This is a genomic window from Halorubrum ejinorense, from assembly GCF_055389685.1.
The window spans coordinates 57,672-171,382 of record NZ_AP043777.1 but is presented as its reverse complement, the minus strand read 5'-3'; the positions used below and the strand labels follow the sequence as shown (position 1 = coordinate 171,382).

Annotated in this window: 107 protein-coding genes and 4 pseudogenes (2 of these 111 cut by a window edge); 62 read left to right on the top strand and 49 right to left on the bottom strand. The window is 62.1% G+C overall.

What is annotated here, in order from left to right:
- Nucleotides 1–475, top strand: partial view of an imidazole glycerol phosphate synthase subunit HisH gene (gene hisH / locus ACZ5KW_RS01965; protein WP_343779341.1) — the 3' portion only. Its footprint begins 179 nt before the window's first position; only the last 475 of its 654 coding nucleotides appear in the window; its start codon lies beyond the left edge, outside the window; its stop codon occupies nt 473–475.
- Nucleotides 476–497: 22 nt separating this feature from the next.
- Here hisH and ACZ5KW_RS01960 read toward each other — a convergent pair whose 3' ends face one another.
- From ACZ5KW_RS01960 to ACZ5KW_RS01945, 4 genes are all read right to left on the bottom strand, one after another.
- Entirely contained in the window at nt 498–1,511 is a 1,014-nt protein-coding gene (locus tag ACZ5KW_RS01960) for an aldo/keto reductase (protein WP_343779339.1), read from the bottom strand.
- A 94-nt stretch (nt 1,512–1,605) separates the two neighbouring features.
- Nucleotides 1,606–1,749 (bottom strand): DUF7560 family zinc ribbon protein, encoded by a 144-nt coding sequence (locus ACZ5KW_RS01955; protein ID WP_343779337.1) that lies wholly within the window; start codon nt 1,747–1,749, stop codon nt 1,606–1,608.
- A 120-nt stretch (nt 1,750–1,869) separates the two neighbouring features.
- Nucleotides 1,870–2,625, bottom strand: coding sequence for an ABC transporter permease (locus tag ACZ5KW_RS01950; RefSeq protein WP_343779336.1), 756 nt, complete (start codon nt 2,623–2,625; stop codon nt 1,870–1,872).
- Entirely contained in the window at nt 2,622–3,701 is a 1,080-nt protein-coding gene (locus tag ACZ5KW_RS01945) for an ABC transporter ATP-binding protein (RefSeq protein WP_343779335.1), read from the bottom strand. Before ACZ5KW_RS01945 ends, ACZ5KW_RS01950 begins: the two co-directional genes overlap by 4 nt.
- Before the next feature lie 498 nt (nt 3,702–4,199).
- Between ACZ5KW_RS01945 and folP the strand changes: the two genes are divergently transcribed.
- The 3 genes from folP to ACZ5KW_RS01930 all read left to right on the top strand — a co-directional run bounded on the left by folP (nt 4,200) and on the right by ACZ5KW_RS01930 (nt 9,565).
- Complete coding sequence (gene folP, locus ACZ5KW_RS01940) at nt 4,200–6,794, top strand: dihydropteroate synthase (protein ID WP_371152718.1); 2,595 nt, start codon at nt 4,200–4,202, stop codon at nt 6,792–6,794.
- A gap of 73 nt (nt 6,795–6,867) precedes the next feature.
- Nucleotides 6,868–8,361: a DHH family phosphoesterase gene (locus tag ACZ5KW_RS01935; RefSeq protein ID WP_343779331.1), complete on the top strand. Its 1,494-nt coding sequence runs from the start codon at nt 6,868–6,870 to the stop codon at nt 8,359–8,361.
- Between the two features lie 133 nt (nt 8,362–8,494).
- Complete coding sequence (locus tag ACZ5KW_RS01930) at nt 8,495–9,565, top strand: NAD(P)/FAD-dependent oxidoreductase (RefSeq protein ID WP_343779329.1); 1,071 nt, start codon at nt 8,495–8,497, stop codon at nt 9,563–9,565.
- 451 nt (nt 9,566–10,016) lie between these two features.
- Here ACZ5KW_RS01930 and ilvA read toward each other — a convergent pair whose 3' ends face one another.
- Both ilvA and ACZ5KW_RS01920 read right to left on the bottom strand, forming a co-directional pair.
- Nucleotides 10,017–11,228 carry a threonine ammonia-lyase gene (gene ilvA / locus ACZ5KW_RS01925; RefSeq protein ID WP_343779327.1) on the bottom strand — a complete coding sequence of 404 codons (1,212 nt, stop codon included), beginning with the start codon at nt 11,226–11,228 and terminating at the stop codon, nt 10,017–10,019.
- Nucleotides 11,229–11,432: 204 nt separating this feature from the next.
- A complete protein-coding gene (locus tag ACZ5KW_RS01920) occupies nt 11,433–11,840 on the bottom strand; it encodes a gamma-glutamylcyclotransferase family protein (RefSeq protein ID WP_343779326.1) in 408 nt (135 codons plus the stop codon).
- A 162-nt stretch (nt 11,841–12,002) separates the two neighbouring features.
- On the opposite strand from ACZ5KW_RS01920, the gene ACZ5KW_RS01915 reads away from it, so the two are divergent.
- The 3 genes from ACZ5KW_RS01915 to ACZ5KW_RS01905 all read left to right on the top strand — a co-directional run bounded on the left by ACZ5KW_RS01915 (nt 12,003) and on the right by ACZ5KW_RS01905 (nt 15,004).
- Nucleotides 12,003–13,115 carry an ATP-binding protein gene (locus ACZ5KW_RS01915; RefSeq protein ID WP_343779324.1) on the top strand — a complete coding sequence of 371 codons (1,113 nt, stop codon included), beginning with the start codon at nt 12,003–12,005 and terminating at the stop codon, nt 13,113–13,115.
- Between the two features lie 29 nt (nt 13,116–13,144).
- Nucleotides 13,145–14,560, top strand: coding sequence for an MATE family efflux transporter (locus ACZ5KW_RS01910; protein ID WP_343779323.1), 1,416 nt, complete (start codon nt 13,145–13,147; stop codon nt 14,558–14,560).
- Nucleotides 14,561–14,629: 69 nt separating this feature from the next.
- The gene (locus ACZ5KW_RS01905) at nt 14,630–15,004 is read left to right on the top strand and encodes a group I truncated hemoglobin (protein WP_343779322.1); all 375 of its coding nucleotides are present in this window, start codon (nt 14,630–14,632) and stop codon (nt 15,002–15,004) included.
- Nucleotides 15,005–15,013: 9 nt separating this feature from the next.
- Here ACZ5KW_RS01905 and ACZ5KW_RS01900 read toward each other — a convergent pair whose 3' ends face one another.
- Together ACZ5KW_RS01900 and ACZ5KW_RS01895 are read right to left on the bottom strand one after the other, a co-directional pair.
- Entirely contained in the window at nt 15,014–15,325 is a 312-nt protein-coding gene (locus ACZ5KW_RS01900) for a DUF8081 domain-containing protein (protein WP_343779321.1), read from the bottom strand.
- A 51-nt stretch (nt 15,326–15,376) separates the two neighbouring features.
- Entirely contained in the window at nt 15,377–16,942 is a 1,566-nt protein-coding gene (locus ACZ5KW_RS01895; RefSeq protein ID WP_343779319.1) for an alpha-isopropylmalate synthase regulatory domain-containing protein, read from the bottom strand.
- Nucleotides 16,943–17,263: 321 nt separating this feature from the next.
- Between ACZ5KW_RS01895 and ACZ5KW_RS01890 the strand changes: the two genes are divergently transcribed.
- Entirely contained in the window at nt 17,264–17,752 is a 489-nt protein-coding gene (locus ACZ5KW_RS01890; RefSeq protein ID WP_343779317.1) for a cupin domain-containing protein, read from the top strand.
- Nucleotides 17,753–17,782: 30 nt separating this feature from the next.
- Here the strand turns inward: ACZ5KW_RS01890 and ACZ5KW_RS01885 are convergent, their stop codons facing one another.
- The 4 genes from ACZ5KW_RS01885 to ACZ5KW_RS01870 form a co-directional block, all read right to left on the bottom strand.
- Nucleotides 17,783–18,454 carry a CRISPR-associated protein Cas4 gene (locus ACZ5KW_RS01885; RefSeq protein ID WP_343779315.1) on the bottom strand — a complete coding sequence of 224 codons (672 nt, stop codon included), beginning with the start codon at nt 18,452–18,454 and terminating at the stop codon, nt 17,783–17,785.
- Nucleotides 18,455–18,533: 79 nt separating this feature from the next.
- Nucleotides 18,534–19,190, bottom strand: a complete 657-nt coding sequence (locus tag ACZ5KW_RS01880) for a hypothetical protein (protein WP_343779313.1) — start codon at nt 19,188–19,190, stop codon at nt 18,534–18,536.
- A 94-nt stretch (nt 19,191–19,284) separates the two neighbouring features.
- Complete coding sequence (locus ACZ5KW_RS01875) at nt 19,285–21,342, bottom strand: type II secretion system F family protein (protein ID WP_343779310.1); 2,058 nt, start codon at nt 21,340–21,342, stop codon at nt 19,285–19,287.
- Entirely contained in the window at nt 21,339–23,810 is a 2,472-nt protein-coding gene (locus tag ACZ5KW_RS01870) for a type II/IV secretion system ATPase subunit (protein ID WP_343779309.1), read from the bottom strand. Before ACZ5KW_RS01870 ends, ACZ5KW_RS01875 begins: the two co-directional genes overlap by 4 nt.
- 250 nt (nt 23,811–24,060) lie before the next feature.
- Between ACZ5KW_RS01870 and ACZ5KW_RS01865 the strand changes: the two genes are divergently transcribed.
- From ACZ5KW_RS01865 to ACZ5KW_RS01835, 7 genes are all read left to right on the top strand, one after another.
- On the top strand, nt 24,061–25,146 hold the full coding sequence (locus ACZ5KW_RS01865) for a sulfite exporter TauE/SafE family protein (protein WP_343779307.1): 1,086 nt from the start codon (nt 24,061–24,063) through the stop codon (nt 25,144–25,146).
- 94 nt (nt 25,147–25,240) lie between these two features.
- Nucleotides 25,241–26,245, top strand: coding sequence for an alcohol dehydrogenase (locus tag ACZ5KW_RS01860; protein WP_343779848.1), 1,005 nt, complete (start codon nt 25,241–25,243; stop codon nt 26,243–26,245).
- A gap of 51 nt (nt 26,246–26,296) precedes the next feature.
- Nucleotides 26,297–27,349 (top strand): zinc-dependent alcohol dehydrogenase family protein, encoded by a 1,053-nt coding sequence (locus ACZ5KW_RS01855; protein ID WP_343779305.1) that lies wholly within the window; start codon nt 26,297–26,299, stop codon nt 27,347–27,349.
- 59 nt (nt 27,350–27,408) lie between these two features.
- Nucleotides 27,409–27,600, top strand: a complete 192-nt coding sequence (locus ACZ5KW_RS01850) for a hypothetical protein (RefSeq protein ID WP_343779303.1) — start codon at nt 27,409–27,411, stop codon at nt 27,598–27,600.
- Between the two features lie 118 nt (nt 27,601–27,718).
- Entirely contained in the window at nt 27,719–28,762 is a 1,044-nt protein-coding gene (locus ACZ5KW_RS01845) for a DUF8127 domain-containing protein (protein WP_343779302.1), read from the top strand.
- Between the two features lie 239 nt (nt 28,763–29,001).
- Nucleotides 29,002–29,280, top strand: coding sequence for a hypothetical protein (locus tag ACZ5KW_RS01840; RefSeq protein ID WP_343779301.1), 279 nt, complete (start codon nt 29,002–29,004; stop codon nt 29,278–29,280).
- A 146-nt stretch (nt 29,281–29,426) separates the two neighbouring features.
- Nucleotides 29,427–30,338, top strand: coding sequence for an HpcH/HpaI aldolase/citrate lyase family protein (locus tag ACZ5KW_RS01835; protein WP_343779299.1), 912 nt, complete (start codon nt 29,427–29,429; stop codon nt 30,336–30,338).
- Between the two features lie 60 nt (nt 30,339–30,398).
- On the opposite strand, the gene ACZ5KW_RS01830 is transcribed toward ACZ5KW_RS01835, so the two are convergent.
- A complete protein-coding gene (locus ACZ5KW_RS01830; protein ID WP_343779297.1) occupies nt 30,399–30,767 on the bottom strand; it encodes a VOC family protein in 369 nt (122 codons plus the stop codon).
- A gap of 115 nt (nt 30,768–30,882) precedes the next feature.
- Between ACZ5KW_RS01830 and ACZ5KW_RS01825 the strand changes: the two genes are divergently transcribed.
- From ACZ5KW_RS01825 to ACZ5KW_RS01795, 7 genes are all read left to right on the top strand, one after another.
- Complete coding sequence (locus tag ACZ5KW_RS01825; RefSeq protein WP_343779294.1) at nt 30,883–33,996, top strand: FAD-binding and (Fe-S)-binding domain-containing protein; 3,114 nt, start codon at nt 30,883–30,885, stop codon at nt 33,994–33,996.
- A 226-nt stretch (nt 33,997–34,222) separates the two neighbouring features.
- On the top strand, nt 34,223–36,043 hold the full coding sequence (locus tag ACZ5KW_RS01820) for an L-lactate permease (protein ID WP_371152705.1): 1,821 nt from the start codon (nt 34,223–34,225) through the stop codon (nt 36,041–36,043).
- Nucleotides 36,044–36,132: 89 nt separating this feature from the next.
- Nucleotides 36,133–36,780: a class I SAM-dependent methyltransferase gene (locus ACZ5KW_RS01815; protein WP_343779290.1), complete on the top strand. Its 648-nt coding sequence runs from the start codon at nt 36,133–36,135 to the stop codon at nt 36,778–36,780.
- Nucleotides 36,777–37,058: a DUF8101 family protein gene (locus ACZ5KW_RS01810; RefSeq protein WP_343779288.1), complete on the top strand. Its 282-nt coding sequence runs from the start codon at nt 36,777–36,779 to the stop codon at nt 37,056–37,058. Before ACZ5KW_RS01815 ends, ACZ5KW_RS01810 begins: the two co-directional genes overlap by 4 nt.
- 24 nt (nt 37,059–37,082) lie before the next feature.
- Nucleotides 37,083–38,027 (top strand): ABC transporter substrate-binding protein, encoded by a 945-nt coding sequence (locus ACZ5KW_RS01805; RefSeq protein ID WP_343779286.1) that lies wholly within the window; start codon nt 37,083–37,085, stop codon nt 38,025–38,027.
- 105 nt (nt 38,028–38,132) lie between these two features.
- Nucleotides 38,133–38,399, top strand: coding sequence for an AbrB/MazE/SpoVT family DNA-binding domain-containing protein (locus ACZ5KW_RS01800; protein WP_343779284.1), 267 nt, complete (start codon nt 38,133–38,135; stop codon nt 38,397–38,399).
- A gap of 3 nt (nt 38,400–38,402) precedes the next feature.
- Nucleotides 38,403–38,762 carry a type II toxin-antitoxin system PemK/MazF family toxin gene (locus tag ACZ5KW_RS01795; protein ID WP_343779282.1) on the top strand — a complete coding sequence of 120 codons (360 nt, stop codon included), beginning with the start codon at nt 38,403–38,405 and terminating at the stop codon, nt 38,760–38,762.
- Nucleotides 38,763–38,789: 27 nt separating this feature from the next.
- Here the strand turns inward: ACZ5KW_RS01795 and ACZ5KW_RS01790 are convergent, their stop codons facing one another.
- Nucleotides 38,790–39,248 (bottom strand): hypothetical protein, encoded by a 459-nt coding sequence (locus tag ACZ5KW_RS01790; RefSeq protein ID WP_343779279.1) that lies wholly within the window; start codon nt 39,246–39,248, stop codon nt 38,790–38,792.
- Nucleotides 39,249–39,303: 55 nt separating this feature from the next.
- Here ACZ5KW_RS01790 and ACZ5KW_RS01785 point away from each other — a divergent pair, with 55 nt between their 5' ends.
- The gene (locus tag ACZ5KW_RS01785; RefSeq protein WP_343779278.1) at nt 39,304–40,371 is read left to right on the top strand and encodes an ABC transporter ATP-binding protein; all 1,068 of its coding nucleotides are present in this window, start codon (nt 39,304–39,306) and stop codon (nt 40,369–40,371) included.
- A complete protein-coding gene (locus ACZ5KW_RS01780; RefSeq protein ID WP_371152699.1) occupies nt 40,368–41,213 on the top strand; it encodes an ABC transporter permease in 846 nt (281 codons plus the stop codon). The genes ACZ5KW_RS01785 and ACZ5KW_RS01780 overlap by 4 nt, the downstream gene beginning before the upstream one ends.
- 234 nt (nt 41,214–41,447) lie before the next feature.
- Here ACZ5KW_RS01780 and ACZ5KW_RS01775 read toward each other — a convergent pair whose 3' ends face one another.
- Entirely contained in the window at nt 41,448–41,933 is a 486-nt protein-coding gene (locus tag ACZ5KW_RS01775; protein WP_371152697.1) for a DUF7529 family protein, read from the bottom strand.
- An 80-nt stretch (nt 41,934–42,013) separates the two neighbouring features.
- Here ACZ5KW_RS01775 and ACZ5KW_RS01770 point away from each other — a divergent pair, with 80 nt between their 5' ends.
- From ACZ5KW_RS01770 to ACZ5KW_RS01750, 5 genes are all read left to right on the top strand, one after another.
- Entirely contained in the window at nt 42,014–44,734 is a 2,721-nt protein-coding gene (locus ACZ5KW_RS01770) for a dipeptide ABC transporter ATP-binding protein (protein ID WP_343779277.1), read from the top strand.
- Nucleotides 44,735–44,836: 102 nt separating this feature from the next.
- Nucleotides 44,837–46,549: an ABC transporter substrate-binding protein gene (locus tag ACZ5KW_RS01765; protein ID WP_343779275.1), complete on the top strand. Its 1,713-nt coding sequence runs from the start codon at nt 44,837–44,839 to the stop codon at nt 46,547–46,549.
- Between the two features lie 50 nt (nt 46,550–46,599).
- A complete protein-coding gene (locus ACZ5KW_RS01760) occupies nt 46,600–47,613 on the top strand; it encodes an ABC transporter permease (RefSeq protein WP_343779273.1) in 1,014 nt (337 codons plus the stop codon).
- Complete coding sequence (locus ACZ5KW_RS01755) at nt 47,610–48,527, top strand: ABC transporter permease (RefSeq protein WP_343779271.1); 918 nt, start codon at nt 47,610–47,612, stop codon at nt 48,525–48,527. The genes ACZ5KW_RS01760 and ACZ5KW_RS01755 overlap by 4 nt, the downstream gene beginning before the upstream one ends.
- Complete coding sequence (locus tag ACZ5KW_RS01750; RefSeq protein WP_343779269.1) at nt 48,520–48,867, top strand: DUF7268 family protein; 348 nt, start codon at nt 48,520–48,522, stop codon at nt 48,865–48,867. Before ACZ5KW_RS01755 ends, ACZ5KW_RS01750 begins: the two co-directional genes overlap by 8 nt.
- 345 nt (nt 48,868–49,212) lie before the next feature.
- Here ACZ5KW_RS01750 and ACZ5KW_RS01745 read toward each other — a convergent pair whose 3' ends face one another.
- Nucleotides 49,213–49,662 (bottom strand): acyl-CoA thioesterase, encoded by a 450-nt coding sequence (locus ACZ5KW_RS01745; protein ID WP_343779267.1) that lies wholly within the window; start codon nt 49,660–49,662, stop codon nt 49,213–49,215.
- Between the two features lie 204 nt (nt 49,663–49,866).
- Between ACZ5KW_RS01745 and ACZ5KW_RS01740 the strand changes: the two genes are divergently transcribed.
- Complete coding sequence (locus tag ACZ5KW_RS01740) at nt 49,867–51,453, top strand: methyl-accepting chemotaxis protein (RefSeq protein WP_343779265.1); 1,587 nt, start codon at nt 49,867–49,869, stop codon at nt 51,451–51,453.
- Complete coding sequence (locus ACZ5KW_RS01735) at nt 51,446–52,186, top strand: hypothetical protein (RefSeq protein WP_343779263.1); 741 nt, start codon at nt 51,446–51,448, stop codon at nt 52,184–52,186. Before ACZ5KW_RS01740 ends, ACZ5KW_RS01735 begins: the two co-directional genes overlap by 8 nt.
- A gap of 98 nt (nt 52,187–52,284) precedes the next feature.
- Here the strand turns inward: ACZ5KW_RS01735 and ACZ5KW_RS01730 are convergent, their stop codons facing one another.
- The 5 genes from ACZ5KW_RS01730 to ACZ5KW_RS01710 form a co-directional block, all read right to left on the bottom strand.
- The gene (locus ACZ5KW_RS01730) at nt 52,285–52,764 is read right to left on the bottom strand and encodes a PIN domain-containing protein (RefSeq protein ID WP_343779261.1); all 480 of its coding nucleotides are present in this window, start codon (nt 52,762–52,764) and stop codon (nt 52,285–52,287) included.
- Nucleotides 52,761–53,009: a UPF0175 family protein gene (locus ACZ5KW_RS01725; RefSeq protein WP_343779259.1), complete on the bottom strand. Its 249-nt coding sequence runs from the start codon at nt 53,007–53,009 to the stop codon at nt 52,761–52,763. The genes ACZ5KW_RS01730 and ACZ5KW_RS01725 overlap by 4 nt, the downstream gene beginning before the upstream one ends.
- A 214-nt stretch (nt 53,010–53,223) precedes the next feature.
- A complete protein-coding gene (locus ACZ5KW_RS01720; protein WP_371152690.1) occupies nt 53,224–54,060 on the bottom strand; it encodes an undecaprenyl-diphosphate phosphatase in 837 nt (278 codons plus the stop codon).
- A 60-nt stretch (nt 54,061–54,120) separates the two neighbouring features.
- Nucleotides 54,121–54,741, bottom strand: a complete 621-nt coding sequence (locus ACZ5KW_RS01715) for a hypothetical protein (protein ID WP_343779255.1) — start codon at nt 54,739–54,741, stop codon at nt 54,121–54,123.
- Between the two features lie 61 nt (nt 54,742–54,802).
- Nucleotides 54,803–55,909 (bottom strand): DUF4330 domain-containing protein, encoded by a 1,107-nt coding sequence (locus ACZ5KW_RS01710; RefSeq protein WP_343779253.1) that lies wholly within the window; start codon nt 55,907–55,909, stop codon nt 54,803–54,805.
- 128 nt (nt 55,910–56,037) lie between these two features.
- Here ACZ5KW_RS01710 and ACZ5KW_RS01705 point away from each other — a divergent pair, with 128 nt between their 5' ends.
- Nucleotides 56,038–56,481, top strand: a complete 444-nt coding sequence (locus tag ACZ5KW_RS01705; RefSeq protein WP_343779251.1) for a VanZ family protein — start codon at nt 56,038–56,040, stop codon at nt 56,479–56,481.
- Nucleotides 56,482–56,735: 254 nt separating this feature from the next.
- A complete protein-coding gene (locus tag ACZ5KW_RS01700) occupies nt 56,736–57,881 on the top strand; it encodes a PspA/IM30 family protein (protein ID WP_343779249.1) in 1,146 nt (381 codons plus the stop codon).
- Nucleotides 57,882–58,015: 134 nt separating this feature from the next.
- Here ACZ5KW_RS01700 and ACZ5KW_RS01695 read toward each other — a convergent pair.
- A pseudogene (locus ACZ5KW_RS01695) lies at nt 58,016–58,408 on the bottom strand (UDP binding domain-containing protein); the annotation flags it as partial.
- A 77-nt stretch (nt 58,409–58,485) separates the two neighbouring features.
- Entirely contained in the window at nt 58,486–59,241 is a 756-nt protein-coding gene (gene aglF / locus ACZ5KW_RS01690) for a UTP--glucose-1-phosphate uridylyltransferase AglF (RefSeq protein ID WP_343779247.1), read from the bottom strand.
- Nucleotides 59,242–59,514: 273 nt separating this feature from the next.
- Here aglF and ACZ5KW_RS01685 point away from each other — a divergent pair, with 273 nt between their 5' ends.
- Genes ACZ5KW_RS01685 through ACZ5KW_RS01675 form a run of 3 tightly spaced genes read left to right on the top strand, consistent with a single transcriptional unit; the run spans nt 59,515 to nt 61,152 of the window.
- Nucleotides 59,515–59,766: a hypothetical protein gene (locus tag ACZ5KW_RS01685; protein ID WP_343779245.1), complete on the top strand. Its 252-nt coding sequence runs from the start codon at nt 59,515–59,517 to the stop codon at nt 59,764–59,766.
- Nucleotides 59,767–59,781: 15 nt separating this feature from the next.
- Nucleotides 59,782–60,051, top strand: a complete 270-nt coding sequence (locus ACZ5KW_RS01680; protein ID WP_343779244.1) for a hypothetical protein — start codon at nt 59,782–59,784, stop codon at nt 60,049–60,051.
- Between the two features lie 27 nt (nt 60,052–60,078).
- On the top strand, nt 60,079–61,152 hold the full coding sequence (locus tag ACZ5KW_RS01675; protein WP_343779242.1) for a hypothetical protein: 1,074 nt from the start codon (nt 60,079–60,081) through the stop codon (nt 61,150–61,152).
- Between the two features lie 1,683 nt (nt 61,153–62,835).
- Here the strand turns inward: ACZ5KW_RS01675 and ACZ5KW_RS01670 are convergent.
- Nucleotides 62,836–64,827 carry a hypothetical protein gene (locus ACZ5KW_RS01670; protein ID WP_343779240.1) on the bottom strand — a complete coding sequence of 664 codons (1,992 nt, stop codon included), beginning with the start codon at nt 64,825–64,827 and terminating at the stop codon, nt 62,836–62,838.
- Nucleotides 64,828–64,849: 22 nt separating this feature from the next.
- Entirely contained in the window at nt 64,850–67,111 is a 2,262-nt protein-coding gene (locus ACZ5KW_RS01665; protein WP_343779238.1) for a hypothetical protein, read from the bottom strand.
- Nucleotides 67,112–67,343: 232 nt separating this feature from the next.
- On the opposite strand from ACZ5KW_RS01665, the gene ACZ5KW_RS01660 reads away from it, so the two are divergent.
- From ACZ5KW_RS01660 to ACZ5KW_RS01625, 8 genes and pseudogenes are all read left to right on the top strand, one after another.
- Nucleotides 67,344–68,132: a Fic family protein gene (locus ACZ5KW_RS01660; protein ID WP_343779236.1), complete on the top strand. Its 789-nt coding sequence runs from the start codon at nt 67,344–67,346 to the stop codon at nt 68,130–68,132.
- Between the two features lie 107 nt (nt 68,133–68,239).
- Nucleotides 68,240–68,500 carry an AbrB/MazE/SpoVT family DNA-binding domain-containing protein gene (locus ACZ5KW_RS01655; protein WP_343779234.1) on the top strand — a complete coding sequence of 87 codons (261 nt, stop codon included), beginning with the start codon at nt 68,240–68,242 and terminating at the stop codon, nt 68,498–68,500.
- Between the two features lies 1 nt (nt 68,501).
- Entirely contained in the window at nt 68,502–68,909 is a 408-nt protein-coding gene (locus ACZ5KW_RS01650; RefSeq protein ID WP_343779232.1) for a hypothetical protein, read from the top strand.
- Nucleotides 68,908–69,012: pseudogene (locus tag ACZ5KW_RS01645) on the top strand (toxin-antitoxin system TumE family protein); the annotation flags it as partial. The gene ACZ5KW_RS01650 and the pseudogene ACZ5KW_RS01645, both read left to right, overlap by 2 nt.
- Nucleotides 69,013–69,045: 33 nt before the next feature.
- Nucleotides 69,046–69,405: pseudogene (locus ACZ5KW_RS01640) on the top strand (HVO_A0114 family putative DNA-binding protein); the annotation flags it as partial.
- Between the two features lie 130 nt (nt 69,406–69,535).
- Nucleotides 69,536–70,780: an RNA-guided endonuclease InsQ/TnpB family protein gene (locus ACZ5KW_RS01635; RefSeq protein WP_343779230.1), complete on the top strand. Its 1,245-nt coding sequence runs from the start codon at nt 69,536–69,538 to the stop codon at nt 70,778–70,780.
- Between the two features lie 273 nt (nt 70,781–71,053).
- Nucleotides 71,054–71,446, top strand: a complete 393-nt coding sequence (locus ACZ5KW_RS01630) for a hypothetical protein (protein WP_343779228.1) — start codon at nt 71,054–71,056, stop codon at nt 71,444–71,446.
- Between the two features lie 2 nt (nt 71,447–71,448).
- A complete protein-coding gene (locus tag ACZ5KW_RS01625) occupies nt 71,449–72,009 on the top strand; it encodes a hypothetical protein (protein WP_343779226.1) in 561 nt (186 codons plus the stop codon).
- 104 nt (nt 72,010–72,113) lie between these two features.
- Here ACZ5KW_RS01625 and ACZ5KW_RS01620 read toward each other — a convergent pair whose 3' ends face one another.
- The 4 genes from ACZ5KW_RS01620 to ACZ5KW_RS01605 are packed head-to-tail and all read right to left on the bottom strand — an operon-like array spanning nt 72,114 to nt 73,620.
- The gene (locus ACZ5KW_RS01620; protein WP_343779224.1) at nt 72,114–72,563 is read right to left on the bottom strand and encodes an HVO_A0114 family putative DNA-binding protein; all 450 of its coding nucleotides are present in this window, start codon (nt 72,561–72,563) and stop codon (nt 72,114–72,116) included.
- Nucleotides 72,544–72,834 (bottom strand): toxin-antitoxin system TumE family protein, encoded by a 291-nt coding sequence (locus ACZ5KW_RS01615; RefSeq protein ID WP_128904886.1) that lies wholly within the window; start codon nt 72,832–72,834, stop codon nt 72,544–72,546. Before ACZ5KW_RS01615 ends, ACZ5KW_RS01620 begins: the two co-directional genes overlap by 20 nt.
- The gene (locus ACZ5KW_RS01610; protein ID WP_241686152.1) at nt 72,809–73,258 is read right to left on the bottom strand and encodes an HVO_A0114 family putative DNA-binding protein; all 450 of its coding nucleotides are present in this window, start codon (nt 73,256–73,258) and stop codon (nt 72,809–72,811) included. The genes ACZ5KW_RS01615 and ACZ5KW_RS01610 overlap by 26 nt, the downstream gene beginning before the upstream one ends.
- Nucleotides 73,259–73,281: 23 nt before the next feature.
- Nucleotides 73,282–73,620, bottom strand: coding sequence for a toxin-antitoxin system TumE family protein (locus ACZ5KW_RS01605; RefSeq protein ID WP_343779842.1), 339 nt, complete (start codon nt 73,618–73,620; stop codon nt 73,282–73,284).
- 629 nt (nt 73,621–74,249) lie between these two features.
- Between ACZ5KW_RS01605 and ACZ5KW_RS01600 the strand changes: the two genes are divergently transcribed.
- Entirely contained in the window at nt 74,250–74,792 is a 543-nt protein-coding gene (locus tag ACZ5KW_RS01600; protein WP_343779221.1) for a winged helix-turn-helix domain-containing protein, read from the top strand.
- Between the two features lie 698 nt (nt 74,793–75,490).
- Here the strand turns inward: ACZ5KW_RS01600 and ACZ5KW_RS01595 are convergent.
- From ACZ5KW_RS01595 to ACZ5KW_RS01575, 5 genes are all read right to left on the bottom strand, one after another.
- On the bottom strand, nt 75,491–75,709 hold the full coding sequence (locus ACZ5KW_RS01595) for a hypothetical protein (RefSeq protein WP_464388578.1): 219 nt from the start codon (nt 75,707–75,709) through the stop codon (nt 75,491–75,493).
- 64 nt (nt 75,710–75,773) lie between these two features.
- Nucleotides 75,774–77,030 (bottom strand): RNA-guided endonuclease InsQ/TnpB family protein, encoded by a 1,257-nt coding sequence (locus ACZ5KW_RS01590; RefSeq protein WP_343779220.1) that lies wholly within the window; start codon nt 77,028–77,030, stop codon nt 75,774–75,776.
- Nucleotides 77,031–77,148: 118 nt separating this feature from the next.
- Entirely contained in the window at nt 77,149–77,313 is a 165-nt protein-coding gene (locus ACZ5KW_RS01585) for a hypothetical protein (protein ID WP_464388577.1), read from the bottom strand.
- A 130-nt stretch (nt 77,314–77,443) separates the two neighbouring features.
- Nucleotides 77,444–78,121 (bottom strand): nucleotidyltransferase domain-containing protein, encoded by a 678-nt coding sequence (locus ACZ5KW_RS01580; RefSeq protein ID WP_343779219.1) that lies wholly within the window; start codon nt 78,119–78,121, stop codon nt 77,444–77,446.
- A 71-nt stretch (nt 78,122–78,192) separates the two neighbouring features.
- Nucleotides 78,193–78,462, bottom strand: coding sequence for a hypothetical protein (locus tag ACZ5KW_RS01575; protein ID WP_464388576.1), 270 nt, complete (start codon nt 78,460–78,462; stop codon nt 78,193–78,195).
- Between the two features lie 370 nt (nt 78,463–78,832).
- Here ACZ5KW_RS01575 and ACZ5KW_RS01570 point away from each other — a divergent pair, with 370 nt between their 5' ends.
- Nucleotides 78,833–80,083, top strand: coding sequence for an RNA-guided endonuclease InsQ/TnpB family protein (locus ACZ5KW_RS01570; protein ID WP_343779215.1), 1,251 nt, complete (start codon nt 78,833–78,835; stop codon nt 80,081–80,083).
- Between the two features lie 37 nt (nt 80,084–80,120).
- Complete coding sequence (locus ACZ5KW_RS01565) at nt 80,121–80,411, top strand: nucleotidyltransferase family protein (protein ID WP_343779213.1); 291 nt, start codon at nt 80,121–80,123, stop codon at nt 80,409–80,411.
- Between the two features lie 493 nt (nt 80,412–80,904).
- Here ACZ5KW_RS01565 and ACZ5KW_RS01560 read toward each other — a convergent pair whose 3' ends face one another.
- The 6 genes from ACZ5KW_RS01560 to ACZ5KW_RS01535 form a co-directional block, all read right to left on the bottom strand.
- On the bottom strand, nt 80,905–81,237 hold the full coding sequence (locus ACZ5KW_RS01560) for a ribbon-helix-helix domain-containing protein (RefSeq protein ID WP_343779211.1): 333 nt from the start codon (nt 81,235–81,237) through the stop codon (nt 80,905–80,907).
- Between the two features lie 71 nt (nt 81,238–81,308).
- Nucleotides 81,309–81,959 (bottom strand): restriction endonuclease, encoded by a 651-nt coding sequence (locus ACZ5KW_RS01555; RefSeq protein ID WP_343779208.1) that lies wholly within the window; start codon nt 81,957–81,959, stop codon nt 81,309–81,311.
- Nucleotides 81,952–82,209, bottom strand: a complete 258-nt coding sequence (locus ACZ5KW_RS01550) for a hypothetical protein (protein ID WP_343779205.1) — start codon at nt 82,207–82,209, stop codon at nt 81,952–81,954. The genes ACZ5KW_RS01555 and ACZ5KW_RS01550 overlap by 8 nt, the downstream gene beginning before the upstream one ends.
- The gene (locus ACZ5KW_RS01545) at nt 82,209–85,064 is read right to left on the bottom strand and encodes a plasmid replication protein RepH (RefSeq protein WP_343779204.1); all 2,856 of its coding nucleotides are present in this window, start codon (nt 85,062–85,064) and stop codon (nt 82,209–82,211) included. Before ACZ5KW_RS01545 ends, ACZ5KW_RS01550 begins: the two co-directional genes overlap by 1 nt.
- A gap of 44 nt (nt 85,065–85,108) precedes the next feature.
- Nucleotides 85,109–85,588, bottom strand: a complete 480-nt coding sequence (locus ACZ5KW_RS01540; protein WP_464388575.1) for a hypothetical protein — start codon at nt 85,586–85,588, stop codon at nt 85,109–85,111.
- A complete protein-coding gene (locus tag ACZ5KW_RS01535) occupies nt 85,585–85,902 on the bottom strand; it encodes a PadR family transcriptional regulator (protein ID WP_343779201.1) in 318 nt (105 codons plus the stop codon). Before ACZ5KW_RS01535 ends, ACZ5KW_RS01540 begins: the two co-directional genes overlap by 4 nt.
- A 402-nt stretch (nt 85,903–86,304) precedes the next feature.
- Between ACZ5KW_RS01535 and ACZ5KW_RS01530 the strand changes: the two genes are divergently transcribed.
- The 12 genes and pseudogenes from ACZ5KW_RS01530 (at nt 86,305) to ACZ5KW_RS01475 (ending at nt 101,513) form a co-directional block, all read left to right on the top strand.
- On the top strand, nt 86,305–86,625 hold the full coding sequence (locus ACZ5KW_RS01530) for a MarR family transcriptional regulator (protein ID WP_343779198.1): 321 nt from the start codon (nt 86,305–86,307) through the stop codon (nt 86,623–86,625).
- A gap of 151 nt (nt 86,626–86,776) precedes the next feature.
- Nucleotides 86,777–86,929: pseudogene (locus ACZ5KW_RS01525) on the top strand (glycosyltransferase family 1 protein); the annotation flags it as partial.
- 35 nt (nt 86,930–86,964) lie between these two features.
- Complete coding sequence (locus ACZ5KW_RS01520) at nt 86,965–88,188, top strand: glycosyltransferase family 4 protein (protein ID WP_343779196.1); 1,224 nt, start codon at nt 86,965–86,967, stop codon at nt 88,186–88,188.
- A 56-nt stretch (nt 88,189–88,244) separates the two neighbouring features.
- Entirely contained in the window at nt 88,245–89,327 is a 1,083-nt protein-coding gene (gene wecB, locus ACZ5KW_RS01515) for a non-hydrolyzing UDP-N-acetylglucosamine 2-epimerase (RefSeq protein WP_343779193.1), read from the top strand.
- Entirely contained in the window at nt 89,324–90,586 is a 1,263-nt protein-coding gene (locus ACZ5KW_RS01510) for a nucleotide sugar dehydrogenase (protein WP_343779190.1), read from the top strand. Before wecB ends, ACZ5KW_RS01510 begins: the two co-directional genes overlap by 4 nt.
- A gap of 7 nt (nt 90,587–90,593) precedes the next feature.
- On the top strand, nt 90,594–92,360 hold the full coding sequence (locus tag ACZ5KW_RS01505; protein ID WP_343779189.1) for an alginate lyase family protein: 1,767 nt from the start codon (nt 90,594–90,596) through the stop codon (nt 92,358–92,360).
- An 84-nt stretch (nt 92,361–92,444) separates the two neighbouring features.
- Entirely contained in the window at nt 92,445–94,571 is a 2,127-nt protein-coding gene (locus ACZ5KW_RS01500; RefSeq protein ID WP_343779187.1) for a bi-domain-containing oxidoreductase, read from the top strand.
- Between the two features lie 438 nt (nt 94,572–95,009).
- Entirely contained in the window at nt 95,010–95,915 is a 906-nt protein-coding gene (locus tag ACZ5KW_RS01495; RefSeq protein WP_343779184.1) for a class I SAM-dependent methyltransferase, read from the top strand.
- 164 nt (nt 95,916–96,079) lie between these two features.
- A complete protein-coding gene (locus ACZ5KW_RS01490) occupies nt 96,080–97,318 on the top strand; it encodes an O-antigen ligase family protein (protein ID WP_371152671.1) in 1,239 nt (412 codons plus the stop codon).
- A gap of 30 nt (nt 97,319–97,348) precedes the next feature.
- Nucleotides 97,349–98,479 (top strand): glycosyltransferase family 4 protein, encoded by a 1,131-nt coding sequence (locus ACZ5KW_RS01485; RefSeq protein WP_343779179.1) that lies wholly within the window; start codon nt 97,349–97,351, stop codon nt 98,477–98,479.
- 88 nt (nt 98,480–98,567) lie between these two features.
- Nucleotides 98,568–99,971 carry a capsular polysaccharide export protein, LipB/KpsS family gene (locus ACZ5KW_RS01480; protein WP_343779178.1) on the top strand — a complete coding sequence of 468 codons (1,404 nt, stop codon included), beginning with the start codon at nt 98,568–98,570 and terminating at the stop codon, nt 99,969–99,971.
- Nucleotides 99,972–100,031: 60 nt separating this feature from the next.
- Nucleotides 100,032–101,513 (top strand): capsular polysaccharide export protein, LipB/KpsS family, encoded by a 1,482-nt coding sequence (locus tag ACZ5KW_RS01475; protein ID WP_343779177.1) that lies wholly within the window; start codon nt 100,032–100,034, stop codon nt 101,511–101,513.
- Nucleotides 101,514–101,794: 281 nt separating this feature from the next.
- Here the strand turns inward: ACZ5KW_RS01475 and ACZ5KW_RS01470 are convergent, their stop codons facing one another.
- The 3 genes from ACZ5KW_RS01470 to ACZ5KW_RS01460 all read right to left on the bottom strand — a co-directional run bounded on the left by ACZ5KW_RS01470 (nt 101,795) and on the right by ACZ5KW_RS01460 (nt 105,617).
- Nucleotides 101,795–103,012 (bottom strand): glycosyltransferase family 61 protein, encoded by a 1,218-nt coding sequence (locus tag ACZ5KW_RS01470; RefSeq protein ID WP_343779174.1) that lies wholly within the window; start codon nt 103,010–103,012, stop codon nt 101,795–101,797.
- A 7-nt stretch (nt 103,013–103,019) separates the two neighbouring features.
- On the bottom strand, nt 103,020–103,961 hold the full coding sequence (locus tag ACZ5KW_RS01465) for a UDP-glucuronic acid decarboxylase family protein (protein WP_343779172.1): 942 nt from the start codon (nt 103,959–103,961) through the stop codon (nt 103,020–103,022).
- 90 nt (nt 103,962–104,051) lie between these two features.
- Nucleotides 104,052–105,617, bottom strand: coding sequence for a capsular polysaccharide export protein, LipB/KpsS family (locus ACZ5KW_RS01460; RefSeq protein ID WP_343779170.1), 1,566 nt, complete (start codon nt 105,615–105,617; stop codon nt 104,052–104,054).
- 361 nt (nt 105,618–105,978) lie between these two features.
- Between ACZ5KW_RS01460 and ACZ5KW_RS01455 the strand changes: the two genes are divergently transcribed.
- Nucleotides 105,979–106,722, top strand: coding sequence for a glycosyltransferase family protein (locus tag ACZ5KW_RS01455; protein ID WP_343779167.1), 744 nt, complete (start codon nt 105,979–105,981; stop codon nt 106,720–106,722).
- The gene (locus tag ACZ5KW_RS01450; protein ID WP_343779166.1) at nt 106,722–107,720 is read left to right on the top strand and encodes a PseG/SpsG family protein; all 999 of its coding nucleotides are present in this window, start codon (nt 106,722–106,724) and stop codon (nt 107,718–107,720) included. The genes ACZ5KW_RS01455 and ACZ5KW_RS01450 overlap by 1 nt, the downstream gene beginning before the upstream one ends.
- Here the strand turns inward: ACZ5KW_RS01450 and ACZ5KW_RS01445 are convergent.
- From ACZ5KW_RS01445 to ACZ5KW_RS01425, 5 genes are all read right to left on the bottom strand, one after another.
- Nucleotides 107,717–108,382, bottom strand: coding sequence for an HAD family hydrolase (locus ACZ5KW_RS01445; RefSeq protein ID WP_343779165.1), 666 nt, complete (start codon nt 108,380–108,382; stop codon nt 107,717–107,719). The two genes, ACZ5KW_RS01450 and ACZ5KW_RS01445, sit on opposite strands and share 4 nt — an antisense overlap.
- A 2-nt stretch (nt 108,383–108,384) precedes the next feature.
- The gene (locus tag ACZ5KW_RS01440; RefSeq protein ID WP_343779164.1) at nt 108,385–109,440 is read right to left on the bottom strand and encodes an N-acetylneuraminate synthase family protein; all 1,056 of its coding nucleotides are present in this window, start codon (nt 109,438–109,440) and stop codon (nt 108,385–108,387) included.
- A gap of 56 nt (nt 109,441–109,496) precedes the next feature.
- The gene (locus tag ACZ5KW_RS01435; protein ID WP_343779162.1) at nt 109,497–110,492 is read right to left on the bottom strand and encodes an aldo/keto reductase; all 996 of its coding nucleotides are present in this window, start codon (nt 110,490–110,492) and stop codon (nt 109,497–109,499) included.
- 225 nt (nt 110,493–110,717) lie between these two features.
- Nucleotides 110,718–111,743: an ATP-grasp domain-containing protein gene (locus tag ACZ5KW_RS01430; RefSeq protein ID WP_343779160.1), complete on the bottom strand. Its 1,026-nt coding sequence runs from the start codon at nt 111,741–111,743 to the stop codon at nt 110,718–110,720.
- The gene (locus ACZ5KW_RS01425; RefSeq protein ID WP_343779158.1) at nt 111,740–112,417 is read right to left on the bottom strand and encodes a PIG-L deacetylase family protein; all 678 of its coding nucleotides are present in this window, start codon (nt 112,415–112,417) and stop codon (nt 111,740–111,742) included. Before ACZ5KW_RS01425 ends, ACZ5KW_RS01430 begins: the two co-directional genes overlap by 4 nt.
- 77 nt (nt 112,418–112,494) lie before the next feature.
- Here ACZ5KW_RS01425 and ACZ5KW_RS01420 point away from each other — a divergent pair, with 77 nt between their 5' ends.
- Nucleotides 112,495–113,208, top strand: a complete 714-nt coding sequence (locus ACZ5KW_RS01420; protein WP_343779157.1) for a formyltransferase family protein — start codon at nt 112,495–112,497, stop codon at nt 113,206–113,208.
- Nucleotides 113,209–113,488: 280 nt separating this feature from the next.
- Here ACZ5KW_RS01420 and ACZ5KW_RS01415 read toward each other — a convergent pair whose 3' ends face one another.
- A protein-coding gene (locus tag ACZ5KW_RS01415; RefSeq protein ID WP_343779155.1) for a DegT/DnrJ/EryC1/StrS family aminotransferase crosses the window boundary here: on the bottom strand, nt 113,489–113,711 show its 3' portion. Its footprint extends 968 nt past the window's final position; only the last 223 of its 1,191 coding nucleotides appear in the window; its start codon lies off the right edge, out of view; the stop codon is at nt 113,489–113,491.

Below are 113,711 nucleotides of genomic sequence, written 5' to 3'. Positions count from 1 at the left end.
GGAAGGGATGGAGAACGCCGGCCCGCTGCGCGAGGCGCTCACCGACCACGCCGAGGCGGGCCGCCCCCTCTTCGGGATCTGCCTCGGGATGCAGATGCTCCTCACCACGAGCGAGGAGGCCGACCACGAGGGCGAGGGCGAAGTGACCGGCCTCGATCTGGTCCCCGGCACCAACGTGCGCTTCGAGGTCGACCGGAAGGTGCCGCACATGGGCTGGAACGAGCTCGAAATCGAGCGGGACCACCCGATCGTCGACGGGGTCGACGGGCAGTACGCCTACTTCGTCCACTCCTACTACGCCGAGCCGGACGACGCCGACGCGGTCGTCGCCACCGCCGACTACGGCGTCGACTTCCCGGCGGTCGTCGCCAACGAGGCCGGCAACGTGTTCGGCACGCAGTTCCACCCCGAGAAGAGCGGCGAGACGGGGCTGAAGATCCTGCGGAACTTCGTCGACTACTGCGCCGAGCAGTAGCCGGCGACTGCGACCGCTTCTCTCAGAGCCCGCCGTACGGACCGGGCTTGGCGGCGGTCAGCCGTTCGACCTGCTCGTCGGACAGGTCGATTGCCGCGGCCGCGAGGTTCTCGCGAAGCTGCTCGACCGTCCGCGCGCCGACGATGGGCGCGGTGACGCCGTCGCGGTGCGCGAGCCACGCGAGCGCGGTCTGTGCGGGAGTGGCGTCGACCGCCTCGGCGACGGCGTCGAGCTCGTCGTGGACGTCGAAGTTCTGCTCGGTGAGATACGCCTCCTGGAACCGGCTGGACTCGGCGGCCTTCGACTCCTCGGGGAGGTCCTCGTCGCGGTCGTACTTCCCGGTCAGGAACCCCTGCCCGAGGGGGCTCCACGGCGAGACGGCGAGGTTCTGCTGCCGGGCGAACTCGAGGTAGTCTCCCTCGATCTCGCGGTCGACGAGGTTGTACCGCGGCTGGAGCACTTTGAACGGCTCCCACCCCTCGTTGCGCGCGATCTCGTTGGCGCGGGCGACCTTCCACGCGTTCGGCCGGAGCGTCGACGCGCCGAGGTAGTGGACCTTCCCGGACTCGACGAGCCCGTTCAGCGTCTTCATCAGCTCGCGAGCCGGCGTCTCGTCGTCCCAGCGGTGGATGTAGAGGACGTCGATGTAGTCGGTGTCGAGCCGGTCTAAGAGCGCGTCGACGCGGTGACGGACGTTCTTGCGGTTCGTCCCGCGGCTGTTCGGGTCGCCGTCGCGGATCTGCCAGTACACCTTCGAGGCGATCGTGTAGCGCTCGCGGTCGCGGTCGGCGAGCCAGTCGCCGATCCAGCGTTCGCAGTCGCCGCCCCCGTACACGTCGGCGGTGTCGATGTACCGCCCGCCGGCGGTCTCGTAGGCGTCGAGCAGTTCGTGGGCGCGCTCCTCGTCGATTTCGACGTTCCCCGCCTCGGTCACGCGGCCGAACCGCCACGTGCCGAACTGGAGTTCGCTCGTCCGCAGGCCGGTTCGGCCGAGCGGGACGGTTCCGAGATCGATCTCGTCGAGTTCGGGCGTCATCGGTCGGTCGTTGTCCCGGTCGACGCAAAAACCTACAGCAACCGGACGGGGTGTGTGAACGCGCCCCGATCAGGCGGTCGCACGCCCGGCCCCGTCACTCGCAGGTCGCGACGAAGTCCTCCTTCGTCGCGGCCGCGGTACACACCGGGCAGCCGGCGTCGAGTATCGTCTCGCGCATCGCGTCGTTGACCTCGATGGTCTGTGCGCAGTCCGAACAGGTGAAGTGAACGGTGGTCAACGCTGGGCCTCTCGTGTCAGCGGAACGCGGGCTGCGGACATAAATGAACGGTTCCGCGACGACCGCGGCCCTCGGGCGCCGAAGGAGTCACGCCGTCGCGGCGCCGCGACGGCGGCCGCCTCACTCCGTCCGGGGCACCGCGTACGCCCCGACGGCGAGGAAGACGGCGGCCAGCGCGGTCAACACGAGGAGGTCGCCGGCCCACGCGCCGCCGTCGAAGGTGATCGCGCGGGTGCCGCGGGCGAAGTACGTCAGCGGCGAGGCCGCGACCGCCGGGAGGAACCACTCCGGCAGGAGCGACGGGGTGACGAACGTCTCCGAGAGGAACAGGAGCGGGAGTGCGACCGTGTTGCTCGCGGCGATCACGCCGTCCTGCGAGTCGGCGAGCGCGCCGAGGACGGCCCCGAGCCCGCAGAAGAGCGCGACCGCGACCGCGACGAAGACGGGTAACGCGGCGAGCGCCGGCGAGACGATAAGCGTCGCGTCGGTCACCGCGAGCACGAGGCCGAGGATGAGCAGGCTCGCGGCGCCGATGATACCGACGTTGACCAGCGTGTGCGCGAGGAGCCACTCGGCCCGCGAGAGCGGGGTCGTCGCCAGCTTCTCGAACCGCCCGCCGTCGCGGTGGCGCGCGATCTCCGAGCCGACCCGCGACAGCGGCGTGAACAGGACCACGACCGCGAGGTAGCCCGGGATGTAGTAGCCCGCCGGCTCGGCGAACAGGCCGCCGCCGGTCGGCTGGGTCCGCACCAGCGCGCCGAAGATGACGACTAGGATTACCGGGAAAAAGAAGGTGAAGAACACCGCCGTCCGGCGACGGGTGAACGAGCGCGCCGCCGCGACCGCCTCCGTCGATATCCGCCCGAACCGGCTCATCGGTCGCCCCCGTCCGGCGTCGCGCCGTCGGCTGCGCGGCGCCCCCGACCGACCCCCTCGTCCGGTAGTCCGCCGTCTCCCCGGCGCGCGTACTCCTCGCCGGTGAGCCGGAGGTACACGTCCTCCAGCGACGGCTCGGACCACGAGAGGGAGTCGAACGCGACCCCGGCCGCGTCGAGCGCGGCGACGGCGTCGCCGATGTCCTCGGGTCGCACGCCGCGCACCCGGAGGCCGTCGTCGGTCGCCTCGACCGTCGGCTCGCCGCCGAGTCGCTCCCGGACGCCCGACGCGACGGCCTCGACGGTCGCGTCCGTCGTCGGGTCGGCGAGCGTCGCGTCCAACCGGGGCGCGCCGCCGTGTTCGCTCACCAGTCGGTCCGGCGCGCCGACCGCGATGACCCGCCCGTCGCGGAGCAGCGCGACCCGGTCGGTGAGCCGCTCGACCTCGTCCATCGCGTGGCTCGTGAGGAAGACGGTGGTGCCGCCCGCCGCCAGCCGCTCGATCAGCCGATGGATCGCCCGTCGCCCGGCGGGGTCGATCCCGGTCGTCGGCTCGTCGAGGAAGAGGAGGTCCGGGTCGTTGACGACCGCGGTCGCGACGCAGGTGCGGCGCTTCTGTCCCCCCGAGAGCGTCTCGTACCACGCGTCCGCGTCGTCGGCCATCCCCACGTCTTCGAGGACCGACTCGGTGTCCCGGGCCGCGTCGTAGAGCCCGCCGTAGTAGTCGACCAGTTCGCGGGCCGTGAGCCGCGCGGGCGGGTCGAACGACTGCGGGAGCAGCCCGATCCGGGCCGGGTCGACGTCTCGCGGCGGCGCGCCGAAGACGCGTAGGTCGCCCTCGGCCTCGGTCGTCCCAGTGAGCGCGCGCACGAGCGTCGTCTTCCCGGCGCCGTTCGGGCCGATGAGCCCGAACACCTCGCCGGCGGCAACGTCGAGGTCGACCCCGTCGAGCGCGTCGACGCCGCCGTACGACTTGCGAATGCCCTCGCCGACGACGACGGGGTCGGCCGCGGGGCCGCCCGGAGTCGCCCCGTCGGCGGGGGCGTCGACCGCGGCGTCGGTCGCTGTCTCGTCCATAACCCGACTGCGGCCGCGGCGCGCGTAAGGGTTGCTCTTCGGCGGCGACACACCCCGATCAACCGCCGTTCAGCGCGCCCCGGTGAGCACCGCAACGCGGCGCGAACAGCGAGGGACCTTCGGTCCCTCTGGCAGCCGGACGTAGCCCGGCGACCGAGCGCGAGCGAGTCGCGAGCGCGTTTAAACGTGAGCGACGAGGCTGGGGAGGCGTGCGGCGCCGTGCGGTGCCGTGCGGGGCGGGACTCGAAGGGGCAGTCGCGAGTCCTCGCGGCAGGGGCTTTGGCGGTGTTCACCGCCGATCCGTGATCACCCATTTATACCTGGGCGACTGGGACTTCGGCGGTCGTCGTGGTTCCGGGGCCGATCTGGTCCGGCCGCGCGGGCGGTGCGTCGACGGTTGCGCTCTCGACACCGGCCGAGTCTCACCCGCTCCCCACGCAATCGACCACCTCGTCCCGGTCCGTTACCCCTAAGCGAGGCGCTCCCGACCTACGGCGTATGTACTACCACGAGGCGGCGGCGTTCCTCTTCGACCTCCGCCGCTTCTCGGTCAAGCCCGGCACGGAGCGGGTCGAGGCGCTGCTCGCGCACCTCGACGATCCGCAAGACGGGGTGCCGTTCGTCCAGATCGCGGGGTCGAACGGGAAGGGCAGCGCGGCGCGGATGACCGAGTCGGTCCTGCGCGAGGCGGGGCTGTCGGTGGGGCTGTACACCTCGCCGCACCTCTCAGCGCTCGCGGAGCGCGTCCGCGTCGACGGCCGGCAGATGACCGAGGCCGCGATCGCCGACTTCGTCGAGGAGGTCCGCCCGTGGCTGATCGACCGGGCGGCCGCCGGCGAGCCGCTCACGTTCTTCGAGGTCGTCACGGCGATGGCGGTCCACGAGTTCGCGCGCCGCGAGGTCGACGTCGCGGTGCTGGAGGTCGGCCTCGGCGGCGAGTACGACGCGACCAGCGCGGTCGACCCCGTCGCCACCGCCGTGACGAACGTCTCCCTCGAACACACCGCGGTCCTCGGCGACACGGTCGCCGAGATCGCCCGCACCAAGGCCCGTATCGCCCGCCCCGACGCCCCCTTCGTGACCGCCTGCGACGGCGAGGCGCTCGACGTGGTCCGCGAGGTCGCGGCCGACGCCGGCGCCCCGGTGACGCGAGTGACCGGCGACGGGGGCCCCGGGAGCTCCGAATCCGACGAGGCCGACGACCGGCCGGCGTTCGCGGCGACCTACGAGGGCCGAGTCAGCGCCACCGACGCCGAGGTCTCGCTCGCCGGCGAGCGCGAGGGGACGTACCGGATCCCGCTCGTCGGCCGCCACCAGGCGGCGAACGCGGCGGTCGCCGTCGCGGTCGCGGACCGGACGGCGGCGGCGCTGGAGACCGACCTCGCCGACCGCTCGGTCCGCGACGGGCTCGCGCGGGCGACGTGGCCCGGCCGGTTCGAGGTGCTTGAGACGGCGCCGCTGACCGTCCTCGACGGCGCGCACAACCCCGCCGCCGCCCGCACGCTCGCCGCGACGCTCGCCGAGTACGACTACGACGACCTCCACCTCGTGTACGGCGCCATGCACGACAAAGACCACGCGGAGACGGCCACCGCCCTGCCCGACGCGGCGTCGGCGGTCACCTGCCGGCCCGCGCTCGACCGCGCCGAGGACCCGGAAGTGCTCGCGGTCGCGCTCCGGTCGGCGGGGATCGACCGCGTGACGGCGGGCGACGACGTGACCGACGCGCTCGCGACCGCGGTCGACCGCGCCGACCCCGACGACTGCGTGCTGCTCGTCGGGTCGCTGTTCGCGGTCGCGGAGGCCCGTGCGGCCCGGACCCGTACGGTCCGCGAGCGCACGGTCCGCGACGCGGACGACGCCGCACACGCGCTCGACACGGCCGGCGTTCCCCCCGCGGGCGTCGCTGCGCACCGCGACGGCGTCGACCACCGCGCCCTCACGCTGCGCCTCCGCGGCGACCGCGCCGAGCGGCTCGCGGCCGAGGCCCGCGCGGTCGGCGGCGACGCGGCCCTCGGCGGGCTCGGCGCCGACGAGGACCGCGGTGCCGGCGGCGAGCAGGTGCCGCTCACCGTCGCCGGAACGGTCGCCGAACTCCGCGCGCTCGTCGACCGCCTCGTCGCGGCCGACGGGGGCGGGCTCGACGGCGTGGCGGCCGACCTCGCGGGCGCACTCTCGAACGAGGCCGACACCGGGGGCGGTGACGCCGCCGCCACCAACGCCGCCGACGAGGACCCCGACTTCCCGTGGACCGACCGCACCGCCGTGATGGGCGTGCTCAACGTCACGCCGGACTCCTTCCACGACGGCGGGCGCCACGCCGACCTCGACGACGCGGTCGCGGGCGTCGAGCGGATGGTCGAGGCCGGGGTCGACATCGTCGACGTCGGCGGCGAGTCGACCCGACCGGGCGCGGAGCCGGTCCCGGTCGACGACGAGATCGACCGCGTCGTCCCGACGATCGAGGCGATTCAGTCGGTGCCGGCCGTGGGATCGGGCGACGTTCTGGTCTCGGTCGACACGCGGAAGCCGGCGGTCGCGTCGGCGGCGCTCGACGCCGGCGCCGACGTGATCAACGACGTGACCGGGCTGGAGGACCCCGAGATGCGCTCGGTCGTCGCCGACGCCGACTGCCCGGTGATCGTGATGCACAGCCTCGACGCGCCGGTCGACCCCGACGCCGACCCCGAGTACGACGACGTGGTCGGCGAGGTCGTCGACGCGCTGCGCGAGCGGCTGGCGCTGGCCGACACGGCCGGCATCGACCGCGACCGCGTCATCGTCGACCCCGGGCTCGGCTTCGGGAAGTCGCCGGCGGAGGACTTCGAGCTGCTCGCGCGCTGCGGGGAGTTCGCGGCGCTCGGCTGCCCCGTCCTCGTCGGCCACTCGCACAAGTCGCTGTACGGCGCGGTCGGGCGCGACGCCGACGACCGCGAGCACGCGACCGTCGCCGGCACCGCCCTCGCCGCCGACCGCGGCGCGGACATCGTCCGCGTCCACGACGTCGCCGAGAACCGCGCGGCGGTCGACGTCGCCGCCGCGGTCGGCGGGGCGCTCCGCGACGAGGGCGACGCCGCGGGGGACGGGGAGTGACGCGGTCGAGCGTTCCGCGCCGGGTCGCGGGCGCCGACGGCAGCGTTTTGCCTCGCGACCCCCTCGCGTCCGTATGACCCGGCGCCTGCTGCTCGGCTGTAGCGCGGTCGGGAACGCGCTCGTCGAGTACGCCCGCGACGAGCGCGGCGGACGCGACGACCTGGTGGCGATCACCGACGACACCGGCTGGGTGTCGACGCTGCGCGACCGCAACGTCGCCACCGTCGAGGCCGACCCGACCGACCCCGGGACCTACCCCGACAGCGCCGCGGTCGTGCTGATCGCGAGCGACGACGCAGAGCGCAACGTCGCCGCCGCCCGCGCGGCCCGGGAGCGGTACCCGGACGCGATGATTATCGCGCACCTCGGACCGTCGCCGACCGACGCACAGCGGGCGGCGGTCGAAGCGGTCGCCGACCGCGTGGTCGACCCGATCGAGGCGGTCGCCGACCGCGTCTTCGAGGCCGTCGGGCTCGACGGCGACCGCGGCGCCGACGGCGACGGGGAGTTCCCCCACATCGACGACGACGGCGAGAAGCCGGCTCGCCTGCTCGCGACGCTCCGCCGGCTCTCCGGGCCGCTCCTCGTCGTCGCGCACGACAACCCCGACCCGGACGCCATCGCGAGCGCCCTCGGACTGGCGCGGATCGCGGAGTCGATCGGCGTCGAGGCGGACGCCTGTTACGGCGGCGAGATCGCCCATCAGGAGAACCGCGCGCTGGTGAACCTCCTCGGAATCGGGCTGCGGCCGTTCGACGAGATCGACCTGGAGGCGTACGGCGGCGTCGCCTTGGTCGACCACTCCCGCGCGGGGATCAACGACAGCCTCCCCGAGGGCCACCCGGTCGACGTCGTCGTCGACCACCACCCGCCGCGGGGGCCGGTCGCGGGGTCGTTCGTCGACATCCGCCCCGCGGTCGGCTCGACGAGCACGCTAATCGCAGAGTACCTCTCGCGGTACGGGATCGCGCCGGAGCGGGACCTCGCCACGGCGCTCCTCTACGGCATCCGGATCGACACGAAGAACTTCACGCGCGCGACCGCCATCGACGACTTCGAGGCGGCGGCCGCGCTGCTCGCGCACGCCGACGAGTCGACGCTCGAACGGGTCGAGAGCCCGAGCGTGAGCCCGGAGACGCTGCGCGTCCTCGCGGCCGCCATCGAGAACCGGGACGTCCGCGGGTCGGTGGCCGCCTCCTGCGTCGGCGAGATAGCCGACCGCGACGCGCTCGCGCAGGCGGCGGAACGGCTCCTCGACCTGGAAGACGTGACGGTGACGTTCGTCTACGGCTACATGGACGGCGTGATCTACGGCTCCGCCCGCGCCCGCGGCGCCGACCTCGACGCGGGCGAACTCCTTCGCGACGCGCTCGACCCCGTGGGCTCGGCCGGCGGCCACGCCTCGATGGCCGGCGCGCAGGTCCCGCTCGGCATCCTGAGCGAGGTCTCCGAGTCGGAGTCGCTGCCGGACGTCGTCGAGGCGTTCGTCGCCGGCCGGTTCTTCGAGGCGCTCGCCGACGCGCCCGCGCAGCCGACCGGGCTCTCGCCCGAGTTCCCGACGGACTGAGGCGAGGCCGGGCGAACCCGCCTCGCGGCGGCGCGACGCATCCGTCACCGGCGGGGACGGCACGGTCAGGCGGTCGTGCGGGAAACGCGCAACGGTCGCAACGTACATACGACGCGCCGGCAAATTACGGAACATGACCGACGACGTTGTCGAACACCGTCGACTGATTATCGCCGGCACCGGTATCTCGGGGCTCTCGGCCGCCATCTACGCCGCGCGGTCGAACAACGACCCCCTCCTCATCGAGGGCGACGAGCCGGGCGGCCAGCTCACGCTGACGACCGACGTGGAGAACTACCCCGGCTTCCCCGAGGGGATCTCCGGACCCCAGCTGATCAACGACATGAAAGAACAGGCGACGAAATTCGGCGCCGAGTCCCGCAACGGCGTCATCGAGGACGTACGGAAGGAGCCGGCGGGACACTTCCGCGTCGCGCTCACCGACGGCGACGTTTACACCGCCGACGCCCTCGTCGTCGCCTCCGGCGCCTCCGCCCGCACCCTCGGCGTCCCCGGCGAGGACGAGCTGATGGGATACGGCCTCTCGACGTGTGCGACCTGTGACGGCGCGTTCTTCCGCGACGAGGACATGCTCGTCGTCGGCGGCGGCGACGCCGCGATGGAGGAGGCGAACTTCCTGACGAAGTTCGCGGACACCGTCTACATCGCCCACCGCCGCGAGGAGTTCCGCGCGGAGGACGTCTGGATCGAACGCACGATGGAGAAGGTCGAGGACGGCGAGATCGAACTGCTCCTCAACACCGAGCTCACCGAGATCCACGGGACGCCCGAGGACGGTATCGACCACGTGACGCTCGTCGAGCACCCGGACGGCCACCCGACGGAGAAGCTGGCCGACTCGGCGACCGCCGACGAGGTCGACGAGTACGACTTCGACGTGGGCGCGGTCTTCTACGCCATCGGCCACACGCCCAACACCGACTTCTTGGAGGGCACCGGGATCGAGACCGACGACGACGGCTACCTGATCACCGAGGGCGGCCGCGGCGGCAACCAGACCGCGACCGGCGTTCCGGGGCTGTTCGGCGCCGGCGACGTCGTCGACTTCCACTACCAGCAGGCGGCCACCGCCGGCGGCATGGGCGTGATGGCCGCGCTCGACGTCGACGAGTACCTCTCCGAGCGCGAGCGCGCCGGCGAACTGTACGAGGCCGAGGTCGACGCCGCGGCCGCGGACGACTGATACTCGTTCGCTGTAGCGTTCATAAAAAGCCCCAGCCGATCGCTTATAAACAGTTGACTGTGGATCGGCGGAGAACACCTCCAAAGCCCCAGCCGGGAGGACTCGCGCGCCTCGCTGCGCGCCTTGCTCGGTCCGCTCGCTGCGGTGCTTGCGTCGTCGGGCTTCGTCCTCCCGGCTGCCCCTTTGATTCCCACCCCGCCCCGCACAGCACCTCACGCCTCCCCAGCCTCGTCAGTCGCCGGAGCGAAGCGGAGGCGACTGACTCCAGCGAGTGACCAAAGGTCCCTCTGGCAGTCGGGCTTCGCCCGACGACCTCGCGCGTGCTCTCGTCGGCGGCTCCGCCGCCGGCTGTCAGAGAGACCGAAGGTCTCTCACTACTCGCGGCCGCCTCCGGCGGCCACTCGGAGGCACGCGCCACCGCAGTTTCATTTATAAATAGTCACTGCGCGCTTCACGACTGGATCTCGACCTCGTACCCCTCGGCTTCGAGCGCGTCGACGATGTCGGCGGCGTGTTCGGCGTCGTCGGTCTCCAATTCGAGTTCGAGCTCGGCCGCGTTGACCGCCACGTCGCGGGAGGTGCGGTCGTGGTGGACCGCGTACACGTTCGCGCCGGTGCGCGCGACGATGCTGGAGACGCGCTCTAGCTCTCCCGGCCGGTCCTTCAGGTCGATCGTGATCTTGAGGTACCGTCCCATCTGGACGAGTCCACGGCGGACCACGGTGCCGAGGCGGTTGAGGTCGATGTTGCCCCCGCACAGCGCGGCCACGATCGTCTCGTCGTCCTCGTACTCGAACGCCTCCGAGAGGACCGCGGCGAGCGCGACCGCCCCGGCGCCCTCGACGAGCGTCTTCGAGCGCTCCAAGAGGAGCGTGAGCGCCAAGGCGATCTCGCGGTCGTCGACCGTGACGACCTCGTCGACGTACTCGGCCATGACTTCGAGGGTCCGCTCGCCGACCGAGCGCGTCGCGATCCCGTCGGCGATCGTGTCGACGCTGTCGATCTCCGTGACCTCGCCGGCTTCGAGCGACTGCGCCGCCGAGGCGGCCCCCTCGGCCTGAACGCCGACGACACGCACGTCGGGCAGCTGCTCTTTGATCGCGACGGCGACGCCCGAGATCAGCCCGCCCCCGCCGATCGGGACGACGACGGTGTCCAACTCGGGGCAGTCGTCGACGATCTCTAAGCCGAGCGTCCCCTGTCCGGCCATCACGACCGGGTCGTCGAACGCGTGGACGTACGTTCGGCCCTCCTCGCGTTCCAGTTGGTGCGCGTACGCCTGCGCCTCGTCGTAGTCGACGCCCTCCAGCCGGACGCTCGCGCCGTATCCGCGGGTCGCTTTCACCTTCGAGACGGGCGCGAACTTCGGCATCACGACGGTGGCGTCGACGCCCGCGCGGCTGGCGGCCAGCGCCACGCCCTGCGCGTGGTTGCCGGCGCTCGCGGTGACGACGCCGGCCTCGCGTTCCGCCTCAGAGAGCGTCTGGATCCGGTTCATCGCGCCGCGGATCTTGAACGCGCCGGTCCGCTGGAAGTTCTCCAGCTTGAGGTGGAGGTCGGCGCCGCTCATCTCGGAGAAGGACCGCGACCGCTCTAAGGGCGTGTGGCGGGCGACGCCCGCGACCCGCTCGCGCGCCTCACGGATGTCGGAGAGACTGAGCATGAGGTCCCGTCGCCGCGCCGCCCGCTAATCGGTTCCGGTCGGTAGCGGTCGACGGGTCGAATCCGCGAGCCGGCGGCTCGCGGTTCGTGAAAGGGGGAATGCACGCGTGTGACGTGCGAGTGGAACGAGGCGGTGGGAATACAAAAAGGTGAGGCTACCAAAGCGAAAGTGAAACCGCACGACTGCGGAGCCGTCATCCGCCCGTCAGACGCGATCTCGGGGTGTCAGACGCACCCGTACCTCACGCTCGCCGAGCACCGCTCGCACCCGGTCGGCGAACGGGCCGTCGCCCGGCCAGGTCGCGTCCGCGTCGAGCCGGCCGGGGTCCCCGACGTACACCGCGGCCGTCTCGGGGTAGTCCGCCGGCGCGTCGAGCGGGACGGTCTCTCTGACGTACAGCCCGCCGTCCACGTCCTCGTACGCGTCGAGCGCCCCGATCTCCTCGGTCCGGAGCAGCCGTCCGGCGGTCTCGCCGCCCGGCGCGAGCGTCGGATACCGCCCCTCCACGAGCCGGAGGCCGGTGAGCGTCGCGGGGCCGACGAAGACGAACGAGTCCGCCACGTCGGCGACGGCGTCGGGTTCGGTCAGCGTCCCGTACACGAAGACGTCCATGGGAGCCGTCGGACGCTCGCGGGTTTCAACGTTCTGGCGGTCAGGCGCGCAAGCCGCTCCGACGGCCCTCGGAGTCGTCCCGTTAGCCCCGATCCCTCCGACCCGTCGCCCCGCCTTCGACCGATCACAACGACTTTGGTCGTAACGACGGTTACACGGACAATGCCGACGTTGCGCGGCCGCCACGCCGTCTCACTGCTCGGTGTCGGTCTCCTCGCGGCCGCGGCGCTCCACCACCTCGACGAGGTCGAGCGGGTCAGGACCGCGACCGGGCCGCTGCTGGCGTTCGCGCTCGACGGCGGGGTCGCGGTCGGGCTCATCGCGGCCGGCCGCCGGATCGCCGACCGCGGGCTCTCGCCGACCGAGGAGTGGCGCGTCGCGCGGTGGACCGGCTTCGGGACGGCCTTCACCGTCGCCGCGTTCAGCGCGACGGTCGGGGTCCGCGTCCTCGAAGGGCGCCCGCTCGTCGAGCCGGTCTTCCCGATGCTCGTCGCCGCGGGCGTCGGGGGACTCGGCGGCGCGGTCGCGGGGTACTACGCGGTCCGACAGGCCGCCGACGCCCGCCGCGCCCGGGACGCGGTCCGGACCGTCTCGCTCGTGAACCACCTCCTGCGTCACGACCTCCGCAACGACCTCTCGACGATCCACGGGTACGCCGACCTGCTCGCGGCCGACGACGGCTCGGACCACGCGGCGGTCGTGGCCTCGAAGGCCGACGAGGGGCTCGAACGCATCGAGGCGGCGAGCGCCGTCGCCGACGCGCTCCTCGGCGACGCCGACCGCGGCCGCACCGACCTGGTGGCGACGGTCCGGAACGTGCTGTCGGGGGTCGACGGCGACCGCTCGGTGACCGTCGAGACCGACCTCCCCGAGACGGCGCCCGTCGCGGCCAACGACGGCGTGCGAGCGATCGTCCACAACCTCGTCGAGAACGCGGCCGAGCACGGCGGGCCGGACGTCACCGTCCGCGTCGCGGTCCGACTCACCGACGACGGCGTCGCGCTGGTCGTCGCGGACGACGGGCCGGGGCTCCCGCCCGCGGCCCGCGACCGACTGTCCGCCCCCGACGAACGGCGCGACGAGGCGGCCGTCGGGTCGGGCGAGGGGGTACTCGGCGACTCGCCGGACGGGACGGTCAGCGGTCTCGACCTGGTCGCGGCGCTCACCGAGGCGTACGACGGCTCGCTCGACGTCGGCGAGTCGGAGCACGGGGGCGCGCGGTTCGCGGTGACGCTCCCGCACGCACCGGTCGAGTCGGCCGGCTCCGATACGTAAAAACCGCGGGCGGCCGTCGGCGGCGGTACATGGACTTCCCGCGGCTGCGGCGCGTCTGGCGGCGCGTGTTCTCGCTCGCGTGGCCCGTCATGTCCGAGCAGACGTTCCGCACCGCGATGCGGACGACGGACATCCTCGTCACCGCGCTGTTCTCGCCCGCCGCGGTCGTCGCGATCGGGCTCGCCGACCTGTACGCGCGGTTCCCGCTGCGGATCGGACTCGGTCTCGGCGGCGGCGCCATCGCGCTCTCCTCGCAGGACACCGGTGCGGGCGTCGCGGACAACCGCGACGAGGCCGTGACGCAGGCGATCCTGATCGGCGCGCTCGCCGGGATCCCGTTCGTCCTCTTCGGGTTCCTCTTCGGAGAGTTCGCGATCGACGTGTTCGGTCGGTTCGTCGGCGAGCCGACCTCGCCGGCGGTCGTCGACCTCGGGTCGACGTACCTCGCGATCGTGTTCGCGACCGCCCCCTTCCGTCACGTCGCCTTAGTCGGCGCCCGCGCGCTTCAGGGGACGGGCGACACCCGGACGCCGATGTACGTCAACATCGCCGCCAACTCCGTCAACATCGCCGGCTCGGTCGTCCTCGGACTGGGACTCTTCGGCTTCCCGCGGCTCGAAGTCACGGGCGTCGGGCTCGCGACCGCGGGCGCGAACGTGCTCACCGCCGGCCTGCTCTGTTTCGCGATCTGGGGCTCGTGGACGGACGCGGACTTCGCGCTGCCGCGCGACCTCACGATCGCGAAGCAGCTCCTGACCGTGAGCGCCCCGCGGGTGGTGGAGGGGTTCGGCTCCGAGATCGCCGAGTTCCCGTTCAACGCCCTCCTCTTGGGCTTCGGCGAGCCCGTCAACGCCGGCTTCCAGATCGGCCGCCGCGTCTACCAGCAGGTGACCGGGCCGCTCTCCCGCGGCTACAACGTCGCGGCGTCCGTGCTGGTCGGCCAGTCGCTCGGCGAGGGCGACCCGGAGGCCGCGCGGTTCGACGGGTGGGCGGTCGCCGCGCTCGGCGTCCTCACGGTCGGCACGATCGGGCTCGCGCTCGTGGTCGCCGCGCCGCGGATCGTTCCGATCTTCACCGACGACCCGGAGACGGTGGCCTACGCGGTCGACTTCGCGCGGGTGTACGGGGTCGCCGCCGGGGCGCTCGCCTGCTTCTCCGCCCTGTCCGGGTCGCTCCAGGGCGCGAGCGAGACGCGGATCCCCCTCGTCGCCCGCGTCTCGGCGATGTTCGGGCTCTTCTTGGGGCTGTCGTGGCTGCTCGGCCGCACCGCGGGGCTCGGCCCCACCGGCGCGTACGTCGGCGTCTTCGCCGCCTACGTCTGGATGGCGCTCGTCGTCGCCGCGGGCTTCCGGTACTCGGACTGGGCGACCCGCGCCGCCGACATGATGGACGCGCGCGGCTCCGGGCCGGACGCCGATCCAGACCCGGACGAGGGGGCGTCGTGAGCGGTTCGTCGGCATTCTCGACGCGAGCGCGAGGCGAACAGTGATACGGCAGGGGGTCGTTTTCGACGCATGCCCAACGAGGCGCTGTACGACCGGCTCGGGGGCGAGCCGGCGATCGGTGCGATCGTCGACGAGTTCTACGAGCGCGTGCTCGACGACGAGCGCGTGGCTCACCAGTTCGACGACGTCGACATGTCCGATCAGCGCTCACACCAGACCAAGTTCCTGAGCGCGGTCACCGGGGGGCCGATGCAGTACGAGGGCGACGACATGAAGACCGCTCACGAGGAGCTGGCGATCACGCCCGAGGAGTACGAGGCGGTCGCGACGCACCTCGACGAGGCGCTGCGCGTCTTCGACGTCGACGACGCCGACCGGGAGGCCGTCATGGAGGCGATCGCCGGGTTCGAAGGCGACGTCGTGGACGGGCCGGCCGACGAGTGACACCGGATGCTACGGCTCGCCGCCGAGCGACTCCTGCTCGGGCGCTCGGTCGCCCCTGAGCCGGCGGCGGCGCTTGTCGTAGGCGGCCTCCAGTTTCGCGTTCGTGGCCCGCGAGACGAGGTAACAGTCGGCGTCGCCGCCGTCGCTCGGGTGCGCGCTCGCCACCCAGACGTGGCCGTCGCCGGCCGAGAGGTCGTCGGCCCACCGCTCGGCGGCCGCCCGGCTCTCGAACGCGTGGAGGGTCCCGTCCTCGAAGACGAGTTTGCCCACCTTCGCGTTCCGCTTGCGTGCGGACGGTTTGATCGCGACGACGACGCTCACGCCCGGTGATCGGGCGCCGTCAGGTAAAAACCTCGTCAGACGCCGGCGCGTTCAGTCGTCCGCGACGGCGCCCGGCTCCGCGCCGTCGGCGTCGGCCTCGGCGGCGAGCAGTCGGTCGAGCCCGTCGACCATCCCGACCACGCTCGCGCGGGTGATGTCCGCGTCCGACGCGGAGACGCTCACGGAGCGGTCGCCGCGCGAGAGGTCCACCTCGACGGTGACGACCGCGTCGGTGCCGCCCGTGATCGCGTCGACGTGGTAGGAGTCGAGCTCGAAGGCGACGCCGTCGGCGGTCGAGTCGTCTCCGCTCCCGCCGTCGCCCGAAAGCGCCGTGCGGACCGCCTCCAGTCCCGCGTCGACCGGGCCCGCGCCGGTGCCGGAGGCGACCCGCTCGTCGTCGCCGACGCGGAGCCGGACCGAGGCGGTCGGCAGGTTCCCGCCGGAGGTCGCCGAGAGGTCGACGAGTTCGACGTGGCGCTCGCGCTCGCGGCCGCGAACGTCGTCGGCGATGGCGAGCAGGTCCGCGTCGGTGACGCGCTTGCCGCGCTCGCCGAGCTCCTTGACGCGGGCGACGACGTCGCGGAGCTCGTCCTCGTCGACCGCCACGTCGTGTTCGGCGAGCGCCGCCTTCACCCCGGCGCGGCCCGCGTGCTTGCCGAGGACGAGCCGGCGCTCCCGCCCGACCGTCTCCGGCGGGTACGGCTCGTACATCGTCCCGTCCTTGAGGGTGCCGTCGGTGTGGATGCCGGACTCGTGGGCGAAGGCGTTGGCCCCGCAGACGGCCTTGTTCGGCGGGAGCGCGACCCCGGTCGCCTCCGAGACGGTCCGGCAGAGCCGGTAGAGCCGTTCGAGCTCGACGGTGTCGACGTCGTACGACCGGGCGAGCGCGACCGCGACCTCTTCGAGCGCGACGTTGCCGGCGCGCTCGCCGACCCCGAGGACGGTGCCGTGGACGGTGTCGGCGCCCGCCTTCAGCCCGGCGTGGACGTTCGCCACGCCGAACCCGAGGTCGTCGTGCGTGTGGAGGCTCGTCGGCCCGAGGTCGGCGAGCCGCGAAACTACTTCGGCGGTGCGCTCGGGGTCGGCCGCGCCGACCGTGTCGCAGTAGCAGATCCGGTCCGCTCCCGCGTCGAGGCCGGCGCCGAGCAGGCGTTCGAGGTAGTCGAGGTCGGCCCGCGAGCCGTCCTCGCCGAGCACCTCGACCCACAGCCCGTGCTCCTTGGCGTACTCGACGAGTTCGACGGTCGTCCCGACGACCTCGTCGCGGGTCGACCCCACCTTCGTCTCGACGTGTTTGTCGGAGGCCGGGACGACGAGGTTGACGCCGTCGACGCCGCAGTCGAGCGCGTGGTCCACGTCGGCTTTCACGCCGCGGGCGAAGCTCGTCACGGTCGCCGAGAGCCCCTCCGCGGCGACCCGGCGGATCGCCTCGCGCTCGCCCGCGGAGGTACACGCCGACCCGGCCTCGATCAGGTGGACGCCGGCGGCGTCGAGCTCACGGGCGACCTCGACCTTCTCGCCGGGCGACAGCGAGACGCCCGGCATCTGTTCGCCGTCGCGCAGGGTGGTATCGAGTAGCTGTACCTCGTCGAGGTCGGTGAGTGGTGTTCGGGTCAAAAGGGAATCCGTCGGCTCGTCGGTGGTCTGGGGGTCGGTGCCGCCGCGGGGCGGTCGTGCCCCGGTGTCGTTATCGTCGGAGAATTTCGCGGCCAGCCGCCGTGAGGCGACTTCCTCTATCCTCCGAACGATCGCGAGTGTCTCGCGTCATTCGTACCCATGCGAACGACGGTCACACGGATAAACTGCCGGGTCGCGTCAGGAATGACCGACCGATCGTCGCCAGCCCCCGGGTCGAAGTGACGATCTCTCGACGGCGTCTCGGCCGAGTCCCGACGGAACCGCCGACAGCGTTAGGGAGCCACCTTCCGACCGGCCGGTATGGAGCGAGTCGCGATCGACGACGTCGACGTCGTCACGAACCCCATGGGCGTTCACGACCTCCGGAAGCCGGTCTCGCGCGCCCTCGGCACCGACCACGTCGCGATGAACTACTTCGAACTCGCGCCCGGCGACGCGTTCTCCGGCGGGCTTCACACCCACGGCGACCAGGAGGAGATATTCTACGTGCTCTCGGGCACCGCCACCTTCGAGGTCGGTCGCGAGCGCGAGCGGGTCGAGGTCGGCGCGGGCGAACTGATCCGCTTCGCGCCCGGCGAGTTCCAGTCCGGGTTCGTGCCCGAGGACGCCGACGAGGGGGCGGTCGCGTGGGCGGTCGGCGCGCCGGGCGCCGGCCACGACTGGGACCGGATCGAGTCGATCGTCGAGTGTCGCGACTGCGGCGAAGAACGAGTCCACGACACCGAACTCACCGACGAGGGGCGGTTCCGGTTCTCCTGTACCGACTGCGGAACGTCGTTCTCGCCGTAGCGGCCGGATCCGGGAACCGAGCGGCGCGATTCACCCCAAAAGCGACCGGAGGCTTCGGCGCTCGGTGCCACAGCCCGTCTGGTAGTCGCAGCTCTCACAGCGGCCGTCGTCGACCCGCGGCGGCGGGCCGTCGATCGACTGCGCCGCCCGGAGCGCCCGCCGGTAGGCCGCCTTCTTCCGCGTCGTGAGCCGGACCTCGCGGACCGCGCCGACCGCGGGATACTCGACGAGCGCCCGCCGCACCTCCCGCTCGCGCTCCCACGCCAGCGCCTTGGCGAGCGCGACCGCCCGGACCGCCTGCGGCTCCCACACGCCGTTCTCCGGTGGCTCCCCCGACGAGACGAGCGTCGGAATTGGCGCCGACGCGTCCGCGTCGCTCGGTTCCAGCACCTTGTGAACGGTGCCGTGACAGTCCTTCCCCGAGAGGAACCCGCGTTCGCTGACGGGGTCGACGAGGGCGTCGTAGTCGTCGCGCTCGCGAAGCCGCGTGAGGTTCCGACGGTACGCGGCCGGCGACCGGTGGAGCGGTAGCTGTCGCAGCGCCCGGTCCGGCGCGTCGGCCAGTTCGTCGTAGCGGAACGCCAGCCCGATCCGCTCGCGGGCCTTCGGCGGCACGCTCCGCTCCTCGTCGCGTCGGCGGTAGTAGAGCTGTCGGGGACAGTACGCGGCGCGGGCGACGTCGCTGAACGGGACGAGTGTCACGTGACCTCCTGGCCGCGGTTTCGGTGATAAGCGTCGGGTGGGGGCTCCGGTGATAAGCGTCCGGCGGCGTTCGGGCGTCTCAGAGAGACACGTCGGTCTCGATGTCCTCGGTCGCGTCGCGGAGCCCGTCCTCGCGGGCGTCGCTCGCGAGCGACCCCTCGATGTCGGCGTCGGTGAGGAGGTCGCGGAACGCGTCGCGGAAGCGGTCGTTCGCCTGCGTGGAGGTGAGGTCGACGCGCGCGACCGCGGCGTAGCGGGCGATCTGGTCGGGGCTCGCGTCGAGCGCCTCCGCGCACTCGACGATCGAGTTCCCCGCGCCGGTGAGTCGCTTCAGCTCCGCGTAGGCGAACGCGTCGTCGTCGACTTCGCGGTCGGACTCTCGCACGAGGTGGAGGTCGAGCCGCGCCCTGCGAACGGTCTCGCCGTCGACCGTGTCGGGCTCGACGGCGGGGTCGTCTCGCGCCTCCAGCGCGTCGCGGAGCGCCGCGGCGATCGTCTCATCGTCCGCCTCCTCGAACCGGCCGCGGGCGACGAGGACGTACGCGTCGTCGTCGAGGTCCGTCGAGAAGCCGTACCGCTCGCGCATCGCGGCGACGACCTCGCGACACCGCGCGTCCACGGCGTCGTCGTCGGGGTCCGAGAGGGTCCCCCGCGCCGCGTCCTGCCGCTCGGTGACCGACTCGGACCCGGTGGCGTCGACGAACAGATCGCGGAGCTCGGCGGTTTTCTCGTCCATACGCGCGTGGATACGCGGGCACGGTACAAAAGCCTCGTGTCGGGTCGACGGCGCGGCCCTCCGGAACCGGGCCGACCGGGCGTTCCGGCCCTCCTCACACCAGGCCCCCGACGGTGAACACGACGTAACAGCACGCCACCAGCGTCCCCGAGTGGAGGAGCGCGGCGTACCGCCCGCGGGCCGCCGTGCCGGCGAACCACCCGGACGCGAGCATCGTCGCCTGCGTCACGACGTACAGCCGGAACCGCTCCAGTTCGGGGTGGACCGCCTCCGGCTCCGTGACCGCCTCGCTCGCGGCGGCGATCTCGGCGAGCCGCGCGGCGTCGACCACCTGCGTGTTCACGACCGCGACCACCGCGGCGACGAGGACCGCCGCGGCCCAGCCGACCGCGATGTACGGCTGCATCGACGAGCGGAGCGCGCGCTGCTCGCTGTAGAGCCGCCCGACCTCGATGCGGAGCGTCTCGAAGACGGCGTCGGCGTCGCTGCCGGCGTTCAACGCGCCCGTGACGAGCCCGAGCGTGCCGGCCGCGAGCGGGGTCCCCACGCGGTCGACGAACCGCTCGATGGCGGCTGCGCGGACGTGGACTGGCCCCTCGCTCTCGTCGGCTCCCGAGTCCGTCCCCCCGGTCGCCGTCGTCGACCGCAGCGCGAACGCGAGGTCGGCCACGTCGTCGTCGAGAACGCCGAGTTCGACCTCGCGAGCGACCGCGTCCACCGCGTCGGGGAGCGGTCGCCCCTGCGCGACGTGACCCGAGACGGCGTGAACGAAGTCGGCGAGCTCGCGGTCCTTCGCGTCGTCGATCCGCCTGCGCCGCGCCGCGACCAGCCCCACCGGCACCGCGAACGCGGCGTACCCGAGGAGGACGACGTTGACGAGCGTGTACCCGGCGAGCGCGAGCCAGCCCGCCAGCGCGGCGGCCGGCGGCGCACAGACGACCGCCGTGCCGGCCGGGTTTCGCCCGGCGGTCGCGAGGATCGCCCGCGGACTCGCGGGGACGTCGTAGCTCGCCCGCTGGCTCGGCGGGCGGAGCGTCCCGACCGCGACCGCGGCCGCGAGTCCGAACGCGACGAGGAACGCGACGGCGCCGTAGAGGACGACCGCCCGCGTCGGGACCACGCCGACCGGCGTCGCCACCGGCGGGAGAAGCTCGGGGATCACGACCGACAGCGCGGTCGCGCCGATGACGACGAGCGCCGGCAACACCAGCACGGCGACGAACAGCTCCGTGAGCAGTTCGAGGAACCGGCGCGCCCGCTTCCGGGCCCGGTCCTGCCGGTGAGCGAGCATCCGGCGCTCGGTCGCGAGGAACTCGGAGAGCGCCTCGTCGCCGGTCGCGGCGTGCTTGCGGAACTTCAGGAGGAACGGCGCGAGCAGTTCCCGCGAGGGCGTGTCCCGCGCGACCCGCCGAAGCCCCTCGTCGAGGCTGCCGGCGAGCCGGGCGGCGTTGAGCGCCTTTCGCAGCGAGGTCGCGGTGGCGCCGTACGCGTCGCCGTCGGCCGCCTTCCGGAGCATAGACCGCGGGTCGTCGCTCCCAGCGGCAAGCAGTTCGAGGTACCGCACCGCGCCGGGGAGGGTGCGCTCGATGTCGGTCCGGCGCGTCGCGACCACCCACCGGAGGTGGAGCCCCGCGGCCGCCACGGTCGCCCGCTTCGCGAGGAGCGCGACCGCGACGGCGACGACTAGCGCGGCCCGGTCCGTGCGCAGCGGGCCGACCGACTCCGGCGTCGGCGCAGGGACCGTCGTCGACCCCGCGGAGAGCAGCGCCGCGCCGAACCGCGCCTCCACCGCGGCCGCGACCGCGGGAGCGGCGCCGGTCGCGAGGACTAACGCCGGGAGGAAGGCGACGGCCGCGACGATCCACGAGAGCCCGTACGCCCGCGAGAGGTACGTCTCGAAGCCGGTGTCGAGCGCGCTCCCGCGATACCGCTTCCGGTCGGCGTCGTGGCGGCGGTCGCTCGCGTGCCGCGCGAACAGCGCGTAGCAGACGCGGTCGACGACCGCGAACCGGCGCTCGACGGACGGTCGATCGGTCGCGGTAGCTCCGGTCGCGTCGGCCGCGGTCGCGGTAGCTCCGGTCGCGTCGACCTCACCGGAATCGGCCGCGGTCGCGTCCGTTTCGCTCGCCGCCGTCGCTCGGCGCCGGCTCACGACCGCCCCCGTCCCGCGCGTTCGCCGCGTTCGTCGCGGCCCTCTCCGCCGTCGGTCTCGGCGGCACCGCCGGCGTCACGGTCCATCGTCCGGGCGGCGCGCTCGACGGTCGCCGCCTCGTCCGTGCGCAGGTCGGCGAGGAACTCGAAGAGGGCGTCGGGGTCGTCGACCCCGTCGCGCACGAGGTACTCCACGTACCGTCGCTTCGAGGCGAACTCGGCCGCGACCGCTTCGGGGTCCCGATCGGTCCGACTCGCGATCCGGTCGAAGACGCGGAAGCGCGCCCCGTTGCCGGACCCGCCGGCCGCCACCGTTCCCCCTCCGTCAGTGGTGCTGCCGTCCGTATCGTCGCCGGCATCGCCGCCCGGAACGCCGGGGAACCGGAACGTTCCGTCGCCGTCGCGCCAGGCGACCGTGTTGTAGCGGACCGACTCCTCGTCGGCCTCGACGAGCCCCGCCCCGCCGCGTTTCGGGTCGCCGGTCGGGCTCCGCTTCGCCGCCGGGTCGAGGCCGTCGTAGGCGGCCTCGGAGAGCGGTTCGATCGCCCGGGAGACGTAGCGCTCGCCGTCGACCTGCCGGGGGAAGACGACGAGGTCCACCTCCCGCAGCAGCCGCGCCGGCAGGCCCCGTTCGCGCAGGCGGTTCGACAGCGCCTCGACGTCTTCGGCGTGGGTTGTGCCGATCACCCCGTGGCCGGTGTTGAGGCTCTCGGCGAACGTCTCGAAGCTCTCGGGGGTGTTGATCTCGGCTATCACCTCCACGTCGGGGTTCAGGTAGTTCGCTTCGGTCATCAGCTCCGCCATGCCCACCGACTTGTAGGCGTCTTCGTGGTCGCGGGTGGTGAGCGAGACGCCCGTCTCGTGGGGGAGCCGCACCTCGCGAGACCCCTCGTCGACCGAGACCGGGCGGGCGTCGAACGGGATGAAGGGGGCGTGGGCGTTGAGCAGCGTCGTCTTGCCCACGCCGGTCGGCCCGGCGAAGAGGACGACGCCGCGGTGTTCGTACAGCAGCCACAGGAGCGTGACCAGTTCGACCGACAGCGTCCCGCGCTCGATCAGGTCGACCGGTGTCAACGCGTTCGCGCGCTGCTTCCGGATCGAGACGTGCGGGCCGCCCTCGGAGATCACCGGTAGCGCCACCGCACACCGGATCGTCTGCGGCACGCCGTCGAGTTCGAGGTTCACCTTCGCGGCGGGCGTCGAGGCGTTGAGTTCCGTCCCGTCGCGGGCGGCGATCCCCGTGACCACGTCGACGAACGTCGTCTCGTCCTCGAACGCGAGGTTCGTCGGAACGCGGGCGCCGGCTACGGGGGCGTCGCCGTCGCGTCCGGTCTCGCCGCTGCGGCCGGCCTCGTCGTCGCGCCCGCCCGCTCCGCCTCCGCCGTCCGCCCCGGAAAGCACCGACGCACGGGGGACGACCTTCACGCGCTCGCCGACGCGGTTCGCCTCCACGTCCTCGAGGTGCGGGTCCCGGATCGGGACCGTGAGGATGCCCTCGCCGACGAAGTCGCGCAACACGTAGTACGCGAGGTCGTCGAGCCGGTCGCTGGCGTACCGCGAGTCGACCGGCGGCGCGACGAGTCCCCGCTCGGCGAGCGCGGTCTTCGCCCGGTGGGCCGCGGCGTCGAGCCACGCCCGGGTGTTCCGCGCGGTGAGCCGCCGGGAGAGGAACCGCCGGGCGCGGGCGGCGACGAACGACTCGCGGTCGCCGACCACGTCGCTCACCGTCGTCTCCCAGATCCGCGATTTACACTCCTCGATGAGCGCCTCGTCGCCGGGGAGCAGGTCCGGCTCTAACACGGCGTACTTCGTCTCGAACGCGTCGGAGCCGAGCAGTCGCTCGCGGTAGATCACCACGTCGACGGAGAGCCCGGCGAACGCCACGTCGTACTGCGCGAGCCGCTCGGCGGCCACGCGCTCGACGTAGTCGGCGTCCGCGTCGATTCCGGTCTCCAGCGGCGCGAACGTCTCCGTGTGGACGACCAGTTCGCGGTCGTCGCCCACGTCGGCGACGTCGATCCGGTCGTCCAAGGCGATCGGAGTGAGGTCGCCGAGCAGGCGGAACTCCCGCAGCGCGTGGTAGTCGATCCGCCGCCGCGCCGCCGCGCTCGCGTCGACCAGTCGGGAGAGCGCCTCCGCGTACTTCGGTCCGAACCCGCGTTCCGCGCGCTCGACGACCCCGACTCGCGTCAGCGGGCGGCGGTGCCGAACCGCCGAGAAGTGGTCGCGGACGCGGTCGAGGCCCCGCTCGTCGGCGGGCGACAGCGGCGGTTCGCGCACGTCGTAGCCGAACCGGCCGCCGTCGCGCTCGCGGATCGTCGCGACCACGCCGGGCGAGACCTCGTACTGGGCGCGCACGTCCGGCGCGTACCACGCCTCCGGGTCGTCCGGCGGCACCGGCGCGGGGACCGCCTCGCCCGGGTCGCCGTCCGGCTCGTCGACGATCCGGAGGGTCGCTCCCTCGCTCATCGACCTCGCCCTCGCGTCGCTCGGCACGTCGTGGCGCTCCCGTCCCGTCTCCGCGTCATCGTTCGATCGGCGGGTGACCGATGAGCCGATTTAAGCGTTCTTTTCTATCATCGGAGTAATGTTTCAGCGTCCATGAACGAACCCGGACACCGGCCGTCATCGTGGCCGAATTGTCGATGATAATCCATGCGAGTTATCAGCGATGACAACTAATTTATGCGGCTCTCCGTAACCGGCAGTCCACGACTCAATGAGCAATTCACTGTCCGACGGCGCACAGCGGATCTTCCTCCGGTACCAGCACGTTCTGGTCTTCCTCGCTCCGATCGCCTTCGTCGCCGGGGTGTACGGCTTCGCGCCGACGCCGACCGACGCCGGCGTGGAATACTGGACCGAATACTGGTGGCTGTTCATCGCCTTCGTGACCGGCGCCGTCATCGTCAACACCGTCGGGATCAGCGGCTCGGCGCTTTTCGTCCCGTTCCTCATCTTCGTCTTCCCGCTCGTCGCGTACCCGCTGGAACCGACGACGCTGGTGAAGATCGGGCTCATCAGCGAGTCGTTCGGGCTGTCGAGCTCGTCGCTCGCGTTCATTCAGTACGGGCTCGTCGACCGCCGCCTCTCCCTGTCGCTCGTGTTGGGCGGCGTCCCCTTCGTCGTCGGCGGAGCCCTCCTCTCCTTTGTCATCCCCGAACCGCTGTTCCACGCGCTGTTGGGGATCGCGCTGCTCGCGGCATCGTACCTGCTGTTTAACGCTAACTTGGGGCACGACGACCCGACGTCGGACGGGGACGGCGAGGAGGCCGCGACGGACGGCGGTTCGTCCGGCGACCTCCCTGACGACGCGAACAAGCTCGGGCCCGCCGGCGTCGAGACGGACGACTCCGGCACGGTCACCCGGGTCGACCGCGACGGCGACGACTACGTCTACTCGCGCGGCGGCTACCTCGAACGGTTCGCGAACTACAGCATCGGCGGGGTGTTCCAGGGACTCGCCGGGTTCGGGATCGGCGAACTCGGGATCATCTCGATGCTCCGCACGCAGGTCCCGGTCCGCGTGGCGATCGGCACGAACCACATCGTCGTCGCCACGACCGCCGTCCTGGCCTCCGTCGTCCACGTGTTCGGCGGCGGACTGGTCGGCGGCCACTCCATCGACCTGGCGACGACGCCGTGGAACATGGTCGTCTGGACCGTCCCGGCGACGACGCTCGGCGGCCAGATCGCGCCGTACGTCTCGACGGCGCTGAACACGGACACGATCAAGGCCGGCGTCGGCGGCCTGTTCGCGATCATCTCCGTCGCGCTGTTCGCGATGGCCAGCGGCGCCGTCTGACGAGGCCGCCCGCGGCAGCGAGGCGCCGTGCGGATCCCCGGAACCGTGCGTTTCTTACACGGTTCGCTCCGAGAACTCATGTATGTCCGACACCATGCGAGCCGCGGTCGTTCCGGAGCCGGGAGCCGACTTCGAGATCGTGGAGCGCGACGTGCCCGAGCCCGGTCCCGAGGAGGTCCGGGTCGCGGTCGAGGCCTGCGGGATCTGCCGCAGCGACGAGTTCGTCGTCGAGGGCGGCTACCCGGGCGTGAACTACCCCCGCGTCCCCGGCCACGAGATCGCCGGCACCGTCGACGCGGTCGGCGAGGACGTCGAGGCGTGGGAATCGGGCGAGCGCGTCGGCGCCGGCTGGCACGGCGGCCACTGTTTCACCTGTGAGCCGTGTCGCCGCGGGCAGTTCCTCCAGTGCGAGAACGCCGAGATCACCGGGCTCACGTTCGACGGCGGGTACGCCGAGTTCGCGACGGTCCCCGCCGAGGCGCTGGCGGCGATCCCGGACAACCTCGACGCGGTCGACGCCGCGCCGCTGCTGTGTGCGGGGATCACCACCTACAACGCGCTGCGAAACTCCGACGCGCGCGCCGGCGACCTCGTCGCCGTGGTCGGCGTCGGCGGCCTCGGTCACCTCGGCGTCCAGTACGCCCACGCGGCCGGCTACGAGACGGTCGCGATCTCGAGGAGCCCGGACAAGGAGTCGCTCGCGCGCGACCTCGGCGCCGACCACTTCGTCAACGCCGCGGAGGCGGACCCGGCCGAGCGGCTCCGAGAACTCGGCGGCGCGAGCGTCGTCCTCACGACCGCCCCCGCGAGCGACGCGATCGAGTCGGTCGTCGGCGGACTCGGGACCGACGGCTCGGTGATCGTCGCGGGCATTCCGGGCGAGCCGGTGTCGGTCGACGCTCAGCAGCTGGTCGGCACCCGCGGCGCCGTCGAGGGGTGGGGGTCGGGCCACGCCCGCGACTCGCAGGACACCCTGGAGTTCAGCGCCCTGCGCGACATCACGCCCGAGATAGAGACGTTCGACCTCGCCGACGTCGAGGCTGCCTACGAGCGCATGGCCGCCAACGAGGCGCGGTTCCGCGTCGTGCTGGAGCCGTAACCCGCCGCCGGGACCCGCGGCCTTTTGTTCCGGCCGCCAGTAGCCGATCGCATGCGCGCAGCCGTCTTCAACGGACCCGGCGAGATCGGCGTCGAAGAGCGACCCCGGCCCGAGATCGAGGCCCCGACGGACGCGATCGTCCGCGTCACCCACACCGCTATCTGCGGCTCGGATCTCTGGTTCTACCGCGGCGACAGCGACCGCGACCCGGGATCGCCGGTCGGCCACGAGCCGATGGGGATCGTCGAGGAGGTCGGCGACGACGTGACCTCGGTCGACCCCGGCGACCGCGTCCTCGCCCCCTTCGCCATCTCCTGTGGCGAGTGCGAGTTCTGCCGGAAGGGGCTCCACACCTCCTGTGAGAACGGCGACTCGTGGGGCGGCGACAACGGCGGCGGCCAGGGCGAGTACGTCCGGTCGACCCACGCCGACGGCACCCTCGTCCGCGTGCCGGACCGCCACGCCGACGACGAGGACACCCTCCGCTCGCTTTTACCCCTGACCGACGTGATGGGGACCGGCCACCACGCGGCCGTCAGCGCGGGCGTCGAGGCGGGCTCGACCGTGGCCGTCATCGGCGACGGGGCGGTCGGGCTCTGCGGCGTCCTCGCGGCCCGGCGGCTCGGCGCCGAGCGGATCATCGCGGTGGGCCATCACGAGGACCGCCTCGAACTCGCCGAGGAGTTCGGCGCCACCGAGACCGTCTCCGAACGCGGTGAGGAAGCGGTCGAGCGCATTCAAGCGCTCACCTACGGCGGGCCGAACCACGTGATGGAGTGCGTCGGCGCCGCGAGCGCGATGAACACCGCGGTCGACGTCGTCCGCCCGGGGGGGACGATCGGGTACGTCGGCGTCCCCTACGGCGTCGAGGACGAGGGGCTCGACGTGTTCGGCATGTTCGGCGACAACGTCACGCTCGCCGGGGGCGTCGCGCCCGTCCGCGCGTACGCCGAGGAACTGATGGCCGACGTGCTTCAGGGCACCCTCGATCCCGCGCCGATCTTCTCCGAGACCATCGGTCTCGACGCGGTCGACGAGGGGTACCGCATGATGGACGAACGCGAGGCGATCAAGGTGCTGGTCAAACCGCACGACGACGCGTAGGAGGCGTCGTACACCGCGATTTCGGTCGATACGGCGTAACTTTTAGAAGCGTCCAGTCCATGTGGGTAGTTGTCATGTGCCACCATTACGACGAGGCGATGACCTGGGAGGAGGTTCAGGCGCGCCACCGGGCAGACGAGACGGACGAACCAGTCGACGAGATCCCCGACGCCGACGCGGTCGACGAGCCGGCGGGCGACGCGGAGGAGTCCGAGCCCCCGGCGGAGCCCCGCGCCCCGGCCGACGACTGACGCGGTCGGGCACGACCCCGTCTCGAACCCCGATTTTCTATCGCGCGTCCACCGCGGAGCCGCGGCCGCGGCGCCCCCGAACGAAATATTTTCAATCGGAATTCGCGAACGTCCGTCCGTGTCTTCCGCCCTCCCTCCCCTCCGAACTGTCGCGATCGCGTCCCTGATTCTCGTCGGCGTCGCGCTCAGCTTCGCCTTCCACGCGACGGCCGGCGACGCGGAACTCACCTACGAGGCGACGGCCGTCGAACCCGGCGAGGACTCGGGCTTGGTCGCACGCGCGGCGTCCAACGTCACCGACCTCGACGAGCGACTCTCGGACACGCCCGACCAGTACCGAGAACCGATTCGCACCGCCGCCGCGACCGGATCCTTCGACGGCACGCTCTCACCGGAACTCCACATCGCGCTCGACGACGTCGAGACGCCGTACGTGCGGTACGACGAGCGCTACTACGAGTGGACGTTCTCGACGCGCGGCGAGACGACGAACGCGACGATCGAGATGCGACCGACCGACCCCGAGTCGGTGTTCGCGGCCGTCGCCCGTCCGGCGTCCGCGGCACCGTCGGGCGTTCGGACGGCGATCGACGAGGGGACCGCGAACGAATCGGGCGTCCGGTCGGGGCTGTACCGCCTTGACGGGGCGTACTACGCCGTCGCGCCCGAAAGCGAGGCCGCCGTCTTCGCCCAGTTCGCGGGCGCCATCGCGGGGTTCGCGCTCACGCCGGTCGGCCGGGGGTACGCCGCAGTCGGACTCGGACTGCTCGCGTACCGGTATCGGGAGCCGACCCGCGACCGACTCCTCACCGTTCGCCGGGCCGTCGCGGTCGCCGCGCTCGCGCTTCCGGTCGCGCTCGTCGCCACCGCCCTCTTCGAGACCGGATCGCTTTCCCGCTTCGTGACCGGCCCCGCGACCGCTGCGGTCGTCGCGTCGGGCGTCGTCGCCGGCGTGTGCGTCGCCCAGAGTCGGTGGCGCTCGCTCGCTGGCGTGACGGTCGGGGTCGGGCTGCTCGCGACGGCCGCGATCACGGCCGCCATCGGTCCGACCGGCCTCGTCTTCGGGCCGCTCGCCGCGATCCTCGGCTTCGTGACCGGGCTCGTCCCGTTCGGGTACGGCTACTGGTTCGCGCGGACCGGACCGGGACCGACGACCGGCTAGCGGGGTCGGCGCTGACTCTCCCTGACGCTCGACCGTTGAGCCGCCGTCATGGCCCGAGGTTCTGGCATGTCCTGAACTCTCATTCGGGACCGTTCAGGGGGATCCCGAACTCGTTCAGCCGGTGAAATACGAAGTCGGTCGGGGTACGCACTCCGACACCTCCGGCACGGAGCGGTTCACATGTCCACGCGACCGACTACCACACGACCCGGCAACCAGCGCACGACGGTGATCGACCGATGAGGCGACGGGCGGTCCAGACGGCAGCGATCGCCGTGTTCGTGGCGTCGATACTCGCGGTCGGCGTCGGCTTCGCAGGGACCGCGGCGATTCAAGACGACGGCGGGGAGGTCTTCGTCGACGAGGACGGTGAGGTCGTCTCGAACGATCGACCGACCGGCGGCGATGTCTCGATCGGCGAGCCGGGGCTGATATCGCTCCGGACGCTCGGCGCGGTCGGCGTCGCGATCGCGGTGGCGCTCCTCGTCGTCGCCGCGGTCCGACGCGCCGACCGCTAACCGTCCGGCTCGGGCGGGTTGGTCGCGGTCGGCACGACCCACCGCCGCGACGACGCAGCCCTGCTATTTACTCGTATTCAAGTTAGTGAAAATACCCCCGCGTGAGGTATCTTTATTTTCATAGAAAAGCGTGATAGACTCGCTACATGACCGACGTGACACTTCGCCGCACGCAGCTCGCGACGCCGGCGAGCGACGAGAAGATGATGCGCTCGGCGGCCGACAGCGACGCCGACGAGGTGTTCTTGGACCTCGAAGACTCCGTCGCCCCGAACGCGAAGCCCGACGCCCGCGAGCCGCTGATCGCCGCGGCCCGCGAGGAGGACTGGAGTGACAAGGTGTTGAGCTTCCGAATGAACGGCATCGACACCAAGTGGTGGTACGACGACCTGATCACCGTCGTCGGCGAGGCCGGCGAGCACATCGACGACGTGATCGTTCCGAAAGTGAAGTCCGCGAGCGACGTTCACACCGTCGAGAACCTGCTCGAACAGGTCGAGGCGAACAACGACCTGGAGGTCGGTCGGATCGGCATCGAGCCGCAGATCGAGGACGGCGAGGGGATCCACAACGTCCACAAGATCGCGCACGCGTCCGACCGGCTGTCGTCGATCATCTTCGGGCCCGGCGACTACTCCGCCGCGATGGGGACCCCCGGCCTCGACATCGGCCAGTTCCCGGAGTACCCCGGCCACTACTGGCACCACGCGCTCTCGGAGTGTAACTCCGCGGCGAAGTCGGCGGGGCTGCCGTGTCTCGACGGTCCGTACGCCGACATCGAGGACGCAGACGGGTTCCGCGAGTCCGCCGAGAACGCCAATATGATCGGCTGCGACGGCAAGTGGGCGATCCACCCCTCGCAGATCGAGATCGGCAACGAGGTGTTCGCGCCGGACCCGGAGACCGCCGAGCGCGCCAAGCGCATCGTCGACGCCTACGCCGAGGCGATGGAGGAGGGCAAAGGCGCGGTCAGCGTCGACGGCCAGATGGTCGACGAGGCGACCAACAAGATGGCCCAAGACATCGTCGAGACGGCCGAGGCCGCCGGCATCCTGTAGGCGGTCACGGATCGTCTCGTCCGGCTTCGGTCACCCGTTTTCTTTCCAGCGTCCGACCGCTCAGAGCGGCTCGATCAGCTCCACCACGTGCCCGTCCGGGTCCTTCACGAACGCGGTGCGCGCGCCGGCCTCGGGCTGGTCGCCCGGCTCCTTCACGGCCCCGTGGTGGTCGATCTGGGCGAACGCCGCGTCCACGTCCTCGACGCCGACGGCGACGTGGTCGTAGCGGTCCCCGTCAGCGCTCGGCGTCTCGCCGTCGGTGTCCGACAGCTGGAACTCGACGCCCGCGTCGTCGGCGACGTACACGTTCCGCGTGTCGCCGTCCGCGGTCGCGAACTCCCACGACCGCTCGAACCCCAGCTCCTCGACGTACCAGTCGGCGGTCCGGTCCGCGTCGGCGACGTTCAGACAGGTGTGGAGTATCTCCATGTCCCGGCGTGTGCCGGCGGCGTAATAAATCCCGACTGCCGGCTCGAGGCGCACGGCCGCTCGCAAAACCTTCATGAACAAAGGTTTTATTCTCGCTTCGCCACGGTGATACGGTATGGCAAGCGAGCCCACGGCAGGGAGTGACGTGCCCGTCCAGGGGACCCAGTCGGCCGCACTCGGCCACGACCGGCCGGACGTCCCCGCCTACCGATCGCTCGCGGCCGACCTCCGCGAGCGCGTCGCCGGTGAGGTCCAGTTCGACGAGTACGCCCAGGTGTTGTACGCCACCGACGGCAGCGTCTACCAGGCGCGGCCGGCGGGCGTCGTCACCCCGCGCTCGGTCGCCGACGTACGAGCGGCGATGCGGGTCGCGGCCGACCACGGCGTCCCCGTGATCCCGCGGGGCGCGGGGTCGTCGTTGGCCGGTCAGACCGTCGGCCCCGGCTGCGTCGTCCTCGACTTCTCGAAGCACATGGACGAGATCCTCGAGGTGCGTCCCGACGACCGGCGCGCCGTGGTCCAGCCGGGCGTCGTCCAAGACCACCTCGACGACCGGCTGGCCGAGGACGGGCTGAAGTTCGCGCCCGACCCCGCCTCCTCGGCGCGGGCCACGGTCGTCGGCGGGATCGGCAACAACTCCACGGGCGCCCACTCCGTGCGGTACGGGATCACCGACGCGTACACGGAGCGGCTGAAAGTCGTGCTCGCGGACGGGTCGCTGATCGAGACCCGGGAGGTCGTCCTCGACTCGCCGGAGTACGAGGCGATAGTCGAGGGCGACGACCGGGAGGCGGCGCTGTACGAGGCGGCCCGGCGGCTCGTCGAGGAGAACGAGGCCGCGATCGACGAGAAGTACCCGAACCTCAAGCGATCGGTGTCCGGTTACAACCTCCACAAGGCCATCTACGAGAACGACGACGGCGAGCGCGTGATCAACCTCACGAAGCTGTTCGTCGGCGCGGAGGGCACGCTCGGGACGATCGTCGAGGCCGAGGTGTCGCTCGTCACCCGCCCCGAGGAGACGGCGCTGGCGCTGTACACCTTCGACTCGCTCGGCGACGCGATGCGGGCGGTGCCCGAGGCGCTTGAGTTCCCCGTGAGCGCGGTCGAGCTGATGGACGACGAGGTGTTCGCGCTCGCGGCCGGCTCACAGGAGTTCGCGCAGTACGCCGAGCCGATCCCGGAGCGGGCGGCCGCGGCGCTCATGCTGGAGTGGGACTCCGAGCTCGTCGACGACTTCGAGGCGGCGATCGCGGACACGACGGCGCACTTCGTCGATGCCGGCGACGCCTTCGACGTGTTAGCGGCGTACACGCCCGCCGCCCAGGACGACCTCTGGAAGCTGCGAAAGGCGGCCATCCCCCTCCTGATGAGCATGGAGGGGGACGCGAAGCCGTACCCGTTCATCGAGGACGCGACGGTGCCGCCCGAGGAGCTCGCGGAGTACGTCGGCCAGTTCGAGGCGGTCCTCGACGACCACGACACCTCGGCCGCCTACTTCGCGCACGCCGGGTCCGGCACGCTCCACATCCGCCCGATCCTCTCGCTGAAGGAGGAGGGGGGCGTCGAGAAGATGCACTCGATCGCCGACGACGTCACCGACCTCGTCTTGGAGCACCACGGCGCGTTCTCCGGCGAGCACGGCGACGGGCTCGCGCGCACCGAGTTCAACCCGAAGATGTACGGAGAAGACCTCTGGTCGGCGTTCCAGGAGCTCAAATCGACGTTCGACCCCGACTGGCGGATGAACCCCGGCAAGGTCGTCTACGTCGACGGCGACACCGCCGCCGAGCGCGGCTACCCCGACACCGCGGCCGACACTGACATGCGCGAGAACCTCCGGTACGGGCCGGAGTACCAGTCGATCGAGCCGCAGACAGAGCTGGACTTCTCGGAGGAGGGCGGCTTCTCGCACCTGGTCGAGCTGTGTAACGGCTGCGGCACCTGCCGGGAGACCGACTCCGGCGTGATGTGCCCCACCTACCGCGCCTCCGAGGAGGAGATCCAGGCGACCCGCGGCCGGGCGAACATGCTGCGGGCCGCGATCAGCGGCGAGCTGGACGACGACGAGATCCACTCCGACCGGTTCCAAGAGGAGGTGCTCGGGCTCTGCGTCGGCTGTAAGGGGTGTAAAAGCGACTGCCCGACCGGCGTCGACCTCGCGAAGCTGAAGGCCGAGGTGAAACACGAGCACCACGAGGAGGAGGGCGCCGGGCTCCGCGAGCGGCTCTTCCGGGACATCGACCGGCTGTCGGCGCTCGGCAGCGCGCTCGCGCCGGTGTCGAACGCGGCCTCGAAGATCCCGGGCGCCCGGCGGGTGATGGACACGGTCGCGGGGATCGCGCCCGACCGGGAGCTGCCGCCGTTCCGGTCGACGAGCTTCGAGGCGTGGTTCGACGCGCGGGGCGGCCCGGCGGTCGCGCCAGACGAGGCGGTCGACACCGTCGCGCTGTTCCCCGACACGTACACCAACTACAGCTACCCGGCCGCCGGGAAGGCCGCGGTGCGCGTCCTGGAGGCCGCGAACGTCCGCGTCGAGGTGCCCGACGACCTCGCGCCCTCCGGCCGCGCGGCGTTCTCCACCGGCTTCCTCGACGACGCCCGCGAGCGCGCCGCGACCAACGTCGAGCGGCTGGCGCCCCGCGTCCGCGACGGCCACTCCGTCGTCTTCGTCGAGCCCTCCGACGCCGTGATGTTCCAGGACGAGTACCTCGACCTCCTCGACGGGCCCGACGTCGAGGCCGTCTCCGCGGCCGCGTTCGGCGTCCTGGAGTACCTCGACGCCGGCCGCGTCGACGAGCGGCTGGCGTTCGACGCGCCCGCCGAGACGCTCACCTACCACGGCCACTGTAACCAGAAGGCGACGAACAAGGACCACCACGCGGTCGGGGTCCTGCGCCGCGCGGGCTACGACGTGGACCCGCTCGACTCCTCGTGTTGCGGGATGGCGGGTTCGTTCGGCTACGAGTCCGAGCACTACGACCTCTCGCAGGCGATCGGCCGGATCCTCTTCGACCAGGTCGAAGACAGCGACGGCGACGTGGTGACCGCGCCCGGTGGCTCCTGTCGGTCGCAGCTGGGCGACCGCGATGGCGCGACGAACCCGCCGCACCCAATCGAGAAGGTCGCGGCCGCGGCGACAGGGCCCGCGCCCGACGCCGGCGCCGACCCGACCGACGCCGGCGCGGGCGATGTCGACGCGACGACGCCGTCGCCTGCGGACGACTGAGGCGGGATCGCCGCCCGTCTTCGGCCGTCTCTACCTTCGGGATCTGTCACGGTCGGATCCGAACCCTCCGACTGCGCTGTCTCCGCGGATGATCGTGAGGTGACCATAATCATTGTTTCCAGCAGATTTAATTGATGAGATTGAGACGCCCCAGATATGCCACTTCGTGGCAGGCTCAAGGCACGGGTTCACAGGCGGGTGAGCCCTTGGGGTATCGCGAGTCGGGATGACGACTGCGGCGTCCGTGTCGGAGGTGGTGTCCGTGGCTGACCCGCTGCTCATTCTGCTGGCGCTGTTGCCGCTCGCGGCGATCGCGATCATCATGGTCGCGCTCTACCAGCCGGCGACGATCACGATGCCCATCGCGTGGGCCATCGCGGCCGGGGCCGCGTACGTCGGCTGGGAGATGACGCCGACGTTGATCGTGGCGGCCTCCATCCGGGGGGCGCTGACGGCGACGCGGATCCTCGTCATCGTCTTCGGCGCGATACTGCTCCTGTACACGCTCAAGCAGTCGGGCGCGTTCGAGGTCATCAACGCGGGCTTCTCCTCGATCAGCGACGACAGGCGCGTGCAGGTCGTCCTGCTCGTGTTCCTCATGGGGTCGTTCATCGAGGGCGCGGCCGGGTTCGGGACGCCGGCAGCCATCGTCGGCCCGCTGCTGGTCGGACTCGGCTTCCCGCCGCTGGCCGCGGTGGTGGTCGCCCTGACCGGGAACATCCTCGCGATCACCTTCGGCGCGGTCGGGACGCCGCTCATCATCGGGTTCGAGGACGTCGTCTTCGGGCAGGACCCGATGGAGGCCGGCACGGCGGCGTACCAGGTCGTCCAGAACGGCGGCTTCGAGAGCGTCGGCGCCTACGTCGCCCAGATCGGGCTGTGGGCGGCCGTCATCCACGCCGTCGTAGGCGTCGCGATCCCGTTCATCGGGGTCGCGATGATGACCCGCTTCTTCGGCGAGGAGCGCTCGCTCAAGCCCGCCATCGAAGTGCTCCCGCTCACGCTGTTCGCGTGGGCCTCCTTCGTGGTTCCGTACCTCCTGACGGCGTACTTCCTCGGGCCGACGTTCCCGGGGCTGCTGGGCGCGATGGTCGGCCTGCTCGTCGTCGGTTCGACGCTGCGCGCGGGCTACTTCCTCCCGGACGAGGAGTGGGACTTCGGGCCGCAAGAGCAGTGGCCCGACCACTGGATCGGCAAGATCGAGCCAGGAGCGGGCATGGGTAACGTCGACTCCGACCAGAAGATAGCGGCCGACGGCGGCACGAGCCGCTTCGAGGAGATGCACGGCCAGGACATGTCGCTCGGCATGGCGTGGGCTCCCTACATCCTCGTCGCCGCCCTGCTGATCGTGACGCGGGTCGTCGGTCCCGTACAGAGCTTCCTGTCGTCGACCGGCGTCATCACGTGGAACAACATCCTCGGAACGCCGTTCTCCGAGGGAGTCGAGATGCTCTACCTCCCGGGGTCGCTGTTCGTGCTGGTCGCGGTCGTGACGTACGGGCTCCACGGCATGGACGCGGAGGGGATCAAAGACTCGTGGGGAGAAGCCGTCTCGAACATCATCCCGGCGGTCATCGCGCTGTGGTTCGCCGTCGCGACGGTGATGATCATGCAAAAGACCGGCGCCGACATCGTGGTCAACAGCGTCGAAACCGTCGACATGGGGATGCTGCAGCTGCTGTCCGCCGAAACGGCGTCCCTCACCGGAGCGGCGTTCCCGTTCTTCTCGGGCTTCATCGGCGCGTTCGGCGCGTTCATCGCCGGCTCGAACACGGTCAGCGACATCCTGTTCGGCCTCTTCCAGTTCGAGGCGGCCCAGCAGATCGGTGCGCCGACCCAGATCGTCGTCGCCGCGCAGGCGGTCGGCGGCGCGATCGGGAACCTCATCGCCATCCACAACGTCGTCGCCGCGCTCACGGTCGTCGGCCTCATCGGCGAGGAGGGGCGCGTCATCCGGCTAGAACTGATACCGGTGCTGTACTACGGCGTCGCCACCGGCATCATCACCCTGCTCCTCGCGTACGTGGTGGTCCCCGCGACCTTCTGAGGGCCGCGGACCCGTCTCCCTCGCTCGCGGCGCTTTCCGCGGCCGCCGTCCGCCCGAGGAATCATGCCGCTCGCGCCCCTGCTACCCGTATGGACCGAAACGAGGTGCGCCGCGCGTGGGACGAGGTGGCCGAGACGTACGCCGCCCGGCGCGACCCCGACGGCTCGGACGCGGCGCTGATCGACGACCTGCTCGCCTCGCTGGCGGGCGACCCCGCCGTCGACGGCGACCCGCGTGTCCTCGACGTGGGCTGCGGCGACGGCGCCCGCACCCTCGCGAACCTCCCGCCCGGCAGCGTCGGGCTGGACGTCTCTCGGCGCGGGCTGGACCTCGCCCGCGAGACCGTCTCTGCCGCCCGGCTCGTTCACGGCGAGCTGACGGCGCTCCCGTTCGGCGACGACCGCTTCGACGCGGTCACGGCGTACCACGCGGTGTTTCACGTCGAGCGCGAGCGCCACCCCGAGGCGTACGCGGAGTTCGCTCGCGTCCTCCGGCCGGGCGGCCGACTCCTGATGACGCTCCCGGGCGGCCGCTTCGAGACGGTGCGGCGCGGCTGGATGGGCGGCCGGATGTTCTTCTCCGCCCCGGGGGGCGACCGGACGCTCGATCAGCTCCGCGCGGCCGGGTTCACGGACGTCGAGACGACGACCGCGATCGATCCGCTGGGCAGCAGCACGGAGTTCGTCTTCGCGACGCTGGGCGGCGACCGAACCGACGACCCGCAAAGCCGGCCGTGACCCGCTCGGACGAGGTACCCCACGACGTGCGCGCGAGCCTCGAACAGCTCCTCGCGGCGGCGGAATCGGCGGCCGCCGACGGCGACGACGAGACCGCGCGGGCGGCGCTCGACACCGCCGAGACGGTCGCGACGAACAAGCTCCCGGCCGGCGAGCGCCGCGACCGCGTCCGGTGGGGCTGTGCGGCGGCGGCCGACGCGCTCCCGAACGGCGACCTCGCGGCCGCGTACGCGACGGCGACCGCGAGCGTCGTCGGGGCCTCGGACCCCCAACTTTAGTCGGCCGAGCGCTTCGAGTCGAGCATGCGCGTCGCCTCCCTGCTCCCCTCCGCCACGGAAACGCTGTTCGCGCTCGGCGTCGAGCCGGTCGGCGTCTCCCACAGCTGTGACCACCCGCCGGCCGCCCGCGAGCTGCCGAGGCTGACGAGCACCGTCGTCGACCACGAGGACCGGTCGGCGGCCGACATCGACGCCCAGATGCGTTCGGTCGACGGTGCGGTCTACGACCTCGACGAGGACCGACTCGCCGCCGTAGAGCCCGACCTCCTCGTCACGCAGGCGACCTGCGACGTCTGCGCGGTCGACGCGAGCGAGGTCCGCGCGGCCGCCGACCGCCTCGACCCGGAACCCGACGTGCTCGCCTGTGACCCCCACTCGTTCGCCGACGCGCTCGACGACGTCGTGCGGATCGGCGAGGCGGTCGGCGAGGAGGCCGCCGCGAGCGAGCTCCGGGCCGGCCTCAGCGAGCGCGTCGACGCGGTCCGCGAGCGGGCCGAGCGCGCGGTCGCCGACGAGGGGCGCCCCCGGACCGCGGTCCTCGACTGGACGGACCCGCCGATCCGGGCGGGCCACTGGGTGCGCGACATGGTCGAACTCGCCGGCGGCGACCCGTCCTTCCAGCCCGACGGCCCCTCCGAGCCGGTCGCGTGGGAGGACGTGTGCGCGCGCGACCCCGAGGCGCTCGTCGTCGCGCCCTGCGGGTTCGACCGCCAGCGCGCCGAGCGGGCGGTCGACGACCTCGCGGAACGACCCGGGTTCGACGACCTCGCGGCGGTCGCGAACGGTCGCGTCTACGCGGTCGACGGCAACGGTCTGTTCAACCGGCCGAGCCACCGCCTCGTCGACTCGCTGGAGGCGCTGTTCGCCTGTCTCCATCCCGACCACGCCGCGACGCCGCCGGCCGGGCACGACCGGATCGCCCGCGTCGACGCGGCCGTGACGCCTTCGGTGCGCGCCGACGGCGGGTGAGGCCGATCTCCCCGGTGACTTGCCCCTGGTGGCGATCTCCGGGGTCGATACGTACTGTTCACCCCCGCCGAAGCGTTTACCAATATGAATATGATATGAATATGTATGAGTAACGGCGAACGCCGAAAGATCGGGGAGCGAGGGCAGGTGACGATCCCCAAGGAACTCCGAGAACGGTTCGGAATCGAGAGCGGAGAAGAAGTCGTGATCCGCGAAGAGGCGGGAAAAATCGTTATCGGGCGATCGGTCACCCGAGAAGAGTTGGCCGAGGGATACCGTCAGCGAGCCCAACGGGACGCCGACCTCGCCGACGAACTGGAGACCGTCTCGGCGGAGGCGAACGACCGCCTCGGCGATCCTCCGGAGTGGTAGCGGATGGCCGTGTCCGTCCGTCGAGGCGACGTCGTCATCGTCGAACTCGACCCGACACAAGGGTCCGAACAGCGGGGAACGCGGCCGTGTCTCGTCGTCCAGAACGACGTCGGGAACGCGAACGCGCCAACGACGATCGTCGTGCCGTTTACCACTTCGTTCGGCGAACAACTGTATCCGTTCGAGGTGTTCGTCCCGGCCGAGGAGAGCGCGCTTCGGGACGACTCGGTCGCGCTCTGTAGCCAGATTCGGACCGTATCCATCGAGCATCGGGTCACGGAGAATCTCGGACCGATTCCGCAAGAGCGGCTGGACGAGGTCGACACCGCCCTCGAATACAGCCTCGGACTCACGATGATCTGAACGGAGGCGGCCGTCTCTACCGACCCGTCAGGTCTCCGACCGCTCGCGCAGCCCCGACAGCGTCGCCGCCTCGCGGAGGTCGTCGACCGTACAGTACCACGCGCCGCGCACGCCGTTCAGATCGTTCTCGACGGGACTATCTAGAGGGACCAGCTCGTCGAACTCGAAGACGACCACGACGCGCTCCTCCGAGAACGGGTCGATGAGCGCCTCCCAATCTTCCTCGTCCATCGGGCCGGGCTCGCCGCGCGCCTGCTCGGTGCGAGCGGTGACGCGGGCGTAATGAGTGATCGCCGACACCGGCGCGGTCCGGTAGAAGGCCATGTACTCGAAGTCGGCGCGGGTGCGGTCGTACGAGCGCGGCGCGGGGTAAAACCCCTCGCGACAGCGCTCGAAGGTGTCCGGCCGGGTCGCGACGACGCAGACTCGGGCGCCGCCGGGCGCGTCGTCGGCGGGCGCGTCCGCCGCGAACCGGTCGAGGTCCATGTCCGCGCTGGGGGGCGAGCGCGGATATATCCCCGCTCGGCTCGTACCCATGGCAATGGCACGGAGCGCGGCGAGCGCGAGCGGTGGTCCCCGCGAGCGCGACGAGACCCGGAGCGCGGACGACGACGCGTCCCTCGGCGAGCCGACCGGCCCGCCCGCCCTCTCGGTTGAGCGGCTCACGAAGCGGTTCGGCGAGGGCGACGACGCGGTGACCGCGGTCGACGACGTGAGCCTCACCGTCGAGCGCGGGTCGGTCGTCGGCCTGCTCGGTCCCAACGGCGCGGGGAAGACGACGCTGATCAAGTGCGCGCTCGGCATCGTCATCCCCGACGCGGGCTCGGTGCGGGTGTTCGGCAACGACGTGCGCGACGGCCGGCGGGCGGCCTACGCCGACGTGGACGCGATGTTGGAGGGCGCGCGCAACGACTACTGGCGGCTCACGGTCAGAGAGAACCTGCGCTACTTCGCGACGATAAGCGGGGTCGACCCCGACTCCGTGGCGGCGCGTCACGACCGCCTGCTCGACCGGCTCGACCTCGCAGACAAGGCGGACACGCCGGTCCGGGAGCTCTCGCGGGGCATGAAACAGAAGGTGTCGCTGGCGAGCGTGCTGGCGGGCGGCGCGGAGCTGGTCTTCTTAGACGAGCCGACGCTCGGGCTCGACGTGGAGAGCGCGCGGACGCTCCGGGCGGAGCTGCGCCGCCTCGCGGTCGAGGAGGGGCTCACCATCGTCGTCAGCAGCCACGACATGACGACGATCGAGGCGGTGTGCGACCGCGTCGTCATGCTGTCGAACGGCCGAATCGTCGCCGACGACACCGTCGAGGCGCTGCTCGGCGGGACGGACCGCGACGTCGTCCGCGTGGCGAGCCCGGACCTCGACGCGGAGACGGTCGCGGGGCTCCGCGAGTCGTTCGACGTGCGGGCGGTCGACCGCGAGTCGCGCCCGCCCGCGGTGACGGTCGTCGCCGGCGGTGACCGGCTGTACGACCTGATGGACGCGCTACGGGCCGCGGGCGTCACCGTCTCCGACCTCCGGACCGTCCAGCCCGACCTCGAGGACGTGTTCCTCGAACGCACGGGCGTCGCGGGCGACGGCGGACTCGGGGGTGCGTCGCGGTGAGCGCGGACGCGTCGCGCTCGGACGGACCGACCGGTAACGGCCACGCGGCCGTCGATGAGGAGCCGCGTCCGGCCACCTACTACCACCTGGCGCGAGCCGTGTTGTACCGGGAGTACCTCATCTTCGTGCGCTATCCGGCCAACGCGATCGGGGGGATCGTGGTCTCGCTGTTCTTCTTCGCCGCGCTGTTCCTCGGCGGGCAGCTGCTCGCGGGGCAGGCGCTGACGGACTCGATCGAGGGGATCGTCGTCGGCTACTTCCTGTGGACGCTGTCGGTCGGCGCGTACTCGTCGGTCTCCAACGACATCGGCAGCGAAGTCCAGTGGGGCACCTTAGAGCGCCACATCACCACCCCGTTCGGCTTCGCGCCGGTCGCGCTGTTGAAGGGGATCGCGAAGGTGGTGCGGACGTTCCTCACGAGCGCCGTCATCCTCGCGCTCATGCTCGTCATCACGGGGACGCAGCTCAGCCTCGCGCCGCTGACGGTGGTCGTCGTCGCCGGACTGTCGATCACCTCCGTCCTCGGGCTCGGCTTCGCCGCCGGCGGCGTGACGGTCCTCTACAAGCAGATCGGCAACTGGCTCAACCTCCTCCAGTTCGGGTTCGTCGCGCTGATCTCGGCGCCGGTCTTCGACCTGCCGTGGACGCGGGTGCTCCCGCTGGCGCACGGCAGCGCGATGCTCCAGCGCGTGATGGTCGACGGCGTCCGGCTCTGGGAGTTCCCGCTCGTCGATCTGGCGCTGCTCGTCGCGGTCGCCGTCGGCTACCTGATCGGCGGCTACCTCGTGTTCGAGTACGCGACGGCGCGGGCGCGGCGGCTCGGCGTGCTCGGCGACTACTGACTCACACTTCCCGCCCCGCGGGGCGGCATCTTCACGAACGAGCGCGATCGCGCCGGCACGCTCGACGTGCCTCACTCTCCGACTGACGCAGCGGGGGACGCTCGCGACTGCGAGAGGCGCCGCCTCGAACGACGAGGCGATCGGCGTTCGAGCACGGACCGCTCGCACGCCCTGCCCGCGCTCGCCCCTCTAAACTCACCGCCGCACGATCACTCCGAGCCCGCGGGACTCCGATCACTCGACCGGTTCCGGGAGGAACGGCGCCGGATCGTCGTGGACGAACCGCACGGTGTCGTCGTTCAACCGACGGCAGAAGAGGCGCACGGTCCCCGCCTCTCTGATCGATTCGATCGTCTCCGCCGCCTGGCTCGGATCGTAGTACGCGGGGACGAAGACGGCCGTTTCGCTCTCGGGCGCGACCTCGACGACCAGCACGTAGAGCAGTTCGTCTCCCTCCGCCCGGAACACCTCGACGTCTCGAAACCGTCGGTCGTCGACGAGCGACTCTAGCTCCTCGAACTCCGGGCCGGGGAGGACGACGTCGAGGCCGGTCCGACGGTCCGAGTCGACCAGGACCGAATCGCCGGGATGGAGTTCGAGCGTCGTCCACCCGCGCTCTCGGTACTCCGCCGCGGTCGCTTCCATGTCCTCGATGACGGCGGACCACCCGTCTCCCGCCCGTACGTTCGTGGGCACGTCGTCGCCTGCGGGTTCGCTCATACCAGCAGACGCTCGGGTAGTCGTATAAATGGTTCCACTGTCCCCAAGATATATTTCCGTAAGGCGCGCTACCGCCGACAGTGACCGATCTGCTCTCGCTTTCGGCGCTCCGGACTCAGTTCAGAACCGAACGGGGCGCGGTCAAGGCCGTCGACGGTATCGACCTCTCGATCGAGCACGGCGAGACCGTCGGCCTCGTGGGTGAGTCGGGTTCCGGAAAGAGCGTCACCGCCCTCTCTGCGATGGACCTCGTCGACGACCCCGGCGACGTCGTCGGTGGCCGGATCACCCTCGCGGATCCGGCGCTCGCCACCGCCCTCCTCGACGAGTTCGACGACGCGTACGTTCCGTACCCGTCCGGACTGATCGACGCGATCGCGGCCGTGAGCAGCGGCCTCCGCGCCGGACGGCGCGTTCCCGACACCCCGGCCGAGCTCCGCGGAATGGTCGACGACCTCGCCGCCGAAGCGGACCCGGAAGACCTCGCCAGCGACCTCAGGGCCGCCGCAGATCGCCTCGAAGCCGACGCCGACCCGAAGACCGTCGGCGACGACCTCGAGGCCGCACTCGCCGACGCCGTCGACGGCTTCGTCTTCCTCGACGCCGACGCCCGCGAGCGGATCCGCGCCGGCGCGGCGCCGAGCGACGTCGACGTCGACGAGGGGATCATCGACGTGACGGCAGCTCCCGAGGCGGCCGTCCGCCGGGTCCGCGGCGGCGAGATGGGGATGATCTTCCAGGACCCGATGACCTCGCTCAACCCGGCGGTCACCGTCGGCGAGCAGATCGCCGAGTCCCTGCGGCTCCACCGGTACGGCGGTCAAAAGCACGACTCGTGGTTCAACGGGGTCCGCGAGATCCTCCCGAAAGTCGGGGGTCGAGACGGTGACGAGGAGGTGATGGACGAAGTCGTCAGAATGCTTCAGGCGGTCGGCATTCCGGAAGCGAAACAGCGCCTGGACGACTACCCACACGAGTTCTCGGGGGGGATGCGCCAGCGCGTGCTCGTCGCCATCGCGCTCGCCTGCCGGCCGAACCTCCTCATCGCCGACGAACCGACGACCGCGCTCGACGTGACGATTCAGGCGCAGATCCTCGATCTGATCGACGACCTCCAAGAGGAGTTCGGGATGTCAGTCCTGATGATCACTCACGACCTCGGCGTCGTGGCCGAGACCTGTGACCGCGTGGCCGTGATGTACGCCGGCGAGATCGTCGAGGAAGGCCCAGTCGAAGAGATCTTCTCCAACCCCAGCCACCCCTACACCTACACGCTGCTCGAATCGATCCCCACCGAGAAAAAAGAGCGGCTGACCCCGATCGAGGGGAACGTCCCCGACCTGATCGACATGCCCGACGGGTGCCACTTCGCGCCGCGCTGTCCCTGGGCCGAACCCCAGTGCCGCGAGGGGGAGATCCCGTTCCTCCAGCACGGCCCGGACGACGTCGACCACCGGTCGAAATGCGTCCACGACGAGTTCGACAAGGACATGTACGGGACCGACGCGCCCGCCGCTGGTGCCAGGTCCGCCATCGGCGACCCGCTCGTCGAGGTCCGCGAGATGCGGAAGTACTACCAACAGGAGGCCGGCGCGCTCGACCGCGTGTTCGGCGGCGGCGACCCGAGCGTCAGGGCCGTCGACGGGATCGATCTCGACGTCCACGAGCGGGAGACGCTGGGGCTCGTCGGCGAGTCCGGCTGCGGGAAGTCCACGGCGGGACGGGCGATCCTCCACCTGGACCCGCCGACCGACGGGAAGGTCGTGTTCGCCGGTGAGGACCTCGGCTCGCTCTCGAAGTCGGACCTCCGCAAGCGCCGGAAAGACATGCAGATGGTGTTCCAGGACCCGATGTCGAGCCTCGACCCGCGGATGACGGCCGGCCAGACGATCATGGAACCGCTGAAGATTCACGACCTCGCCGAGGGACGCCGCCGCGAGCGCGTCTTCGAGCTGATGGACGCGGTCGGGTTAGAGCGCGGCCAGTTCGGCCGATACCCGCACGAGCTCTCCGGCGGTCAGCGTCAGCGGGTCGGCATCGCGCGGGCCCTTGCGGTGGACCCCGACTTCATCGTCGCCGACGAGCCGGTGTCGGCGCTCGACGTCTCCGTTCAGGCGCAGATCATCAACCTGCTGGAGGACCTCCAAGAGGAGTTCGGGCTCACCTTCCTGTTCATCGCCCACGACCTGAGCGTCGTCCGCCACATCTCCGACCGGGTGGCGGTGATGTACCTCGGCGAGATAGTCGAGGTCGCCGAGACGGGCGAGCTGTTCGAGACGCCGAAACACCCGTACACCAGAGCGCTCCTGTCCGCGATCCCGGAGCCCGACCCCCTCGCCAACACGGACGATCGAACGATCCTCAAGGGGGATGTCCCGTCACCGATCAACCCGCCCTCCGGCTGCCGGTTCCGCACCCGCTGTCCCTCGATCATTCCGCCGGACAACCTCGACATCGACCAGGAGCGCTATCGCGAGGTGATGTTCTACCGACAGCGGTTAGAGGCGAGAGACGTCGACCTCGACGCCATCGAGTCGGAGGTCCGCATCGAAGACGAGTCGGCGCGGACCGCCGTCGCCGACGGCGGCGAACATCCGACGCTCTTCGAGTACTTCTTCGACGGTCCGCTCTCGGGGGAGGCGCGAGCGGTCGTGGCCGAGTCCTTCGAACACATCAAACACGACCGGTGGGCGGAGGCAGAGGCCACGCTCCGCGAGACGTTCGAGAGCGTCTGTGAACGAGACAACCCCGAACTCGGCGAGAGCGGCCACCCCGCCGCGTGCCACCTGTACGACGAGTGACCTACCGGCGAGTGATTACAGGACCACTCGGCCGGGTCTTATGACGCGATTGTGTCCTGTCTCTCCACCAGAATTATTTAGGTAGCTCATATATGCCGGTGTATGTGTCCTGATACCACAGGAACGTCACGACGCAGCTTCTTACAACGAGCGGGCGGCGCGACGGTAGCGACGGCATCGGTCGCCTCTCTCGCCGGATGCGGCGGCGACGGCGGCGACGGTGGTGACGGCGGCGACGGCGGTGACGGTGGCGACGGCGACGACGGGATGGACGGTGACGACGGCGGTGACGGCGCGGCGTCTCTCCGCTACGGCCGCGGGGCTCACTCCAGTACCCTCGACCCGCAGAACACGACCAGCGGTGAGGTCGCGAAGGTCACCAATCAGGCGTACGAAGGCCTGATCGCCTTCCAGCCGGGCGAGGCGTCGCTCGTCGAGTCGCTCGCCACCGACTGGTCGCTCGAGGGGGATTCGGTGACGCTCACGCTGCGAGAGGGCGTGAGCTTCCACGACGGGTCGGAGTTCACGGCCGACGACTTCATCGCCACGTACCGGCGGTTCGTCGACGACGACTACGAGTACAACTTCGAGGACGCCTCCGTGTACGGGCCGTTCACGCTCGGTAACTGGATCGACAGCATCGAGGCGCCGAGCGACTACGAGCTCTCGATCACGCTCACCCAGACGTACGCGCCGTTCCTGCGCAACCTCGCGATGTTCGCGGCCGTCGTCATCTCTCAGGACGCGATCGAGGGCGACACGAACCTCGGGGAGGAGATGGTCGGCACCGGCCCGTTCCAGCTCGACACCCTCGACGACGCCAACAACCGCATCCGGCTCACCACCTTCGACGACTACTGGGGCGAGACCCCGAACGTCGACGAGGTGTTGTTCCTCACCCGCGGTCAGAACTCCACGCGTGCCCAGGCGCTCGTCGAGGAGGAGCTCGACATCATCGACGGGCTCGACCCCGACAGCATGCAGATCATCGACGGGTCCGACACCGCGGAGAGCCGGACGGCGACGGGGATCAACATCGGCTACATGGCGTTCAACCTCTCGCGCGTCGAGGCGTTCCGCGACCGCCGGGTCCGCCGCGCGATCAGCTACGCCATCGACACGCAGGCCATCGTCGAGAACATCTACTCGGGGATCGCCACGCAGGCCGACCAGCCGATCCCGCCCGCGCTGTTCGGCCACAACGACGACATCAGCCCCTACGAGTACGACCCCGAACAGGCCCAGAGCCTCCTCGAAGAGGCCGGTTACGGCGACGGGTTCTCCTTCTCGCTGACGACGTTCCAGAACCCCCGCGGCTACAACCCGGCGCCGCTGCCGACCGCGGAAACGATCCGGTCGAACCTCGCCGAGGTCGGCATCGAGGTGTCGATCGACGACCGACAGTTCTCCGACTACCTCACGTACACCAGTCAGGGCAGTCACGACGCGACGCTCGCCGGCTGGTACACCGACAACGCCGACCCCGACAACTTCTGTTACGTCCTCTTGCACCCGCAGACCGACGTGCCGGAGGGACAGGATTGGGTCTCTTGGGACACCGAGGGGTTCAACACCTCGAACAACGCCGCGTGGGCCAACAGCGAGTACATGAGCGTCGTCGAAGAGGCTCAACGGACCACGAACCAAGAGGATCGGGCCGAGCTGTACCGGGAGGCCGCTCAGATCGCACACGACGAGGCGCCGTGGGTGTTCATCGACTACGCCGACGAGGTCCGCGGCGTGTCCAACCGCGTGAGCAACTACACCGTCGCGGCGATCGGCGGACCGTTCCTCGAAGCGGTCGAACTCGAGTAGCTCGCACCGAACACAGACTTTTTGACCGTCCCGCGCACCCGTTCCCCTGAATGGTCTCGAAACGCTTCGTTTTCAAACGGCTGCTCATGCTTATCCCCGTGCTGTTCGGGGTCGCGACGGTGGTCTTTGCCATTCTCCACCTCTCCCCGGGCGATCCCGCCGTGGTCATCGCCGGCGAGCGAGCCAGCCAGGAGTTCGTTGACCAGGTGCGATCCGACCTGGGGCTCGACGACCCCCTCTGGCAGCAGTACGTCCGCTTCCTCGGTGAGGTCGTGACCTTCGACTTCGGTCAGTCCTACCAGGTGAACCGAGGCACGCCGGTGAGCCAGATCCTCACGGACCGGCTTCCGATCACGATCGAACTCGCGCTGCTCGGGCAGTTCGCCGGTCTCCTGTTCGGGCTCCCGCTGGGGATCCTCAGCGCGGTCAAGCAGGACACGTGGACCGATCACCTCACCCGAATCGGCGCGCTGAGCGGAATCAGCGTCCCGATCTACTGGAGCGGCCCGCTGCTCATCCTGCTTTTCGCGCAGTTCCTCGGTCTCCTCCCGACCAGCGGTCGAATCGGCTCCGAGTACTTCGTCGAACCGGTCACGGGACTCATCCTCGTCGACACGCTGTTAGCGGGGAACATCGCGGCGTTCCAGTCCGCGGCCGTCCATCTGCTCTTGCCCGTGGTGGTGCTCGGCATCTATCAGATGGCGCTGCTCTCGCGGATGATGCGCTCGTCGATGGTCGAAGTGCTCCGTCAAGACTACATGCGGACCGCTCGGGCGAAGGGGCAGGGATCGAAGATCACCGTCATGAAACACGGGCTTCGCAACGCCTTCATCCCCGTCATCACCGTGATCGGCATCCAGTTCGGATCGCTGCTCGGCGGTGCGGTGCTCACCGAAACCGTCTTCGAGATCAACGGCATCGGAACGCTCCTCGTCGACGCGATCAACCGTAGCGACTACCCCGTCGTCCAGGGAACCGTCCTCGTCTTCGCCGTGTTGTACACGCTGGTCAACTTGGGCGTCGACCTCACCTACTCGGTCCTCGATCCACGCATCGAACAATGAGCACGGAGACACAGACCGGAACCGTCGACCGAAGCATCGCCGAGCGGCTGCGCGCGAGCCCGTTCCTCTCGCAGCTCCTCTCGAACCGACTCGCGATCACCGGGATCGTCATCATCGTGGCCGTCGTTCTCGTCGCGGTCTACGCGCGGTTCACCTACGACCTCAGCGAACTCATGGCGACCCAGTTCGGGACGAATCCGGCTGAGTCGCCGCCCAGCTCGGAGTACCTCTTCGGAACGGACGGGCAGGCCCGCGACATCTTCCCGCGCGTGATGTACGGGGCTTGGTACGCGGTCCTCTACGGCACGGTCACCGTCGTCGCCTCGACGTTCCTCGGGGTGAGTCTCGGAATCGTCGCGGCGTACTACGGCGATCTGACCGACAACGTCATCATGCGGACGATGGACGTCCTGCTGTCGTTCCCGTCCCTACTGTTAGCGCTCGCGCTCGTCACCATCTTCCCCGAAGAGCTGGGGCTGTGGCGTGCCGTCGGGGCGCTGACGCTGGTCTACACCCCTCGGTTCGCCCGCGTCGTCCGCGGAGCCGCGCTGAAGGTGCTCGAAGACGAGTACACCGACGCCACGAAAGCGCTCGGCGCGACGGACCCGCGGCTGCTCGTTCGCCACGTCCTCCCGAACTGCCTCGCGCCGATAACGGTCCAGTCGACGCTCAACTACGGGCTCGCGATCATCGACATCGCCGCGCTGTCGTTCCTCGGGTTCGGCGCCAGCCCGGGGGAGCCGACGTGGGGCATGATGCTCTCGAACGGCGTCGAGTTCGGGCTGTTCTCCGGGGCGTGGTGGTGGTCCTTCTTCCCCGGTCTGCTGCTCGCGCTGACGGTGCTCGGGTTCAACCTCCTCGGTGACGGGATGCGCGACGCGCTCGACCCCCGGATGCGAGAGACCGTTGACTGACCGCGACGGACGGCCGTCCGGACGGACGGTCGCGCGGTGGGTCGGCATCGGCAGCCTCCTCGGGGTCGTCGTCGCGGGCGCGCTCTTCCCGTTCGCCGGGGCGCGGCGAGCGACCGACACCTCGTTCGCGCTCGGCGTGCTGCTGTTCGGCTTCGGCGTCGCGACGTGGGGCGGCTCGGTCGGGTTCGGCGACTCGATGTCGGCGGTTCAGCGCCATCTCGGTGGCGAGTCCGCGTGGAGCCGCGAGGGCGCGCGACAGGCGTTCGCCGTGTTGACTTGGGTCGGCGCGGGCTGGGCGGGGACCGCGGTTGCGGCGTCGATACTGCTCGTCGGCCTGTGAACGGGGCGCACTCCGGCACCCCGTCTCGGCGGGACCGCTCCGCCGTCGCGAGAGGGCACGAACCATCGGGTCACAGCGGCTCGACCGGCTTCACTACGTTCCCGTCCTCGCGACCCCGGAGTCTGCGCCGGCCCGACCTGTCGCCTGGCCGTCTCACCGCGCTCCGGCGCTCGGTCGGCGCGGCGGCCTCGCCGACGTCGTCCGTCCCGACCGCGAGGAGGCGCCGAGCCTTCGCCGCACCCGATCGAGAGCATCGAAGCGGTGACGCCCGACGCGGCGGCTGGACACACCGAACCCGTCCCGCCCGGTTCGCCCGAGTTCCGCCCCATCGCTTCTCGCGGACCGTCACCGGTCCTCGTCCGGCTCCGCGGCGAGCGCCTCGTCGCGGAGTTCTCGGCAGCGCTCGCCCGTGACCTCGAGTTCAGGGACCGGCGTCGGGCTCCCGTCGGCGTCTACGGCGACGAACACGAAGTACGACTCCGTGGTGAGTTCGCGCTCGCCCGTGCGCGGCGACTCGCGGTACGCGCGGATCCGCGTCCGGAGGCTCGTGCGCCCGACCGCGTACACGTACGACTCGATGACGCAGGTGTCGCCCTGCGGGACCGGTCGCTTGAAGTCGAGCCCGTTGATCTTGGCCGTGACGCAGGTCTCGCCGGCGGCGCGCATCGCGGACATCGCGCCGATCTCGTCCATCCACTTGACGACGTTCCCCCCGTGTGCGGACGCGTAGTTGTTCGTGTGGGTCGGCTGGACGCGCTGGCGGTTCTCGATGTACGTGTCGCTGACACTCGGCATGGTCGTGGGTAGCGCGGCCGGGGGAAAAGCCCGATCCCCGGTTCGACTCCCCGTCGCGGCTCGGGAGCGATCGAACGCCACGGACGGTCGCGTTCGGTGTTCTCGGAGCCGGTCGGGGACGCTCTCGGACCGATCAAATTATCGTCTCGTATAATTCGGTCTGTACTCCTAAGTAGGGCGTCTCGTTCCTCTCAGATAACACGTATGTTGGACGCGATCACCACGCGGTACGGTCGCCGGGTCGGCGCCTCCGTCATCCTGACGCTCGCCGTGACGCTCGGGTTCGTCGCCCTCTTCGCGGGACACGTGGCGACGGCCGGGACGGCGGCGGCCGCGACGGCGGCGCTGGTCTCGGTCGGCGTCGTCGTCACGCTGAACCTCGGACTGTTGGGCATCGTCCTGGTCGGGAACGTCGCGGTCGAACTCCGCCGGCTGACGGAGACGGCCGAGGCGGTCGGTCGCGGGGAGTTCGACGCGAGCGCGACCTCCGACCGGCCGGACGAGATCGGCCGGCTCTTCGAGGCCTTCGACGAGACGCGGCGGTCGCTCCGGGACGCGGTCGCCGAGTCCGAGCGCGCGCAAAGCGAGGCGGAGGCGGCCCGCGAGGAGGCGGAGTCCATGTCGGAGACGCTGTTAGCGCGCGCCGACGAGATCGGCGGCGCCATGGAGGACGCCGCCGACGGCGACCTCACTCACCGGCTCGACGAGGAGAGCGACGTCGACGCGATAGAGCGCATCACGGCCGCGTACAACGAGATGACGGGCGGGCTCTCGACCACCGTCGAGGACATCCAGTCGTTCGCGGGCGACGTGGAGGCGACGAGCGAGGAGATGGCGGCCGAGGCCGACGACGTGGCGGCGATGAACCAGGAGGTGGCCGCCGAGATGCGGGGGCTGGCCGACGAGTTGGATGAACAGACCGACCGGCTGCGCGAGACGGCCGCCGACACGGACGACTTCTCGGCGACCGTCGAGGAGATCGCGTCGACGACCGACGAGGTGGCGGGCGACGCGTCCGCCGCGGCCGAGCTCGGCACCGAGGGCGAACGGCGGGCGACCGAGGCGATCGAGGCGATCGTCGCCATCGGCGACCTCCTCGACGAGCTCGACGACCTGGTCGCCGGGCTCGACGACCGGATGGACGGGGTCGCGGAGACGACCGACGTGATCGCGGACATCGCCGAGCAGACCAACATCCTCGCGCTGAACGCCTCGATCGAGGCGTCGCGGGCGGGCGGCGACGGCGACGGGTTCGCCGTCGTCGCGGACGAGGTGAAGGGGCTCGCCGAGGAGACGCGCGAGTCGACGACGGAGATCGAAGCGACCATCGGCGAGGTGACCGAGGACGTGTCGGCGGTCGCCGGCGAGATGGACCGCACGATGACGGAGTTAGACGAGACGACCGCGGCCGTGCGCGCGGCCGGCGACGCGATCGAGGAGCTCACCGGCACCGTCGAGGACGTCGACGTGGCGATGGGCGACATCGCGCGGGCGACCGACGAGGGCGCCGAGGGGATCGAGTCGGTCGCGGCGCGCGTCGAGGCGGTCCACGGCTCCGCCACCGACGCCGCGGACCGCGCCCGGGCGCTCGCGGAGACCGCGGACGACACCGCCGAGACGGTCGGCGACCTCGCGGCAACGGCGACGGCGCTCTCGGACCGGACCGCCTCGCTCACCGAGCGACTCGACCAGTTCGAGACGCGGAGCGAGGGCGACGGTGCGGTCGACGGTGCGACCGGGGTCGCCGCGAGTCCGACCGCCGGCGACGCGGGGGTGAGCGCCGATGATTGAGCCGTCGGTGGTGCGCTTCACCTCCGCGGGGATCTACGCGGTCTCCGCCGTGGTGTTGCTCGCGCTCGCGAGCCGCAAGCCCGCGAGCCTCCGGCGCTACTGTTACCCGTTCGTGGCCGTCGTCGCGCTCGCGGGGCTCGGCGTCGGCCTCTGGGGCGCCGGCATCGGGGCGTTCTCGGTCGCGAACGGCACGCTGGAGGGCGGGCAGCTGATCATCGACTACACCGGCTACCCGTTCCTGTTCGGGTTCGCGGCGTTCGTCGCCGGGGCGAGCCGGCGGTACGTCGGCGGCGTGGTCGCGATCACGGTCGCGATGCGGCTGGGCTACGACTTCGCCGCCGTGTTCGAGGGGCCGCTCGCGCTGGCGGGCACCGGGAGCATCCTCGTCGGCTACGTGGTCCTGCTCGCGCTGTTCTTCGGGCCGCTCGCGACGGCGGCGGCGCGGCAGTCGCCCGCCCGCGAGCTGTTCTACAAGAAGACGCGGAACCTCGCGCTGTTCGCGTTCGGCGTCCTGATCGCGTGGGCGATGTTCCAGATCGCCGGGCTGCTGGACACCTTCACGGGCACGGTCACGCTGGAGTACCTCGACATCCTGCTCCGGGTCGGGTTCGCGGGCTTCGTCTTCGCGAACGTGGAGACGCTGGCGGCGGAGGCGGAGTCTGGAATCGGTGAGGAGGTCGGTGATGCGGGGCCGGGCGCAAGCGCGACGGTGTCGGCGTCGAGTGGGGACTGAGTCGGCGCAGTCGGCTCTTCTCACGGATCCAATCATCTCGTGACTTGCTGCCACGAAACCCGATGAAACGACTGCCCGAACGCCGTGGTTACTGAGGCTTATTCCGCGTCCATCTCAAGAGCGCGTTCGTACAGCGCATCTGAGATCCAAAAGCCAGCCTCACGAAGCGCGTTGAGTTCCGCTTCGAGATCGATCTCTCCCTGACTCGACGCCCGGAGGAGAATTCCCACGACCCCGGTCACCGGCACGTCGTGACGCGTGGCAGTCGCACGGCCTTCTCGCTCGTCAATGAGTACTCGGTCCGCGTCGATATCGATGGCGTGCGCGATAGCCGCGGCCTCGCCGCGATCGAGTTCGCGTTCGAACTCGGTTCGCAACTCCGTCGGCTCCGGCGAGACCACCCGCATCCCGCCTCGATCGCGGAACGCCTCGATGCGGTCGCGGCCGTCGAACCCGGCCGTGAGTTCGTTCCAGACCGCCGTCGGAACGACGACCTCACTGAACTGGGCTTCGACCAGCTGGAGCCGCTCGATGAGTGCCAGGTTCAACAGCGGCGACGTGTTCGAGACGACTGTCATTCCCGAGCGTACTCGACGTCGAGCGCGAGGTCCTCCGCGGTGTAGTGACGCTCGACCTCCCGCTCGCCAAGCAGCTGATGGAACTCCGCCTTCGAGAGGCCGGCCAGCTCTCGTGCCTTCCCGAAGGAGAGATACTCCTCTCGGTACAGCGAGACGGCGAGCTCCTGCCTGACGATGGGCTCGCGATCGTCCGGCGGTGCCGCGATCGCATCTAACACCCCGGCCGGCAGATCGATGCTGCTCATATCCCTTTGTTCGACGCCGCGGGACTTAATATCGCCGCCCAAGGGGGTCGACCGCAAGCTCGGGGTGCGATACGAAGATCTCCACTGGTTCGAGCGCTTCCAGCAGGAAGTCGCACAGTGGATTCGAGACCGCGACTCGTCGTTTTCTCGCACTGAGTACCTGGTGTATTGAAACACAGTGTTGACCGAGTGGGGCGCAGACAGGACCGCCAGATCACACGACGAGCGTGAGGACGAGTCCGCCGGCGATCGCGATCCCGCCGAGGGCGTAACACACCGTCGCGAACGGCACCCGCTCGACGACGCGCATGAGCGCGTCGATCGTCAGGTAGCCGACGACGGCGCTCACGCCGAGTGCGACCGCCGCGGGCACTGGTGCGATGCCGGGAAGCCCGCCCGCGCTGGCGAGGGTGAGCGCGGCCGCGCCAACCGATGCGGGAATTGACAGCAGAAAGGAGAGTCGAAACGCAGTCGGCGGGTCGTAGCTGCGGAACAACAGCGTGCTCGCGGTCACGCCCGACCGAGAGATGCCGGGGAGGATGGCGAACCCCTGGGCGCTGCCGACGAGGATCGAGTCGACGAGTGACGGCGTCTCGCGGCCGCCCATGCTGACGCTGTCCGACGCCCGCTGGAGGAGACCGGTGATCACGAGGAGGACCCCGATGGCGGCGATGAAGACGCCGCCCGTGAGGTCGCTGACGAGATCCACGGCGAGGATATACAATGGAATCCCGACGAGCCCGGTGAACAGCGACGCCACGACGACGTACGTCGCGATCGCGTGGTCGGCGTCGTACGCGTTCGCGGGACGCCATCCGGGAAGTGTTCTGAGGATGGTCGCGATCTCCGCGCGGTAGTAGGTCGCGGCCGACAGCGTCGTGCCCAACTGGAGGAACAAGGCGAGCTGGACCGCGACGGCGGGATCCGTGCCGACGAGCGTGAGCACGAGCGAGAGGTTCCCCTGACTCGAGACGGGGAGCCACTCGACGACCCCCTGAACGATCCCGGCGAGTATCGCAACGAGCAGCTCCGTGGTGGTCACTACCGACATCGGATGGCGGACGGAAGCTAAAAGGCCCCGGTTGCGGGCTCGCGATCGGGTGTCTGCCCGTCAGTGCTGCTTCTCAGTTGGGTCGGAATCGGGGTCGTCGGGATCGCCTGAGAGAGTGTTGTGCGTGTCTTCAGTTTGCTCTCCTTCTGGCTCCGACTCCGCTGGCGGCTCTGGGGGCTCCAGTGCGGCAACCAGGAGTTCGACCGGTCGGGTTTCGCGGAGCTCCGCCCAACTCCGGCGTTCACGGGTTGCGATCACGCCTGCGATAACGAGCCCGACCGCGAGGCCGAGCCGTGTCGTGCCGAGGGTTCCGGCCGCGACGCTCCCGAGCGCGAGGAGGAGCCCGACTGCGAGGACGGCGAGGCCAGCCACGACTGCTGGCGCCGCAAGTGTGTACGAAGCACCTGCGCGGGCCGCCGTGGCGATCCGCGAGTCCTCGAGTGCGGGAATGAGGCGATCCAAGACCGCATCCAGCAGTCGGATGAACGGACCGACCGTCCACGTCTCCCGGAGGTCGATCACGATCACCTCCGGATCCGGCTCCGCGGTGAGCCACCGGTACAGGAAAGAACTGCGCACAACTCCCGCCGTCCGCCTCCACAGGCGGCCGAGACGCGACTCGCGGGCTGCCCGCCGCACAACGCTTCCGGTTGGCGTGCCCGCCTCCGTCTCGTCACTCATCTACATAGATTTCCGGGTGAGCGCTCATGTGTGTTGTGACTGGGGCAGGCCGGCGATCCGGTCACCGGCCCACAGAGACGACCGTCGCCTCCACGGTGGCCGTGCCCAGATCCAGGGTGACTGTCGACCCTTGGCGAATCTGGTCGCCCTTGAACGCGAGCCCGGCCGGTGTCTCTCGCAGTTGGAGGTCCGCGGTGATCGTCACCTCGCGGTCCACCGGGTGGTCGACGACGTTGACGCTGCCGTCATCACCGGTCGCGATGATGAGCGAGGGTTCCGTCTCGACGCCGGTGACCCGGGCGACCGTGGTGTCGCCGGCGCGTTCGACCATCCCCGGCTCGATGGCGTCCGCGAAGTCCTCGCGGACCTCCTCCATCCGGAGGGTGACCGTACGGGTCGTGGTCGCACCGAGGCTGATGTCGCCGCCGACCTGCTCGATTTGCGCGTCGAGCGTGTAGTCGCTCGTGGGTAGCGTTACCGTCTGACCGCGTCTAACCGGTGTGCCGCCGAACCGGAGCCGGTCCTGCTGGCGGTGCCCGGTGAGCGTCGCCTCGACGAGGAGTTGGCGTTGGGTGGGTCGGTCGGTCGTGTAGGTGGTGACGTTGTTAATGCGAGCGACCGTGCGGTCGCTGAGCCGAATCTCGTCGCCGGGGGTTACATCTGTGGCGGTGCCCGCGTCGACCTGACTCGAGAGCAGCACGCGCTGTTGTTCGGTGGTCAGCGCGTCGCTGTCGCCTACGGCACGAATCTGGCCACCGATCTGGTAGCGGTCGGTGGTGATGTCGAGCGTCCGGCCGAGCCGCGGCGGGGCGCCCCCGTAGATGAGGCTGTCTTGGTCGTTGAGCTCGCCTTCGAGCGCCACGCGGAGGACGACGCGCGTCTGATCGCCCTGTGGCGTGAGGTGAACGTCCGTGATGCGGAGATCAGATGAACCGTCGGGGCTGTGGGTGTCGCCTTCCTCGATCGCGTCGACGATGTACGGCGAGACGGTGCCGACGTCGAGCGTCGCGTAGGCGGTGTCCGTTTCCGGCGCCGGCGCCGGCTCCGGATCGTCTGCGAAGACGAACGCGGCGCCTGCGACGACGACGGCAGCGATCAGCAACACGACCAGCGCGTCGATGACGTTGACGCGGCCGAACAGCCGCCCCTCGTCGTCGATCAACTCCATGGAGGTCCCTCCGAGCGCAGCATTATCAGCGACGACCGGCGCGCGGGTAAAAAGCGTACCCGTTTGGCGGCTCGGGATCGTGGTCCGAACCCGCAGGCTTTTGTCGATCCTGTGGGAGTGCGGACACAATGAGTCGCTTGCGGCTGCCACTCGTTCCGCGCTCGCTCCGACTGGCAGGGGTTCTCGCGGTCGCGGCGACGATTCTCTACTTCTCGGTGTTCACGCCACCAGGCAGTGGAGTGATTCAGACCGGGCCGCTCGGCGTCCTCCCGTACAGCACGTGGCTCCACGGGCTGGCGTACGCCGGGCTCGCGGTGACGCTCGCGTACGCGCTTCAAGACTCGGCGTGGCGCGACCGGACTGTGTTGGCCGTCGTGTTCCTCATTGCGGTCGGGTACGGTGGCAGCATCGAACTGCTCCAGTCGACGCTGGACGCGCGGACCGCCGACTTCGGCGACCTGCTCGTGAACGCGGTCGGGGCCGCCGTCGCCGCCGTGTGTTGGCGCGTGCTGACGCGGTGGGTCCGGTTCTACCGAGTGCGGCAGGTGGAAGACGTCGAGATGCCACTTTGATATCGACAGTACAGACAGTAGAGGATTCTTCGACAGTGCCCTGTCCCTCGCCTCGACTATTGGACTTCTAACACTAGTGTCCGCTACACCTGATCAAAAAGAGGGCCCACGGCGTCAACCGTGGGAGAACGTTGCGTCGCGGGTCCGCTCGGGATACTCGCCGATATCGCATCTCGCGAACAGTAGTCTTCGTGTGTGTTTGGTGGTATCTCGCCGGTAAATCCAAGTTTACCACCAACGAGCATGTCATCTATATGACTGAGTACTGTACACAGCAAAACGAGCTTCCGGACGCCATCCGAGGGTATGTCGTCGATGCGCTTAGCGAGGCCGAGACGTTCCGCGCCGCCGTCAAAACAACGACCGGTGGACTGACGCAAACCGTGTGGCTGGCTGTCACCTCTGACAACCTCTTTGTCGTCGTGTCTAAGCTGATCGATGCCACCCTGGTGTCCGTGCCGCTGACGACCGTTACGTCGATTGAAGTCGATCGCGTCGATCTCCCGGGTGAGCGCCGTCGGGAGATTTCACTCGAAACTGTCGACGACTCGTTCACGTACGAACTACACGATCCGGACGGAGAGTTCACCGATACCGTCCAGACAGCAGTTGCCGGGGTTCCGGACCCAGAACTCACTGACCCAACCCACCCGACTGATATCGACCACGCCATCCAGAACTGTGAGGACGTCGTCGAAGCTGCCGCGAGTGCCCGCAGCGAGGGATCGCTTGACGAGGCGAGCGACCAGTATGAGACCGCGATCACTGGGTACCGAACGGTCCTCGAGCGACTCTCGACCGGTGATGACCGCCGCGACGCAATCGAAGAGGCACTAACTGATATTCAGGCTGCTCGACAACAGCTCTCGGAGCTACAAGAACGCCGCGAAACGGTTAAAACCCGTCTCACAGCCGCCGAGAACAGCTTCCAAACGGCCGTGCGAGCACACGCAAACGGGGAACAGACCGTCGCCAAGATCCGGTACCGGCAGGCTCGTGATGGGTTTGAGGACGCACTTGAGCTGATCGACGGCGATCTCTCTGTCTTCGCGAAGCCGATCCGCATCTCGCCTGACGCTGACACCCTCGCCGTCTCCGGACCGCTTGCGGAATTCTCGCGGTTGTCGACCGCCAGCATCGAGGCCCTTTTCGACGACGAAATCGCCACCGTCGCCGATCTCCAAGGCCGAGCGGCAGGTCCCACGGCCGTCGACACTGCTGGCTCCGAGCCAACGCCGACTGTTGGGGACCTCTCCGAGTCGGCGGCGATCGATCGGGCCGACGTCCCGGTTCTTTTGGCCCTCTCTTGGCAGCGGACAGAGCCGATTTCATTCGCGGCCCGAAGCGATGTCGAACACCGTCTCGATCAAGCTACGTCCGGGTACGACGAGACGGTCTGACCGCTATTGGGTGGTACTGATCGGAGCGCCGCGACCTCTCGGGGATCGCCACTCTTCGCCGCCAAGACGACGTATCTCGGAGACCGCGGCGGCCGTGTCGTCGCGGTTCGTAGCATCGTCGATCCGGGTGACCGCTACCAGGTGAGTCCCTCGTAGGTGAGGCCGTCGCGCCGCTCGATGACGCGGCGCCCGTCGACGATGACCGGATTCGCCATCGCGTCGAACTCGGCGTCGAGCGCGGCGAACTCGTCCCAGTCGGTACAGACGACGCACGCGCTCGCACCGTCGAGCGCGGCCGCCGCCGAGTCGGCGTACTCGACGTCCGGGAAGTGCGCGCGCATGTTCTCCGTGGCCACCGGATCGTACGCGACCACGGTCGCGCCGCGTGCCTGAAGCCCGTCGACGACGGGAATCACCCGAGAGTTCCGGATGTCGTCGGTGCCCGGGTTAAACGAGAGTCCGAGGACGGCGACGCGCTCGCCGCGCACGTCGACGTGGTCGTGTATAAGCGTGAGCAGCTGCTCCGGCTCTGTGCGTGAGATTTTCCCGCGGACGGCAGAACGACCCCGCAAACGCCGCCACGGTAGCGCCCGTTGTCGTCGTCCTAGGCGTCAGACTCGACGACTGTCCCGGTATCCTCGTCGGCGTCGTCCCCCTGGAGTCGACGCTCTGCTTCGTCGCGGTCCTCGGGGTAACCGACGTCGATGCGCCACCCGTCGAGGCCGATGGCGTCGATGGTGCGGCCGGACTGGATGAGCAGATCGATCGCGTCGCTGATCTCGTACTCGTCGCGGTTCGACGGCTGAACGAGGTGACAGGCATGGAAGATCGCTGGCGAGAAGGTGTAGAAGCCGGTCATCACGAGGTTGCTCGGCGGGTCCTCGGGCTTCTCGACGACGTCGGTGATCTCGCCGTACTGGTTGGTGTCACAGACGCCGTAGCGGGAGGCCTCTTCCCAGGGGACCTCCTCGACGAGGAAGGCCGCGTCCGCGCGCTCCTCGCGCTGGCGCCGGACGACGTCCTTGAGGTTCGCCTGGAAGACGTTGTCGCCGAGGATGAGCATAAAGTCGTCGTCGACGTGTTCCTCGACCGTGAGGAGCGCGTGCGCGAGCCCGTTCTGCTCGCGCTGGTGGGTGTAGGTGATCGGGACGCCCTCGTAGGCGTCGCCGTAGTGGTCGATGATCTGCTCTTTCATGTACCCGACGACGACGATGAGTTCGTCCGCGCCGAGCTCGATGAGTTGGTCAAAGCAGTGGGTGATAAGGGGTTTGCCGTCGACCTCGACCATCCCCTTCGGCTTGTCGTCGGTGAGCGGGCGGAGGCGCGTGCCCTTGCCGGCCGCGAGTACGACTGCTTGCATGATTCGAGAATTCTGGTCAGGCAATCATAAGGATTCTGCCTTTCCGAGTCGGCTGATCGTACTGTCCACACGACTTGTAGTGGGTGACTGGCGCCGATGGAGTTGATGCTGTACTGGAACTTATGTACTCTACAGAAAGTATTTATTATAGGTCTCGGCACACGCTATCATGAATCTCCGAACGGTGGTCAGAAAGCCACACACTCGGTGAGACGGTCCGTGCGACCGCCCTTCCGGGGCCGTAGTGGGCTGTACTCCGGTGTGTGCCAACCCATGGACAACGATGAACTCATCCGTCGAGAACTGCGCAGCGCTCGTGAAGAACTTGTCCGCAAACGCGCACGACAGTCGGATGACCTGCCAGCATCGACGAGTCAGCTTCCGTTGATGCCGGAGCGGGACGACGCGTTCCTTCGTCTCGCTCTGATGAGCGTCGAAGACCTTGAAACGCACATCGATCGACTCGAACGCGATCTCACCGACTTGGAAGACGGTATCGACCGGCCGGATGCGGAGCTCGAATGAGCACGTTGAACGCGTATGAACCTCACTGAAAACACAATTTACCAGCACGACGAACTCGGAGAAGTACTCGTGGTCGGTGTCCACCACGTCTTCGAAACGTACGATCCGGACTCGGGGGACGGTCGTCTTCGATCGCGAGTCGTCCGCTACACTGCGGAGTGGGACGACTATGGTCCGATGCCCTCCAGTGTCCGTACCACGCCGGTCGATGAGTTTCGGACGGTCGTCGGCGACGCCGTTCGAACGTGGGAGGGCGTTGAGTGGCCACCGAACGGTGATACCTGACCCTTCACACCATTCTGCTACTAACCGATGAAAGTCTATCCAAAGATCCCACGATACGATCACCCCGTCGTCCCCGAGTCGTTCTTCGATGCTGAGGATTTGGTGGTCCTTGAGAAGTTTGACGGGGGCTCGTTCCGATTCACACTCTATGACGAGCGCCACGCGTCGTCTTATCCAGATCCTGTGATAAACGCCGCTGACGGAGATGGAAGTCTCGTCTTCGGAACACGGCGTTCCATCATGGGATCTCATCGTGACGATCTCGAGGACATTGACGGGGCGCTCCACCGCGCCGTCCGGTGTCTCCGCGACGGAATCGACGTGGACGCCCTCCGTCGAGCCCACAATGAACATAGTGGCCCGCTCATCGTGTACGCAGAGAATTTCGTGTACTCGACGCTAGACTACGGATACACCGAACGCGACCTTCCCGCTCTCGTCGGCTTTGATGTCCTTCCGTATGCGGCTATTGACTCGATGACGCCACCGGGCAGTCCGTACGCAGAGACTTTCGGGGGATTTCTCTCGACTGAGGCGGCTTGGGGCGTCTTCGACCGGATCCGATTCGAGAACGTGTCGCCTGATCGCGCGTTCGTTCCCGCAACGATCATCGCCAAGCCGACCGAGTTTGATCCAGAGACCTACACCGTTCCACAGTCATCGCTCGCCAGTGATGTCCGTGCGGAAGGCGTCGTCGTCCGTAGCGACAGCCAAGCCCGCCGCGTGAAAGTGGTCCGCGACGCGTTCGAGGAGTTGAATCGCGAACAGTTCGGTCAAGACCCGGATGACGCAGAGACGGGTGCTGAACAGCTTGTCGCGATGTACTGTACGTCTGCCCGGATCCGTAAGACGGTTCGCTCGCTGGTTATCGAAGAGTGTCACGAGTTCGGAGTTCACCTTGTGGAAGATCTGTATCCCCGCGTCGTCGAAGATATCTGGGCCGAACACTGGCAAGAGATCATGCGGCTTGAGTTCGAGTTCGCGCCTGCGGACGTCTATCCGCTTGTCGCCAAGCGGTGCGTCACAGAACTTCGAAAGATGGAGACAAACGCCGAGCTAAACGACGCCGACCCGATAACGATTTGGCAACATCTCTCGTGAGCTGCTACGGACTAAGCCCTGAGGAATTCACCTTGAACGGCCTGTAGATGTCCAACTTCTTGTGTTAGACACGCCGGATATATTTGTCTCTCCTAGGGGGTTTTGTCCATTGAGGTCGGCGACACGCTGTTCTGAACCGTTACCGAGACTAGGATCTTTCTGTTGAGATCGTCCGATAGTGCTGCGGCACATTCGAAGATGAAAACCTACAGGCCCCGATGGGTTGTAACGGGGTCCAAACTCACGGCCGTCCGTAGGGATGGTCCAAAATTCACAGAGGACGTTCGAATGGTAATCGTAGTCCTCGGTTCGAACATTCTGATCGACTATCTGAATACAAGGAGCGATGTTCCAGGGGGAATCCCACCTCTGTTGGCGACAGCTACCTACCGCAGCATCGGCAGCAGCACATCGCTCTACCTCGAGTCACCAGCGGCAGTTTCCTGCTAAATCCCCGGACGGGGTGGTTACAGCAGCACCAGTTACCGACTGAGATAGTAGTTGTCGTCAGCATAGTAAGTGCGCCGGGGGCTGTGAGAAAGACAGGAGGGACCCAACGAACGTCCGAATCGAAACGAATTGCCCGCCCGGGACGAAGGGACACAGCCACCGGCGGCTGAAGCGCACTGAACACCCCTCGTTTCAGATTGGATCCGGACTGCCGACGGCCACCAGCAGTCCACCCCCATCACCATGACTCGACGACGACACCTGTTGACGGGATACTGAATACAGTCAGACTCACAAACCCGTAACCGGAGTCACGCACACTGAACGGACACTACTGTTCACTACGAACTCGAAATCCGTCCCCGACTGCGGGTCAAGCCGACTGGCTTGTCCTGAGACTCGGTAGTCCGGGGCCGAAGTTGTCATGCGCTCATCTGGACTGAGGGTCCCACGCAGACGCACCTGTTCTGCGAAGATCCTCACCAGTCTCCATCCATGATGCGAACTGGATCGACACGACGGGGACCGATGGTGCCGCAACTATCGGTCTCTGACGAGTGCGGTGCGACACGACCCTACTAGTTATCCTGGCCCCCCGGCTGTCGGTCGGGACTCGATCCCAGTATCGACGCTACCACCGTTGTCTCGCGACGGCGTCCGAGCGGCCACACTGCTTACTCTTCCATCCCAAGATTATATCAGAAAATAGGTATATCTGGTTGGGATGCGGCCTATTGAGCATCCACTCTACCATCCCGGTTGGAGCCCAGTATGCGGCCGCGTCTCACCATCGATAGCTCTCTTTCCACAGCGGCCGCCAGTCGGTTACTGATTCTTGGGTCCCTCCCTGAGTTGGTAGTCATACGCAGTGCGTTCTGACCGCTGTATTTGGGAACCACATCTACTATATTAGTCGGAATCTGCTGCTGCTGTGTCGCCGCCTGCGTGCGATTTGTGGTGCTGCTGGTGCGGTAGCAAGTACTGCCGAACAGAGTGCTGCTGCTGGTGGTGCGGTCCGACTACTGGCGGCTCTGTGGGGGGTTATTATGTATTGTTCACTGCCCCTCAAGACCCCGACGGAACCGGTCTAGGGTGGGGCCGCTCGTTCGGGGTTGCTGCTGGTCGCACACGGGCCCTGCTGGCTCTGTGTTTCAGTTCTGATCTTGTAACAGGAAACAGACATTTTGGGGGCGGCGCCCCCGTCAGTCATACACTCGCCGGTGGGGGTGATGGTTACTCTGACCCGGAGGGCGGATACCGCCACTGGCGACGATCGTTGATGTGGTAGTCGACGTGCTCGCGATCAAGATCGAACTCGAGCCCGTAGGGATCAATTGTTCGCACCCAGGTACAGAGCCGCGGAAACACCTGGTCGATCCCAAGCGGATCAGCGTCCGTTGTGACGGTGTACTCGTCGAGAAATCGGTCGACGACTGCCTCGGTAAATGACGGCGACCGATACCGGGGATTATGTTCTGTCACCCACGTTGGGTGGTGACGATACTCTTTGAATCCACGGGTCGTTGGCGTCAAGATCGTTCCATGATACAGCCCGGTTGCGAGAAACGCCGGCGCAACGGGCGCTGGAAGTGGCGCCCACGAGGCTGCGAGGTCGTCTGCTGTTTGAAACTCCGTGCGATGGTCGCCGTCGGCATCACGGACGACGTACGTATCGTCACCACGGCGACTGGTCGGGAGCGAGGCGACGAGCGTCTCGGCTGTCCACGGCTGGGTCCACTCTCTGAGCCGCTCTTTACCGCTGTACAACTCGAGCGCGCCGTCAGGCCGGAGCCACCACGTCGGCGGGCCAGCTGACCGAGGGAACATTGCCATTGTTCCATCGGCTTTGAGCGGCTCTGCGGTCGTATACAGCCGCGCTCGCTCCGGCCTTGTCTCACGAACCGGCTGGGCCAACAGTCTGGCGACGCGGGCGGCCGTCTTGTCGGTGTCGGTAACGATGTACGCGGTCGTCTCCTTACAGGCGGCGGCACTGACAAGCGCAATGAGATCCCCGGCAGCGAGTGTCTCGTCGGTGACGATACTGACTGGCCGTGCGAGGCCCGGGCGGACAAGTTCGACCGTGGCAGCAGGGAACCAGCGCGGATCTTGAAGCTTTCCCCGTGTGTGTAACCACGTGACTGCGGTTTTAGTGTGGTCGTCGGTGGCGTCGATATCGAGCGAATCGAGTGGGTCGGGTGTCGGTGTCGTTCGATCCGCCGTTGCTCCGGGGACCGTCCCCGGTGCCTCGCGGAGCACGGATTCAATACTGTAGGTGAACGGCTCCCAGCCAGCGCGTCGTGGCCATCGATCCCGGTCGTAGTAGGCGGGTACGTGCGCGAGAAACGCTGGCAGCGTCTCGGCATCGACTGTCAGCCATGGATCGACGTTGAGGGAGCTGTATGCGCGCTGTCGGGACGGGCTTGGCGTTCGGTCCCGCAAGACATCGAACGCCTCGGAACTGCGGGCGAGTCGGCGGCGGCTGTCCGGCCGGCGGGTCTCGTCACGCCCGAGTCCACGGAGTTTGTCGGTGTCGACATACAGCCGCGGCGTCTCATGGGTCTCGCCGAGCACGGGCGCGTCTGCCGATATACTCCACGTTCCGTCAATCGGCAGGCGCCATGACGACGTGATCGCGTCGTCGGTGAAATACGTCGCCGGATCGATGGTGCCGTCATCGAGCGTGGCGGCGTAGTCGCTGCCGCTCACCCACTGGCGGTCGGGGTCGTATACTGCTGCCCGGAGTGTTACTTCTCGTTTGGAGCCCGCGTTCCGGACGAGAATCCGAATCACGTGTGCGAGCTCGGTGTCGATGAGCGTCTCAAGATACCCCTGGAGCGCCGTTCGTGGCGGGGATAGCTCCGGGTTGCGGGTGGAGCGAGTCGTTTCTGTGTCTGTCGTGTCCGGGCCGAGGAGACACGCCGTTAGTGCGGGAGCGACTCCCAGTTTGGTTGTATCAACGATCTCAAACCCAATCTCTTGTGGGAGCTCATCTTGGGCGGCCCGGATGACCGGATAGTTCGCTTCGAGTGTTCGGTCCCCTGCCGCCAGCAGCAGCTCTTGTGATTGTGCGCCGGTGTGGATGGTCACCTCGACGAGATCATCCGGTTGGCGGGTCGCGGTGTACACCGCCCGGGCGAGGTCATCACGCAGTGGTGTCGTGCGTCGCTCATCGGCAATATCAACACCCGGCCAGCGAAGTCGCAGGAAGGTTCGTTCTAACGACATGCTTAAAAATCGGTGCCAGCGGTTACAGCGAGAGGTCAGCGTCGGCGTCGACACCAGCGAGATGCGGCGAGACGAGCCCGCGGGGGAACACCCACTTATAGCCAACGAGCATTTTCTTTCCTCCGGACGTGTCGTCCCGGTCGATGTCGGGTAATCCTCCACCGAATCTGGCCGTGTCTGGGGCGTCTTTGCTAGTACACCACTGGTAGACTCCCATCATTGTCGAGTGACACTTATCGGTGGTGAGCTCGGTGTCAGGAGTCTCGGTGAGGAACGTGTCTTTGACCTCGCTTCCGAACTCCTTGTACCGGTCCATCTTGCCCCCGGCGCGTTCCCACTCGGGTGTGGCATTATATTCCACGAAGTCATCGCTGTCTTCGCTTTCCGCACCCGTCTCGTACATGATCGTCACGTACTGGAGATAGCTGATGTCGATCGGGACGTGAGGCGTTGTGACCCGGCTCCACTCTCGTTTGAACGCAGTTCTGCTCTCGTAGGTCAGCGTCTCACCGTCACGGGTGGTGACGATGTATTTACCGTCTTCTTTCTGCGCCGTCGCACAGCCGTGGTCGACCTCGGTGAGATCCGCGTCAGCCGGACACCGGGTGACGATCTCGCCGTCGATGACGTAGACGAGCATCCCATCGGGTGTGAGACACCACGTTGACTCCGATTCGGCTGTGACGAGCATTTGCCCGTCGATTTCGGGGAGTGCGCCTCCCTGATACGTTTGGACGCCGTGTTCAGTTTGCTCGTTATACGTCGCATAGACGATATCGTAGACGCGGTCAGCGGCCGATTCGCTTTTACAGACGAGGACGACGTGCCGGTCCGCAGCGATCGCGCGTTCGACGTTCGTGAGAATGTTCGCCGGCTTGGACTCGTTTTTGTACTCCGGTTCAACGTTAACCACGTCGCTGTCGACCTGCTTTTCGAGGGTATTGATGTAGCCCTCGTCTGGGGTGAGCTCCTGATCCGGCAGCGAATCCCCATCTTGTTCGACACGACTGATCTCGTCGCCGCGAGCACGCGCGAATGTGATGAACCTGTCGCCGAGTTTTAGGTGGGCGTCAGTTCCGTCGGTCTGATGTCGCTGTTCAGCGTCGACGGTCGGTCCCGGCGTCTCCCAGTCTGTTTGGATGTCGATATCGCGTACCGAACGCGGCGTGAACTCCGGCGCTTCTCGGACCGGCGAATACGTCCACGGATCGATGTCGTAGTAGTGCGCGTACCGTTTCGTGAAGTAGCTAATTGCCGCCGGCGGGATCCAGAATCGGCCGTAGTACCCGTGATCTTCTGCCGCTTGTTTCCAGCCTGTTGAGCCGTTGAGCAGTCGTCGGAAATCAGGATGGCCCAGTACAACTTCTTTTAACTTCTCGATTTTGCGCCGGTGTTGGAATTTCGTATCGTACCGTTTTCGCATCGCATCTCTGATAGTGACCGTGTGGGCGGTCTGTCCATTGACCTGCTGGTCGTATTTGATATGAAGGTAGTCTTCGATGTCGATGTTGTAATTCGACGTGAGGCCGATCGATTTAAACAGCCGACCGAAGTCCTCGGATGCCCCCTCTTTGACGAGTCGGGCGAGTCCACGATCCCCTTGGTATGTGTGGTCGGACGATAGTGCTGCGAGCCGAGACGTGATGTAGTTTTTCCCGTCATCGGGTTCAGCGATGAGCTGGTGAACGAACGGCTCACGCGCGTGCGTGAGTGCGTCGTAGGTCTGCTCCATCATCTCCGCATTGACTTTGCCAACGCCAGCGAGTTCTTCGGCGTCCTCGTTGACAAGCCGGCACGTGGCGGTCGGTCCACCGGTCGCGATCGGGTCAAGATCGAGATCGCCCACCTCGACATTGTACACGTCGGGGAAGCTATCGGCGATTTTCTCGTGGGCGACGTCGAGGACGTTTTGCAGCACCCGCTCGTTGAAGTCAGTGATGTCAGCTTGGATCGCGCGGCCATCGACGAAATGCGGACTGATATGGAACGCATGACACAGCACCGCCGCAGTATCCACATCTGTACGCGATACCGGCCGCGGGTACGTTAGTACTTCAATCGGCGCGTCTATCTTTTCGATGAGTTCTGTGATTGCCTCCGCGATTTCATCACCCGTCTCGTGTACGAGCTTGTCTCTGTACTCGGGATCGACCGGCGGTGTCACGTGAACCGTATTCTGTCTCACGCGCCCGCTTTGGAGTTCGCCGATCCACAGTTCCGGGCGCGTTTCATGCCGATTGAATAACTGTTCAACGGTACCCGTCGAGAGTGTTTGCTGGCTCATACGGGCCACCTCCACTGTGACGGTGAGTTGGTTCGTCGTGCCGTGGTGTGTCCACGACAGGTTGGTGGTTCGTACATCCTGCGCTGGGCACTGACGGGGGGATTATGAAAATCGATTTCTCGAATTCGAAAGTCGAATCTCCGAAAGATGTATATTGAATTAGGCAGCTAGTTCTCAGAATTGATATCTTCACCGAGGGTATCTTATTACCATCAGTGGGAACACACTCGCGATGGGTGCCGTCTCAGAGACGGGACGCGAGCGAGAGGACTGTCCCTCCTCTGTCGAAGCGATACAAGCTGCTATCAGTCGTGACGACCGGATTGGATCTGATCAGCAACCGGTTTCTCGGGTGAAATCCCGGGCGAAAGAGATTGTTGAGATCATTTATTCGCCGGGAGACGACTGTCGTCGGGAGCTGACCGACCAGCAGGCACGAACAGTCTGTGTTCAGGAGTTGGCCGACTGCGAGGCGTTTGCTGTGACAGAAGACACGCTGCGTAGGGACTTGGATACACTCGCTGAGTACGGCTATCTTGATGCCGATACGACTGGACGACCGTACTGGTACAGTATCGCCGACTCTTGGGTCACCGCGACGACGACTGATGTCGCTGTCGAAGATTCTGGTGCCGATTTACAACAGTCGGAACTCGATGGTCCGACAGCGATCCACGAGACTGATCACGCCGAACCGGATGATCCAGTCAAAAATTATCAGCGGGTCCTGACGTTGTTTACGGCGGCTTACGCGAATCTCACGTCCGCACAGCAGACTGCTGCTTCTCTTTTCGGAATCGGTGGGGTCGTGTTCGGGTTGCTTGGAGTGAGCCTCGTCGTTAGCGGACTGTCTGTCGACCCCCAGCTTGCTGCTGTGAGCGACTCCAGCCTCCGCGCAGGCGTGGTGTCTCTGTTCGGGTGGGCATGGGCCCACTTTGTCGGCTTGGTGAATGCTGTCTCGGAGGACGATGTCACGCTCTCCTCGCAAGCCCCTACTTCTGGGGCAGTGACCCACGACTGAAGTCGTTGGCTTCCTCCCCAACCTCAAGGGTCGGGGCATCCGGCTCGTCCACCTGTGAATCGATCACCCTCCGCAAGACTAAGGTATTACGGAAAGTATTACTACGTATGAGTAAGTCTACTCGTGTCACAGAGAAGGGCCAGGCGACGATCCCCCACGAACTCCGCGAGAAGTACGACCTAAAGCCCGGTGACGAGGTCGTCTGGATGGACACCGATGAGGGGATCGTGGTGAAAAAACGTACTCGTACCGGCGGACGCGGGATGCTCGTTCCTGACGACACCTCGGATGCGAAGCGTGAGGAGATCGCCGAGGAGTTGGGACAGCGCGTCCGAGATCGCCGCGATCGGAACTACGAGGAAGCCTGAGATGGCAGCATACACTGCTGACGCTGTCTCGCTGCTGGTCTATCTCGTCGACGCGCTCCCGCGAGAGGCTGACCAGGTGTTCGCCGAAGCTGAAGCTGGGGAAACGGTCATCGAGACACCGAGTACGGCGATCGCTGAAGTGCTGTACTCGGTCTCCCGCGACAAGGACGTTCGGGGGGTCTCCCTCACGGGGACGCCAGAGGACGCCCGTCAGGCGCTGGTTGGAAACGGGCCGATCTCGGTCGCGCCCGTCGGTGATGCGGAGCTGGCAGAATACGCCCAACTGCTTGGTGAGTTCAGCATCCACGACGGCCTGATCGTCGCTAGTCACCGGGCACAGGAGACTGATGCGATCCTCACGACTGACGGTGTTATCGGTGACGCCGGTTACAAGACGATCTGGGACTGATGACATCGAGTTTCCGGGAATGGAAGACCGGCTTGTTGAGTTTTGGGCGAGCGCGGACGAGTACTGGGAGGCTGTCGGCGGCGACCCGCCTCGACCACACTGACCCACCACCACCCGACTCACCGATACCCTGACCATGACCACGCTCCACATCACCGTCGGCGACCGAGAACAGCTCCGGCAAGACACGCTCCAGTTTGTCCAAGATGCTGACGCAGATGAGCTTGACAGCGAGGATGGAAACGCGACGCTCCAGTTCGGAACCTACGACGACTTCGTCGACAGCTTCACCCCACTTCGTCTCGAACTCATCCGGGCGATCGCAAAAGAAACCCCCGAGAGCATGCGCGAGGCAGCTCGCCTCGTTGATCGCGACGTCTCGGATGTCCACTCGGATTTGAAGCAGCTCGACGTCCTGGGTATCCTCACTCTCGACGAAGGCGGCCCCAGCGGCGCGATCCAACCCGTCGTCCCGTTCGATCGGATTGAGGTTCATAGCGGAAACAGCGCGGAAACCCACCCCTTCAGGGGTGGGAGGAAGCGCGCACGCTCCGTGCAACAATCCACCGACTACGACAGGGGCCGACTCCCCAATAGTTTTGAATTATCGGCAATACATATGATGTATGGAGAAGCGGCGCACTGTTCCGGTGAAACTCGCCGTGGATAGTGACGACGCCGCACTCCTCGAAGACACCGTCGACGAGTTCTTGTGGGCCGCTAACTACGTGACTCGCCACGCCTTCGAAGGCGAATACGTCACCACGAGCAAAACCACGCTCCACGACGACACCTACGAAGACGTGCGCGACGAGACGGCGTTACACAGCAACCACGTCCAAGCCGCCCGGAACAAGGCCGCTGACGCCTGCAAGAGCGTGGTCGAGAAGTGGAAACAGGGGAAGAAGGGGTCGATGCCGCACTTCACCAGTCCACACGTCGTCTACGACCACCGCACCGCCACCTTCCACGACGAGTACGTCAGTCTCGCCACCACAGACGGACGGATTGAAGCCGACTACGTGCTTCCTGACGACGAACAAGACACGCCCCACGCGGAATACCTCTTCTCAGATGAGTACGAGACGACAGGGGCGGAGTTGCACTACCGGGACGGCAACTGGATGCTTCATATCCACTGCAAGAAGGAAGTGGAGTCTGACACGTCGGAGCAGACAGCCACCGAGAACGGAACGGTTCTCGGGGTTGACCTCGGCGTGAACAGTCTTGCAGTTGCCTCGACTGGCACGTTCTGGACGGGTGACGAGTTCGACCACTGGCGGCGCGAATACGAGCAACGGCATGGTGACTTACAGGAACACGGCACGCGGTGGGCGCATGAGAACATCCAATCGGTCGGTCGGAAAGAGGAACGTCGGTTCAAAATCACGCTCCACCGCATCTCGAACGAGTTGGTAGCTGAAGCCCGCGAGTACGGCTGTTCGGTGATAGCGTTCGAGGACTTGACCGACATCCGTGAGCGCACTGGTGCGTCGTGGGGCCACAAGTGGGCATTCAACCGCCTGTTCGAGTACGTCGAGTACAAAGCAGCCGAGTACGGCATCGACGTGGAGCAGATTGACCCGGAGAACACGTCACGGCGGTGTTCGACGTGTGGGTTCACGCACCCCGACAACCGTAACGGCGAGGAGTTCGAGTGCCTGAAATGCGGGTACGAGAACCACGCCGACTACAACGCCGCCAAGAACATCGGCTTGCGGTATCTCCGCCGGAACCAAACTGGCTCCGGTGGAGGCGCACCCGTAGGCGTGCGCTTGAACAGCGGGACGCTGAACGCGAATGGAGAGTATGACCCTCCTGCCGAAATGTCGGCCAGAGCGGGAGTCCACGCTGAAAGCCCACGGCTTTAGCCGTGGGTTAGCTTACATTGACTACCCGCTTATCGACTTCGGCGACGCCGATAGCGCCTCCATGAGTGCGTAGCGGGAGCCTCCCTAGTCGTTCCAGGGGGTCGCGATCCGCCCTTCGATCTTGTCGAGGACGAGCGACAGCACGTCGCGATGATCGGTCGGCCAAGAAGCGTCGTTACGGTACCGATGGGTGTCTCGACTGACTCAGCCATTATGATCCACTCGCTTGAACGGCAAAGAAACTATGTGTGTGTAGATTCTACACATAGTGTGATGGCTGAGGAAAAAACACGCGTCGATTTTAACGCCCCCAAGTCCCTCGTCGAGCGCGCCGATAGCGCGATTGAAATCCTCGATATCTCTCGTACCCGTCTCATCATCGACGCACTTGAGGACGAACTCGAAGAGCTTGTAAACGACGAGGAGTTCCAGCGACGGCTGAGCGACGCCTACTACGACGGCCGGGTCGATTACGACACCGTCGAAGCAATTCTGGGCCGTGAGGAGGCAATGCGATTGAAACTCCTCCGAGAGTCGATCGATCGGACGCCCGCTATACCCACACTCGAGGATGGGCTCCCGAGTGACGATACCTTCTACGACGGCGAGATTTCCGAATGGACGGACTCAAATTCAGCTGATTCTGATGACGAGTCGCGTGCCTGATAATGTCGGAGCACGCCGTTGCCGTCGTTGATACGAATGTGCTGTTGAATCTCGCTACGCCGGTCGTTGACGGGCGGCCGAAGGCTCCCTCTGGCGGGGACCCACTCAAAACACTCCTCACCGGGTACGACGTCCACGTACCAGCGAGTGTTCTCGGCGAGGTCACCGATGCCACGGGGGATGATGACCTCCTAGCTGCCGCCGCGGATCTCACCCTCCAAGCTGCCCATCATATAACAACACACGATGTCGACAACCGAGCCGACGAGCCGATCGACTATGGGCTTGATCAAGGAGAGGCCGAAGGTGTCTGGCTGGCCAACGAGTTGGAGGCAGAGCTCTTCATCACGGACGAATTCAACACTACCAACTACCTTTTCATTAATCTCGCTCTTGACGACCGGAACACACTATTCACGACACCACATCTGCTCTGTATCCTCGCAACTCACAAGATTCTGCCCATAGAATACGTCGACGCTGTGCTCAGCTACTACGTTGAAACCAAAGGCTGGGATACACAATATGTGGCGCAATTGCGCCAAAAGTATCTCCACGGTTGATTTCCTCCCCGCACTAGGGCGCGAGCGAGTGGTGCCCGGTGGGAGATGGATTCTAGCGCGCTGCGTCCGACAAGGGACATCGACGCGCTCGACACCGCAATCCGTCAGACTGAAGCGGCCGACTCTGGCTCCTCGCCCCCCGATAGGCCCAACTCGACCTCGATGCTGACTGTGTTGTAGGGAACGAACGGTTTCTTCGCACCGTCTTCTTCACGGAAGTGGACGATTCGATACTCGTTCAGAATCTGGAGATCGTCGTGGACCTGGCGAACGTCCCGGTCGAGCCGCTCGGCGAGGTCACGCATGCTCTCCGCTGGCGCGTCCATCAGGCTCCGTACCAGCTCCAGGCGTCGAGGGGTGAGGAGTCGCTGGAGGCGGGTGGCGTCCTGAAAGTTGACGACGTGTGGCACCTCTTCACCGTGCTCCCAGCGGTCCGCACGGTCGAGGACGCTCTCCTTGTGTTCTTCGAACGGCTTCGACGTGATGTGAAGCGTCGAAGGGTAGTCGACGTCCTCTGGCGGCTCGTGGGCGTGGTTAGGCGAATTCTTGCTCATGGATGGTTTCGACCTCCTCGAGGAATTTCTGGATGTGTGACCGAAGGCCCTCGAACTCGATACCTTCGACCTCGTCGCGGGTATGGCGGTGGTGTCGCCCAACGTCGTGGCCGTCGTTCGCGTTGTCGTACCGGAGGATCTCTTCGTCGGCCGGACCAAGGTACTGAAAGCTGTACTTCAGCCCCTCCGGGAACTCTTCGCTTGTAGGGACGTCTCGTGATGACAAGAGAGTAGAGTGGGGTAGTTCACGGCGCGGCAGTGGCCGTGTCACCAGTTTCTGGATCGAATGGGAGAGTAATGACGAGTTCGTCGAACCAGACGATCGGGCGCTTACGCTGTCCATCTTCCTCGAAGAAGATGATGCCCAGCTGGGCGAGCCGACTGAGTTCCTCGTGAACGTTCTTCACGTCCCGGTCAACGACCCGTGCGGTCTCGTTGATGCTGGCTGGCTCCTCCCGACGGATAGCTTCAATTAGCTCGAGGGCTCGCGGCGTCAACGTTTCCATCAGATCATCATAGCTGGTGAACGAGAGCGTCGGCGTGGAATCTACTGTGTCTGTCTGTTCGAGCGTCTTGATCCCGTCAGTGATGTCGTCGTGGAACTCACTGGACGACTTCACGGTCACGACGAGGGTTGATTCGGTCCGAAGCTGTTCGCGCTCCATCGGGTGTAGCGGCGGCGTGGTATCGGTCATGGTATCACTGTGGTATGATGGCCTCACTTGACCTCGAAGGCGGATTTTGGGATCTCGCTCCAGAACCGTTCCCAGAGTTCAACCATCCCGGGGAACGTGATACTATCTGGGTCGGGGCCCGGTGCGACGTGTCGTTCGTGCCCTTTCGTGTCCTCATGCGAGTTGTCGTACCGACGAATCGTCCCATCGTCAAGCGTGTGGGGCGGGTTCGGCTCTGTTGCGCCGTAGTGAAGCTTGTAGGCCCATCCAGACGGGTATGCGTCACGGTCCGTCCGCATACAGAACACACGGACGACAGTCCCGTCGGGGTACTTTCGCCCCTCGCTCACGCCATCAAGGTCGTCGCCGGTCAGTGAGGCCATCCTCATCTATTGGTACTCAGGCCAATAGTATTATACTATTGGTTAGAAGAACAATAGTAATCGTCGCGGCGATGTTCAGCGCCTACCCGAACTCGTAGTCGCTGTCGGCGGCCTTAACGTACGCGTCGTTACCCGTTCGGTCCGGCACGTAACACGGACCGTGATCCGCTATGTGGAAGACAGGGGCTTCGATATCGAGACCGCTTCGACGGTGGACTAGTAGTGGTAATCGGTCACGCAAGTCGTGGATGAACGGTTCCCGCCGTACGTGGAGCGTTCCACTCGGCGGCCGGCGTTCAGTCAGCGGTGAGAGTTGGCCTTTGTAGAGATCCTGTTCAGTTATAATCCGCACGTCGAGGAGCTGTGCCAACTGCCACGCACTCGCACTGACACGGCGCGCGACAGCGAGTACGGGCATTGCTCGCGTGAGCGCGGCCCGCAGCGCGACTGCTTCGACGGCGTCCCGCTGAACCGGGACTTGGTGCCAGTCCTTACACTTGACGACGGGAAATCGGTTGGCTTGTCACTATTGTGCTCGACCCACACCATCAGTACTCTTGCGGTCACAAATATAGCGCAATAATTTGCGTGGGAGTAGAATTATTACTGTCGAGGCGGTACAACCACGTATGTCACCTTCAGAACCTCCTGATAACGCTGATTGGATGGAGACCTGGAAAGAACACGCATCGGCGTTTGATCGAGTCAAGTCGGTGACGATGACGCTCTCGGAGCCCCGATCCGCACCGTGGATCGCAGAGCAAGCAGCCGTGTCCCCGAATACGGCACGGGATCACCTCCGCCGACTCGTTGACCTCGGTGTCGTGGCGGAAAGCGACGATAGTGGGGCCCGGCACTACTATCCGGATCCACTGTACACTCGACTCCGCGATATTCGTGAATTACTTGAAGGGACGACGAAACAAGAACTCTCGGAGCAGGCCGCAGCATTAAAAGACGATATCGCGGTTTGGAAAACAGAATACGATGCTGACACGCCGGATATACTCCGGGAACGAGCGGCTGCAGAGACTGTCTCTGCCGAGCACGCACATGAACTCACGCAGGTCGCAAGCGACTGGGAACTCGCCCGGTATCACCTCTCTCTCGTCCAAGATGCGATCACAAACTACGATACGTGGTCCGCTGACCAGTCGTCGCTCACCGTATGACCGATGAGTCGGATGCGCCGGACATCCAGTCTCCACGTCACCAATCTGCTGATTCTCAGTCCCAGGTAGACGGTGTCCGTTTCGATGGCGGAACCACGTCAGGACGGGACCGACATCGTATCCTTCGCGAGTTGCGTGGCGAGTTGGCGCGACATCCCGCCGTGCTGTCGGTTACAGGTGAGCCACCGAGTGAATACCGAGAACTACAGGCTGCGCTTGATCCGTCTTGGTTCGGTCGTTCGGGATCGACTGCCTCCCTCCGACTCACGTGGCTTCCAGACCCGTCACCCGGGCCAGAGGACGCTGATCGCACGAGTGACACGTGGATGCGAACGCCGATTCAGGCATACTATACACTTCATTACAGCGAATCATCCGGCTTCGATTGTGGCTTCCACTGTGAACCGAATCCCCACATCGACGGCCTGCTTCACTTTCAGGAACGAGAAGACGTGAATGAGCCATACACGTACGAACCAGCCTCATTCGACGCAGGTTCGGTGTCTGGACTTCTGTGGGAGATGTTGGACGCCCTCGCTACTCGCCTCACTATGCGGGATGGTTCGTGATCCCTCCAGCACCCGTTCCTAGCCGAACTCGTAGTCGGTGTCGCGAGCGTTGACGTACTCGTCGTTCCCCGCTCGATCTGGCACGTAACACGGCCCTTGGCCACTAGCAAAGAACACCGGCACCTCAAATCAGTACGTCTCGCAGCTACACCGAGAGTGTGCGTCAGCGAACTCTACGAGATATTGGTGGATATTCTCTGCTAACTCATACATCGCCATTGCGAAGTCTCGGCCAGGTCGATCAATATCGTAGTAGAATCGTGAGCGGTGCTCGGAGCGGAACGCGTCGATCCGACTCGCAATTCCCTCATCAGAGAAGATATTTTGTGCGGCGATGTCATCGAACACTTCCGCATGATTTTGTTGACATTTTCCTCCGCCTGAAGGCGGAGGAATCCCGAGCGTTGGGATATTAGGGTTTGCAGTCTCCCTGCTCTCTCGGTGTGAACCGTCCGCTCTCGCGGTCGAACAGGAAGACTCCGGGCTGTGCCAACCAGCCGTTACTCATATCCCCCGTCGGGGGACTCTGAGTTATCTTTCGCCGGATGTTCACCGCACCATTCACGTCCGCGTTCATTGTCGTCTCGCACGACTCACAGACGTATAGACCACGCTCCACACGGTTGCTATCTCGAATCTGCCCGCAATACGAACACATCTTCGAGGTGTTCTCCTCGTCTACACGATCAACGAGGATACCGTGTTCCTCGGCCTTGTATTCAAGGAGGCGGGCGAATCGGTCGAACTCCCAGCCGTGTAACTTCTTGTTCCCCGACGCACCCCAGCTCCGCGAGTCACCGTCCTCATCCTCGCGGATGTCACTAAGATCGCCAACCGCTATCTTCTCCACGCCCTCTTCGACACACCGCTGAACGATGTGTTTGCTGAGGGTGTGGAGGAAGTGGTCTTTGCGTCGAGAGAGTTTCTTCCGAGCCTTCCGCGCTCGCTTTGACGGGCCATTCTCACCTTCAGTCTGGTACTCCTCACGAGTGAAGTAGTGTTTGTCCTCTTTCAGCGTGTTCCCCGGATACAACTCACCCGCGCCGTCTTCGTAGTCGATGGCGAGATAGTTGCTGATTCCGAGGTCGATACCCGCTGTCTTGTCACCGGGGACGTCCTCGACGGGGATCTCTTTCTTACAGACGAGGTGGAGTTCCCAGCGGTCGCCGTTGTAGACGGCACGCACCTGCTGGATGTTCTCAACTTCTACGTCAGGGCGGGTTTCGTACTCGGCGAGGATGAAGTCAGACCGACTCTCTTTCAGGTTGAAACCTTTTGAGAGCCGAAGTTGGTCGTGTTTGTCGTCGTGCTTGATGGCTCGTTTCTTCCATGTGGCGGTCGAGCGTGGATGGTCGTCGCCACGTTTCCGGTAGCCCGGTGGGTTGTTGCTGTCGTCAGAGTTGTACCAGCCCGTGAACGCCTCAGCAAGTTCTTCGAGAACTCGCTGACTTGACTGAGAATGCAGGTCACTGTAGCGTTCGTGGTCTTTCAACTCCGACTTCAGCTCGGCTTCGTCGGGTATCTCACCGTCATCTTCCCACCGTTGTTGGATGTAGTAGCGGCCGACGTTCCACAGTTTGGATGCAGAGAACCCGCACTGGTCAAGGTCGTCACGAACCTGTGAGTGGTTCGTGATTCGGGCGACGTAGGTGCGGGTTGTCTCCAGCATCGAACTGACTTCATAATACATTATGAAAGAGTCCTGATTAAGACTAACGACCGCGTGGAATATCCGACTGGAATGTCGCCGGTGGATTGTCGGTCAAAATGTCGGATTCATCCTGCGCCTAAAGGCGCGGGTATTCTCCTTGCTCTCTATAATCCGTCGATTCTGCGGCCGTCATATCGACGAGGTAGAACTGAAATGACCGCTCTATCGCGTTGAATGAGAGTTCGACGATACTAACGTAGTTGTTCGTTCCCTCTCGAAGCTGCCGACACGTCCCTAGCATCGCACATGCCTTCCCAAGCTGGATGTCAGCATCGTCACTACCTCGTTGTCAAGAAAGCGAATCCTGTGCCGGCCCTGTTTCACCGTCTTCCACGAGCCGTTCAACGCGTTCAAGCGTGTTGACGACCTCGTTAAGACCCATTGTGGAACACTTCCTGTTTCACTGTACGGAGTGCTGGTGAGCCGCGAAGCGTCAGTCCTTCAGTGAGTATCTCTCCGATTCGATCGTGGCTCCCTGCTGACGTGCTGGGTTCGACAATGATGTGTGCCTCATACCGATCGCCATCAATCGACGTGTTGGCAATCTCACGTTCAATGCGGTGAGCCTCACGCTGGGCCTGTCTTCGATTTTCATCGACAACAACGAACAAGTCAATGTCACTTGTCCGATCAGCGGTGCCTCGCGCCACGCTCCCAAACAGAACGATACCGATATCTTGACTAAGCTGTTCGTTGAGTTCCGTAGCAATTGTTCTGACTGGTGCGTGATACTCTGCTTGTGGGATCGTTGTTATCGGATCGTCTGCTTTGACGAGCATTGCCGGATCGATTTGAACTCCATTTGCTCGGCCAGATCGGTCGACACGGATTATTCCAAGTGACTCAAGAACATCAACAGCAGCATTCACACCACTCAGTCCTCGGTCTGTTACTCGGTGAAGTTCACGGTTTGTGAACTCTCGATCTGGATTATCAACAAGGAGGTGTACGATATCAGCCGTTGCTCCGTATCGGAATGCGTCGGGGTCTCCAAGGGGAACAGGGAGCCGAACATATGTCCCCTCTGATTGAACTGTTTCAGAATTCATGATTTGTTAGACGGTTCAATTATGGAAAAGTCTTGGTGTCTTGTCTTGCTACCCAGCTCTCCCCCCCGTTCTTACCCGAACTCGTAGTCGCTGTCGGCGGCCTTAACGTACTCGTCGTTGCCCTTTCGGTCCGGCACGTAACACGGACCGTGATCCGCTATGTGGAAGACAGGGGCTTCGATATCGAGGATGCTTCGACGGTGGACTAGTAGTGGTAATCGGTCACGCAAGTCGTGGATGAACGGTTCCCGCCGTACGTGGAGCGTTCCACTCGGCGGCCGGCGTTCGGTCAGCGGCGGGAGTTGGCCTTTGTCGAGATCCTGTTCGGTGACGATCCGCACGTCGAGCAACTGTGCTAACTGCCACGCACTCGCACTGACACGGCGCGCGACAGCGAGTACGGGCATTGCCCGCATGAGCGCGGCCCGCAGCGCGACTGCTTCGACGGCGTCCCGCTGGACCGGGACTTGGTGCCAGTCTTTCCACTCGGCGATGAGAAGGTCGGTTGGTTCGCCATGGAGCTATTCCCGGCGGGCGATCACGTCGGCTTCGAGTTTAAAGAGTCACTTGTTGCCAAAACATAATTACCAAAATTGAGGCGAGAATGCTCCTTCCTCCACGAGCGAGTACCGCGAGCGAGTAGGGAGGGGATGAATCGCCGCACACCAGTACAAACCATTAAATCGACATATCTCTAATCAAGAGACAGCGATGGAGTACAGTCACCGCTACCACGCCTACCCAACACAAGAGGTAGCGGAGCGGCTTGACTACCACATCGATGTTCATCGCCAAGCGTACAACTATACCCTCTACGAGTACGAGAACGTGGACGCCGACGACATCGGCTCTGCGTACAAGCACCACTCTCGACTTCCCGACTGGAAAGACGAGTTTCCCATCTTCTCGGACGTCAATTCGAAGGCTCTCCAACGAACCGTCACGCGGTTCTATCAGAACCTCACCGGACTCTCCGAACAGAAGCAAAATGGGAACACGGTCGGGAAACTCACGTGGAAATCACCCAGAGACTACCAGAGCATGACGTACTCGCAGTCCGGCTTCGAGCTCAAAAACACGAGTGGCCGCACCGCGACACTCTGGCTCTCCAAAATCGGAGATATCGAGATCCGCCACCATCGCGAGATCCCCGACGAGGCAATCATCAAAGAAGTCACGGTGAAACAGGAAACGACCAGCGAGTGGTTCGTCTCCTTCGGCCTCGAAACTGACACGGCAGATCTGCCTGAGAAACCCGACGTGGAGACGCTCGATACGAGCAACAGTATCGGGATTGACCTCGGCATTCTGAACTACATCCACACGTCGGACGGCACGACCGTGGACTGGATCGATCTTGAAGACGAATACGAGCGTCTGTGCCGTGAACAACGCAAACTCTCACGGAAAGTACACGGGTCAAACAACTACGAGAAGCAACGCCGGGAAGTGGCGAAGGTCAAGCGCCACATTCGGCGGAAAGTACTGGACTACCAGCACAAAATCACGACGTGGCTCGTCCGTGAGTACGACGCAGTATTCGTGGAAGACTTGGACGTGAAGGGGATGTTAGAGCAGTCGCACAACGCTCGCAACAAGCAAGATGCGGCGTGGCGACAGTTCATCACCCTACTCGAATATAAAGCAGAGTTGTACGGCACTCACGTCGTACAGATTGACGCGGCAGGAACGACCAAAGAGTGCGCCTCGTGCGGTGTGGAGACAGCGAAACCCATCTGGGTACGTGAACACTCCTGTCCGAGTTGTGGGTTCGAGTGTGACCGTGATGCGAACGCGGCGATGAACGTACTGCAACGCGGTTTTTCTGAACTAGGGCTGGGATGGCCCGAATCTACGCCTGTGGAGACTGCACTCGCTACGGACACCACTCAGGTGTCTGCAAAGCGCGTCATCGAAACAGGAAGCCCCACCCTCAACGAAGCGGCGTCAGCCGCTGAGTAGGGTGGGGTAGTTCACCCAGCGCAGTCGTAGACACCCTATGGCAACCGAAGACATCTCAACTCGACTCGCGCAGCTCAAGCCGAAACTTGAGCAGGAGTATCCGATCAGCGAGTTGGGTATCTTCGGATCGTATGCGCGTGGTGAACAAGAATCCGATAGTGATCTCGACGTACTCGTCGCGTTCGACAAGCCAGTAACGTTGTTCGATCTCGTTCGATTGGAAAACGAACTGACGGAGAAGCTTGGTATTGAAGCCGACCTCGTGACGAAAAACTCGTTGAAGCCACGGATTGAGACTCGTGTCCGCGACGATCTCGTCACCGTATGACCGCGGTTTTGGACTATGTGATCCGACCGTTAGGAAACGTGCGTGATCGTGATCTCGGGAAGCGAGTGTGCTGCCGGCTCAAATTCTGCGAAGGACTCGTCGTTCGTCAAAATAGTTGGTTGGCGGTCACGATGCTCAAACGCTAACACAAGGATTGGAACGTCTTTCGGCTGGACCCCACAGACGCGAGCCAGTGTTCGTACTGTGGGCGCCGACCGTTGTTCTCGAAGGAGCGCATCACTCGCATCACGACTTGATGGCGCTTCGATGAGGCCCGTCATCCGGGTGAGTCGTGTCACAAAATTGGTTTTGACGGTGTCTTGTTCTGTCGCAGAGAGGCCCTTGGTGCGATCAAATGCGGCTAACGCCTCTTGGAGCATGTACGCGCTGATCGCCGATGTTGTCTCACCGCGATCGATTGCTGTGAGCAATTCGGTTGCCCGTTCGTTGGTTCGTAGTGTCCCGAATACCCACAGATTCGTGTCAAGGATCTTCACGAATCAGATCCGTACACTTGTGTGGCCGTTTCCTCACGGGCCTCTTCGACGGCCCGTTCAACGTCGTCTGCATCGACTTTCTCGCCGAGTGCTGTGAGATCGGCGTCGATCTCGGTATCTGATTGGTGGCTCTGCTCAGCCTGTGCGAGTAGTTGCTCTAGCCGAAGCGCGGTGATTGCTGCGTCGTCATTAAGTTCGCGAAGATGCGACCGGCAGGCTTCCTTGATGAACTCGCTTTTATTGGTGTAAATACCCGTCTCATCAAGGAACCGCTCAATCTCAGTGTCCAGCTCAACCGGGAATTTGACACTGACACTTGCGTACTTCATAGTAGTACGATGGTATTACAATTAAATAAGTCTATGGCACCGATGGGGTGTGACCTCCCCAGCGTCCGCTCTTACCCGAAGTCGTAGTCGCTGTCGGCGGCCTTGACGTACTCGTCGTTGCCCGTTCGGTCCGGCACGTAACACGGACCGTGATCCGCGATGTGGAAGACAGGGGCTTCGATATCGAGACCGCTTCGACGGTGGACTAGAAGCGGGAGCCGGTCACGCAAGTCGTGGATGAACGGTTCCCGCCGTACGTGGAGCGTTCCACTCGGAGGCCGGCGTTCGGTCAGCGGCGGGAGTTGGCCTTTGTCGAGATCCTGTTCGGTCATAATCCGAACGTCGAGTAGTTGGGCTAACCGCCACGCGCTCTCAGTTACGCGGCGCGCGACAGCGAGGACGGGCATTGCCCGCATGAGCGCGGCCCGCAGCGCGACTGCTTCGACGGCGTCCCGCTGGACCGGCACTTGGTGCCAGTCTTTACACTCGACGACGAGAAAATCATCAGGGTCACCACGGAGATCGTCTCGGCGGGCGATCACGTCGGTTTCGAGCCCGAAGCAGTACTCGTTGCGGGCTGTCCTGTATCCCCACTGCTCGAGTGTCTCGGCGACCCGAGTCTCGAGCCAGCGACCGTTGGTTGGATCGTGGTCCGGATCCTCGCCGTCGGGGGTGCCCACGGTGTCAATTTCGGCCGTGAAATCGGTACTGTCGTCACTCATCGGTCGGGTCCTCGAGCGTGTCTGCGGCGGCTGCCTGCTGGGCTGCCTGTTCGAGGGCTGTCGCGATCGTTTGGGCTTCTGTCGGCGTGAGGACGGCGAAGGTGACCTCGCGGTCATCGCCGAAGCCGAGGAGGACACGCGACCCCTCAGTGACGTCGGTGCTGTCGGTGCTGACCTGAATACTTCCGTCCGTCGCTGTCGGGCGATCGCGTCTGATGACGGTCTCTAGGTCGAGTGTTTGGTCGCTCATTACTGCTCACCCCCGTTCGAGAGCCGTGTTTGTGGGGTCGCGACTGCTGTCGTGGGGTGTGGTGTCGGAGTCATGGTGTCGTGTGGGTGGTCTCGGGTGTCTGTGATCTGGTGAGCGTGGCTGTTCGGCTGTCGGCTTGTGCTGGTGGTCGTCATTGGACGTATGGTGTAATCGGCGTCGCCGCTGGGGGTGGGGATCGAGATCGGTGGCTGTCTGTCCCACCCACCGCGATCGTCTCTCCCGGTGCGGTCTGGGGGAGGACTGTTCGGCCCGGTGGGTGTGGTTGACTGTCGATGCGTCACCAGCGGCGGCACGGGCTGATCGCTGGTCGCCGGGAGCCACGCCGTCACTGGCGGTGTCTTCGGGTGTGGCGTCGGCGTCGTCGTGGTCCACCGGCGGTGGCCTCCCTGCTGGACGGGCGTGACGCGATCGAGATCGCGGACATCGCTGAGCCGTCGGTCATAACTGCTCGCGGAGATGTCTGCTTGCTCGATTAGCTCCGAGCGGCCGAGTGGACCGTCGGCTCGCAGCAGGGTGGCGTACAGCTTCGTCGCTGTCGGTGTGAGATCGGGGCGGAAACGCTCCGGTGGGAGCGTAGCCGCTGCGCGCTCGACCGCGGCCAGCGTCGGCGTTCGAGACTCGTTCAGCGCCCGTAGGAGGCTCACCACGACGTCGTACGGACACGCCTGTTTGGTGTCCGCCGGGCCGAACGAGCGTAGACAGAACCGCACGAGCCGCTGGCGCTCGCGGGGTGTCCACTGGGCGTCGTGGGTCATCGCGATCTCGTCGATCACCTGCCGGATGGCGGGGTAAGTCGTCCCGTCGACGACCGGAATTTCGAGTGTCGGTGCGCGTTCAGTGCCGTCGGCGATCGCTTCCCGGACCGTCGTGAGTTCCCTCGAGAGGGTATCGGTGATCTCGTCGTGGAGTTCCGTGATCGTCGGGCCGGCAACCACCCACGACATCGTGAGATCCATCCTCGCGTCGTGGTCCGTTTCGGCGGGAAGTCGCCGGCACAGCTTTGCGGGCCGGTCTTCGAACAGCATGCGGTAGCCCGAGTGAATCCCGTAGACGGACTGTTTGGGAGCTGTTTTGGCGAGGAACTCACAGAGGTCCTGGAGGTGGGTAGTGTTGCGTACGAGTGCGTCGGTATCGGGCACTCTAAGGGTGGTCGTGAGATCGATACCGGCTGCGTGATACAGCTGGGTGGCTGAGGCGATCAGCCCGTGGAGATCTTCGAATAGTTCACTGCGGGCCGCCGTGTCGTCGCTGGTTGTGAGTTCGGCAACCTGCGCGAGGAGGCGGTCTCGAACCGTTGTGGTTCGCTCGCGCCACGCTCCGTAGGTGGTTTCGGCGTCGCTGTACCAGCCGACTTGGTGGCCACGACGGAGGATACGGTCGACGGGATACGCCTGGGTGCCGTCATCGATCGCTTCGAACTCCTGGCCAAGTCGTTCGGGGGTGAGGATGTTGGAGAGTGCTTTCTTGCTGAGTAAGGCGCCCGCGAGACGTCCCAACGTGGCGAGGGGGCCGCCCCACTGGAGCACGACGAGGGTTTCGTCGTTGGTGTGACTGAGGTAGGCGACTCGGCCGTCTTCGAACGAGTCTGGCTGGTCGTCGACGAGTGTGATGGCGTCGTCATGGGCGACGGTGCTGAATCGCTCGTGGAGCTGGTCTGGGCTGTTTGTAGGGTCCGTGAGCCACTGGACGTAGTCGTCGTCTGCGTCTGGGTTCCCAGTTGTCGCCACTCGCTCGTCGAGGGTGGGTGTTTCCCTGCCTGCCCGGCGGGGCGACACTGTACTTGTGGATTCTTGAGGGGCCCCAGTAAGACGCTCATCGAGTCGGCGCTGGTCCGGGTGGACGAGATTATAATCGTCGTCGAGACACCGTTGGACGGCGAACTGGCCCAGATCGGTGAGTTGGACCGTGTTGTGTTGGCCACGACGACCAATCGTGACTAACTCGCGCGTTTCAAGATCGAGGACGTAGCGGCTGACGGTGCCGTCGGCGATATCGATCGTGGGATCGGTACTGAGATCGCGGTAGCGTCGGGCATCGTCGGCGTTGAGGTGTCCGAGCAAGCGTCGCTTTCCTGGCTCGGTGTCGAGGTCACGAATGGCCTCCCACGCGGCGTCGACGGTGTGCGTGGAATGGTTGTGGGGGGACCGATCCCGGCTGGCAGTAAGATCAAGGTGACACTCGGTCCAGTTGGGATACCGCTTTGAGAGGTGTCGGTGGACCGCCGGGGACGCGACGATCCGCACATCGAACCCGTCGGCGAGGACGGTGATCGCCGCGAGTGCGCGGACGCCCGTCCGCCGATCCGTGAGCGAGGTCCACGCGTCGCCGTCCAACAGGAGTGTGAGGACTTCGGGTTGGTCCTCGAGTTCTCGATGGAGCGCGACCGGGCCGTTCGCGAGTGCGCCGAGGTCTCCGTTGACTGGGCCGCGCCCCGTGCCGATGGTGGTGACCGTATCGGTTAGGTTGACGTGTCGCTGTTGGTGGTACGTACTGAGTGCGTCGACGTCGGTGTCTGTATAGGTCAGCGCAAGGGTCGTGATAGCGCGGGTGTACGCGACGGCTTCAGCGACATCGTCGGTCCATTTTTTGTCTATGGTCTGCCACTCAGGCAGGGTTTCTGCGAGGAGCTGTGTGCTAGCGCGCCACGGATCTGTAGCGGTACAATTGCGGATAGCCCGTTCGGTGTGCGGCTTGAGTTCGGCGAGGAGGTCTGGAATCCACTCAGTTACTCGCGGTGAGACCGCAGTACAGACGATCCCTTCTGTGGAGAGGGCGGTCTCGTGGCTGATGAGTCGGATCCCTCGCTCGCGGGCCGCAGGCTGGCGTGGTCCCACGAGCGATCACCGGTGGGTGAGTTGGTGGGTCACGACAGCCGGGATCATTCTGTCCCCTCCGGTGGGGAGCCACCATCAGAGCGGGCGTATTCGCGAACCGCAGTAAGAAGCGGCGTGGGCTCCTGTGGTGTCGGGTGGGTTGGGCTCCGTGGTGTTGGGGCGTCCGGGTGGACGTGTAGATTTGTAGTCGTCGTGGGACTCGTGACGACTACAGTCGGATCAAGGAGGACGAACGTTGTGGATTGCGTTCGGGTGTCTGAACACGTCCCGATGTGGCCCGTGAGGACGTACTCGCGAACACCGCGGGTGAAGACGGTCGGGTGTTCGTGAGTATCTGCTCCACACATGATGTAGCCGATCGCGTACGCGGGTTCGCCGGCCGCGCGGTAGGCGTAGGTAGTGATGTCGTCGCCTTCGTGGAGGGGTTGGCCGCAGACTTGGCAGATCGGGTGGTTGGTGTCGAGCGAGATGCGTGTGAGTTGGGCGAGATCTGCGGCTTGTGGGTCGCTGGAAGGTCGCGTCATTCCTGTCCTCCCTCAGCGTTGTGAGTGCCAGCTTGCCACGCTTGCCGCGCGGAGAGAGCGCGGCGGGCCGACTCGGTGAGTCGATACTCGGGCGTGTCGTGGGTTTGTTTGGTAACGAGGTCGCGTTCGATGAGCTCCTTGAGTGTATCACAGACTTGGGCTTGGTCGATACCGTCGGTGTAGTAGTCGTTGAGCGCGTGGTGGAGTCGGCCGCCCTCGCTGGGGCCAGTCTGAGAGAGTACCCAGAGCAGATCGCGGTGGGTGGCTGAGAGATCGGCAAGTGAGGGGGCGTCGGTCTCGATGGGACTAGACATTGTGCCCCTCCACGGTGTCCTCGTCGACGCTGCGTGTCGTAGCGCACGTGCTACAGAGTTGGCCGTCGAAGGTAGTGTCGTAGCCGTCGGCTGGGTTGGGACACAAACTACAGCCGGAGTTGTTACTGTTCGATTCGTCAGTCGTCTCGCAGGGCTTAAGCCCCATAGTTGCCAGCATTAGCATGGTTCTGTGTTCGGGCACAGAACCCGTCCCGGTCGGGTGCTCCAACACCGCGGCCGGGGTTTCTACATTTCTCGCGAGCCGAGGGTTCGTCACTCGGGTTCCGTGACTAGACACATACGCGCTTGTCTTATTAATATTACGGTGACTAACTGAATAGCTACAAGATATTGAGGGTGCGATCCGACCGTAATATAGACCTTGGAACAACAGAGTGCCCTATGAGATATGCGGGTAGTTGGATGACTGCGGCAGATGACCGTATCCTTGAGTATCTATCTGAACATAAATCCGGTTCTCCCACCAAAATGAAGCGAGAAGGCCCGATCCGATATTCACGCCAACAGGTGGATCGGAGATGTAAGAAATTAGCCGAAAAGGGATTAGTTGATCACCTTGGAAATGGTGTGTATGTGATTACTGAAGACGGCGAGTTATACCTCGAGGGGCGTTTGGACACCGAAGATTGGCAGTATATTGAGGAGGAAGTAAGTGAAAACACCAACAATGATTCGACTGAAGATGCTGTTACTGACAACTGAACGGTGATTTTCTGAATCGGCGTGTGTTTCTCATCATCACAGCTATTATTTACCCAACATCGGGCAATCTGAGAGCGTCTGTTGGTTAAACAAGATGTGTGACTAACCCGAACCGGTACGTTTGTACGCGGGCGTCGGGTACGAGCCGGTAATGCGAATTCTCCGTGTCGCGCCGTTGATCTATCCCGACACGAAGGGGGGCGGGGATTCCCACGTCCACGCGATGTCACGAGACCAGGCCGTGATGGGCCACGACGTGACCGTGCTCACGACGCGGGAAGACGAGTCGCTGCCGCAGATCAAGTCGATACAGGATCGAAACAGCGGTGATGTGAGAAAATGACGGGCGAATCTGAGTCGATCCTTGTCGTAACGCAGTACTTCCCGCCTGAGACGGGAGCCTCCCAGACGAGATGGGATGAGCTGTCCAAGCGGTGGTCAGACGACGCTTCTGTGACCGTGTTGACCTCTGCGCCGGACTATCCGGAGGGTGAGGTCTACGATGGGTACGATAATCAATGGTTGCGACACGAGAAACGGGATGACGTGGATGTCTTCTATACGAAAACGATTACGTCGCCAAGTGGGAATCTTGCCCGCCGTAGTCTGAAGTTCGTTTGGTTTATGCTCATCTCAATAGTTGTCGGGCTACTGTACGTTTCTCCGTCGGTCGTGGTTGCGACGTCGCCGCAACCGCTCACCGGAGTCTCCGCTTGGGTCATCGCTCGGGTCAAGCGGGCGACGTTCGTGTTCGAGGTTCGTGACCTATGGCCCGAATCCATCTTGGCGGTTAGTGACTTTGACAACAGGCTCGTGATCTGGCTGCTTGAAGCGACTGTAACATTCCTCTATCGACGCTCAGACCATCTCATCGTCGTCTCGAAGGCGTTCATTGAGCCTATCGTGGACTGTGGTGTCGATCGATCGAAGATTGCGTTCCATCCGAACGGAATTGATCTGGCGTTTTACGATGTTGAAGGAGATAACTCGCCAGTCTTGAACGACCTCAGTGACGAGTTAACGATCTCGTACGTCGGGACGATCGGGCGAGCACATGGTCTGTCGGTCGTGTTGGAGGCAGCTCCAGAACTCGACGACGTTCAGTTCGTGATCGTCGGTGACGGAGCAGAACGTGAAGCATTGGAGACTCAAGCAGCCGATCTGGACAACGTGACGTTCACCGGTCGGCGGCCGAAAGAGGAGGTTCCGTACATCCTTCGCGAGTCGGATGTTGCCCTTGTCCATCTGAAGCCCCGCGAGATATTCGAGACCGTGATCCCCTCAAAACTCCTTGAGTCGATGGCGGCTGGTCTTCCGGTGATTCTCGGCGTTCGAGGTGAAGCGAAACGGATTCTAACAGATGCTGGCGCCGGAATCCCTATTGAACCTAGTCAACGCGACGAACTGGTTTCGGCAACTAGACGGCTCCGTGATAACTCAGAGGAGCGGCAAGCCTTCGCGGTATCGGGGCAGAAGTACGTCAACGCTCACTTCGACTGGGACTCGATCAGCGAGGAGTATCTCGCGACGATCACTGAACGCGACGATCATTCCAACGAATAACGAATACGAGCTTTTAACTCCGACCTTCGGATTCTTCAATACAACAAACCCACACGATGTCCTCTACGCTCAGTTTCGTCTTGGGAACACGACCGGAGATAATCAAGCTCTCTCCAGTCATCCGCGCTTGCCAGCGACGAGACGTGCCGTTCTCAATCGTTCATACAGGTCAGCATTACTCGGAAGATCTTGACTCGGTGTTCTTCGAGCAACTCGATCTTCCGACGCCAGATTACAATCTCGCAGTTGGATCGAGTAGCCACGGGGAACAGACCGGAAAGATGATCGCCGAGATCGAATCCGTTCTGGAATCTGAACGTCCTGAGGTCGTAATCGTCCAAGGCGACACTAACTCGGTCCTTGCAGGAACCATTGCGGCGACGAAGATGGCCGATATCGAGGTCGGGCATGTGGAGGCAGGGCTCCGGAGCTTCGATCGGGATATGCCAGAAGAGATCAATCGGCGAGTATCAGATCACGCTGCCGATTACCTGTTTGCGCCGACCAATACCTCAGGGGATCAGTTGCGGCAGGAGGGACTCTCTGACGAATGGATCACCGTCACCGGAAACACGGTCGTCGACGCGGTTCACCAGAACGTCGAGATAGCTCACGAACGTAGTAGCGTCCTGTCGGATATGAATCTCGATGAGCGATTTGCGCTACTGACGGCTCACCGGGCGGAGAACGTCGACGACAGAGAGCGATTTGAGAGATTGCTCGACAGCGTGGCGAAGGCAACAGATGAACACGATCTCTCGGTCGTGTATCCGATCCATCCGCGGGCAGAAAAGCGAATCTCTGAGTTCGGGATCAATGTCCCGGATACCATACAGTTAGTGGAGCCGCAGGACTTCCTCGATTTCCTCGTGTTAGAAGATGAGGCGACGATCGTGTTTACCGACTCAGGGGGCGTTCAAGAGGAGAGTTGTATCCTTCGGACTCCCTGTGTAACGCTGCGCGACAATACGGAGCGTCCCGAGACAGTCGATGTCGGAGCGAATCTGGTCGTGGGCGTGGCTCCCGATGATGTTAGCGAGGGCGTTCGCAAGATGCTCACGAGAGACCGAAACTGGGAGAATCCGTTTGGGGACGGCACGGCGGCTGACCAGATCCTCGATACCTTGGGATACGAATGACTGAGACAGAACCACGCATCTGTGTTCACGGGCTCGGATACGTCGGCCTCCCGATGGCCGCAGTCCTCGCGAACTCCGGCTACGAAGTGTACGGATTTGATGTCGACCCAGCACACCGGTCCGACCTTACGGAGGGGTCCTTCGACCTCGAAGAGCCGGATTTAGATCGGTTCGTGAGGCGAGCACTCGAAGACGGCTTAACTATCGTCTCTCAACCGCAGGAGGCAGAGTTTCATATCATTTGTGTCCCAACGCCGTACGATAAAGACCTCGACCGGACGGACCTCTCCTACGTCGAGGCGGCAGGCAAGACGGTCGCCGAGCAGCTTCGTGAGGGCGATACGGTAATCCTTTCGTCGACGGTTCCTCCCGGGACGACCGCGGGTCGATTGCGGGAGGTGTTGGAGGAATCGGGACTCTCCGCGAGCGAGGACATCACTCTCGGATACAGTCCGGAGACAGTGCTTCCCGGAAACACTCTCACGGAGCTGCGGGAGAACGACCGGATCATCGGCACGGTGGCAGGAGGTCCGACCGACCGGATCGTCGCGCTGTACGACTCGTTCGTCTCCGGCGACGTTAGGACAGCGGATGCCACAACGGCGGAGTTCGTGAAACTGATCCAGAATGCGTACCGGGACACGAACATTGCGTTCGCAAACGAGATCGCGAAGCTGGCTCACGAGTTTGAGATCGACTCACGGGAGGCTATCGCAATGGCAAACGAACATCCGCGGGTAGAGATACTTCGTCCGGGTCCGGGCGTCGGTGGCCACTGTATCCCGATCGATCCGCTGTTCTTGAACCACGGAAACGATATCCCAATGCTGATCGAGACGGCTCGCCGAGTCAATGACGGGATGCCGGAGTTCGTGATAAAGTTGCTCTCGGCGGCGCTTAGTGACTTAGAGGGATCGAGGGTAGCGCTACTTGGCGTCGCCTACAAGGGTGGAGTGTCCGACGTTCGAGAAACTCCGTCGCTTGTGATCGCTGAGGAGTTGTTGGAGAGAGGTGTCGACGAACTTCGATTGACGGACCCGTATGTGGAAAGCGATGACATCGACTATGAGCTCTCGTCGCTTGAGGAGAGCCTCAACGATGTTGATGCTGCTGTACTGGTGACGGACCACCCTGAATACGGCGCACTCTCCCCGAAAACCTTCGTCGATCGTATGCGAGGTAACGTGATCATCGACACGCGGGCTATGTTGGATGAAGATCGCTGGGAAACAGCTGGGATCAATATGTATCAAGTGTAGTTGGTGAATGATGACGGATTATTTGACCCTTGCTGGAACCGCACTCAATAAACAACCGAGACAGCTTTTCGGAATCGCGACTCGCACACTCAAGTCATCGGTCTTACCACGACTACCGATCGATATTGATAGACGATACGAGCGGCAGGTCCCAGAGGAATTCACTCCGCGTATTAAGCCGATACGCGATAACACGATTCGTCTTCAAAAGAGCACTCTCAACAAACGAGAGATATACGAGCGAGACGTAACAGCCGTCCTCAACGGAAACCTCAGCTTCCTAAACGAAACTGTATCCTTTGAAGATGGAGAGTCCATCTCTGTGGATGTGCCGAGAGTGATAGAACAGTCGCTTCACTGGAAACTGAAGTGCTGGGGATTCGAACATCTTAAACCTATCTGGCTCACGGCTCACGAGCCTTCAGAGATTTCGGACAAGGAAATCGCGATCCATCGTTCTTGGCTCGATGACTGGATAGAAGATCATCCGATTGCAACCGATAGCCAGTACTTGAGACGATACTGGATGCCACATTCGGTCTGTCTTCGGATCCTGAATTGGGCACGGTACGATTCTCTATTTGCGTCGCAGCTCGATGAGACGTTTCGAAGGAATATCCGACGATTTGTCTACAAGAACGCAGTGTTCCTCTCCGACAATGTTGAACACGGTGTGGGCGGTAATCACCTTATTGAGAACGCGGTTGCACTCGTCGTAGCAGGGATCTATGCTAACGAACCGGCGTGGTTACGCCAGGGACAGCAGATCTTCGAACAGGCGGGTGAGGAACAATTCTTCGAAGATGGAGGTCATATCGAACGAAGCCCGATGTATCACCTGATCGTCTGTCAGCGCTTCCTCACAGCAGTTGATCTGTTAGAATCCATCAGCGAGGGGTCCAAATCCCTTCGAGAGACCGCAACTGATGGAGTTCACTTTATCGAACGTCTCCGGCCACCGGACGATCAGATTCCACTTCTAAATGACTCTGTCTTTGGAGAAGCACTACCACTAACATCCTGTCTCGAATACGCGCAATCTATCGGTATTGAGACGAATCTACATTCCGAGCCGGATCCTTATAGATCACTGCCTGAGTCGGGATTTTTCTGGCTTGGAACCGACGATAGCCAGCTTCTCATCACAGCACACGAAATAACGGTCCCTCATCTTCCAGCACACGCACACGTACATCCGGGGCAGGTCTGTTTGTGGATCGGCGGAAAACGGATATTGACTGACACCGGTGTATTCGAATACTCTGCCGGGACAACTCGCCAGCGTGATCGAAGCATTCAGAGCCACAACACTGTCCAAGTCGGTACTCTTGAACCGGTTCGTTTGGCCTCCTCGTTTTGGATGTGGGGAACGCTTGATCCAGAAGTCGAATTTAGCGAAGGTTCCCCTCTTCGAATGGCTTACGATGTGAACGGGATCGGACATCCAACATATACACACGAAAGAACGGTCGAACGAGTCTCCGATGGATGGCAAATCACGGATCAGGTGGAGTGTAAGAACGAATCTGCTCTGAGCCGTTTTCATGTTCATCCCGAATATAGCGCTACCCTCAACAGCACCGACCAATACGTGACGATCGAAGATAATGAAGGAATACCAACCGCAGAGTTAGAAGCGCTTGAGGGTAACAAAATGACCCTTGGAACGGCGCCATATCATCCAGAATACGGTAAAGAACAATCCAGGGCTGTGGTTACCCTCCATCGAGAAGATTCGGGAATGCTTGGAGTGATCCTTCGTGAACTCAACTGACGATCGCGAAAAGTACTCATTGAGACCTCTAATCGATACCAGAATGATAACACAAAAACCAGAGAAGACGAAAGTGAGTCCATAATGCGGCAGCTTCAACAAAACTTCGATAGTGGGGAACTGGAACTCGTCGACGTTCCGGAACCACGCACTTCTTCGAACGGAGTTCTCGTCGATACACGCCATTCTCTCGTTAGTGCTGGAACCGAACAAGCGCTGATCGATCTAGCAAAAAAGAGCCTATTGGGGAAAGCCAAGGAACGACCAGACCTCGTGAAACAGGTCATCGAAAAGACAAGAAATGATGGGATCCAAGCCACGTATCGTTCGGTAAAGTCTCGCCTCGATAAGCCCCTTCCTCTGGGATACAGCTGTTCTGGAGAAGTGCTCGAGGTAGGTGAGGACGTCACCAACATCTCAGTCGGGGATCGTGTCGCTTGTGGGGGTGCTGAGTATGCGACACATGCCGAGGTAAACCACGTTCCAGAGAACCTTTGCGTCCCGATTCCTGACTCGGTAGACTCGCGCGATGCCGCTTTCACGACGGTTGGTTCGATCGCATTACAGGGGATCCGACGACTCGATCCAACACCTGGGGAACGAATCGCAGTGATCGGTCTCGGTTTGGTTGGTCGACTTACGACGAAGCTCCTGTCCGCGTACGGTTATCCAGTATTAGGGATCGATATTGACCCGTCCAAGGTTGGGGACGCAACAGAGATCTCAGTGGGAGCCGTAATCGGAGATGATAACATTGAGCACATAGCTGAATCATTCAGTGGCGGGCCGGGAGTCGATGGTGTGATTATCACCGCCGCTACGGATTCTGATCAGCCGGTCGAAATGGCTGGGAACATCACACGCGAGCAGGGGCGCGTGTCCGTTGTCGGCGATGTCGGTATGGATATTCCCCGGGAACAGTACTACGAGAAAGAACTCGACTTCCGTCTTTCTAGATCGTACGGTCCTGGCCGGTACGATCGGGCGTACGAGGAAAAAGGAAACGAGTACCCCATCGGGTACGTCCGCTGGACAGAAAATCGGAATATGGGTGAGTTCCTCAGATTACTCGACACAGGAGAACTCAATCTCGACGATCTGATCTCGCATATGTTCCCGTTCGATGACGCGCTCGAAGCGTACGACCTGATCCTTGAGGGTGGAGATTACACCGGAATTGTGTTAGAATACGATTCCAACGAGACAGATCGAACGCGGCGGATCGAACTCGAATCCGGTTCGAAACGATCCGTTAATGGCCAACTCTCCGTCGGAATGGTCGGGGCCGGAAACTTCGCGACTAGCACACTGTTACCGACGATCTCGGGGATCGATGAGTTGGCTATCACGGCTATCGCTTCGGCGACAGGGGTAAGTAGCAAAACGGTTGGAGAAAAGTATGATGCCGAGTATGTCACCACGGACTACGAGGAGATACTGGAGGATGAGGCGCTTGACCTTGTAGTTGTGGCAACGCGACACAATCTCCACGCAGAGATCGCTGTGAAGGCTCTTGAAGCCGGGAAGGATGTACACGTTGAAAAGCCACTTGCGCTCGATCGAGAGGAGTTACAGGCTGTTGTCGACGCCGAGCAAGCATCCGACAGTAGGTTAATGATCGGATACAACCGTCGGTTCTCTGAACCAGCGAGGACGATCAAGAATGAATTATCCGGGCGAAACTCTCCCTTTATGGCACAGTACCGGATCAACGCCGGGACGGTTCCCTCAGATCACTGGACGATCGACCCAGAAGAGGGTGGGGGACGAATCGTCGGCGAGGTCTGTCACTTTGTAGATCTGCTTCAATTCTTTTCAGAATCTTCTCCACAAGAAGTGTACACGATCGGACCGAAAATCCCAGAGAAGTCTCCGACACAACAAAATATTCAGGCAGTCATCCAGTTTGAGGACAATTCAACGGGAACGATAACGTATACGACGTTGGGCGATGATTCCCAAAGCAAAGAATCACTTGAAGTATTCTATGGCGATCGTGTGTACCGGATAAATGATTTCAAGACTGGACGGCTCGGAATGAGGAAATCGAAAGGGTTCGAAACCGAATTTCGAGAGTTTGTCGAGACGATTCAGAACGGTACGTCGGCACCAATTTCGATGCGAGATATCGTCGAGACCTCGCTCTCGACGTTTGCGATCCGAGATTCGCTCTCGGCCAACGAACGCATAAGAATTGATGACGTATTGTAAATTGTTTAGATCTATACTCACTTTAAGTCATTATTTAATCACAGTTGACATATAATTCGTACTAGTGTGTGGTATAGCCGTAGGTAGTTCTATGCTATGCTTCAGAATGATAGAGTCTGTCTGTCGTCTTCGTCTCGGTTGTAGGACCTGGAAGGTCTGTACAGACCACTGCTTAGAAGGTAGTTCGACGATCTCTCGGCAAGGAATTGTGTTGGGTCCTCGTTTAGGCTGCCCCGACTCAAAATCTGTCTACAGGTGGGAGGGGCTTATGTTCGCAGGGAACGTATCATTTACTGTTAGCTTGTTGGATTTTGTGTACACCAGGGAGCAGACGTTCTAACTAATAGAATTAGTGAGACACTGAGTTTGATATGTACTAGATACATCCCTCTTGAAATTCCGAAGAAATAACACGCAAAGACTGAGTACGACACACTTATGGATAGAAGTGATATTGAATCGGCCTTGGACACCGTAATCGAAGAGTTTCCATTTGGAAGACAGTATGTCGCCGGAAAACGAGAATGGATTCACACTATAATCAAACAAATTGATTCACACACATCAATTGGCGATTCTATTTTATCTGTAGGGTGTGGACCGTGCGATATTGAAGCTGTATTGTCCCAGTTAGGGTATGATGTTACGGCCGTTGATGACTTGAATGACCAGTGGCATCTTATCGGTAATAATCAAACCCGGATACGTGAATTCGCTGATAAGATGGGAATAGATTTAATTGTTGCCTCTGCTGGAGAGGGTTTACCGAGTGATGACTACGACCTCGTCACTGCGATTGAAGTCTTGGAGCACGTTGACTCACCACGAGTGTTTCTAAATGATTGTGTTAATTCTCTAGCAACTGGTGGTACAATTTTGGTTACAACCCCGAATTCAGTTCGCTTGACGAATCGAATTCGAACTTTGTTTGGCCGCTCAACTGGGGTTGGTGCTGGATTTATTTATTGGAATATTGGAAAGTTTCGGAGTCACATTAAAGAATATACTCCTTCTGAACTTGAACAAATAGCCGAGTATACTGGGCTGACTAATATTAATATTGAATTAAAAACATTAACTCCGAAAAAGGCTCAAGAGCAAACTGATAGCTATCTCATAAAAATGTTACTCACCCTATATCAGGTTGTAACTCGAATTCGACCGACGTTTCGTGATAAACAAATTCTCACTGGAAAAAAACCCGTGACATGGAAATCAACAGAAGCATCGATCGAACAGTTTTCTCGATACTATCCTCATATGGCTAATTATAATCTTGATAATGTGAATGACGACGAAATCAAAGATGCGATTTTTTCTGCACATAAGAATGAGGATTCCTGATGGAATCCTCTCAGTTTACCAATAACTGAATTTAGATCGTGCTCTCCAAACTTTGGTAATTAGTAGTCTGGTAGCCACTAATCCGTATGTAATCAGCTCATCTGAACACTACCGATATAAGAGAAGATAGCTTCATATAGCTTTAGGGGTTGGGCTGAAACAGAATGAAGAAATTGGACTGGCCCATACTTGATAAGCCAGAAATGCTAGTTCTTCTCCTCCTGGTGGCCTCAGTCCTGTCACTCACAGGAGTCGGCAACACACGAGTGACAGATGTAGTAATACTGGCAGCTGCCGCTGGATTGGTAGCATCCTGGATAATCGGAACTGATAATCATATTAGGTTGCCTAGATCAATTATCCTCCCTGTGGCGATCATCTGGTGTCTCTTCCTTCTCAGCTCTATTACGGCAGGGCCGTACGTCCCTGAGTCGGCACTTCGGGCAATAGTTGCCATCATTGTTAGTGGAACAGGAATCTTCATAATTCCGGAAATCTACAGCCGAAGATCATTCTTTTGGCACATCCTGTTGATCTCGTTCGCTCTAGGGCTGCTCAGTATCCTCGCAGTCATTACACCATTTGAGTCAGTTGGTTCAATAGAACTGCTACGGACGGTACCCTACGATCAGTTTGTTGTATTTGGACCACAAAAGTACGCACCGGTTCCTGTTGGCGGCCTCGGAAACCCAAACATACTAGCAATGACCCTACTTCCTGGTATCCTTGCTGGCGCGAACTTCCTCTATGAACGGGCAGCCGAGCACTCAACCTGGGGAGTGTTCTCGTTCGGAGTTGTAACTGCCGTACCAACAATTATACTCTTTTTGACTCGTTCTCGGGGAGCTCTACTTGCACTCGCTGCGGGTGTTGTGATGTACGTAGTGGTACACAATCTATCGTCAGTGACAGTTCGAATATTGTGTTTGTGCGGTATCACTGGCACCGTTCTCTTTCTTGCCCCAACTGGGATCGGTCCTATCCCCAGTCTGGTTGAAGCCGTGTCTGCGCCGAGAGCGTTCCGGTGGAGACATGCCCTCGACGCTATTCTCCAGCAACCACTATTAGGATACGGTGTAGGGAATTCTAGAACTATTATTCCAGAATTCCAGACACAGCCACACAACGCATACTTTATGATAGGGACATGGAGCGGTGTCGGAGCAGCAATCTCCTATCTGTATTTGTTCACTCAAATGTTGTTGCTGTCCGTACGGAGGAAAGTGGGAACGACGCCAGCAGTATTTCCGGCAATCTTGACCAGCTATTGGGTCATCTCGATTTTTGAATCGTTGACTATATTCCACCTTACTATCTACTCGATAGTACTCGCAATTACGTTTGGATTTGTCGCGTCTGACATCGTTCCACACGAACGGGCCACCACATCTAACAGCAACTAAGTGACATCAAATTAAACTCTCCTAACAAATATGAAAATCGGAATCAATGGCTTGGCTGCGAAGACCGGGGGCGGAGTGACGTACTTACAGAATCTCGTAACCAACATTCTGGATATCTCGGACCATAGAATCCACTTCTTCGTGTCGGCTACTACGAGAAAACAGCTCAACCTACCGACAGATGATGACACATTGACAGTGGACTCTATTGATGTGTCTGGTACTGGAAGCCGTCTGTGGTACGAGCAAACAGGTCTTCCTCTATCCATCATTCGTCAGAATATCGACCTCCTTTACTCGCCGAGTGAAATTCCAGTCATGTGGTGTCCCTGTACACAAGTCGTAGCAAATCAAAACCCTAACCTATACTACGACATTGACGTTGAAAAGTCACTTCGCCAGCGAGTACGGGAACAAGCTCTTTCTGGGGCGCTAGAGGCTGCACAGTTGCCCTCGGAAGCTACAATATTCGTTTCTGAATCATCGAAACGAAAGGCAACACGGGAATTGCGGATCAGCGAAGATAACGCGTACTCTGTCCAACACGGTGTCGGTTCGTCATTCGCCAATGTACACACGAGCGATGCGAAGTTCCCGTCGGCTGAGAGTGAATATATCCTCCTTGTCTCCACCCTGTACAAGCACAAAAACGTACACAATTTGATCGCCGCGTATGCGCGGCTCCCACAAGCGAAACGCCGAGAACATCCACTTCTTATTGTCGGCAGCAAAACCGTCGAATCGGAGTACACCCGTGACGTTGAGAACTTAGCGAGAGAGCTAGGCGTCGCAGAAAGTGTCTCTCTTGTCGGCCGTGTCTCAGAGACAGCTCTCAGATCGTACTACAGCAACGCTCACTTGTTCGTTTTTCCGTCGCTGATCGAGTCGTTCGGACTCCCGGTATTAGAGGCGATGGCTACAGGCGTGCCGGTCGCTGCCTCCGCAAACGCTTCCATTCCTGAGGTCGGTGGCGACGCAGCGGTGTACTTTGATCCGGAGGATCCCGACCAGATGTCCGTCGTGATTGAGCGAGCACTGGATAACCAGAAATTACGGGAGGACTTGGTCGCTCGCGGTCAAGAAAGAGTAAGAGATTTCACCTGGGAGAAGTGTGCCAAGGAGACACTCAATGTCTTCGAGAGGGCCGCAAATATTGAGTAAACACTCAAAAGAGGAAATCTGTCACAAAACAGTAAGTTTGAATACCGATATACAATTCAGACACGACTTCGTTATTTAGAATACAACGATGGACAACGTACAGCCTTCGGAGCAGTTACTAATACCAATCACAGGCGATGGGGATGTGGTATTTATCTCTCAGTTATCTGATTGCCTTCATAATAGGGGGTTCGAAGTCGTATTTTTACCAAATAACTCTGGGATAAGAAAAGCAATACAAAGAGAAGTCCACTCTGAGAGAGTGCTCCGTGATCCTTCGAATTATTCTCCCGAGAAGTCACTTGATGAGCTGTTAGAAAAATTTAATATTGACAGTCCACGCTCGTTCGTCGCGACAGAAATGGCATATGACTATGTATATCCGAAACCGTCCTCAGAGCCGTATATTTTCTCGAATTTCGACAGTTCGGATTACGATCCCTATATCACCAAGTTACATCGGTGTCTCGATTTCTTGGACGAACTATATCGTGATGGCTATCGAGGGGTTCCGCTCCAGAATCAGGGTGGCGAGATTCTGAGACGCTCATTACAGGCGGTAGCAGATTACTATGACGTTCCTTCGATCTGGGTTGGGTTCTCACCGATTGATGGCGCGTCCGGATTCCATCGTGACGAGTCAGAGTCTTGGAACACGATCCAGCAGGCGTCGTACGAGGAGCTGACCACAGAAGAAATTGAGCGGGCAGAGGAGTTCATCAAGCGGTTTCGTTCTGATTCCGGGCAAATTCAGTCTGGCCCGCATCAGCGCTCGCTCGGAGAAAATATTAGACAGAAAGCGGAAATCATCCGTCGACACGCCCGAGATCTTGGTCCCTATATCAAACGATGGACGAGGGGTAACATCTTCAAGCGAATTTTAGCAGCTTACGCCGATTGGAAGTACCTCAATCTCGACGAGTCCGTGGACCTCGTCGAGGAGTCTAACTACGTATTCTATCCGCTCCAGTATTATCGTGAGTCACGTGTCTTGGTTCGAGCGCCGGCGTTCTACAAGCAGAGTTGGCTCGTGGAATACTTGTCTCGGTCTGTACCGTACGATCATGAATTGTTTGCGAAGGACCATCCGAAGCAAGTTGGCGCGCAGCCGAAATCCGAGGTCGATACGATCGTTCGGCACTCAAAGGCACTAGCCCCAGAGTATCCTGTAGCATCCATCTTGGAGAACGCATCAGTAGTCGTTGTACTGAATAACACCGTGGGCTACGAGGCACTCCTCTACGGGAAACCTGTCGTTGCCCTCGGAGAAGCGTTCTACACGGATGCTCGATTCACGCACAGCGTAGATGATGTGAACGAGCTGCCGAGAGCGCTCACCAAGGCGATCGACGAGGGCGGTCCAACCGACGAGGAATTAATAGTGTTCGTTCACGGATTGGTAGAGGGAAGCTTTGATGGCGAGTGGGGAAGTACCTCTAAACGAAATCTCCAGAACTTGTCCATCTCGATTGAATCATACTATGATGAGTAAGCATAATCCTACCTCGGCAGATCCGCGTCGTACGGGTTGTTGGAAGATAATGTGATAATAATGTCTCAGAAAGCACTTTACTGTACTTCGGCTTCAGATTTCTGGGTTGACACAGTAGATAACATATCGAAGGAAGCAGATATCCAACCCTGTTACTGGATTGTCAATTCAAATGAGGTTGATAGGGATATAAACAACCTATTTCCTGATTGCGTTGTACACGATATTTACGATTGTAGAAAAGGCATATTACCTGAAGAATATAGTTCATTTGAATTCTCAGAATATCCAGTAGATGAGGACATTCTGACGACTTTTCGTGAAACAGAATCTACAGTTTTGTCTATGATGGACCGAGCGGATATGGGGAATGCGACCGATGAGGGATTCAGCTACGGAGAGAGGTTACGGCATTATCACAACTTATTATCACAGTGGAGATATATAATTGACAAATTAGAAATCGATTATTCTATTTTCAGCGATATTCCCCATAATGCTGCCACATATGTATTGTATCGCGTATGTAGGGAGCAGGGAGTTGAAACAGTGTTGATAACAAGGACAACGGTTAATGATCGTTGTTATACGAGAAGTAGAATACATCATACAAATGATGTATTTGGAAATGAGTCCGATAATGATTCCTTGTCGCCTGAATTAAAGGAATATCTAGATCAAATCAGAGGAGATTATACTACAGCTGAACCTGAGTATATGCAAAATCAGAACCCATATCTCCCGAACCTAAACCACTCTATCCGGGAGTACATAGTAAAATGGTGGTATTTTTCGCCAACTAGTGTGTTAAAGCGTGACAAACAATTGTATAGTGATTCCAGAATGAATAAATACAGTTGGCTACTGTACCGCTTCCGCGCGGAGATTTATAAACAAAGGCTCAAGCATGAGTATGCGAACCGTTCCATACATCCGGACTTAACGAATAAATTTCTATATTTCCCCCTCCACTACCAACCAGAGAGAACAACTTCTCCTGAGGGCGGGGATTTTGTTAATCAATATTTAGCGATTGAATTATTGGCAAACGTACTACCCAACCATATTAAGATATTCGTTAAAGAACATCCCTCGCAGTTCAGCTTCCAGCCTGATGGTGATCGAGGGCGGACTGTCGAGGATTATGAATTTCTTAATAGCATCAATCAAGTCTCTCTAGTTGAGCAAAACACCTCCTCATTTGATTTGATCGATTCAAGCATTGCTGTTAGCACAGTTACGGGTACTGCTGGTTGGGAGGGCCTTGTCAGATTAACGCCATCACTTGTTTTTGGAGATGCATGGTATTCTGCCTGCCCTGGATGCTTTAAGGTTAAAACAAAAGAGGAGGTCAGCAGCGCAATTAACAGGATATTAAATGGAATAAATATAAAGAAAAGGGACATAGAAAACTTCCTAATTAAAATAGACGATATAAGTGAGGTAGTGACACAAAATCCGGCTAATAAGAATGCCCATCAAGAGAACGTAGATTCATTAACTAGGTTAATACTACGGCATATAGGTGAGAGTCGTTTTTAAATAACAACCGCCTTATATTACTCTTGGCTCCTGCCGGGTCGAACTAACCGGCGTTAACGAAGGATAAATAAAACACTGTAACATATATATTCTTTTCTCACAGATAATGTCTCTGACGACAAATCAGGTGACCCAAAACTTCGGCCTTTTATCTCTGTTTTCTCGAACTGTTCCACTATACTGAGGTTACTGTATGACATAGTCTCTTTATTCGTGATGCTGACATCACAGGGACGGCTGTAATTATCTATCTGTGAATAACCTGGTTACACTATCTCAAGTCATTCTAAGGCAAGACTAAGATAGTCCTCTAGTTCAGTTGGATCTATCTGTAAATTAGATTCCTTTGAATCGACCACTACGGATTCATATTCGAATTCAAACATCGCGGATAGGTAGTAGAAATGAGGTTTTATTATTGTTTCTGGAAACAGTTCAATTACTGTTGGATCCCCTGCGAACATCATATTAAGAAGCCCAGCACCGTGTGGGCCCATTATTACGTCCGCATCGTAGAATAACTGTACCTGTTCTCGAAATGTAAGGGCTTCCAGTTGATATAACTCGAACCCGTATTTTCTTAATATCTGACTCACCTGATCTATGTTTGTAACCTTCCGCTCTCGCTGGGCTCCTTGTCGAGATACGTATATCCGTTTTTCACCGTCGGAAGTATTTTTTTTTTGATCTACAGTCGATCGTGCTCGTTCACGTATCCAATTAAAGTCCTTGACCGATGGATTGTAATCTGACGATTCCGGATCTCGATAGTCAAAGATATGCGGCCGGTGCGTACTGACAATTAGTTTTTCAATGCTTGTGGCTTTCTGATTCCATTGTTTGTACTGGATTGAATCGAATCCGAGAAACTCGAGGGAATCTCGTACAAAGTCGCGTGGATTTGGTTCGATGAGTATCGTTGGTTCATTATCTGTTTCCCGCAGGTACAACTCGTACAGCCGTAGCTTGGGCAAATATTCCATTACCCAGTGATAATAACTAGGATCTGGACAGATAAGTGGAAAGACGATATCTGCTGTCTGACCCGGCTGAAAACCGAGTGCGGATTTGAATACTTCCTTTAATATTGACGACCCAGAACCCATATACGTATTTCCGTATCGGAAACCCGATGTCTCAGGTATGAGTTTCTTCCCTTCGTATAGTCCCACAGCGTTCGGTCCCACTAGGTTACAATTCTCGATTTCATAAACCGCACCCGGCTCTGGACTGAACTTGGTAGGATATGACTCGAACTCACGACGAAGTCTTGCGTTCTCTGCTTTCGGTATCGAGATCGTCTCCTCCCCTTCGTCTATCCAGACTCGACCTGAATTCGACGCCTCTTGGGCTTCCGCAGCTGTAATCTGTCGCTTTCTAATATACTGTCTCGCTAGATACGGTACGGATTCCTTTGCTAAGTCAGTGATTCCATTTTCTGAATAATACTGGAATATATTGCTTGGTAATGTCCGTGTAGGTCTCTCGTCCGTGCTCATCTACTTTTCAGACCGACTTAGATTCGTAATACTCGATAGTCTTTTTGAGTCCTTCTCTTAGTGGAATCTCTGGTTCCCACCCCAACTCTGTCCTCGCACGCGTAATATCGGGTTTCCGTCGCCCTGGGTCGTCCTCCGGTAGCGGCTCATAGGTAATCTCTGAGCGAGTATTGGTTAGATCCAGCACTTCATTTGCTAATTCCTTAATAGTCCGTTCGTTTTCTTTACCGATGTTGTAGACATCGTGTTTCAGATTGTCCGTGTTCATCAACGACATAAGACCATCAACCAAATCATCTACGTAACAGAAACTCCGCGTCTGTTCACCATCACCGTATATCGTGAGATCCTTTCCCTGTAGAGCCTGGGTTACGAAAGTCGGAACCACTCGTCCATCATCCGAACGCATCCGCGGTCCATATGTGTTGAAAATACGAATGGTTCGAACATCAACATCGTACTTACGCTGGTACGCGACAGTTAGAGTCTCTCCAAACCGTTTTGATTCGTCGTAACAGCCTCTCACGCCTCGAATATTCACATTTCCTGTATACGTTTCTGGTTGTGGATGAACTTCTGGATCGCCGTACACCTCACTAGTACTTGCGAATACCATCCGTGCGTCGCATGCGCGAGCGTGATCGAGTAACCGGCGTGTGCCTTGCGTATTTGCTAACGCGATATCGACTGGGAAGTCAGTGAAATCTTTTGGGGATGCTCGGGAAGCCAAGTGATAGATTTGATCGACGGACGGAAGGGATCCCGGTACCCGAATGTCTCTATCGATAAGAGTAAAATTAGAGTGATCTAAAAGACCGTTTATATTCGAACGCTGGCCGCTCCCAAAATTATCCAGACATACTACTTCATAGCCATCGGAAAGAAGTCGCTCACAGAGATGGCTTCCAAGGAAGCCTGCTCCTCCGGTTACTAATACTTCTGTTCGCATTGAGTCTCACTTTACTTCAAGGAATATGAAAGATTCGATAGTGTGGGGGAATGTGTTCTGTAAAATTGTATTTCAGTCCTTATGGAATTACTACTTTAAATTAAAACAATCTGGTTGAACGATGTCCTCGTCAGCAAGTATCTGTTCAACAATTGGTATATATGGCCCTCTTTCATCGATTATTTCATTATGTGTAATCCGTTTTTTGCTCTCGTTGAGTGGCGGGAAGTCCATATGCTTACATACAAATAGGAAGTGCGCAAACCTCTGTGCGCGTTTATTCCTCTTTTCAGTTGAGTCTAGTTCTTCAATATTCCTTATCGCTTCCCTGTATTTTGTTTTGGTGGAGGGGTCATATGTAATGTTGAATCCATGATAAGGTGGGTATCCTCCTGTAACCACCGGGATCCCCTCGTATGCCATCTCTAGACCAACCGTTGACGCATAAACGATACCTGCGTCGAGATCATCAATAAGAGCGTACGTGTCTATGTCTGTGTCTGGAGGGAGAAACTCGATGTTATCTGGAAGTGTTGAATAATTCTGTTCAATCCATTCTCCAGTACTTTCATTTGTTCCTCTTATCTCCTCAGCAGGATGTGATTTAATGATAAATTGAATATTTTCTTTTTCAGCTGCTACCTTGATTGTCTCGTCAAGCCAGTCATAGATGTTATCGTAAAGAGCTTGTTCAGGTTCTAACGCTCCATCCCATAATAAATGTGAGAATATACCCACTAATAGAGAACTAGAATTCTCAACTGATATATCTGTATTAACTGTATGATATGTTTGGGTTATTTTTCCACCCTTCCGTTCGGTCATAATTCTATCTATACGCTTTAATTGTTTCTCCGAAAGTTGGGTATTGATTGCCTGTGTAATTATTTTAGTGTTATCAAACTGAGGCATATAATTTCGATTGCTTGATTTTCCGAATATCAACTCATTCTGGTGATAGCCTAATGCCTGTGTGTAGGTTGGCACTTCGTTCCTTTTACACACCTTCATCGGGACATTACCTTGGATGTATGTTGGTTCGCTGACTATTGTGGCTTCTATATTATACTTATTAAGTAGTTTTTGTGTCGAATCTACTAGTATAATACCACCATAGAGAAAATTCTCAAAAACAGCCCGTTCCTCCGAATCAGTCAAATCTATTGTATATTTTTTCAAATATTTTTTTGTCGATGACATAGCAGTCTCTGAAATGTTATTTTTCTTATAGTCAAAATTCTTCAATTCTTCCACACTACACGACTGGATATCTATATCTGGGTAATCGCCCGAAATAATTTCACCAATATTGTGCGTTTTCAAATTAAAGAGATCTGGATATGCCTCAGATCGGACTCTACAGCCTTCTATAGATATGTGTGCTTGCTTATCGCTAATAGTAATCTCTGGCCGTTCTGGGAGATCTAAGTTGTCGCGTAAAATAATTGGTTCATATCCTCTTGTACGGAGGGCATGACCCAATACACAAACACGGAGACACAGCGTATGATAGCCGGGAATTAGTGGGAAGAGAACGTATCCCCTCCGTTCAGTTTCATCCAAGTTGAATTGCTGTATCTCGTTATCAACACGCAAATCTGAAGTCCAAGGGTTCTGCCCAAAAGTAAACTCATAGAGATCAACCAGGTTGTCCACCTGATCTACTTTTGACGCTAATCTTACAACTTCTGATCTAAAATTCATTATCTACTCTATAGCCTCGTTAGTCGATATATTCCCGATTCTTCTTTTAAATCGGCAGCGATATCCGACCATCAAAATCGTTTCGCTAAACTCCAACAAGTAATTTGCGATCGATTGATATCCAATTATAGTGCTTCGTTTGTCGTTCGGAATTTATCTTATCAATGACTCTCACTCGATATCCCAAGCACCTTTCAAGAGCGTGAGAATCACTTGACTTTCTCCTAATTTCCGTATGGCCGCTCTCTATGTGGAGTGTTCTGTATAATCACGAACCGAAACACCGATAATCGAAATACATCTACCTATAGTAGTGAACGTAACTGCTGTCATTCAGGCACGTGTCGGTTCAACACGCCTTCCCGGAAAGGTGATGTATCCACTCAATGGACGACATGTACTTGAACACGTGGTCGCCCGTACGGAATCAGCAACTCTTGTCGATGAAGTAATCGTTGCCACATCGACCGAACCACGAGATGACGTAATCGATGAACGTGTATCGCACTTTGGAACCGACGTGTTTCGTGGGAGCGAATCCGATGTTCTCGGGCGGATGTATGATGCGGCCAGAACAGCAAATGCGGACGTTATCGTTCGTATCACGGGTGACTGTCCGTTAATCGATCCCGGAACAATTGATGCCGTGGTTCGACCGATACAAGATGGAGCGACACAATACGCTGCCAATATTTTCGAGCGGACGTTTCCTCGTGGGCTTGATGTCGAGGCGTTCACCTTCGAAAGCTTTGAGCGAGTAGCCAACGAAACAACCGAACCACATCACCGTGAGCACGTGACTCCGTATTATCGTGAGGAATCAGAGCGCTTCAAAACTGCCTCGATTACATCTGATACTGTATTTAACGACTCTCAGTTTCAGGATCGTGACGACCTCCGCTTGACGCTTGACGAGGCAGCTGATTATGAAGTCCTACGTCGCATCTATGACCACGTTCCTTACGATGATATTCTCCCAATTCGAAACGCTATTCGTTATGTTGACGAAAATGATCTTATGGAATTGAACGCAAGCGTTGAGCAAAAGTCCCACTAATGTACGTCGTGGTGCGTGCCGATGGTGGCCCAGAAATAGGCTACGGACACCTGGTTAGAACCGGCGCACTCGCCAGCGAACTCCTCGCCCGTGGTCACGAAGTCACATACGTTACGACGACGCCGGATCACGTCCGAGAAGTCTGCCCCGACGGTGTAGGTACGGTGACCATATCCTCTCGAGAGGATCCCACGCCGGTTCGAGAGTTTACCCGCGATAACGCTGACGTAACCGTTGTAGACTCGTATCTCGCCGATGGCGCGTATCAACGAGAACTCCGAACAGTCACACCACTCACCGTCATCGCCGATGACACCCGCCATCAGATCGCTGCTGATATTCTTATCAACGGGAACCTCTACGCACCGGAGCTAACTTACGAAACGATCGGTGAAGAACCTGAGTGGTGTCTCGGACCGAAATACCTCCTGCTTCGTCCGGAGATTACTGCGCACGTCTCAAGAGATTCGCCATGGCGTGAACCTCCGACCCGTGCGATTGTCACAATGGGTGGTAGTGATGTTAAGGAACTCACACCGACTGTAATACGCGCCTTCGACGGTCTTGATATTCGAGTGGACGCAATTGTGGGGCCAGGTTGTACCACTGAGCAGGAGCAGGCGATTCACAACGCGGCACGGACATGTTCTGCGGACGTGCGAGTAGCCCGCGATCCAGACGATCTCGTCGATCGAATGGCGCAGGCCGATTTTGGAGTGAGCACTGCTAGTAGTACGACATATGAACTGCTTGCATTGGGGACACCTATAGTGAGTATTTCTATCGTCGACAATCAGGAGCCGATCGCGGCGGCTCTCCGAGACCGTGACATGGCAATCGTCTTGGAACGGCAAATAGATACGCCCACAATTATGCGGGCAGTCAAAAAATACATACAAAATCCAGATTGCCGAGAAAAAAAGCAAAAAAGGGGTAAATCGCTTGTAGATGCTTTGGGCACAAAGCGTGTAGTTTCGAAACTAATTGAGTACAATTAATCTGTAGTCTTCTTGAGTATATTTACAATTTCTGGGATCAATGTCAAATCTGGAAGTACATACTGGGGCCGGGCATCATTTGACTCCGGTAATTGAAAGAGAGTTTCTTGCCTCCGCACCCAGACCGTTAACATTCCGAGATCATTTGGCCAGTAGAAATCAAGCTCAGGATTGTCACCAACGAATACAGCATGCTTTGGACATACTTCTAGTCTCTTAAGTACAGTCTCAAAAGGTGTGGATTGCCGTTTCGATGTTTTGTTGTCCGGTGCTACATATACTTCATCAAATACATTAGATAATCCAAGCTTCCGAAGCTTCTTCTCACCGTGTTTTCCTCCAGTAATAACTGCTGTTTGACATTCTTTGGGGAGGTTTGTTAATATCGTTTCTACCTCAGGATACGGCCGTAGCTCTGGGTCACTACTGTGGTATGCTGAAACCAGATAATCTACTTCTTCTTGTGGAAGCCCATACGATTCAATAATCTGGTCAAAAACCGTTTTAAAATTCCGTCTAATGGCGTATTCCCACACCATATCTCCGAATGTATCAATCTCATACTTATTTGAAAGGTATGCCGCTGCGCTCCGAAACCCGGCCTCAACATACGTCCGGTCGTCGAACAACGTTCCATCAAGGTCAAAGCAAACTGCGGTCATAATTACAGGTCATCTGATTGAATAACATCCCACGTGATTCCTTCTCCCGAGGAAATATGTTCCGTTGTGTGCATCCCTATGACTTCATCAAAGAATTTTGGAGCAAGTCCGTTCTCATTCTTTCCAGATCGGAGTATATCCATGTTTTCTGTTGTCAACTGCTCACCTTCTTCTATATCTGTTGATGCATGAATACGCCGTCGTGCAATGTCGTGCATCTCCTTTTCAACCGACTGTATCTCTTTTTCGCCATCTCCCAGTACCTGTTCTGTTTTGCGAATAGAGCTAATCATATCTTTGAGTTCTGCCGGTTCAATAGCAAATTCGTGGTCCGGACCATCCATTGAATTATCAAGTGTGAAATGTTTTTCAATGATATCTGCTCCGGTAGCGACCGCTGCTGATGGGGCGATAATTGGATCAAGGGTATGATCAGATAATCCGCTTGGTAGCCCAAATTTACGTTTAAATCGATCAATAACACGGACGTTTGTTGATCCTAGTGGTGCCGGATACGAGGAGGTACACTGTAACACAATGATATCGTCGAGGCCCGCTGATTGAAGTGTTTCGACAGCTTCTACAACCTCAGACATACCGTGAGCACCTGTTGATAGAATAACTGGTTTTCCCTGTTGTGCGACATATCTCAGGAACGGATGATGCGACATAGTAAACGAGGCAATTTTATATGCGGGTACGTAGTCAAAAAGTTCATCAACAGCACGCCGATCGGTAGGAGTGGATAAAAAGAGAATATCACGATTCTGGCAGTAGTCTCGGAGTTTTGGGATCCAGTCGTATGGCATCTCCATCTCACTAACGAGATTATACAATGACTCATCAGTGTCAAGATAATCCGCAGCTCCACTACTTTCGGGGTACATTGTTTTTGCTCTAAATGTTTGGAATTTCACCGCATCAGCACCCGCATCAGCAGCCACGTCAATAAGCTGCTTTGCTTGCGAAATATTATTATTATGATTTGATCCTGCTTCAGCAATCACAAATGTGGATCCAGCTCCTATCGTCTCGTCGCCAAGTTCTACTGTTCTCATATTTTCTATGTCGTTCTTTCAGTTGCTTAAATGCTACTGCGTATTTCTGTCGACAGTCAGTATCCACTCCAATCTCCAGATTTGTCAAGTTGAGTAATATGATTCTGTGAAAGAGAGACCGTTGTAGATTTGATATTTTCTTCTAATTGTTCGACAGTACGTGCCCCAATGATAGGAGCTGAAACGTCCTCATTTTCAATTAACCAGCGAAGACTCACCTGTGTCGGTGAGATTCCTTCTTCATTACTTACCTCTCTGACCGCATCCAAGATCTTAAAGTTCGCCTCAGTAAGATACCGGTCTTCAAAGTAATCGTCTCGGTTTCCTCTCGCATCTTCCTGTTTTGTTCCACTACGACTGTATTTGCCAGTTAAAAAACCACCAGCAAGAGGTGACCACGTCGTTACGGCAAGATCGTACGTTCGACACATGGGGAGATACTGACTCTCAATCTGGCGCGTCACAAGATTATATTGTGGTTGGACAATAGAGAATGGTTCTAGTCCGTGCTTTTTTGCATACTCATTGGCTCGAACTACACGCCATGCATTGGGAATTGAGGTGGAGAATCCAAGATAATTAACTTTACCATCAGAAACGAGATTTGTAAGTGTCCGCATTACGGTACCGACATCTGTTGTTTCGTCCCAGCGGTGGACGTATAATATATCGAGATATGTCGTGTTTAGCCGTGACAGAATCTTATCTATTTGATTTCGAATATGGCGCCGGTTCAAGCCACTCGCATTTGGATCCGTATCTCGGGTTGGCCAGTAGATCTTGCTACCAATTATGAAGTCACGACGGTCGTAGTCTTCAAGCCATTCACCAATATACTGCTCGCTTAGTCCTTCACCATACACGTTCGCTGTATCAATTAGATTACCACCTAATGACGAATATCGGTCAAGGAGCGTATGTGCCCGCTCTTTCCCAATAGGTATATTCCCCTGATCGTCTTCGTGACCGAACCTCCATGTTCCTAATCCGAGTTCACTTACCTTCAGTCCAGTTTTTCCCAACCTAGTAGTATCAAAGTCTGAAGCAACCATCTTCTCTCTCTATATTCTCACCGGAAATAATATTTTCGCAGATAGCCTCCTGAATAGTATCTATCTCAGGATGTTTATTATCAATTTTATTATATATTGATAGAACCATATGAGTGACTAATTAAAGTGACGTATCTGTATAATCGGCACCCTACTCACTTTCTATGTGTATCTGTTTTCTAAGCAACTATGAGTATATCTGTAAGGTCGTGGAAAATTAACCAGCTATATCTCTTTGAGATCGACCGAGCCATCGGCAAGAATATCCTTGTCTTTGATGAAGTGTTGATCTGTATATCGGAGCATATGTAAATCAGATTCGAAGCTAGACGGTGTGTTGTAGGGCAAATCTACAGCATCCTTGATTAGAACCGCAAGTTCGTCAACACCCGCAGCGACAGTGAGACAAGCGGATGACGAGAAGCGTGGATTGATCTCAATAACATGGGGAACTCCGTTGTCATCGCAGATTTGCTGGACATTTATGGGCCCCGACGGGCTAAACTGATCAATAATCTGGTGACAGGAATCACTCACTTCTGGTGCTTCTCTAGTGACACCATGAACGGTACTTCGATCCTTCCGAATTGCTTCTTTTGGAACAACCGAAAGGACGGAGTTTTCGTTTGTACAGACGACACTGGTCGTAAACTCCGCGCCTTCGAGATACTCTTGAACAAGTAACTCATCTGGTTGACGACTTGTCGTGGTAATTGCCTCATTGAGCTCATTCGGTGATTTGACGATCTCAACTCCTCGTCCTCCTCGCTCTGTCCGCGGTTTGAGTACCAACGGAAATTCTGCTTCACCAAGATTAGCAGCGGCGCTGACTGTCCATGTTTTTGGGACTGTAATATCTGCTTTATCCAGTTCAGTCATTAGCCGATATTTGTCAAGACACGTCTCCACAAAAGATCCGTTAGGTGCCACGAAAACCGTGTCCGAAGCAGTTGTTCTAAGTTCCTCAATTTGTGAGACTTCCTCATCAATGAGTGGGACAACAACATCTACCTCGTATTTATCGAGATAGCCACAAATGATATCTACCCATTCATCTGCTGTGGCGGGCGGAACAACAATTTTATCATCTGCAACGTACAATCCAACTGCTTTTGGATTCATATCCGCACCGATAACGTTAAAATCGGTTGTCTTTTTCAGTGATTTGATTGTAGCTATCCCACCAGTTCCACCAGAACCTGTAACTAATACGGTTACATCTTCCTCGGTGGACACGTTATTACTAGTCATCGGTTGACCTCGCGTAGGAGTTCAAACGGTTCAGCTGCTGGGACACCCACTTTACTTCCCCAAACATCGGCGTTCTTCCGCACGGTGTCAATCGTCCGGGGGTGCGGTGGCTCGCGTAGCTCCTGTTCGTATACCGAGAGAGCCTCAGATTTTGTATCAAGGCTATCGGTGACATCGACGAACGACGTTGGCTGGAACGCGTTGTCTGGCCGTGGGACCGACCATTCTGAGGCTGAAAGAGTCTCGAAAGCGAGCACGCGATCGACACTACTGTCTGTCAAGGGGCGTGTGGCAGTAATCGTCGCCCGACAAGTGAGTTCGTGGTCCACGTTGAGATCACCGTAGTGGTGTGTGTAGACGATATCGGGATTCTGTTCGTCGATCTCGGCTTCGATCGTTTGAACGATATCGAGTAACGGTACGGTATCAAAGCTATTGTCCGGGAACCCGTACAGACTGACCGTTACACCGAGCGTATCGGCTGCCATTTGGGCTCGCTGACGACGCTGTTCGATTTCCACATCAGCAGCCTCCACATTGTCGTAACGAGAGGTCACTCCGTCTGAAAGGATACAGATATGGACATCATCACCATCGGCCGCATGTCGAGCGAGTGTCCCGCCGACCCCGAGGACTTCGTCATCAGGGTGTGCAACAATACAGAGTACAGACATAGTCTATGACAGACACGCAATCCTATAGAACGTACCGATTCGGCATTATTATAATGTTATGAACCCTTAATCTAGATATGACGGATATTGTCTTTCTTGGTGTGAACGATGTCGGAATGCGGATTTATGAGTGGCTTTGTCAACGCGATAGTGTTGACGTGAAAGCAATGCTAACCGAACCTGACCAACTCGATATAATCCACCAAATTGTCCCGGAGTTCATTGTCTCCGTTGGTTTCGACCATCTTGTTCCACCAGAAATTCTCTCTTTACCGACGGAGGACTCAGTCAACCTCCATCCCTCATATCTCCCGTACAATCGCGGCAAGAGTCCGAACGTCTGGCCGCTTATCGAAGGGACACCGGCCGGGGTCACACTCCATAGTATGGACACGGAGTTCGATACGGGTGATATTATCGCTCAAAAGAGGGTCGAAACGGAGTTTTCTGACACCGGAAAGATACTCCACCAGCGTCTCGAAGACGCACAGTTTGAGTTATTCACTCAGACATGGCCGGAGATTGAATCCAATAATATCGAATACGCCTCCCAAGACGATTCCGCTGGGAGCTACCATGCGAAAGATGATTTTGTCGAATTGTGTGAACTTAATGCGGACGAAGAACTCCCCGTCAAAACACTGCTAGATCGGCTTCGAGCACTCACTTTTCCACCTTTCGACAACGCATATGTTGATGTTGACGGCGAGCGCTACTACGTCGATATCGAGATACGAAAAGCGACTGACGATGACGAAACAGAAACTAATGGGTTGCTGTCTTCCTACTGAATATCTATGATCGACGTCACCTTATTACACTCTGGCGCTTCGTAGAGTTCTGATATCCATCATCTGCCATCTATTTCGACTCAGTAAGTCGTAAGTCGAGCAGCTAACGTCGAGATATTCTATTCCACGCTGTTTTCAATGCGTATGTCTCCGATATTCAATAACGATTGTGATTTGAAATCGCCTCTGCGGCAACAAATTTGATTCGCCTAGTCTGAGCGGTCCGTTCCAATTTCGAATGGCTCGATATCTGAAGACCGATTCTTCTTGATAAACACACTTACTCCGTATGATGTTGGTGAAGCCGATGGATAGCTCTCACAACATCTTCTACATCAGCATTTTCCATCTCCGCGTGGAGCGGAAGACTCACTAATCCCTCGTACACCGTCTCCGTCTCAGGGAACGCTCCTCGTTCGTACCCGAACTCTTCTTGGAAGTACGGGTGATAGTGGAGAGGGACGTAATGGACCTGTACGCCGAGGTTCTCTGCGTGCATCGCG

Bases quoted from the DNA above. Each gene is read 5' to 3' on its own strand.
- ACZ5KW_RS01960 (WP_343779339.1), bottom strand. From the start codon at position 1,511: ATGACGCCCGAACTCGACGAGATCGATCTCGGAACCGTCCCGCTCGGC.
- ACZ5KW_RS01950 (WP_343779336.1), bottom strand. From the start codon at position 2,625: ATGAGCCGGTTCGGGCGGATATCGACGGAGGCGGTCGCGGCGGCGCGC.
- ACZ5KW_RS01945 (WP_343779335.1), bottom strand. From the start codon at position 3,701: ATGGACGAGACAGCGACCGACGCCGCGGTCGACGCCCCCGCCGACGGG.
- folP (WP_371152718.1), top strand. From the start codon at position 4,200: ATGTACTACCACGAGGCGGCGGCGTTCCTCTTCGACCTCCGCCGCTTC.
- ACZ5KW_RS01935 (WP_343779331.1), top strand. From the start codon at position 6,868: ATGACCCGGCGCCTGCTGCTCGGCTGTAGCGCGGTCGGGAACGCGCTC.
- ACZ5KW_RS01930 (WP_343779329.1), top strand. From the start codon at position 8,495: ATGACCGACGACGTTGTCGAACACCGTCGACTGATTATCGCCGGCACC.
- ilvA (WP_343779327.1), bottom strand. From the start codon at position 11,228: ATGCTCAGTCTCTCCGACATCCGTGAGGCGCGCGAGCGGGTCGCGGGC.
- ACZ5KW_RS01920 (WP_343779326.1), bottom strand. From the start codon at position 11,840: ATGGACGTCTTCGTGTACGGGACGCTGACCGAACCCGACGCCGTCGCC.
- ACZ5KW_RS01915 (WP_343779324.1), top strand. From the start codon at position 12,003: ATGCCGACGTTGCGCGGCCGCCACGCCGTCTCACTGCTCGGTGTCGGT.
- ACZ5KW_RS01910 (WP_343779323.1), top strand. From the start codon at position 13,145: ATGGACTTCCCGCGGCTGCGGCGCGTCTGGCGGCGCGTGTTCTCGCTC.
- ACZ5KW_RS01905 (WP_343779322.1), top strand. From the start codon at position 14,630: ATGCCCAACGAGGCGCTGTACGACCGGCTCGGGGGCGAGCCGGCGATC.
- ACZ5KW_RS01890 (WP_343779317.1), top strand. From the start codon at position 17,264: ATGGAGCGAGTCGCGATCGACGACGTCGACGTCGTCACGAACCCCATG.
- ACZ5KW_RS01880 (WP_343779313.1), bottom strand. From the start codon at position 19,190: ATGGACGAGAAAACCGCCGAGCTCCGCGATCTGTTCGTCGACGCCACC.
- ACZ5KW_RS01870 (WP_343779309.1), bottom strand. From the start codon at position 23,810: ATGAGCGAGGGAGCGACCCTCCGGATCGTCGACGAGCCGGACGGCGAC.
- ACZ5KW_RS01865 (WP_343779307.1), top strand. From the start codon at position 24,061: ATGAGCAATTCACTGTCCGACGGCGCACAGCGGATCTTCCTCCGGTAC.
- ACZ5KW_RS01860 (WP_343779848.1), top strand. From the start codon at position 25,241: ATGCGAGCCGCGGTCGTTCCGGAGCCGGGAGCCGACTTCGAGATCGTG.
- ACZ5KW_RS01855 (WP_343779305.1), top strand. From the start codon at position 26,297: ATGCGCGCAGCCGTCTTCAACGGACCCGGCGAGATCGGCGTCGAAGAG.
- ACZ5KW_RS01850 (WP_343779303.1), top strand. From the start codon at position 27,409: ATGTGGGTAGTTGTCATGTGCCACCATTACGACGAGGCGATGACCTGG.
- ACZ5KW_RS01840 (WP_343779301.1), top strand. From the start codon at position 29,002: ATGAGGCGACGGGCGGTCCAGACGGCAGCGATCGCCGTGTTCGTGGCG.
- ACZ5KW_RS01835 (WP_343779299.1), top strand. From the start codon at position 29,427: ATGACCGACGTGACACTTCGCCGCACGCAGCTCGCGACGCCGGCGAGC.
- ACZ5KW_RS01830 (WP_343779297.1), bottom strand. From the start codon at position 30,767: ATGGAGATACTCCACACCTGTCTGAACGTCGCCGACGCGGACCGGACC.
- ACZ5KW_RS01825 (WP_343779294.1), top strand. From the start codon at position 30,883: ATGGCAAGCGAGCCCACGGCAGGGAGTGACGTGCCCGTCCAGGGGACC.
- ACZ5KW_RS01820 (WP_371152705.1), top strand. From the start codon at position 34,223: ATGACGACTGCGGCGTCCGTGTCGGAGGTGGTGTCCGTGGCTGACCCG.
- ACZ5KW_RS01815 (WP_343779290.1), top strand. From the start codon at position 36,133: ATGGACCGAAACGAGGTGCGCCGCGCGTGGGACGAGGTGGCCGAGACG.
- ACZ5KW_RS01805 (WP_343779286.1), top strand. From the start codon at position 37,083: ATGCGCGTCGCCTCCCTGCTCCCCTCCGCCACGGAAACGCTGTTCGCG.
- ACZ5KW_RS01800 (WP_343779284.1), top strand. From the start codon at position 38,133: ATGAGTAACGGCGAACGCCGAAAGATCGGGGAGCGAGGGCAGGTGACG.
- ACZ5KW_RS01795 (WP_343779282.1), top strand. From the start codon at position 38,403: ATGGCCGTGTCCGTCCGTCGAGGCGACGTCGTCATCGTCGAACTCGAC.
- ACZ5KW_RS01790 (WP_343779279.1), bottom strand. From the start codon at position 39,248: ATGGACCTCGACCGGTTCGCGGCGGACGCGCCCGCCGACGACGCGCCC.
- ACZ5KW_RS01785 (WP_343779278.1), top strand. From the start codon at position 39,304: ATGGCACGGAGCGCGGCGAGCGCGAGCGGTGGTCCCCGCGAGCGCGAC.
- ACZ5KW_RS01775 (WP_371152697.1), bottom strand. From the start codon at position 41,933: ATGAGCGAACCCGCAGGCGACGACGTGCCCACGAACGTACGGGCGGGA.
- ACZ5KW_RS01765 (WP_343779275.1), top strand. From the start codon at position 44,837: ATGTGTCCTGATACCACAGGAACGTCACGACGCAGCTTCTTACAACGA.
- ACZ5KW_RS01760 (WP_343779273.1), top strand. From the start codon at position 46,600: ATGGTCTCGAAACGCTTCGTTTTCAAACGGCTGCTCATGCTTATCCCC.
- ACZ5KW_RS01755 (WP_343779271.1), top strand. From the start codon at position 47,610: ATGAGCACGGAGACACAGACCGGAACCGTCGACCGAAGCATCGCCGAG.
- ACZ5KW_RS01745 (WP_343779267.1), bottom strand. From the start codon at position 49,662: ATGCCGAGTGTCAGCGACACGTACATCGAGAACCGCCAGCGCGTCCAG.
- ACZ5KW_RS01740 (WP_343779265.1), top strand. From the start codon at position 49,867: ATGTTGGACGCGATCACCACGCGGTACGGTCGCCGGGTCGGCGCCTCC.
- ACZ5KW_RS01735 (WP_343779263.1), top strand. From the start codon at position 51,446: ATGATTGAGCCGTCGGTGGTGCGCTTCACCTCCGCGGGGATCTACGCG.
- ACZ5KW_RS01730 (WP_343779261.1), bottom strand. From the start codon at position 52,764: ATGACAGTCGTCTCGAACACGTCGCCGCTGTTGAACCTGGCACTCATC.
- ACZ5KW_RS01725 (WP_343779259.1), bottom strand. From the start codon at position 53,009: ATGAGCAGCATCGATCTGCCGGCCGGGGTGTTAGATGCGATCGCGGCA.
- ACZ5KW_RS01720 (WP_371152690.1), bottom strand. From the start codon at position 54,060: ATGTCGGTAGTGACCACCACGGAGCTGCTCGTTGCGATACTCGCCGGG.
- ACZ5KW_RS01715 (WP_343779255.1), bottom strand. From the start codon at position 54,741: ATGAGTGACGAGACGGAGGCGGGCACGCCAACCGGAAGCGTTGTGCGG.
- ACZ5KW_RS01710 (WP_343779253.1), bottom strand. From the start codon at position 55,909: ATGGAGTTGATCGACGACGAGGGGCGGCTGTTCGGCCGCGTCAACGTC.
- ACZ5KW_RS01705 (WP_343779251.1), top strand. From the start codon at position 56,038: ATGAGTCGCTTGCGGCTGCCACTCGTTCCGCGCTCGCTCCGACTGGCA.
- ACZ5KW_RS01700 (WP_343779249.1), top strand. From the start codon at position 56,736: ATGACTGAGTACTGTACACAGCAAAACGAGCTTCCGGACGCCATCCGA.
- aglF (WP_343779247.1), bottom strand. From the start codon at position 59,241: ATGCAAGCAGTCGTACTCGCGGCCGGCAAGGGCACGCGCCTCCGCCCG.
- ACZ5KW_RS01685 (WP_343779245.1), top strand. From the start codon at position 59,515: ATGGACAACGATGAACTCATCCGTCGAGAACTGCGCAGCGCTCGTGAA.
- ACZ5KW_RS01680 (WP_343779244.1), top strand. From the start codon at position 59,782: ATGAACCTCACTGAAAACACAATTTACCAGCACGACGAACTCGGAGAA.
- ACZ5KW_RS01675 (WP_343779242.1), top strand. From the start codon at position 60,079: ATGAAAGTCTATCCAAAGATCCCACGATACGATCACCCCGTCGTCCCC.
- ACZ5KW_RS01670 (WP_343779240.1), bottom strand. From the start codon at position 64,827: ATGTCGTTAGAACGAACCTTCCTGCGACTTCGCTGGCCGGGTGTTGAT.
- ACZ5KW_RS01665 (WP_343779238.1), bottom strand. From the start codon at position 67,111: ATGAGCCAGCAAACACTCTCGACGGGTACCGTTGAACAGTTATTCAAT.
- ACZ5KW_RS01660 (WP_343779236.1), top strand. From the start codon at position 67,344: ATGGGTGCCGTCTCAGAGACGGGACGCGAGCGAGAGGACTGTCCCTCC.
- ACZ5KW_RS01655 (WP_343779234.1), top strand. From the start codon at position 68,240: ATGAGTAAGTCTACTCGTGTCACAGAGAAGGGCCAGGCGACGATCCCC.
- ACZ5KW_RS01650 (WP_343779232.1), top strand. From the start codon at position 68,502: ATGGCAGCATACACTGCTGACGCTGTCTCGCTGCTGGTCTATCTCGTC.
- ACZ5KW_RS01635 (WP_343779230.1), top strand. From the start codon at position 69,536: ATGGAGAAGCGGCGCACTGTTCCGGTGAAACTCGCCGTGGATAGTGAC.
- ACZ5KW_RS01630 (WP_343779228.1), top strand. From the start codon at position 71,054: ATGGCTGAGGAAAAAACACGCGTCGATTTTAACGCCCCCAAGTCCCTC.
- ACZ5KW_RS01625 (WP_343779226.1), top strand. From the start codon at position 71,449: ATGTCGGAGCACGCCGTTGCCGTCGTTGATACGAATGTGCTGTTGAAT.
- ACZ5KW_RS01620 (WP_343779224.1), bottom strand. From the start codon at position 72,563: ATGAGCAAGAATTCGCCTAACCACGCCCACGAGCCGCCAGAGGACGTC.
- ACZ5KW_RS01610 (WP_241686152.1), bottom strand. From the start codon at position 73,258: ATGACCGATACCACGCCGCCGCTACACCCGATGGAGCGCGAACAGCTT.
- ACZ5KW_RS01605 (WP_343779842.1), bottom strand. From the start codon at position 73,620: ATGGCCTCACTGACCGGCGACGACCTTGATGGCGTGAGCGAGGGGCGA.
- ACZ5KW_RS01600 (WP_343779221.1), top strand. From the start codon at position 74,250: ATGTCACCTTCAGAACCTCCTGATAACGCTGATTGGATGGAGACCTGG.
- ACZ5KW_RS01590 (WP_343779220.1), bottom strand. From the start codon at position 77,030: ATGCTGGAGACAACCCGCACCTACGTCGCCCGAATCACGAACCACTCA.
- ACZ5KW_RS01585 (WP_464388577.1), bottom strand. From the start codon at position 77,313: ATGCTAGGGACGTGTCGGCAGCTTCGAGAGGGAACGAACAACTACGTT.
- ACZ5KW_RS01580 (WP_343779219.1), bottom strand. From the start codon at position 78,121: ATGAATTCTGAAACAGTTCAATCAGAGGGGACATATGTTCGGCTCCCT.
- ACZ5KW_RS01570 (WP_343779215.1), top strand. From the start codon at position 78,833: ATGGAGTACAGTCACCGCTACCACGCCTACCCAACACAAGAGGTAGCG.
- ACZ5KW_RS01565 (WP_343779213.1), top strand. From the start codon at position 80,121: ATGGCAACCGAAGACATCTCAACTCGACTCGCGCAGCTCAAGCCGAAA.
- ACZ5KW_RS01560 (WP_343779211.1), bottom strand. From the start codon at position 81,237: ATGAAGTACGCAAGTGTCAGTGTCAAATTCCCGGTTGAGCTGGACACT.
- ACZ5KW_RS01555 (WP_343779208.1), bottom strand. From the start codon at position 81,959: ATGAGTGACGACAGTACCGATTTCACGGCCGAAATTGACACCGTGGGC.
- ACZ5KW_RS01550 (WP_343779205.1), bottom strand. From the start codon at position 82,209: ATGAGCGACCAAACACTCGACCTAGAGACCGTCATCAGACGCGATCGC.
- ACZ5KW_RS01540 (WP_464388575.1), bottom strand. From the start codon at position 85,588: ATGACGCGACCTTCCAGCGACCCACAAGCCGCAGATCTCGCCCAACTC.
- ACZ5KW_RS01535 (WP_343779201.1), bottom strand. From the start codon at position 85,902: ATGTCTAGTCCCATCGAGACCGACGCCCCCTCACTTGCCGATCTCTCA.
- ACZ5KW_RS01530 (WP_343779198.1), top strand. From the start codon at position 86,305: ATGAGATATGCGGGTAGTTGGATGACTGCGGCAGATGACCGTATCCTT.
- ACZ5KW_RS01520 (WP_343779196.1), top strand. From the start codon at position 86,965: ATGACGGGCGAATCTGAGTCGATCCTTGTCGTAACGCAGTACTTCCCG.
- wecB (WP_343779193.1), top strand. From the start codon at position 88,245: ATGTCCTCTACGCTCAGTTTCGTCTTGGGAACACGACCGGAGATAATC.
- ACZ5KW_RS01510 (WP_343779190.1), top strand. From the start codon at position 89,324: ATGACTGAGACAGAACCACGCATCTGTGTTCACGGGCTCGGATACGTC.
- ACZ5KW_RS01505 (WP_343779189.1), top strand. From the start codon at position 90,594: ATGATGACGGATTATTTGACCCTTGCTGGAACCGCACTCAATAAACAA.
- ACZ5KW_RS01500 (WP_343779187.1), top strand. From the start codon at position 92,445: ATGCGGCAGCTTCAACAAAACTTCGATAGTGGGGAACTGGAACTCGTC.
- ACZ5KW_RS01495 (WP_343779184.1), top strand. From the start codon at position 95,010: ATGGATAGAAGTGATATTGAATCGGCCTTGGACACCGTAATCGAAGAG.
- ACZ5KW_RS01490 (WP_371152671.1), top strand. From the start codon at position 96,080: ATGAAGAAATTGGACTGGCCCATACTTGATAAGCCAGAAATGCTAGTT.
- ACZ5KW_RS01485 (WP_343779179.1), top strand. From the start codon at position 97,349: ATGAAAATCGGAATCAATGGCTTGGCTGCGAAGACCGGGGGCGGAGTG.
- ACZ5KW_RS01480 (WP_343779178.1), top strand. From the start codon at position 98,568: ATGGACAACGTACAGCCTTCGGAGCAGTTACTAATACCAATCACAGGC.
- ACZ5KW_RS01475 (WP_343779177.1), top strand. From the start codon at position 100,032: ATGTCTCAGAAAGCACTTTACTGTACTTCGGCTTCAGATTTCTGGGTT.
- ACZ5KW_RS01470 (WP_343779174.1), bottom strand. From the start codon at position 103,012: ATGAGCACGGACGAGAGACCTACACGGACATTACCAAGCAATATATTC.
- ACZ5KW_RS01465 (WP_343779172.1), bottom strand. From the start codon at position 103,961: ATGCGAACAGAAGTATTAGTAACCGGAGGAGCAGGCTTCCTTGGAAGC.
- ACZ5KW_RS01450 (WP_343779166.1), top strand. From the start codon at position 106,722: ATGTACGTCGTGGTGCGTGCCGATGGTGGCCCAGAAATAGGCTACGGA.
- ACZ5KW_RS01445 (WP_343779165.1), bottom strand. From the start codon at position 108,382: ATGACCGCAGTTTGCTTTGACCTTGATGGAACGTTGTTCGACGACCGG.
- ACZ5KW_RS01440 (WP_343779164.1), bottom strand. From the start codon at position 109,440: ATGAGAACAGTAGAACTTGGCGACGAGACGATAGGAGCTGGATCCACA.
- ACZ5KW_RS01435 (WP_343779162.1), bottom strand. From the start codon at position 110,492: ATGGTTGCTTCAGACTTTGATACTACTAGGTTGGGAAAAACTGGACTG.
- ACZ5KW_RS01430 (WP_343779160.1), bottom strand. From the start codon at position 111,743: ATGACTAGTAATAACGTGTCCACCGAGGAAGATGTAACCGTATTAGTT.
- ACZ5KW_RS01425 (WP_343779158.1), bottom strand. From the start codon at position 112,417: ATGTCTGTACTCTGTATTGTTGCACACCCTGATGACGAAGTCCTCGGG.
- ACZ5KW_RS01420 (WP_343779157.1), top strand. From the start codon at position 112,495: ATGACGGATATTGTCTTTCTTGGTGTGAACGATGTCGGAATGCGGATT.